Origin of the sequence: Ruegeria sediminis (assembly GCF_005938215.1) — a bacterium.
Lineage (GTDB): Bacteria > Pseudomonadota > Alphaproteobacteria > Rhodobacterales > Rhodobacteraceae > Ruegeria > Ruegeria sediminis.
Genome location: NZ_VCPD01000002.1, coordinates 453232 through 565304, shown reverse-complemented (window position 1 = coordinate 565304; position 112073 = coordinate 453232). Strand labels below are relative to the sequence as shown.

The following is a 112073-nucleotide window of genomic DNA, read 5'->3' as shown; positions in this document are numbered from 1 at the left end:
CATGGGCCAATCGGGTCGCGAGCGGGGCCACCGGCACTGGTGGCAGGGCGGCCCGGTCGGCGCCGTGCTCCGCCTGGCCGGAAAAAACTGATCCGCAACTTTCATCTGAACCCCGAGGGAGGAAACCACATGTTCAGAAAATCCGCACTGGCCATCCTGGCCGCCACAACCATCCTTGCCGGGCCGGCGCTGGCTTCGGAGAAACCCGGCGAGGGCGTTACCGTGCGCCCGGTCATGGCGCCGGCGCTGGAAGAGTATTTCCAGCACCGCATCCTGTTCCGCGCCCTGACCGATCTGGGCTACGAAGTGGCCGAGCCGCAGGAAGTGGAATACCAGACCATCCACCTGGCGCTTGGCACCGGGGATGGCGATTTCACCGCCGTCCATTGGGACAAGCTGCACCACACCTTCTTCGAGGAATCCGGTGGTGACGCCGTTCTGGAAAAGGTCGGCATGCTGATCGAAGGCGCGCTGCAGGGCTATCTGGTCAACAAGGCCGCCTATGACGCCGGCATCCAGAACCTCGGTGACCTGAAAGATCCGGAAAAGGCCGCGATGTTCGATGCCGACGGCGACGGCAAGGCCGACCTGGCAGGCTGCGCGCCGGGTTGGGGCTGCGAACGCGTGATCGAACACCAACTGACCGAGTACGAACTGCGCGACACCATCGCCCACAACCAGGGCGCCTACAACGCCATCATCGCGGACACCATCGCCCGCAACGAGGCGGGCGAGAACATCCTCTACTACACCTGGACCCCGTACTGGGTCTCGGGTGCTCTGGTTCCTGGCAAGGACGTGGAATGGCTGTCCGTTCCCTATTCGTCGCTGCCCGACGGGGCAACGGCGGAAACCACCTTCAACGGCAAGGACCTCGGCTTTGCGGTTGACGGCATCCGCGTCGTCGCCACGGACGAGTTCCTGGCGGCCAACCCCGCCGCGGCCAAGCTGTTCGAAGTCGCGAGCATCAGCATCAACGACATCTCTTCGCAGAACAAGCTGATCTCCGAAGGGCAGGACAGCTCGGACGCGATCGACGGTCACGTGGACCAGTGGATCGAGGCCAACCGCGCCACCTATGACGGCTGGCTGGAAGCGGCCCGCGCAGCGGCCCAGTAACAACCGCGTCTTGATTGCCAATGGGCTGCACGGGGCTTCCCGTGCAGCCCGCCTTTTTTGCCCGAACATTGCGGTCGAGCCATGACGGAAACCAAGCACTTCGTCTTTCTGCTGATCGAGGAATTCTCGCACCTGGCCTTTTCCTGCGCAGTCGAACCGCTGCGCATCGCCAATCTGGTGAGCGGCCGGGATCTGTACCGTTGGTCCTTCGCCTCCGAGAATGGCGAGACTGCGATCTGCTCGAACGGCTCCGTGACGCTGGTGCATTCCGGGCTCGACGAAATCCCCAGATGCGACCAGCTGTTCGCGCTATCGGGCATCCACATGCGCAACCACGTCACGCGGCCGCTTCTGGCGGCGCTTCGCCGGGAAAAGGCGCGCGGAACCCGGGTAGGGGCGTTGTGCTCGGGCGCCTGGGTGCTGGCCGAGGCCGGGTTCCTGGACGGGATGCAGGCCGCGATCCACTGGGAATACCATGACAGCTTCATGGAGAAATTTCCCGAAGTGAACCTGGTGCGCAGCGTGTTCGTCGCGGACGAGAAACACATGACCGCCTCAGGCGGGACGGCCACCGCGGATCTGATGCTGCACCTGATCGAGCGTGATCACGGCTATGATCTCTCCGTCGCCGTCGCTGACCAGATGGTCTACAACGCCGTGCGCAACGCCACCGCAGAGCAGCGCGTGTCGCTGCAATCGCGCAACGGCATGCGCAACCCGCACATGGCCAAGGCGATTCAGCGGATGCATGACGCGATCGAACACCCTGTATCTCCGACCGAAATCGCCTCGGAGATCGGGATTTCGACGCGCCAGTTGGAACGGCTTTTCGGCAAGTACCTGAACACCTCGCCCAAGAAATACTTCATGGAGATGCGGCTGGAACGCGCCCGCAATCTGCTGATCCAGACCGAAGCCTCGGTCACCGACGTTGCCATGGCCTGCGGCTTCGAAAGCCCCGGTCACTTCACCCGGGTCTATCGCGCCAGTTTTGGCGTGACGCCGGCCCTGCAGCGCAGCCGGATCACCTAGCTGCTCATGGACACCACGCCGAAGACCCGCTCGACGAACCAGAACCCCGCGATGCCGCCAATCGCATAGGCCAGGCACAGCGCCACTGCCGAGCCGGGCGAACGGATCAGGCCACGCAGCCGCGGAGCGATCAGGCCAAGCACGTAAAAGACGGCAAGTGCAGCCGCGATGAATGCCAGCTGCCCGATCTCGACCCCCACGTTGAACGAGAACAGCGCCATGGGAATGTCAGTATCGGGCAGCCCGATTTCGCTCAACGCGCCGGCAAATCCAAAGCCGTGCAACAACCCGAAAGCGAATGACACCGTCCAGGGGTAAAGCTCGGCAAGTCTTTCCGGCCTTTCGCTCCTCTGGACCAGTTCGGAGGCCAAGAACATGATCGACAGCGCGATCACCGCTTCGACAGGCGGCCCGGGCAGGGTAAGCCACCCGAGGGTCGCAAACGCCATGGTGATGCTGTGCGCGACGGTGAACGCCGTGACGGCCCACAGCAGCCGCCAGCCATCGCGGATGAGCAGCAGCATCGCGAAAACGAATAGCAGGTGATCGATGCCGCCGAGAATGTGTTCGACCCCAAGGGGCAGATAGGTGCCGATCACGTCGATCGTTGACGGATCGTGGGGGATAACGAATCCGGTGTCATCCGGGGTCAGGCGCCGGGTCTGCGCCGCGCCCGGTTCCAGCTCGTACCGGACCAGAACGTCGGTCTGCGTGGCTTCGAGGCCGCGAATGCGGACCTCGCCGCCGCGCAGCCCCCGGTCGCACCGGATCGTCCACTGCGCCACCCAGGCGGCGCCATCGAAGGTCGGCACCGGTTCCCGCGCCGCGTCGCAGCCTTGCGGCAACTCGGCCTCGATCGCCATCGGCTTTCCCGCGACTGCGGGTTTGCGCCACAACACTTGAAATGTGTCTGCCCCGGCGGGTTTGATTTCCAGATACCCCGGCTGCAGCGCATGGGCCAGGACCTGCCCCGAGAACACGACTGCCGCGAGCAGCGGAAGGAGAAATAGAAGGCGCTTCATTGATCAACCCCGTGGCGAACGCTAGCTGCCCGGAGCGGCGAGTTCGGGAAGCTCGACCTGGTAGCTTCCGCGCAGCTGATCGAACCGCCGTTCGGCCAGTTCGTCCGCCTTGGATTGCCGCCATTCCGCTTCGACGGCCGCCTGAACGGCCTCGAATTCCGGGGCAGGGGGAACATCGACCTCGACCAGCCGGACCGCGTGAACACCGTATCCCGAGGCGACGGGGCCCATCCACGCGCCGGGCTCGGCGTCGACCAACGCCGCAAAGAAACCCCGGCCAAAGGTGCCGTCGATCTCGGGCTCGCGGGCGTCATCCACGGACACTGGCAGCATGGTTGACCGTGAAACCGAGGCGGGGTCCGTCCCGTCCTCCAGCCTCTCGACGGCGCCAAGAACGGCTTCCGCTGTCGCCGTTTCGCCAAGATAGACCTGCTCGAAAGACATCCGGGGCGCGGCGGTGAAGCGTTGAATGTTGTCCTGGAAATACGCCCTGAGTTCCTCTTCGGTCGGCGCCGGGGAAGTGGCGATCGAGTCGATCAGGAATTCCATCTTCTGCGCCAGCCGGCGGCGAATCACGGTATCGTTCTGATCCATCGACAGCTTCATCGCCTCGCGCACCAGGATCTCTTCCTTCACGTAAGAGTCGACGATCCCGGCCAGCTCCGCGCTGGTCGGCGGCCGCCGCCAAGTGCTTTCGAACTGGTTGGCCAGCATCTGCACCGCGGCCTCGCTGATGACGATGCGGTCAGGATCGCTCTGATCGGGTCGCGTGGCGTAGTAGAGCGCGAACACCAGCCCACCGATCGCAACGAAATGAACGAGCGGTTCGCGAAGGATGCGAACAATCCAGGTCATGGCTTCACCTCGCCGTTGGACTTGCGGAACACCTGGGATCAGCCGGCCGGCGTATACCAGATCGGAGAGGTGTAGGCCCGCTCCTGTCCGGTCTTTTCCGCCTCTTCCGGGATTTCGACGCCAAAGCGCAGCGCATCATAGACCACCCAGCGCGGTGTCGGGATCTCCAGCACGCGGGCATAGTAGAACGCCTTCTGCGACGCGTCGAAATCCGGATCGGTCCAGATCGTCGCCAATTCTGATGCCCCGATGGTGTTGGTCCAGGTCGCGGCTTCCAGGTCGACCGTGTTGCCGACCGGCGGCAGCTTGCCTTCGGCGTCCGGTTCGCGCCCATCCGACCAGGCGACGTCATAGACCCTTTCCTGCGTCTCGCCATTTGCGTCCATCCAGCCCTTGACGATCTGGATGCGGTCCAGGTTCGCCCCGATCGGATCGCGCAGCGCGTAAACCATGAAGGTCGGCGCGTCGCCGGTGGGTTGCGTCAGGTCGCCGCCCATCGGCACACCCTTTTCGTAGCCGGCGAAGGCGGGGTTGCGCGACCGCAGGTCGTCATCGGTGAATTCCCAGCCGCCGAAGAACCGCACCATCATGCGCGGACCGGTGGTGGCATAAGTCTCCTTGCGCTCCATCGCGTCGAACAGCGCCTCTCGGGTGTTTTCGGTGGCCCAGACCGCAGCGCGGCCCGAGGCGGTCAACTCGTACCCCTCGAATGCCCCGATCTCGGTCTTGGTGAACGGGTGGTGCATCCGGGTCGGCGACGGTTCGGCGCTGGGCGCCTTGGAAAAGAAGTTCTCCTCTTCGATGGCCGACAGCGAGTTGTGCGCGTCGGTCGAGCCCACCTGTCCGAACTTGTAGGGGTTGGTGCCCAGCTTGCTTTCCAGCTGCAGCCCCATCAGCAGGGCCGAACGGGCGTATTCGTGCTTCAGCATCTCGGGAGTCTTGGCCTCGGTCAAGTCAAGGTTGCCGGCATCCCAGGTCTCGTAGTCGGCGAATTCGTCATCCGGCGACAGGAAGGGGTGCGCCTCGCCATCGCCCTTGATCTGGGTGGTTTCATACAGCGGCTCCCACTTGGCGCGCAGCTGGACATAGTTCTCGTCCACCGGCTTGCCGGTATACTGCGCATCGAAGGGGAACATCAGGCCGTTCGACAGGTTGCCGTTATGCGCGATCGCCAGCGCCTGCCCGCCGGTGCCGCTTTCGTACTTGTCGAGCCAGGCATACAGGTCCAGCGGATCGGTCGAGCCGATCGGCGGTTGCGTCACCATCGGCACCACCTGCCGGGCGCGGAAAGCGCCATCGCGCAGGATCACGTTGCGGTGCAGGTTGTTGCCTTTGACGAGCGAGGTCCACTCGAAGCCGATGAAGGCAGTGAAGTTTCCGGGATCGTTGTACTTTTCCGCGGCGTCGATCACGCTCTGCCAGACCGAGTCATAGGCCGGCGAACCGGGCGCATAATCCGCGACTAGCTTGGGGTCGAGCGTGCCTTGCGAAAAGTTGGTGATCAGGTCCAGCGCGGCATTGGCGGATTCCTCGCCGCCCGCCTGCAGCCCCTCGTACCAGCGTTTGCCCTGTTCGGTCGCCAGGATGTTCGGCGCGCCCTTGGCCAGATCGGTGGCAAACCCCATCATGTCGGAATGGTCCGTCACCACCAGGAAATCCAGCGGACGCGCCAGGCGAACCGGCAGGCCGGTGGCCGACACCACCTCTTCGCCACGGTTGAAGCGATAGGCCTCTTCCAGCCCCAGCGTGTTGCCGAAAAGGCCGGCGTCGGGCGACAGGGCCGTGTGCAGATGGGTGTCGCCCCAGTAGACGTTGCTGGGAAAGTCGCGCTTGGCATAGGGGGAATAGGTCTTGCCCTTGTAGACGCCTTCCAGGGATTCAACCGAAGGCACGTACTGAGCCGAAGCGACGGAAGCCGCGAAAATTGCGCTCCCTGCAATGGATGCAAATTTCATGACTGAATTCCTTTCAACGTTTCCAACTGCGAACAACGCTGGTGGAAGCCTAGCACCCGAAGGAAGGATTCCAACATTAAGTTGATGATTTCGGGCTGATTCCGACGGTGTTTGTCGTCGGTGGACAAAATCTCGGCGGCGGCGGGCGCTTTGTGACGCCCGGGTCCATGATGCGTCAATTAATCATATTCGTAATATTGAATATTAAGGCGAGGGCACGTATATGTCGGTCATGACCAACACCTGTCTTGGTCAATATCAAAGGAGTTACCGATCATGTCCCTCGACCGCGCCGTCATGATGTTTGCAGGATTTATGGTCTTGCTGAGCGTGCTGCTGACGATTTTCGTTTCGCCTCTTTGGATGTGGTTCACCGTGTTCATCGGAGTGAACCTGATCCAGTCCTCGGTCACCGGGTTCTGCCCGGCGGCGATCGTCTTCAAGAAACTCGGTTTCAAAAGCGGTACCGCGTTCTGATCCCCGCGCCCCCTGTCGCCGCGCAAGCCACGCCCTGCGGCAGGGGCCACGCCTTGATGCCCCTCCAATCAGTCGAGTTCAGGACATGAAACAGTCATTCTTCGGTGCCCTATGCCTTGCGGTCATTCCCTGCATCGCCTTCCCGGCAGACCTTCATCCCGTTCAGGTCAGCTCCATTCCAGAATGGAAGGCCGTGTTCGGTCAGATCGAGGCGCGCGATCAGGTCGCCGCGCGTTCCCGACTTGGTGGGACGATCACGGAACTGACGGTAAGCGAAGGGGATACAGTCACCAGCGGTCAGCAGATCGGCCTGGTCGAAGACGAAAAGCTACTGTTCCAGATCCAGACCTTCAACGGGCGCATCGAAGCCCAGACCGCGCAACTGGACAACGCCCGCGCCGAGTTGAAGCGCGGCGAGGAGCTGTTCCAGCGCGGCGTGATGTCCAGCCAGCAGGTTGACCTGCTGCGAACGAATGTCAACGTGCTGGAAAACCAGATCGCGGCCACCCGGGCCGAAAAACAGGTCATGGAGCAGCGCAGCCTCGAGGGCGCCGTCCTTGCGCCCGTGGATGGGGTCGTGCTCAGGGTGCCGCTGACCGCAGGATCGGTCGTCCTGCCCGGCGAGGAAGTGGCCCGGATCGGCGGTGGCGGCCTGTTCCTGCGCCTGTCCGTCCCTGAGCGGCACGCCGCGCTGCTTGGCGACGGCGACGAAATCCGCATCGAGTGGGATGGCCGCAGCTTCGCGGGTCGCATCGCCAAACTCTATCCCGAAATCCAGAATGGCCGGGTGACCGCCGATGTCGAAGTCGCCGACCTGCAAAGCCGTTTCGTCAATGCTCGCGTTCTGGTTCGTCTGCCGGTCGGGGAAAAGCCCGGCATCCTGGTGCCCGAGGCGGCGGTTGCCAGCCGCCGGGGGCTCGATTTCGTGCGCCTGCAACTGGACGGGGCCGAAACGGTCGAGCGTACCGTCGTCACCGGCCGCAGGCTGGAACGCGACGGCGAACCGATGATCGAGGTTCTGAGCGGCCTTTCGCAAGGCAACGTCGTGGTGACCGGACATGAGTGACAACCAGAACGTGCCGCTCGGGATCGCCGGCGGGCTGACCCGAACCTTCATCCAGTCGGCTTTGACGCCGCTGATGGTCATCGTGGCCCTCGTGATGGGATTGGTCGCGCTGGGCGCGCTGCCGCGCGAGGAAGAGCCGCAGATTTCCGTCCCGATGGTCGACATCCACGTCCGGGCGCCGGGGCTCAAGGCCGAAGACGCGGTCAAGCTGATCACCGAGCCGCTGGAAACCATCGTCAAGGGCATCAACGACGTCGAACACATCTATTCGACCACCCACGACGATTACGTGCTCGTCTCCGCGCGCTTTCTGGTGGGAACCTCCGCCGACACGGCCATCCTGCGAGTCCATGACAAGGTGCGCGCCAATCTCGACCGCATTCCGGTCGGCATCCAGGACCCGCTGATCGTCGGGCGCGGCATCGACGACGTGGCGATCCTGACGCTGACGCTCACCTCCTCCGAAAACGGCGGCGACACGTCCAGCGACCTGACCCGCATCGCGCGCGAACTGCAGGTGGAACTGGCCAAGATCCAGGATGTGGGGCTGACCTACATCGTGGGCGAGGCGCCCGACGCCATCCGGATCGCGCCGGATCCCGACAGGCTGGCGCTTTACGGCGTGACGCTGCAACAGCTGGCGCACAAGGTTCAGGCCGCAAACCGGGCTTTCCCGACGGGTATCCTGCGCGACGGCGGCGAGCAGATCGGGTTGGTCGCCGGGCAGACCCTGCAGGCGCCGGAAGAGATTGCGAACCTCCTGCTGACGACCCGCGACAACCGCCCGGTCTATGTCCGCGATGTTGCCGATGTCAGCTATGTGCCCGACACCTCGGACCGCATCGTCGCCAACGTAACCCGCGGCGAAGATGGCGAGATCGTCCGCACCACCGCCGTCACCCTGGCGCTGGCCAAGCGGGCAGGGGCCAACGCGGTCGTCGTGGGCGAAGAGATCCTGCACCGCGTCCACCAGTTGGAAGGCGACCTGATCCCCGAAACGGTTCATGTCGAGGTCACCCGCGACTATGGCGAGACGGCGAATGAAAAGGCCAACGAACTGCTGTTCCACCTCGGTCTGGCGACGGTTTCCATCGTGGGCCTCGTGCTGATCGCCATTGGCTGGCGCGAAAGCATCGTGGTCGCCATCGTCATCCCCGTGACCATCCTGCTGACGCTGTTTTCGGCCTGGATCATGGGCTACACGCTGAACCGCGTGTCGCTTTTCGCGCTGATCTTTTCCATCGGCATCCTCGTGGACGACGCCATCGTCGTGATCGAGAACATCGCCCGCCACTGGGCGCTGCCGGACAAGGAAACCCGTGTCGCCAAGGCGATCCGCGCCGTTGCCGAAGTGGGCAACCCGACGATCATCGCCACTCTGACGGTCGTGGCGGCGCTGCTGCCCATGCTTTTCGTTTCGGGGATGATGGGCCCCTACATGAGCCCGATACCCGCCAACGCCTCGGCGGCCATGATCTTTTCCTTTTTCGTCGCGGTGATCATCACGCCCTGGCTGATGGTCAAGATCGCGGGAAACGCGCCGGCGCATGCCGGAGAAGGCGAGGGCGGCTATCTGGGACGCATCTACCGGTCCGTCGCGCGCCCGCTGCTCAAGACCAAGGCGCGCTCGGGGCTGTTCCTGGCGGTGACGGTGGCGCTGTCCTTCGGCTCGCTGGGCCTGATCTACACCAAGGACGTGACGGTCAAGCTGCTGCCGTTCGACAACAAGTCCGAACTCGCCGTCGTCATCGACCTGCCCGAGGGTTCTTCGGTCGAGGCGACGGATGCGGTCGCGCAGGACGTGGCACGGGCGGTTCTGGAGCTTCCCGAGGTGATCTCGGTCCAGACCCATGCAGCCGAGGCGGCGCCCTTCAACTTCAACGGGCTGGTGCGCCACTACTACCTGCGGAAATCGGCAAATCTCGGCGATGTCCAGATCAACCTTGCGCCCAAGCATGACCGCGACCGGACCAGCCACGAAATCGCGCTGGACATCCGCGAACGCCTTGCGGACCTGGACGTGCCTGCCGGAACCAGCCTGAAAACGGTCGAACCGCCGCCGGGGCCTCCGGTCCTGTCAACCATGCTGGCCGAAATCTACGGCCCCGACGGCGAGACCCGGCGCGAGGTTGCGGCCAAGGTGCGCGAAGCTTTCGAGGCGGTTCCTTACGTTGTCGATGTGGACGACAGCTTCGGGGTTCAGCCGCGCCGTCTCCGGGCGACTCTCTCGACCGATCAATTGGAATATTTTGGTGTGCAGGAGCAGGACGTGCTGGACACGCTTGCCATCCTCGGAACAACTAACATCGTGGGCTATTCCCATCGCGGCGAAGGGCGCCAGCCATTGCCCATCATGGTCGGGCGAAAAAAATCGGATCGCGTCATGGACGAACGATTCCTGTCCACGCCCGTTCCCGCGAACACCCTGCCGGGCTCGCGCGGGGTGATCGAACTGGGCGATGTGGTCGAGATCACCGAAGAAAGAGCCTCGTTTCCCATATTCCGGCGCAACGGACGCGCGGCCGAGATGGTTCAGGCGGAACTGGCGGGCGAGTTCGAATCCCCGGTCTATGGCATGATGGCTGTTGCCGACCTGATCGAACAGATGGAATGGGACGAGGGGACCAAGCCCGAAATCCGCTACAACGGTCAACCCGAGGATGACGCGCAGCCGACGCTTTTGTGGGATGGCGAATGGGAGGTGACATGGGTCACGTTCCGCGACATGGGCGCGGCCTTTGCTGTGGCGCTGCTCGGGATCTACGCGCTTGTCGTCGCGCAGTTCGGCTCGTTCAAACTGCCGCTTGTGATCCTGACGCCGATCCCGCTGACCTTCATCGGCATCATGCTGGGGCACTGGTGGTGGCACGCGCCGTTCTCGGCACCGTCGATGATCGGTTTCATCGCCCTTGCCGGCATCATCGTGCGCAATTCGATCCTGCTGGTGGACTTCATCCGCCATGCGGATCCGGAAGGGAAGTCCAAGGTGGACATCCTGATCGAGGCCGGCGCGATCCGCTTCAAGCCGATCCTGCTGACGGCGCTGGCGGCGATGATCGGCGCGGTGGTCATCCTGGCCGATCCGATCTTTCAGGGCCTTGCCCTGTCGCTGCTGTTCGGGCTGCTGTCATCCACCCTTCTGACGGTGCTGGTCATCCCGGCGATCTACAGGGTGTTCCGGACCTGACGCGGACAGGAAAATGGCAGGCGCGGGTTCCATCGCGCCTGCCTTGCTCATGCAAATCTCAGGTTCCCGTCAATTCTCGCGGAACGCCCGCGACATGCTGTCGACGATCGGTTTCGCGATATACGAGGCAAAGGTGCGCTCTTCGGTCTGGATCATGATCTCGGCCGGCATCCCGGGCGTCGGGACAAAGCCGCGGACGCGGTCCATTTCCTCGACCGGCAAGGAAATGCGCGCCAGGTACACCTCCTGCGGGATGCCCGAGGACTCTTCCAGCAGCGCGTCCGCCGACACGTAGAAGACCTCGCCGTTCAGAACCGGCGTGGTGCGCTGGTTCAGCGCCACCAGTCGCACCGTGGCCTTCTGCCCGGTGACGACGCTGTCGATGTCGGTTCTCGGGATCTGCGCCTCGATGATCAGCGGAGCATCCGCGGGCAGGATCTCGGCGATCGGCTCGCCGGTTTCGATCACGCCGCCGGTCGTGTAGAAATGCAGCCGGACGACGGTTCCTGTCACGGGCGCGCGCACGACGGCGCGGTCCAGGACGCTGCGCGCCTGGCGGGCCTTTTCACGCACGCTTTCCAGATCGGCCTCGATCAGCCCCAACTCGTCCAATGCCGCCTGCCGGTAGGCCTGGCGCGTTCTGGTGACCTGTTCTTCGTACTTCAGCATCATCTGCGAGATTTCGTCGATCTCGGCCTGCAGCCGCGCCAACTGCCCGTCCGCTTCGGCCTGCACGCGCCGGATCGTGTTCAACTCGCCCTTGCGGACAAGCCCCTTCTCGAACAGCGAGTTCTTGGTGTCGTATTCCTCTTTCAGGATTTCCGAACGCCGGGTCATCGCCTCAAGCTGCGCCGCGAACCCGCTTTCCCGGATCCTCAGCGCCTCCATGTTCCGTTCCAGCAGGGCGATGTCGTTCAGCAGGGTCTTGCGCGACACCTCGAAGGTCAGCTTCTGGGAATCCAGGATGGACGCCACTTCGAAATCGTCCGACGCGGCAAGAAGCTCGGCCGAGAATTCCAGCTTGTCCTCTTCGCCATATTCGGCCAGCAGCCGCTCGGACATGGCCTGCAGACGCATCTTGCGGACGAACAGCTCGCGCTCGTTCGACTCGGCCGAGGTCTGGTCAAGCGTCATCAGGATGTCGCCCGCCTCGACCGCATCACCTTCAGCTACCTGGATTTCCTCGATGATCCCGCCTTCCAGGTGCTGGACGATCTTGTTGCGGCCGGTGGCCACAAAGCTGCCCTGTGCGATGACCGCAGCGGCAAGCGGGGCGCGGAACGACCAGACCCCGAAGCCGCCGAAACAGATCGCCAGCAGGATCAGCCCGATCCAGGCAAGGCGGGTGATCGAGCGGGGGACTTCGGAATACCAGAGTGACGGGTCCGAAGGATGCGTCAGGTTGCTCATTTCAGTTTACCCTGATTATTTCCCGGCAAGTTCTGCTGTTTTCTGGAGCCGTGCAGTTTCTCGAGAACCTGTTCGCGCTGGCCGAACAGCGCCACGCGCCCGTCGGTCAGCAGCATGATCTTGTCGACCGCGCTCAACAGTGTGGGCTTCTGCGTGATCACGATGACGGTGATCTTGCTCTGCTTGGCCTGTTCGATGGCGCGCGCCAGCGCCTTGTCGCCCGCGACGTCGAGGTTCGAGTTGGGCTCGTCCAGGACCACCATCCGCGGGTTGCCGAAGAACGCGCGGGCCAGGGCGATGCGCTGTTTCTGGCCGCCCGACAGCGGAGAGCCATCCGCCGCCACGACGGTCTCGTAGCCCTGCGGCAAGGTGGCGATCATGTTGTGGACATCGGCCAGCACCGCGGCGTCGTGGATCTGTTCGTCCGTGGCGTCCGCGCGCATCCGGCCGATGTTGTCCTTGATGGTGCCGGGGAACAGCTGAACGTCCTGCGGCAGGTAGCCGATGCTTTCGCCGAACTGGCGCGGATCCCAGTTGCGAATGTCCATCAGGTCCAGCCGCACGCTGCCCGAGGTCGGCAGGATCGAACCCACCAGCGTCTTGCCCAGCGTCGTCTTGCCGGCGCCGGAATTGCCGATGATCGCCAGCGTTTCGCCCGGGTTCAGCGAGAAGGTGATGCCGTTCAGCACCACGCGCTTCGTGCCGCCGGGAACATAAAGCAGGCGTTCCACGTCCAAACGCCCTTCGGGGCGGGGCAGGCGCAGCTTTTCGTATTGCAGGGCCGAGGTGGCAAGCAGGTTGCGGATCCGTCCATAGGCGCTGCGCGACAGCAGGAAGGTGTTCCAGCCCTCGATCGAACCTTCGATCGGCGCAAAGGCGCGGCCCGCGATGATCGACGCCGCGATCACCATGCCGCCCGTGATCTCGCCCCGCAGCGCCAGATAGGCGCCCCAGCCCAGAATGCCGATCTGCGTGAACAGGCGCACGGTTCGCGAAATGGCCGCGAAAATGATGTTACGGTCCTGCGCACGGACCTGCCATGTCAGTGACTCGGCCGTGTCGCGGCCCCAGATCCGCACCGCCTCGGGGATCATCGCCAGCGCGTTGATGATCTGGCTGTTGCGGGACATCGAGTCGAGGTGATGGTTCGCCATCGACTGCGCGACGTTGGCCTTCGCAAAGGGCTTGGCGGTCATTTTCTGGTTGACCAGCGCGATGACCATCAGGATCAGGGCGGTCACGACGACGATCATGCCCAGGTCCGGGTGCACCAGGAAGATCATCAGGATGAACATCGGCGCGAACGGCACGTCCAGGAACGAGATCAGCGTTCCCGACACCAGGAACCCGCGCACCTGCTGCAGATCGCCCAGCGTCTGGTATTCCCGCCCGGTGCCGTGCAGCGACGCATGAGCCGCGGCGCTGAGGATGGGCGCGCCCAGCCGCGCGGCGACTTCGACCGCCGTGCGCATCAGCATGAAGCGCCGGATGGCGTCGAAGGCGGACTGGAAGGCGACCGCGCCCAGCACGATGGCGGACAGCATGATCAGCGTGTCCAGCGAACGGCTGGTCAGAACCCGGTCGCTGATCTGGAAAAGGTAGATCGGAATGGCGAGGATCAGCAGGTTTGTGGCGCAGGTGAGGACAAGCACGAAACCCAGGTTGCGCCAGACCGCCCGCTGCGCGGTTTGCAGCAGTTTCTGGAAATCCTCGGGAGGCGTGCGCTTGTGGAAAGGTTGGGGTGGCCCGCCGCCATTACCGCCGCCGCCGCTTGACTTCATCAGCGGCTGGTTGGCCTTGGCCTCGATCGTCGTTCCAAGCCGGTCTCCGGATCCTCCTCGCGCCGAGGGGGTCGCCCGAGCGGTCGGTTCCTGAAGATCATCCGGATCGGGATCGTCGGCCTCGGCCACCCCGTCGCCGTCGTCCTCGCCGTTCGGGTCGGCATCTGGCGGCGGCGTTTCGCGCCGGTGAGTATCGGCGCGAAGATCCTGGGAGTCTTCCGAAGACGCCTGATTCGGTTCGGCATCCGCTTCATCGACCGGCGTTTTCAGGAGGTAAGGTTTGGTGCGGTTCTCGGTATTCGCCGAGGGTTCCGGCTTGGCCGGGCCGGTTTCATCGGACCCCTTGGCACGGTCGTCCTGTGGCGTTTCCGAGGCCGCGCCGGCCGTGCTGCTTTCGACCCGCAACCCATTCCGCAACTTGGAAGAAGCCGTAGATCCAGTTCCATTGGTTTTCGTGGGCTGACGGGTCGTCTGCCCCTCGTCCGTCACTTGCGACTCTTCCGAATCCAAGTCGTCTTTGCTGTGCAAGGGGGCGACGGCTTGTGCGCGTCGCGACGAAAATCCAATCGACATACTTTGACCACCAAAAAACTCGTATCCGAAAGAGTGGCTATTAAGCCAGCATACTCTGCATTCCGTCAACAGTCGTCGACTGATCCAGATCTTCCGGGCCGTACCCCTGCAGACCCGAGCCATTCTGCGCAGCGTCGGGGAGTTGTCCGTCCTCCATGAGGAAGGCAATCGCCTCGTTCACCAATTCGTCTCCGCCGGCTTCGTCTTCGGGCGTGTCCATCAAACTGGCCTGATGCAACAGCAGGTCCGAATACTCCTCGGAATTCGCCATCACCACTGAATCAACACCTAATTTCGTGATGCTGGCCGAGTTCAGCATGGCATTGCTGCCTGCGACGACCGCGGCGGCGTTGGCTCCGCCGCCCAGCAGATGCACGTCGTCCTGATCGCTCAGTTTCGTGATCTGTTCGACGATGTTGACCTGCAGCAGGCTGCCGTCGATCTTGAGAACGCGCATCTGTTCCATGCCGGCGAACATCGGATCGCTCAACAATGCTTGCTCCAGCGCCTCATTGTCCATTTTTTGGTAGGAAAGCGCGTCGGTGAGGTTCGCAGAGGGAACGTCATGCGTGTCCTGACCCATGGTCTTCACGCTTGCCTGGTTCATCAGCAGGTTGTTGTCCGATGCGTCTGCCGCTCCGCCATACGAGCCCATGCCGGACAGCACGTCGTCGTCCATCAGCGCCAGCGTCTGGAAGATCATGTCGATCGAAATCATGTTCCCGCCGATCAGGATCAGGTCGTAGTAGCTGCCGAGCTGAAGGATCGTGTTGCTGTTGAACAGATCGTTGTCACCAAGCGCGAAATAGGACGAAGACGCCGAGATTTCGGTGCTGATGTGATCGATGTCCGTCGCGTCGATGATCTGCTTGATGAAGTTGGTGACCACGAGGTCGCCCTGGATCCAGTCGACCGTCAGGAAAGACGGTTGGTCGGTGGCGTCGTCCTCGTCCGAAGGTATCCAGGTCGCCGGGTTGGACACGGTCTCGATGTTCGACACCTGGTAGACATCCGTGCCGGAACCTTTGCCGCCCTGGCCGCCCTGATCGCGGTCCGACACGATCGCCACCTGGCTGATCATCGTCAGGCTGATCGACTTGCCGCCGAGCGCGATGTAGGGCGCGTCAACCCAGCCGATCTGGATGTTGGCTTCGTTGATCGCCAGGTTTCCACCGACGATCACGGTATGCCCGTCCTCGAATTCCTCGTCTTTCGACCGGTCCCACTCGGCCGGCAGGTCTTTTTCCGTCAGGCCGTCCGCGTCTTCTTCTTCCTCGGCCGGCTTGTGGTAGTGCGGCAGAAGATCGTCCCACGTGGGCATTTCCTCGACATATTCGCCGTTCACGATGATGCCGACCGCGTCTTCGCCGTGGAAGCGGTGAACCACGAGTCCCTCGATGTCCGAGCTGTACTCCGCCTTCATCGCTTCGGCGATGGCTTCGACGTTGCTGACCGACAGGAAGCTTTCGATGCTCCAGCCCGGAACGGCCAGCGCATGCATCGCCTCGGCATGGTTGAACAAGGCCTCGGCCTTCGCGATCATCTCGCCGGTGTCGCGGAAGTCGCCCGTGCCAAGCGTGTCGTTGTCGCTCATGTAGATGTACTGCGCCGTGAAGGTCACGGCCGAACCCTGGTACTCGTTATCCGGCTCAGGATTCTCGGCCATCATGATGAGGCGCGCCGCTGCATCATTTCCGGCTAGCAGCACGTCCTGGGGAGCCGGGGCGTCCGAACCGCCATTCTGCGTCTCCACCGGTCCTTCGATGATGCCGGGGCCCAAATCCGGAGGTGCGATCTCGGAAGGGGGCAGTTCCTTGAATTTGTAGTCGAGAGGCTTGTAGTTGCCCGGGTCGGGCTCAAGATCAACGTGGACCTTGATCCTGATCGGATCATCCAGCCCGTCAATTTCGGCCTGGCGTCTCAGCGCCGTGAATTCCTCGTACTGGTCGCGGAGCCTGGCCTGTTCAATCGTTAGGTCAAAAACACCAATGAAATGGGCAATCTGTTCGGAAATGCTGTCAAGTGCCATGTCAGTTTTCCTTATCGCCCATCCCGGCAGCAAATTTCCGGAACCGGGCTATGCTGTGCCGGGGCCACATTGTGGCCCCGGCGTTTCTCGTTGAAAGTACTTAGACTTCGGTGTCGTCGCTCGAGTAGGCCGAGCTCATGTTGCCGCCAACCATGGTGGTATCGACCGAGTTGCCGAGCACGTTCGCGCCCATCACGATCGACTGGTTGAAGGCCGCCGTATCGACCACAGCAGCTGCCGAGGCGTAGGATTCGCCGTTCACGACATCGTCGCCGGCTCCCGAGCCCCACTGACCGCCGAAGCCGCCAGATCCGCCGGCACCCGAGTTGGCGCCCATTGCGTCGCCACCGGTGTTGCCGCCACCAAAGGTGTCGCCGTTACCGGTTGCACTGGCCACCGAGTTTCCGCTGGTTCCAGCAGTCGCCCAGTTGTCGCCGGTGCCGCCGCCGCCGCCGCCGTTGGCTGCGCCAGCAGCGTTGACAGCGCCATTCGCAGTGGCGTCGTTGTCGCTCATGGCTGCGCCACCGTATCCGGCGATCGCGTCGGCAAGGCTGTCCGCCCAACCGTCAGAGTCGGCGTCCGCGTCGTTGTCGGTTCCGCCGCCGCCGCCGGCATTGTTGTCCGCGTCGACCGAACCTGCGCCGTTGCCTGCAGAGTTCGCAGTCGCCGTGTCGCTGGTCGCGTCACCGCCGGTGCCGTCGGTTGCAGAGTTGGACGTGGCCGGTCCGTTGGCAGTGCCATTGGCGGTGTTGTTGCCGCCTGCGCCGCCGGTGGCGTCAGGATCCTGGGCCGAGTTGGCCGCACCATTGACTGTGGTGTCCTGATCGTTGTCCGCGTCGCCAGCGGTCTGATCGCCAACGCCTTGGGCATCGACATCGCTGTCAGCGGCGCCGCCGTTGCCGTTTCCACCATCGCCACCAGCGTCCGCGGTGTTGTTGCCGGCAGTGCCTGCGCTGTTGTCACCGTCGTTCGTCTCGTGGGAAGGATCTTCGGTTTCGGCTTCTTCTCCGCCGCCCAGGATCTCCTGGTTCAACGCTGCGATTGCCGCTTCAACCAGACCTGCGAAGCCATGGCCGCCGTTACCGCCAGCACCGTCAGCAGTACTTCCGGCTGCGCCTGCACCCAGACCCAGTCCGAGGTTCGAGCCGCCAGCTGCGCCGCCGAGGTTGCCGCCGTCGCTGTCGTTTGCGGTCACGCCCAGAGCACCGGCGTTGCCGTTGCCGCCGTCTGCGCCTTTGGCGTCAGAGTCGTTGTCGACGTCGGTTTCAGCTTCGGTTTTCGAATCCGAGTCGTTCTCGCCGCCTTTGGCTTCGCTGTCAGCTTCCGAACCGGACAGGCCGAGACCCAGGCCAAGACCAATCGAAACTGCCGCACCGCCGTCACCGGCGTCGCCGTCAGCATCCGCGTCGGACTTCGACTCGTTCTCGCTCTTCGCATCGGCGTCTGCGTCGCCGCCGTCGCCGCCGTCGCTGTCACCATCGGCATGCGCGCCGTTCAGGCCAAAGCCCAGGCTTGCATTGTGCGCGCCGCCGCCGTCGCCGGCGTTGCCGCCCTTGGCGTCGGCATCCGCATCACCGGTGTCGTCGCTCTTCGCTTCGACGTCTCCGCCTTCAACGTCGGCTTTTGCATCACCAGCATAGGTCGTGCCGCCGTAGCCAGAGTTGCCGCCGTCCTGTTCGGACTTGATGCCTTCTTCAGCATAGGCGTAGCCGCCCGTCGCGTTGCCGCTCTGCGAGAACGATCCGTCGTTCGAGACCTTGGCGTCTTCAAGATAGTCATCGTCGCTCAAGTGGGCATACTGGGCATTGATCGACGAGAAGTCGTTGCCAGCGCCATTCTGCGAAACGTTCAGATTCAGGTCATCGCCGGGATCATAGTCAACATCGCGGCCTGCGCCGACTGCCGTGCCGACATCAGAATTATCGATATCGATGATGTCGTCGTCGCGCGGAATCCACTCGCCGCCGCCAAAGTCGATATTGATGTTGTTGGCGTTGTTGTTGGTGTTGTCGTCGTCACCGCCGTTGGTGTTGGCATTGGCGACAACCGTGTCCTGGTCCTGATCTTGTTTCTGGGCCTGTTTCTGATCCTGGGCTTGATCCTGGCCCTGTTCCTGGCCCTGTTCCTGGCCTTGCTCGGCACCGGACTCGGAAGCGGCCGCGGCTGCTGCCTTGGCGTCAGCGTCAGCCGCGTTGGTATTATCCAGATCCTGCTGCTGCTGCTGCTCTTGGTTGTCGATATCAGCTTCAATTTCCGCACCAGGAATGATGACGGTGCTGTCGACTTCGACAGATTCAATATCCACGTTCACTTCATCAACAGGGACGAAAAGGTTGTTGTTTCTTTGTGACATCTCAGTAATCCATTCATTTCGCCTGACTGCCACTCTATCTACAAGGCAGTATGAGGCGTGGTTTCAGATGATTTGGGATTTACGATGTGTGGCCAGACACGGCCGTACTCGTACACTCGTACCCAGCGGCACTCGCAAAACTTACATGTCTTGAGGTTCGTTCAGCGCTTCACCTCCCCCCTCCGGCCAAGCCGGGAAACCATGTACGAGGCGAATCGCGAAATATGCTGGCTACTCGTACACACGGTTAACAAAAAACTTCTCAACGAAGCCGGATCATCGTGGCAAGGAGGTGGCACGGTGCATAGCTGGACAAACGATGTAGGGTGGTTATCTAGCTGAAAAGAAGTGAAATTATTGCTCGATTGATGCCTGGTGTGGTTTTCGCCCTGCCCAAGAATCGCCACATATAGGCCAGAGAAGAGCCGCAAATTTCGAAACCAGACACAATGGTCAGGCTTTTTGGCGATTTGTGCATGGAATCTAGAACTAACGGTTAATAATCCGTTAATCGCTTGAATCGGACCGGCAACCGTCTATTGATGGATTCAGAACTTTCAGCTATGTTGGAACGCACAATATTTGAACGATCCAATATAAAAACGCAGTAAGTTCGGGGCGGTGGTTCTTCTTGTTTTGGCCCCGCCGTTATGTGGTTAAGATTCTCATCCGGAGGAGCCAATGAGCCTCCCGTTAACTAGTGAAATTACAGATCAATCGACTGAGCCAAGCGGCATGTCGGTGTTGTTCCTGGGAAAGGAACTGTTCTTTTCCAACCAGACCCTCAGAAGCGTTCAGTCCGAATTCGGAGTCGAGGCGCAGCGCCACGAGACTCTGGAGCAGGCGATGAACAGCTTCGACGGCGCCGTGCCGGATTTGCAGATGCTTGTCGTGGATCAGCTGCTGCAGGATGACCTGCTCAGCAGGCCCGAGCAGTATCTCGAGGCGGCCGGGTCGGGCTGCATCGCCTTCGCCTACCGCAAGGAAGACGCCGCGCGCTCTCTTTTCATGCACTGGGATCGCAAGCGGCACGGCGATATCGGCTATCTGCCGATGAACGTCGCGCCCGACGTCTGGCGGTCCATCCTGCGCCTGCTGCTGCATGACGAGCTTTTCCTGCCGACGATCTTCGTCGATTCCCTGGAAAGCGCGAATGGCGATGGCGTGGCCAGCCCCGCCCGCAAAAACGGCATCTCCGTAGCGGGCCCCGGGGACGGCAACAAGAAGCTCTACGAGCAGTTGACCCGCCGGGAAAAGCAGGTGCTGCGCCTGGTGTCCCACGGCGAAAGCAACAAGATCATCGCGTCAAAGCTCGGCATCACCGAACACACGGTCAAGCTGCACATGCACAATGTCGTCGGCAAGATCGGAGTCAGCAACCGAACCGCCGCCGCCCATTTCTATCACGAGGTGGCGCCGAGGGACTCGCGCCAGGGCTCCGTTGAATAGCGGCCCCGAGACACGGTTCGACCGCCTGATCCTGCTGGTCGGGCGGTTGAACTACATGTGGACGAACACCGAAAGCCTGCTGATCCACCTGATCGCCGGGCTGAGCGGCACCAACAAGGATGTCGCGGTCATCACCTTCCTGACGCTGAACACCACCCGCGCCCGCATCGATCTGGTCGAGAGGCTGGCAAAGATGGAAGGGCGCGACCCGGAGGTGCGCGACCTCATACTCGAACAGACGCAGCGGCTGGCCAAGCTGTCGGGGATCCGCAACAAGTACAATCACTGCATCTACTCCTTCGATCCGGACAGCGGCGCGCCCAAGACGATCCTGATGCGCATCGCAGACCGCAAGACGGACATCAAGCTGGGGCGCTCCGATACGGTGGACGAGGAAGCGATGGTGCAGATCGAAAAGGTCCTGACGCAACTGACGACCGCGAACCGCGACATCTGGCAGTTGATCGGCAAGCTTGGCTATCCGACCTGAAAGGCCCGACGTACTGTCCCGGCCCCAGCAATAGAAAACGCCCCATGTTTCGGCATGGGGCGTTTCCGGTTCGTGACATTCATTCTGCCGGAGTGGTGGCCTCGTCCAGCGGCTCCGGCTCGGGGTCCTTGCCGCCGCCGCCCTTGATCCACTCCCTGAACCCTTGCATCACCGCATAGAGCACCGGCACCAGAATCACGCCGAACAGCGTCGCCGCCAGCATCCCGCCGAACACCGCGAAGCCGATGGCCTTCTGGCTTGCGGCCCCGGCGCCGCTGGCCAGCATCAGGGGGACCACGCCCAGCAGGAAGGACAGCGCCGTCATCATCACCGCGCGGAAACGCTGATGTGCCGCCTCTGCCGCGGCATCGCGGATCGAAAGACCCTTGGCCCGCTGCTCCATGGCGAATTCGACGATCAGAATGCCGTTCTTCGAGGCAAGCCCGACCAGCATGATCATCCCGATCTGCGTATATAGGTTTATGTCGCTCCCCACGATTGCCACAGCCGTCACCGCCCCGAACAGGGCGACGATGACCGACAGCAGGATCGAGACCGGCATCGTCCAGCTTTCGTACTGGCCGACCAGGAACAGGTACCCGAACAGGATCGCCAGCCCCAGGATCAGCAACACCAGGTTGCCCGACGCCAGCTGCTGCTGCGCCGTGCCGGTCCATTCGAAGGCATAGCCCGGGGGCAGGGCGGTCGCGGATTCCTCGGTCATCACCTGGATCGCGTCGCCCGTGGACAGTCCCTCGGCCGGAACCGCCGTCACCGTGGCCGAACGGAACAGGTTGTGCCGCTTCAGCAGCACCGGGCCCAGCACGTTCTCGACATCGACCAGCGTGCCCAGCGGCACCATCTCGCCCTTGGTCGAGCGCACCCACAGGTTTGCGATGTCGTCGACCTTGTCGCGATACGACCCCTCGGCCTGGATCATCACCCGGTAGACCCGGCCGAACAGGTTGAAGTCGTTCACGTAGTACGATCCCAGCTGCGCCTGCATGGTCTGGAAGATCTCGGCCACCGAGACCTCCAGCGTCTTGGCCTTCTCCCGGTCGAGATCGACGAAGATCTGCGGCACGTTCGCCCGGAAGGTGGTGTAGGACTGCGCGATCTCGGGCCGCTGGTTGGCGGCATAGACCAGAGATCCCACCGCCGAGGACAGATCCTGCGGCGACCCGCCGCCGGTCTGCTGCACCTCCATCTCGACGCCCGCGGACATGCCGAGACCCTGAATGGGCGGCGGGTTGAAGGCGACGATCGAGGCCGCGGATTCACCCCAGGCGATTGCGAGGATCTTCTCCAGGATGGCGTCGGCGGTCAGGTCCGGGCTTTGCCGGTCGTCCCAGTTGTCCAGATTGACGATGATCATCGCGCCGTTCGGGGTCAGCCCGTTCAGCATCGAGAACCCGTTCACAAGAACCGTGTTCGCGACGCCGGGGATTTCGCTCAGCTCTTCGTTCAGCCGCGCGGTCACCACCTCGGTGCGGGTCAGGGTCGCCGCGTCCGGCAACTGCACGTCCACGAACAGATAGCCGTTGTCCTCGAGCGGGATGAAGCCTTTCGACGTGTTGTTCATGATCGTCCCGGCGCCGAAGGCGAACATCGCGATGATGCCGATTGAAATGACCGGCACGATCAGCAGCATCCGGACGATCGAGACATAGCCGTCGCGGACCGTGCCGATCAGCTTTTCGAACAGCGCAAGCAAACCCTTGGGCGGGCCCGAGCGCGCCTTCAGCACCAGCGCGCACAGGGCAGGGGACAGCGTCAAGGCGTTGATCGACGAAATCAGCACGGCGGTCGAGATGGTCACCGCGAACTGCGAATAAAGCCGCCCGCTGATGCCCGGCATGAAGGTAACCGGTACGAACACCGCCAGCAGAACCAGCGTGGTCGCGATCACCGGGCCGGTGATCTGCCCCATGGCCTTGCGGGTGGCCTCGGGCGGGCTCAACCCCTCTTCGGCGATGATGCGCTCGACGTTTTCGACCACGACGATGGCGTCATCCACCACGATCCCGATGGCCAGCACCAGCGCGAACAGCGAAATGGTGTTGAGCGACATGCCGAACGCCAGCAGAAAGGCGAAGGTGCCGATCAGCGAAACTGGAATGGCGACGGCCGGAATGACGGTCGCACGCCAGTTGCCCAGAAAGATGAACACGACCGAGATCACCAGGGTGAAGGTCATGATCAGCGTTGAGACCACATCGTTCAGGGATTGCTCGACGAAGTCCGTCGTGTCGAAGGGAACCTGGTATTCCACATCCGTCGGAAAGGCGCGGGACAGGCGCTCGAGCTCTGCCCGTACCCGCTCTGCCACCGCAAGCGCGTTGGCGCCGGGGGCCTGGTAGACACCCAGAACCGTGGCCGCGTGGCCCTGATAGAAACCCGAGGCCGCGTAGAATTCCGCGCCCAACTCCACCTCGGCGATGTCCTTCACCCGCACGATGGACCCCGCGTCGCCTGTCCGGATCACGATGTTGGCAAACTCGTCGACCGTTGTCAGGCGGCCCTTGGTCTTGATCGTGTACTGGAACGTCTGCCCCTCGGGCGCGGGCGGCGCGCCGATGGAACCGGCCGAGACCTCGATGTTCTGCTCGCGGATGGCGTTGATCACGTCGACCGGAGCGATCGACAGCGCCGCCATCTTGTCCGGATCCATCCAGATGCGCATCGCGTATTCCAGATTGGTCAGAACATCCGCCTTGCCGACGCCCTGGATGCGGGCCAGCGCATCCTTGAGGTTGATCGAGGCATAGTTCGACAGGAAAACGCTGTCATAGGTGTCGTTGGGCGAGGTCAGCGTCACCGCCATCAGCATGTTGGTAGACGCCTTCTGCGTTACCACGCCCGATGCCGTCACCTCGGTCGGCAACGAGGCCATCGCCTGCGCCACCCGGTTCTGCACGTTGACTGCGGCGATGTCGGGATCGGTCCCCACCTCGAAGGTGACGTTCAGCGAGTAGGCCCCGTTGTCGGCCGACGTGGAGGTCATGTAGATCATGTCGTCCACGCCGTTGACCTGCGCCTCGATCGGCGCGGCGACGGTGTTCTCCACGGTTTCCGCATTGGCGCCGGTGTAGTTGGCCGTGACGCTGACGACCGGCGGGGTGATGTCGGGGAACTGCGCCACCGGCAGGACCAGGTAGCCGATAGCCCCCATGATGGTCAGGACCAGCGAAATGACCAGGGCCAGCTTCGGCCGGCTGATGAAAAGGGCTGAGAACATCGGTTATTCTCCCGGCTGCTCTGAGGCGACGATCGCATCCACGGCGACGCCGGGGCGCACTCGCTGCAGACCTTCGACGATGACGCTTTCCCCCTCGCGCAGGCCGTCGAGCACGATGATCGCAGTACCGTGCACGTCGCCCGTGGTGATGTAGCGTTGTTCGACCATCTGCTGATCGTTGACCACCAGGACGAATTCCCCGCGCTGATCCCGCTGCAGCGCCGCCTGCGGCACCAGAACCCTGAGCGTCGGCTCCAGCGCCTCGATGACGACATGCAGGAATGAGCCGTCCACGATCAGCCGGTTCTTGTTCTCGAACTTGGCCCGCAGCGTAATGGCGCCGGTCAGCGGATCGATCCTGTTGTCGACAAAGACGATCTCGCCGGTTTCCTCCAGATCGATGCCGTTGGGCAGCGTCAGTTTCACGATCGGGCTCTTGCCGCTTTCCGCCAGCGTTTCGGGGTTCTCTCCAAGCTGTTCCAGAACCGAAATGAACTGCTTTTCGTTCAGCGAGAACGTGACGTAGATCGGCGCTTCGCGGATCAGGGTGACAAGCGGCGGCAGGTTCGGCCCGACCACATCTCCGACGCTGATGTTCACCCGGCCGATGCGCCCGTCGAACGGGGCAAGGATCTTGGTATAGCTCAGGTCCAGCTCCGCCTGCTGGATCGCGGCCTGCGCGGCCTTGACCTCGGCTTCGGCAACAAGCTCGTTGGCGCGGGCGATGTCGCGCTCGGCCTCGGGCGTTGCGTCGCGTCTGAACAGTTCCTCTTTCCGCGCCAGATCCAGCTTGGCCAGTTCCAGGTTGGCCTCGGCCCGGGCCAGATCCGCATTTCGCGCATCCAGCGTCGCCTGGTACAGGTCCGGCTCGATCTCGAACAGCAGATCGTCCTTTTTCACGGGCTGCCCGTCCTCGACCAGCCGGCTGTCCAGGAACCCGTTGACCCGGGCGACGATGTCCACCTGGTCGATCGCCTCGCCACGCCCGATGAACACCGCCTCGTCCGTGATTTCCTCGGAATAGGCCGCCGCGATCGAAACCTTCGGGGCCTCTGCCTCCTGCTGGTCCTGGGCCAGGGCGGGATGCGCGAAACTCAGTAAGGCCAGCAGGGCCGCGTATCGGCAGAGTCCGGCACCGCGGCGGCTGGAACCGGAGCGCGCGGAAAGCAAGGCAAATGGCATGAAAAGGACCTCGTTCTTTGGGCAGTTTCGGTCGGAAACGACAGGGCACGAGGCCGAGTCACCGGGTCTCTGACGCAGGATGGCCGGTTTGCGGCAATATCTCAAGGTTAACCATGCCTGCCTGAATATTGATCCGCCTTGAAAATTTCGCCTGTGCCCGGAATCCGGGCAGCGACTGCGGGCGGCTGGCCCGGTGCCCTCAAGCAAGTCAAAAAAATGCCGGAGCGCCGCCAGGGCCCTCCGGCAAACGATTTGGCGAATGGACGGGGCGATCCGCCCCGCCGAAATCAGCTGCGGGTGCCCGCGAAACGCACCTGCCAGTCTTCGCGCTGTTCGTCGGTGATCTTGGCGAACAACACGTCCGGCACGGTGAACTCGTGCCCGGCGGGCAGGGCGGACAGGGCCTGTCCGACATCCTCGGGCCATTCCGTGTCGAGCGTGTTCATCGCCGACAGCATCGCCGCCGCGCTGTGCGGGATGAAGGGGGCGCTCAGCACGGCATATAGCCGGATCAGGTTCAGCCCCAGTCGCACCTGCGCCGCCGCCTGTTCGGGGTCTGCCTTGAAGGTCGACCAGGGCGCGGCGGCCTGCAGGTATTCGTTTCCGGCCACCCAGATCGCCCGCAACTCCTGCGCCGACTTGCGCACGTCCATCGCCTCCATGTGGCCCTCATAGGCGCGAACGCGGCGCGTCAGTTCCTCGATCAGCGCCTGTTCGCGCTCGCCGTAGTCGCCGCCCGCAGGCACCACTTCGCCGAACTTGGAGCGGCAGAACTTGGTGATGCGGCTGACGAAATTGCCCAGAACGTCGGCAAGATCCTTGTTCACCGAGGCCTGGAAATTCTCCCATGTGAACTCGCTGTCGCTGCTTTCGGGCGCATGGCTCAGCAGCCACCAGCGCCAGTAATCCGCCGGCAGGATATCCAGCGCCTGGTCCATGAAGACGCCGCGGCCCTGGCTGGTCGAGAACTGGCCGCCATCATAGTTGAGGTAATTGAACGATTTCAGGTGATCGACCAGCTTCCACGGCTCGCCGCTGCCAAGGATGGTGGCCGGAAAGCTCAGCGTGTGGAACGGCACGTTGTCCTTGCCCATGAACTGGACGTAGCGCACGTCGTCGGCCCCCTTGTCGGTGCGCCACCACCGTTCCCAGTCGGCATCCGGGCGGCCGTTCGCGTCGGCCCATTCCTTGGCGCAGGCGATGTATTCGATGGGCGCGTCGAACCAGACGTAAAAGACCTTGCCCTCCATGCCGGGCCAGTCCTCGTCGCCTTTCTTGACCGGAATGCCCCAGTCCAGGTCGCGGGTGATGCCCCGGTCCTGCAGCCCGTCGCCGTCATGCAGCCATTTCTTGGCGATCGAGGTGGTCAGAACCGGCCAATCCGACTTGCTGTCGATCCAGGCGTCCAGTTGGTCCTTCATCGCCGATTGCCGCAGGTACAGGTGCTTGGTCTCGCGCACCTCCAGGTCGGTCGAGCCCGAGATGGCGCTGCGCGGTTCGATCAGGTCGGTCGGGTCCAGCTGCTTGGTGCAGTTCTCGCACTGGTCGCCGCGGGCGCGTTCGTAGCCGCAGTTGGGGCAGGTGCCTTCGATGTAGCGGTCCGGCAAGAAACGCCCGTCCGCATTCGAATAGACCTGTTTTTCACTTACTTCGCGGATCAGCCCGGCATCGGCCAGCTTGCCCGCGAAATGCTGCGTCAGCCTGTGGTTCTGCGGGCTGGACGAGCGGCCGAAGTGATCGAAGCTCAGCCCGAAACGCCTGGCGATGTCGGCCTGCACCCCATGCATCTCGGCGCAATACTCGGCGACCGGCTTGCCGGCCTTGGCCGCTGCCAGTTCCGCCGGGGTGCCGTGCTCGTCGGTGGCGCAAAGGAACATGACCTCGTTGCCCCGGCCGCGCTGATAGCGTGCATAAAGATCGGCAGGCAACTGCGAGCCGATCAGGTTGCCGAGGTGTTTGATCCCGTTGATGTAGGGGATCGCCGAGGTAATGAGAATCCGTGCCATATTCCAAGTCCGCGTATCTGTCTGCGCGCCCGTCTAACCCATGTGGGCGCGCAGCAAAAGACCGCGTTTTCGACGTGTTGCGCTATTGCTCCTCGCGCGAGCGTTTCAGCAGCCTGCCGATGGTGAACGAGGTGCGCGGCGCATAGACGTAGTGCGTCCGGTCCTCGGGCGTCGGGCGGGCGCGCATCCGCGTCAGGCCGAAACCGATGAGGAAAAGGTGTCCGGCGGCGATCAGGCCGAACAGCGCGGCCGGCCCGAAGGACTGGATCAGCGCCGAGGCCAGGAAAGGCGAGGCGATCGCGCCCATCGCGTACCAGAACATCAGCGCCGCCGACAGTTCGACGCGCTGTTCGGTGGTGGCGAAATCGTTGGCATGGGCGGCCGAGACCGAAAAGACCGGAAAGGTCATGAACCCGAACAGCCCGGCCGCCAGCATCACGCCGGCGGTGCCGGTGCCTCCGGCGGCGGCGGTGATGCCGCAGGCGAGGATCGCCGCGACCGAGATCCACAACAGCACCCAGCGGCGGTCGTACTTGTCGGCCAGCCATCCCACGGGATACTGCGCCAGCACACCGCCCAGCACGAAGGACGCAAGGAAGAAGGCGATCTGATCGACCTCCAGCCCGACTTCCTTGCCGTAGACGGGCCCCACCATGCGGAACGAGGCCGAGCTGATGGCCGAGACGATGACGCCGACCACCGCCAGCGGCGAACAGGCCCAGGCAAGGCCCGGCCTCAGCCGCGGCGCGTTCGGCGTCTCCGGCTGCGTGGCCTTGGTCAGGGTCAGCGGCAGCAGCGCGGCGCAGCACAGGATCGCCAGGATGTTGTACGAGATGTACGAGGCCGGGGGCAGAACCGCGATGATCAGCTGCGCCGCCAGCGACGCGCTGGCATCCGCGATCCGGTATGTGCCCATGGCGCGGCCGCGGATCTCGTTGGTCAGCTTGGCGTTCAGCCAGGCTTCGATCACCGTATAGCACCCCGCCACGCAAAGCCCCGACATCACCCGCATCGCCGCCCAGGCGAACGGGTTGTCGGTCAGCGTGTGGCCGATCAGTCCCACCGCACCAAGCGCGGTGCAGGCCGCGAAGGCGCGGGAGTGTCCGACGCTGCCCATCAGGCGCGGCGCCCACCAGCAGCCAATGAAGAACCCCAGGAAATGCGCCGAGCCCAGCAGGCCGATCTGCTCGGTCGAGAATTCCAGCTTCAGGCCCGAGATGGCGTCCAGCGGGCCGACGCCGCCGGTGGACAGCTGCAGCAGGATGACCGAAAGAAACAGGGCGGCAAATGAAATGATCGTTCGCATGATGTGCCTAACATGCCCGGTCAGGGATCTGTTGCGCAGACGTATTCGACGTCATTGGTCGATTTCGGGTCCTTGCGGCGGGTAAGTTCATACCATCGCCTCCCTCCGCCGCGGCCGCGACCGGGCCAGCAGCATCACCATGATCGCGATGTTCAGGCCGTTCCAGACGATGCCGTTGACGAAGGCCAGCCAGTAGTCGCCGCTCACGTCGTAGATCCATCCCGACATCCAGCCGCCCAGGGCCATGCCGAGGATCGTCATCATCATGACGAAGCCGACCCGCGCCCCGGCCTCGCGCGGCGGCATGTACTCGCGCACGACAAGGGCATAGCTGGGGACGATGCCGCCCTGCGCCAGCCCGAACAGCGCGCTGATGACGTAAAGCGAGACCATGCCGTCATATGGCAGGAACAGGAACAGCGCGGCGCATTGCAGAACCGACCCGGCCAGCAGGGTGCGCACCCCTCCCAGCTTGTCCGCCACCAGCCCCGAGATCACCCGGCTGACCACGCCGCCGAGCAGCATCAGCGACAGCATCTCGGCCCCGACCGCCGGCCCATAGCCAAGCCCCACGCAATAGGCGACGATGTGGACCTGCGGCATGGACATCGCCACACAGCAGCCGATACCGGCAATTCCAAGGATGTATTGCAGCGCCCGCGGCGAGAACCCGGCGCTCTGCGCGTTCAGCTGGGCCGCCGCCGCGGCGGTGCCATGCGCCTCGATCGGCACCTGCCGGCGCAAGAGCAGCGACAGCGGGATCACGGCGATCAGCGTGATGACCGCAAGCGACAGATAGACCTGCTGCCAGCCGTCCCTCGCCAGGATGCCCGCCAGCAGCGTCGGCCAGATGGCCCCCGACAGGTAGTTGCCGCTGGCCACCAGCGCCACGGCGATGCCGCGTCGGCGCATGAACCAGTGCGAGATGTCCGCGATCAGCGGCCCGAACCCGACCGACGTGCCCAGCCCCAGCAGCAGATGCGCCGCCGACAGCATCATCATCGACGGCGCCAGGGTTGCAAGGCCATAGCTCGCCGCGCTCAGGATGGCCGCGCCGATCAGCGCCTTGGTGACGCCCAGCCGGTCCAGCAGCTGGCCCAGCCACATGTTGCCCAGGGCGAACCCGATCATGGTCAGCGTATAGGGCATCGACGCCTCGGCCCGGCCGGCGCCGAACTGGGCCTCGATGTCGGGCATCACGACGATCACCGCCCACATGCCGACATTCGCCACCGTGGCGATGGCCAGTGTGATCAGCAGTCTGAACCACGAATAGCGGCTGTCATGGATCGGGTGAGTCATGCCGGCACGCTAGTCAGACGCATCCGCTTTGACCAGTGACAAGTTCCGCGATTCCCGCATTTTCCGGCCGCGTCAGCCCGGCCCGGTGTCGCCGCCGATCCGCTCCAGCTTCAGCCCGGCGCGCGGGGCGGTCTGGGTCGCCCGCCAGCTGGCCGGGGGCAGGGCGCGGGCGCGGCGGCGGGTCAGGGTCCAGCAGCGGGCGTCGCCCCGATGGGCCGGGGCCATGTGCCAGCGCGTCTCGATCCCCTGCGCGCCACCCTCTCCGGGGGTCAGCAGCAGCCCCAGCGGTGCCTGGCCCATCGCGCCGCCCTGTTCCGCGGCCAGATGCATCCGCCGCACCGGCGTCAGCCCCGGCGCGCCCGGCAGATCGGCCACGACCAGCGGCACCGCCCCGCTGCGCAGGGCCTCTTCCATGCACCACAGCAGATCCTCGGCCCGGGTGGGGTGAACGAACAGGAACCGCGCCGGGTCGGCAAAGGGCATCATCCCGTCCGGGTTCAGCTGATCGGCCTCCCATGCGGGCGCGATCCACAGCACCGGCCCCTGCGCCCGGCCCGCCAGCCACAGGGCGAAACTGCGCCGGGCCGGCCCGCAGGCTTCATGCACGCGGGCAAGCGGCAGGCTGATCTGGGGATGCAGGTCCAGCCCGGGCACGTCCCGCGCGGGCCTGCGGCTGAGCAGGTGAGTCGACATGCGGCCATTTTACAGTGTTCGCATTTTGTTCTCAATCGGTCTTTGCAGCAGCCCGCCGCCCCCGGAACTCAGCAATCCTGCGCAGGCAGCATGTCGATCGCGGTGTAGCGCCCCTCGTTGGTCTCGATCCGGGCGCAGGCGCCCGTTTCCCGGTTGAACCAGAACGCCGTGGTATCGTTGGTTCTGACCCGTTCGTAGCCAAGCGCGCGAATGCTCGTCTCCAACTGCGCGGCCGGCTCGCCCTGATACGCGGTCAGGTCGGTCGCGGTCCCGACCGGCGGCAGCGATGCGGATGGTGCAGGCGTGTCGCAGCCCGACAGCGCCATCGCGCCAACCAGACAAGGAATGGAACCCGGCAACAGCTTCATTTCAAACTCCCTTCGACGCAGGCCGCGCAAGGCCGCCCGGTCAAGGGTAGCATGATCCGGCCCGTTCGGGCAGCGGCGAAGGCGCGGCATCACTCCCGCGTCTCGACCGCGCCGCCCTGTTTCACCCATTCGGTGAACCCGCCTTCCAGGTGCAGGACCGGGCTCAGCCCCATTTCCTGCGCCGCCTTGGCGCTCAGCGCCGACCGCCAGGCGCTGGCGCAGTAGAAGACATAGGTCTTGTCCTGGTTGAAGATATCCTTGTGATAGGGGCTCTCGGGATCGATCCAGAACTCCAGCATCCCGCGCGGACAGGAAAACGCGCCGGGGATCTGGCCCGAGCGCTGCAACTCGCGGATGTCGCGCAGATCGACAAAGACGTAATCGGGATGGTCGTAAAGCCCTTTCGCCTCGGCCACCGGAAGGGTTTCGACGACCGAATTAGCCTCCTCCAGCAAAGCCTTGATTCCCCTGGTGATGGTCTGCGGCATGTTCCCCTCCTTGTCTTTCGGGGAAACGCTGGCGGATTCCCGCGCCATGCTCAAGGGGGGTTGTCCCCGGAAAACCGCCCGTTAGGGTTGCGCCAACGCGGCAGGAGGATTTCGGAATGAAGATGAAACCATTGGGGCGGACAGGCATGATGGTGTCGGAGTTGTGCCTCGGCACGATGACCTTCGGCACCCAGACGCCCGAGACCGAGGCACATGCGCAGATGGACATGGCGCTGGCCGCAGGGATCAATTTCGTCGACACGGCCGAGATGTACCCGGTGAACCCGGTGTCGAAAGAGACCGTGGGCCGGACCGAGGAAATCGTCGGCACCTGGAACGCCGCCAACCCCGCGCGCCGCGGCGACTACATCCTCGCGACCAAGCATTCCGGCGCCGGGTTCATGCACGCGCGCGGCGGCGCGCCGATCTCGGGCAAGACGATTCCCGAGGCGGTGGAGGGATCGCTGCGCCGCTTGCGGACCGAATATATCGACCTCTACCAGTTCCACTGGCCCAACCGCGGCAGTTACATGTTCCGGCAGAACTGGAACTACGACCCATCCAGCCAGGACCGCGCCGCGACGCTCGCCAACATGGAAGAATGTCTGGACGCCCTTCAACGTCAGGTCGACAAGGGCAACATCCGCGCCTTCGGCCTCAGCAACGAAAGCGCCTGGGGTACGGCGCAGTGGCTACGGATCGCGGAAGAGCGTGGATTGCCCCGCGTGGCCTCTGTACAAAACGAATACTCGCTGCTTTGCCGCCTGTACGATTTGGACATGTCCGAGCTCAGCGTGAACGAGGACGTGGGCCTGATGGCGTTCTCACCGCTGGCGGCAGGGTTCCTGACCGGCAAGTATCAGGGCGACAAGGTGCCGGACGGCTCGCGCATGTCCTTTGTGCCCGAGATGGGTGGGCGAAAAACACTTCGTGTTTTCAATGCGGTAGAGGCTTATCTTGATATCGCCGGGCGTCACGGGCTGGATCCGGTCCACATGGCTCTGGCCTGGTGCAACACCCGGCCGTTCATGATGTCCGCAATCTTCGGAGCGACGACCCGACCGCAACTGGAACACATTCTTCATGGCGCGGATCTTGACCTGTCACCAGAAGTGCTCACGGAAATCGGCGCGGCGCACCGGGCGCATCCGATGCCGTATTGAAGATCGCAGGTACTTCTCGTAACTATCCGTTTTATATGGAAAAAACGGCATCAATGATGCGTCGGCTGCGCCCGTACCTGCCGCAGATCGCGGGCGGAAAGGCCGTGTGCGGTGCGGAAAGCGCGGGCAAAGCTCGACTGCGAGGTAAAGCCGGTGGCCAGCGCCACGTCCATCAGCGGCAAGTCCGTATCGGTGACCAGACGGCGGGCCTCGGCCAGGCGCAGCTGCAGGTAATGGTCCTGCGGCGTGGTGTTGAGCCGCAGGCGAAACTGCTGCTGCAGGGTGCGCGGGCTGGTGCCCAGCGTGGCGGCGATCTCGGTCAGCGACATGGGTTCGTCCAGCGCGGCCTCCATCAGCGCATTTGCCTTTGCAGTCAATGCGTTGTGGCGATGCGGCGTGCCGATCCGGCTTTGCGGGCGGGACGGAGCGGGGGCGCCGTCATAGAGAAACAGGCCCGCCACCCGGGCGGCGAAGCGCGCGCCGTGGCGGGCGGCGATGACGTGCAGCATCATCTCGATGGCCGGAATTGCGCCGCCCGAGGTCATGCGGTTGCCGGAAATCGCGAAACGGTCGCGCAGAACCGTGACCTCGGGGAAGCGGGCGGCGAAATTCTCCAGATCCTCCCAATGGGTCGTCGCGGAATGGCCGTCAAGCAGCCCGGCCTCGGCCAGCAGCCAGGGGCCCCCGTCGATCCCGGCAACGGCGGCGCCGGTCGATGCAATCCGGCGCAGACCGGCAAGCAGGCTGGGCGTGGCGTGGCGGGCCAGCTGGAACCCGGCCACCACGATCAGCAGATCACAAGTTTCCAGCCTTGCCAATGGGATGCCGGGGACACTTAACGCACTGGTCAGCTGCGCCGGCGCAGCGGTGGCGGTCACGTAGTCCCAGTCGAAGGCAGGGCGGTCGGCCAGCCGGTTGGCTGCGCGCATCGGGTCCACCGCCGCGGCGAAGCTGAGCGTATTGCACTCGTCAAGAACCAGAACGGCCGTCTTCAGGGCGCGGTGCTCGGGCTGGAGGATGTTTTTTGCGGATTTCATCAAGTTCGATTCGCATCTTGGAAAGTCGTTTCTCCAAGGCTGCGCCAGAGTCGGCTGCGAAAGCAAATCGGAATCCGGGGAGAAGCCTGGGGATATCCCCGGCAAAAGCCCGGTAAAACTTGGGGAAACAAGAATGCCTCTGGAAATGAACCGCGACGTCTTCATCACCTGCGCCGTCACCGGCTCGGGCGGCACTCAGGATCGCAGCCCGCATGTGCCGCGCTCGCCCAAGCAGATCGCCGACAGCGCCATTGCCGCGGCCAAGGCCGGGGCGGCGGTGGTGCATTGCCACGTGCGCGACCCCGAGACCGGCGCGCCATCGCGACGTCTGGACCTCTATCGCGAGGTGACCGACCGCATCCGCGACGCCGAGGTGGACGTGGTTCTGAACCTCACCGCCGGCATGGGCGGCGACATCGTGTTCGGCGGCGTCGAAAGCCCGTTTCCGGTGAACGAAGCCGGCACCGACATGATCGGCGCGTCCGAGCGGGTGACCCACGTGGCGGAATGCCTGCCGGAAATCTGCACGCTCGACTGCGGCACCATGAACTTTGCCGAGGCCGACTACGTGATGACCAACACCCCCGGCATGCTGACTGCGATGGGCCGGATGATGACAGCCCTCGGCGTCAAGCCCGAGATCGAGGCTTTCGACACCGGCCACCTGTGGTACGCCAAGCAGCTGGTCAAGGACGGGGTGCTGGACAGCCCGGCGCTGGTGCAGCTCTGCATGGGTGTGCCCTGGGGCGCGCCGGATGATCTGAACACTTTCATGGCGATGGTGAACAACGTGCCCGACGACTGGACCTTCAGCGCCTTTTCACTGGGCCGTCACCAGATGGCCTATGTGGCGGCCGCGGTGCTGGCGGGCGGCAACGTGCGCGTCGGGCTTGAGGACAACCTGTGGCTGGACAAGGGCGTGCTGGCCGAGAACTGGCAGCTGGTCGAGCGTGCAGGAAACATCATCGAGAACATGGGCGCGCGGGTGATCGGCCCTGCGGAGGTCCGCGAAAAGCTGGGCCTGACCAAACGGGCGCCGGCAGCGAAATGAACCGACTAGGGGTGCGGTCAGGCTGCGCCCCATCTATGCAGAACTCGGCGGGCGTATCCCGCCAATTCAGGGTGTAAAATGACCAAAACGGCTGCAATCATTGGTGGCGGTGTGATCGGCGGCGGCTGGGCCGCGCGGTTCCTGTTGAACGGCTGGGATGTGCGGGTGTTCGACCCGGATCCCGAGGCGGAACGCAAGATCGGCGAGGTGCTGGACAACGCCCGCCGCTCGCTGCCGGGGCTCAGCGACGTGCCGCTGCCGCCCGAAGGCAAGCTCAGCTTTCACGCCGACATGGCCGAGGCCCTACAGGGCGCGTCGTGGATCCAGGAAAGCGTGCCGGAACGGCTGGACCTGAAACTGAAGGTCTACAAGGGTTTGCAAGAGGCCTGCGCCCCGGACGCGATCATCGGTTCCTCGACCTCGGGCTTCAAGCCGTCGGAGCTGCAGGAGGGCGCGGCGCGTCCGGGTCAGATCGTGGTGACGCACCCGTTCAACCCGGTCTACCTGCTGCCGCTCATCGAACTGGTCACCACTTCGGAAAACAGCCCCGAGATGATCGACCGCGCCAAAGAGATCATGCGCGGCCTGGGCCAGTTCCCTCTGCACGTGCGCAAGGAAATCGACGCCCATATCGCCGACCGTTTCCTCGAAGCCGTCTGGCGCGAGGCGCTGTGGCTGGTCAAGGACGGCATCGCCACGACCGAGGAGATCGACGAGGCGATCCGGATGGGTTTCGGTATCCGCTGGGCACAGATGGGCCTGTTCGAAACCTATCGCGTCGCCGGCGGCGAGGCGGGGATGCGGCACTTCATGGCGCAGTTCGGCCCCTGCCTGAAATGGCCATGGACCAAGCTGATGGACGTGCCCGAGTTCACCGACGAGCTGGTGGACATGATCGCCGAACAGTCCGACGCGCAGTCGGGCAAGCGTACGATCCGCGAGTTGGAGCGCATCCGCGACAACAACCTTGTCGGCATGATGCGGGCGCTCAAGCATCAGGACTGGGGCGCGGGCGCCGTGCTGAACCAGCATGACAAGCGGATCAAGACCGCGTCGATGCCGGCCCACGTGGACGAGATCGAAGATCTGTCACAGCCGATCCTGACGCTGGCGCGCGCGGTGCCGCTGGACTGGACCGACTACAATGGTCACATGACCGAGTCCAGGTATCTTGAGGCCTTCGCCAATTCCACCGACCGGTTCATGGAATTGATCGGCTGCGACGCGGATTACATCGCCAACGGCGGCAGCTATTTCACCGCCGAAACCCATATCCGCCACCTCGACGAAACCCATGCGGGCACGCGGATCGAGGTGCGGACGCAGATGCTGCTGGGGCAGGGCAAGAAGCTGCACCTCTTCCACAGCATGTACGAGGGCGACAAGCTGCTGGCGACGGCCGAAAGCTTCCTGTTGCACGTGGATCTCAAGACCCGGCGGCCCTGCGCTCCGCTGGCCGAAATCGAGGCGGCGATGGCCAAGATCGCCGGGGCACAGGCCGGGTTGCCCTATCCCGAAGGCGCGGGCAACTCGATCCGCAGGCCCGCATGAGCAGCCGGGTTCTGATCACCGCCGGCGCATCGGGCATCGGCCGGGCCATGGCCGAGGCGTTCGATGCAAGCGGCGCCCGCGTCTGGGTCGCGGACGTTGACGAAGCCGCGCTGTCCGGGTGTTCTGACAACTGGCAACGCTCTCGCGTCGATGTCTCGGACGAGGACGCCGTCGCCAGTCTGTTCCGCGAGATCGAAACGGAATGGGGCGGGCTCGACGTTCTCTGCGCCAATGCGGGCGTGGCCGGGCCGACCGCTCTGGTCGAGGATGTCAGGCTTGCCGACTGGCGGGTCTGCATGGCGGTCAACCTCGAAGGGGCGTTTCTCTGCTCGAAATATGCCGCGCCGATGCTGAAACGTCAGCGCAACGGGGCGGTGCTCATCACTTCCTCCACCGCCGGGCAATACGGCTATCCCAACCGGGCGCCCTATGCGGCGGCCAAATGGGGGGTGATCGGGCTGGGCAAGACGCTCGCGATGGAGCTTGGTCCGCACGGGGTGCGCTGCAACGTGATCTGTCCCGGCGCGGTCGAAGGGCCGCGGATGGAAGGCGTGCTGGAACGCGAGGCCGCCGCCAAGGGCATGACCCGCGATCAGGTCTATCAGGGCTACGCCGCGGGCACGTCGATGGGCCGGTTCGTCGAGGCGCGCGACATCGCCAACATGGCGGTATTTCTGGCCTCGGACGCGGCGCGGCTGGTCTCGGGGCAGGTGATCGCCGTCGATGGCCATACCGTGAACCCGGACCCCAAGCTGTAGTCGGGCAAAGAAAAACCGGCCCGCATCGTGGGCCGGCGTCAGTCTTGTGTTGCGGGTTTTCAGCCCTGGTTCGGTCCGCGGATCTGTCGGATGGCCTGACGCACCGCCTCCCAGTCCTTCGCTTCGTTCGCGTTTCCGGCCTCTTCGCAGGCCCGCATCTTTTGCGCGGCCTCGGCCTCGGCCTTGTCGCCATGCGCGGCATAAAGCGCGCGTGCGTATTCAGCAACTTTGGTTGCTTCCATTCGTCCAATCCTCCGTTGTTCGTTTCAACCCGTTGGATTCCCTTAATGCTAGTCCTTCAGGACTATACTACAACCATGGATTCGCTGCACCTTTCCTCTGGAGATGCGAAATCAGCCCCTCAGCCCGAGGTTTCGTCGATCGCCGCCCGAAGCTTGCGCAGGTGGCTCGGCAGATTCCGGGCGGTCAGGTCGGCCTCGCGTACGAGCGTGTCGAAATGCCGGGTGAAAATCTCGATCCTGTCGCGGTCCCGGAACGCCATGTAGTGGCTGCCCGCGTAGAAGACGCAGAGCAGGGGGCCGAATATCGTTACAGGTGCGCTGTATAACCGCTTGGCATCAAACAGATAAATGCGCAGCCGGGGATAGAGCTGCTCGCACAGGTCCAGTAGATGGTCGATCTGTTCCAGCCGCACCTCTAGCGGCAGGCCGTGGTAATAGCCTGTGGCATGGGCAAAACTGTGGATCTCGTAGAGCGGCATCGCGATTTCATAGTCGGATTGCGCGCTGCGCATCCAGGCCAGCCGGTCGGCCGAGGCGCCGATGGCCTGATCGGCGGTCCGGCCCAGGTGCGGGGCGTATTCCCATTCCAGAATCGCGCGGGTCTTGAGCATGTCGGGCAGGGCGGCCGGCACATAACGAATCTTGTATCCTGCAGACTGCTGGTGCCATTCGAAGATGCGCTCGTCGACCAGCGCCCTCGGCGCCTCGGTCATCGTCAGCGAACTTGCCAGCAACTCGGCGGCGCTTTCCGGGCGGTCCGACAGGCTGAGCAGATAATCGGCTGAAACGCCAAGCGTTTCCGCGCAACTGCCGACGACATGGGCGTTGGGCAGCCGGGCGCCCTCATCGGTCAGAAGTTGCGAAACGGTGGAACGGTCCACACCGATACGGCGCGCGAGGGCGCTCTGGCTGACGTTCCGCTCTTCCATCGCGCGGGCCAGACGCAGGCGGAACTGCGCAGCGCGGTCGCGTTTGTCCATTTTCTCAAACATGTGGTGATAATTATCATGATTGCTGAATTTTGTTAATCATATTCAGAATTCTCACAACCCTGCGGCATGGGTAACACTGTCCAAAAGACCAACAAAAAAACGGGTAACGGAATGGAAACGCGACGAAGATCGGTCGTGAAAGCAATCGTCTGGAACATCATCGGCCTGGCCACCATGACCCTGGTCGGGCTGGCCGCGACGGGATCGGCCGCGATCGGCGGTACGCTGGCCGTCGTCAACACGGCGATCGGGTTCACCATGTACATCCTCTACGAGCGTCTCTGGGCCGGGATCCGGTGGGGGCGCAATGTCTGAGCGCCGCAATCATGACGCCGGTCCCGAATGGGGCACCTTCCTGCTGATCCTGGCCTGTCACGGTGCATGGCTTGCGGTGATCTTCTGGCTGGCGGGGGTTAGCCTTTGGCTGGCGATCCCGGCCATGGCCCTGGTGGCGGCGCTGCACTCTTCGCTGACGCATGAGGCGCTGCACGGCCATCCCTTCCGCGCCAGATGGTTGAACGAAGCGCTGATGGCGCTGCCGCTGACCCTGTGCATTCCCTATCAGCGGTTCCGCGATCTGCACTTGGCGCATCACCTGGATTCGAACCTGACCGATCCCTATGACGATCCGGAATCGAACTACCTTGACCCGGCGGTGTGGAACGCCTTGCCGGGCTGGAAGCGGCGCCTTTACGCGGCGAACAACACGCTGCTGGGTCGGATGGTGCTTGGCCCGGCCATCGGGCAGGTGACGTTTTTCCGCGACGAGTGGAACGGGGCGATGCGCGGCGACCGCGCGATCCTGCTGGCATGGGTCCTGCACCTTCCCGGTGTCGCGGCGGTGCTGTGGATCGTCTCGCTGTCCGCCATGCCGGTCTGGGCCTTTCTGGTCTCGGCCTATGCCGGTCTCGGGCTTCTCAAGATCCGCACGTTCCTCGAGCATCGCGCCCACGAAAAATCGCGCTGCCGCACCGTCGTGATCGAGGATCGCGGGCCGCTGGCTTTCCTGTTTCTGAACAACAACCTGCACGTCGTTCATCACATGAACCCGACCGCCCCTTGGTATCGGCTACCGGCCCTCTACCGGGAAGGCAAGGAACGGTATCTGGCCACCAACGAAAGCTACGTCTACCGCTCTTACAACGAGATCTTCCGCCAGTACTTCTGGCGGGCCAAGGATCCTGTGCCGCATCCGCTCTGGCCTCGGACCTGATTTCGCGCCACAAGGGGATCCATGAGTTTGTGGATCCCCGTCACCGTGGCTGCCGCGCTGTTTCAGACCGTGCGGTTCATGCTGCAGAAATCGCTCAGCACCGTGAAGCTGTCGGCGGCGGGCGCGACCTTTGCCCGTTTCGCCTATTCGGCGCCGCTCGCGGCTCTGGCGCTATGGCTCGTCGTGACGGCAGGCGGGCTGGAGATGCCGGGCCTGTCGCCCCGTTTCTGGGTGTTCGTGGCCATCGGCGGCACCGCGCAGATCCTGGCGACGGTCTGTGTCGTGGCCCTGTTCAAGCAGCGCAACTTTGCCGTCGGCATCACCTTCAAGAAGACCGAGGTGATACAGACCGCCATCGTCGGCCTGGTGATCCTGGGCGAAGGCGTGTCGCTGGGCGCATTGGGCGCCATCGTGCTGGGCTTGATGGCGGTCCTGCTGCTGTCGAAGACGCCGGGCGGTGACGCCGCGTGGTGGCGGCACCTGACCAACCGCGCCTCGCAGCTGGGGCTGGGTTCGGGCGTCCTGTTCGCCTTTTCCGCGGTCAGCTATCGCGGCGCCTCGCTGCAGTTGGGGGATATCGACGCCTGGTTCCGCGCGCTGGTCACGCTGGCCGCCGTGACCGCGTTCCAGTTGCTCAGCATGGGGGCATGGCTTTTCTGGCGCGACCGGGCCGAACTGCTGGCCGTGTGGCAGACCCGAAGCACCGGCATTTTCGTGGGCTTGACAAGCCTTGGGGGGTCGTTCTGCTGGTTCCTCGCCTTCACGCTCCAGAACGCGGCCTATGTGAAGGCGTTGGGGCAGGTTGAACTGATCTTCAGCCTGATGGCCTCGACCTTTTTCTTCCGCGAGGCGATCACCCGGCGCGAGATCGCCGGAATCGCCCTGCTTGGCCTGTCGATCCTGGTTCTGGTGCTGGCGATCTAGCCCGCGCGGCGCTCGTCAAAGCTCAGCGCGATGAAGCTCGGCAGGTGGTCGCCCATGCCGACGACGACCTTGCCGTTGTCTTCGCTCCGGTCGCGGCCACGGCCTTTGGTCTCCCTGGGCTTCTTGCCTTCGGTTTCTTTCCGGCCTTCGGCGGCCTTCTTGTCCTTCGGCTGGTCTTTCGAGCGGCGCTTGTCCTGTTTCGGCGCTTCGGCTTCCGCCTCGGCCATGTCCGCCTTGGCGGGGTTGTCCAGCCGCGGAATTTCCTTCTGGATCAGGTTCTCGACCGCTTTCAGCGCCTTTTCATCGCGCGGGATGCAGATCGTGATTGCCTTGCCCTCGCGGCCGGCCCGGCCGGTGCGGCCGATGCGGTGGACGTAGTCCTCGGGGTGGCCGGGAACGTCGAAGTTGAACACGTGGCTGACCGAAGGGATGTCCAGACCGCGCGCGGCGACGTCGGATGCGACCAGCAGGCGCAGCGATCCGTCCCGGAATCCGTCCAGCGTCTTCGTCCGCTGCGACTGATCCAGATCGCCATGGATGGCGGCGGCGTTGTAGCCGTATTTCTTGAGCGATTTCGCGCAGATATCCACATCCGTCTTGCGGTTGCAGAAGATGATCGCATTGGTGCACTTGTCGCCTTCGGCATCAATCAGAGCGCGCAGCACCCCGCGTTTCTCGCTGGCCTCTCGGTCGCGCCGGCTGCCCTTGAACATCACCACGCCCTGCGTGATCGTTTCCGAGGCCGTGGCCTGGCGCGCCACCTCGATCCGGGCCGGGGCCGACAGGAAGGTGTCGGTGATCCGCTCGATCTCGGGCGCCATGGTGGCGGAAAAGAAAAGGGTCTGGCGGGTAAAGGGCGTCAGAGAGAAGATGCGCTCGATGTCAGGGATGAACCCCATGTCGAGCATCCGGTCGGCCTCGTCTACCACCATGATCTGCACGCCGGTCAGCAACAGCTTTCCGCGTTCGAAATGGTCCAGCAGACGGCCCGGCGTTGCGATCAGCACGTCGACGCCACGGTCGATCAGCGCGTCCTGCTCCTTGAAGCTGACGCCGCCGATCAGCAGCGCCTTGGTCAGCTTCAGATGCTTGGCGTAAGTGTCGAAGTTTTCGGCCACCTGCGCCGCAAGTTCCCGCGTCGGGCACAGGACCAGGCTGCGCGGCATCCGCGCCCGCGCACGGCCGCGCGCCAGCAGCGTGATCATCGGCAGGACGAAACCGGCGGTCTTGCCGGTGCCTGTCTGCGCGATGCCCAGCACGTCCCGGCCTTCGAGGGCGGCGGGAATGGCGCCTGCCTGAATCGGTGTGGGGGTTTCGTATCCGGTTTCCTCAATTGCCTTGAGGACCTTGGGGTTCAGGTTCAGTTCGCTGAATTTTGTCATATATGTCCGGTTCATGCGGACACTGGACCTGGCCCGCGCGTGTGAGTGAGGCCGGGCCCGGATGGCCATGCGCACCATGCGCGTTTCGGCATGCGCGGGGACATAGCAAAAAGCCCGGGCCGGGTCAAACGCCTAGAAGCGGGGCGACGTCACCGGCAGGATTGCCACGTTATTCCTCAACAATTCCGCCGGTTTCGGGCCAGTGTTTCTTTGGCGCGCTGCCACTGGCAGGGGCATTGTGCGCGTCAGGTCATCATTTCCTTGGTGGCCGACAGGTTCAGCGCCGGGTAATCCCGGACCACCCGGTCGATGTCCCATTGCAGGCGCGTCATGTACACGATGTCGCCGTCATGGTCGTGGGCGATGTGCTGCTTGTTGGCCGCCACGAACTTGTCGATTTCGACCTTGTCGCCCGATACCCAGCGGGCCGAGGTGAATTGCGACGCCTCGAAGCGCACCGGCAGGCCGTATTCCAGCTCGATCCGGCTGGCCAGAACCTCGAACTGCAACGCGCCAACGACGCCGACGATGAAGCCGGACCCGATCGAGGGTTTGAACACCTTGGCGGCGCCCTCCTCGGCGAACTGCATCAGCGCCTTCTCCAGGTGCTTTGCCTTCATCGGGTCGCCGGCGCGCACACCTTGCAACAGTTCCGGAGCGAAAGAGGGGATGCCGGTCACCCGCAGCGCCTCGCCCTCGGTCAGCGTGTCGCCGATGCGCAACTGCCCGTGGTTCGGAATGCCGATGATGTCGCCCGCCCAGGCCTCCTCGGCCAGTTCGCGGTCCGAGGCGAGGAACAGCACCGGGTTCGACACCGCCATCGGTTTCTTGGTGCGCACATGGGTCAGCTTCATCCCCCGCTTGAAATGGCCCGAGGCCATGCGGACGAATGCCACCCGGTCCCGGTGCTTGGGGTCCATGTTTGCCTGCACCTTGAAGACAAAGCCGGAAACCTTTGTTTCTTCCGGGGAAATCTGGCGCGGCTCGGCGCTCTGGATCTGCGGTTGCGGGCCGTATTGGCCGATCCCTTCCATCAGTTCCTTGACGCCGAACGAGTTGATGGCCGAGCCGAACCAGATCGGCGTCATATGCCCTTCCAGCACCGCCTGCGGGTCCAGCGGCGGCAGCAGTTCGCGCGCCATCTCGACCTCTTCCAGCAGCTTGTCCAGCAGCTGCGCGGGCACGTGCTCGGCCAGTTTCGGGTCGTCCAGACCGTTGATCTCGATGCTTGTCGCGACCCGGTTGCGGTCGGCGCGGTCCATCAGTTCCAGCCGGTCGCGCAGCATGTCGTAGCAGCCGATGAAATCGCGCCCGGTTCCGATGGGCCAGCTTGCCGGGGTCACGTCGATGGCCAGCATCTCCTGGATCTCGTCGATGATCTCGAAGGTTTCGCGGCTTTCGCGGTCCATCTTGTTGCAGAAGGTCAGGATCGGAAGGTCGCGCAGGCGGCAGACCTCGAACAGTTTCTGCGTCTGGCTTTCGACGCCCTTGGCGCCGTCGATCACCATGACCGCCGCATCGACCGCCGTCAGGGTGCGATAGGTGTCCTCGGAAAAGTCCGAGTGGCCGGGCGTGTCCACGAGATTGAACCGGAACTTGCCATAGTCGAAGGACATGGCCGAGGCCGAGACCGAGATGCCCCGGTCTTTTTCCATCTGCATGAAGTCCGACCGCGTCCGTCGCGCCTCGCCCTTGGCGCGCACCTGACCGGCCATCTGGATGGCGCCGCCATACAGAAGGAACTTCTCGGTCAGGGTCGTCTTGCCCGCATCCGGATGCGAGATGATGGCAAAGGTCCGGCGCCGGGCGATTTCCGGCGGCAAGACGGGGCGGTTCGAGGCGATGTCCAACATGAGCGCGCGTATAGGTAAGGAATTCGCCCAAGGCAAGCCAAAGGGGCTGTTGCGAATCGGCTGGATATGGCAGAAGGAACATATAGTGAACAAATTGATGGAGTGGATCGATGAATTTGAAGGAAATCGCCGAAGAACTGGTTGCCGGATGCCGCGAGGACCGGGCCAAGGAAAACCTGAACAAGCTCTATGCGCCCGACGCGGTTTCGGTCGAGGCCGCGGACATGCCGGGCATGGGCCGTGAAACCCACGGTGTCGATGGCATTCGCGGCAAACACGACTGGTGGGAAGGCGCGCATGAGGTGTCGGGCGCGTCGGTCAGCGATCCTTTCCTGCACGGAGAGGACCGCTTTGCCGTGATCTTCGAGGTGCAAGGCAAGGTCAAGGACAGCGGCGAGAGCTTCGACATGCGCGAGGTCGGCGTGTACCACGTGGCCAACGGCAAGATCGTGCGGGAAGAGTTCTTCTATTAAGCCGCCATCTATTAAGCCGCCATCGCCAACTGGTCTTCCCTGACTGGCCGGTGCTAGACATGCGGGCAACGACAGACAGGGAGGATCGCATGGATCTGGGTATCGCAGGAAAACGGGCGCTGGTCTGCGCCAGCAGCAAGGGCCTGGGATTGGGCTGCGCCGAGGCACTGGCCTCGGCTGGCGTCAATCTGGTGATGAACGCGCGCGGCGCCGAGGCGCTGGAGCAGGCGGCCGACCGGATCCGGACCGAACACGGGATCGAGGTCCAGACCATCGTCTGCGACGTCACAACGTCCGGGGGGCAGGAACAGGTCATCGAGGCGGCGCAGGGCGTCGACATCCTGGTCACCAACGCGGGCGGGCCGCCGCCCGGCATGTGGTCGGACTGGGATCGCGATGATTTCATCAAGGCGCTCGATGCCAACATGCTGACGCCGATCGCCTTCATGAAGGCGCTGCTGCCGGGGATGATGGACAAGGGCTGGGGCCGGGTGGTCAACATCACCTCGCAGTCCGTGCGCGCGCCGATCGCGGTTCTTGGCCTGTCGAACGCGGCCCGGACCGGGCTGACCGGCTATGTCGCCGGCACTGCGCGCCAGGTGGCGCCATACGGCGTGACGATCAACAACCTGCTGCCGGGCATTCACGCCACTGACCGGGCGGATGCGCTGGATGGCGGCGTCGCCAGCCAGAAGGGCATAACCCTGGACGAGGCGCGGGCCGAGCGTGCCGCCACCATCCCCGCGCGCCGCTACGGGACAAGCGCCGAGTTCGGCGCCGCCTGCGCCTTCCTCTGTTCGCAGCATTCGGGGTTCATCGTCGGTCAGAACATCCTGCTGGACGGCGGCGCCACCAACCTCACGATGTGACGATGGCGCAGGGTTTCTCGCTCAAGGATCAGTTGTTCAACGCCGAAAAGATCCGCTACCTGGCGGGGCTTCTTGCCGCCGGCGAGCCCTCATTCGACCCGGAGCGCTTCGAGGCGCAGGTGATGCAGAAACTGCCGGCGCTCGAACTGAAGCAGCGGATGACCTGGATCGCCGACTGTCTTGCGGCGGAATTTCCCGGCGACCTGCCGGACGTCGCGCCCGTGATCCTGCGCGCCCTGCCGCCGCCTCTCGATCCGATGCTGACCGACAACGACTTCGGCGATTTCATCTTTGCGCCATTCGGCGAATGGGTCGCCGAGGTGGGGATGGACCATCCCGAGCTTGCGCTGGACCTGTTCGAGGAGCTGACGCAGCGGTTTTCCATGGAATGGGCGATCCGCCCCTTTCTGAACCGCCGGCCGGACCTGGTGCTGGCCCGGATGACAGATTGGTGCGGGCATCCGCATTACCATGTCCGCCGGCTGGTCAGCGAGGGCACGCGCCCGCGTCTGCCCTGGGGCATGGCCGTCTCGCTGGACCCCCGCGATCCGCTGCCGCTGCTCGACCGCCTGCATGCCGACGGTACGCGCTATGTCACGCGGTCGGTGGCAAACCATCTGAACGACATCTCCAGGAAGGATCCGGCACTTGTGCTGAACCAACTGGGACGCTGGCGCGAGGAGGCGCGGCAACGGCCCGGGGAGCTTCAGTGGATGACGTCTCACGCCCTGCGCGGGCTGGTGAAATCCGGTCATCCAGGCGCCATGAAACACTTGGGCTATGATCCCGACGCTGCCCTGTCCGTGAGTCTCGATCTGCTGGGCGAGGCGCGGATCGGCGGCGCGCTGGAATTCTCGGTGCAGGTCGATGGGGCCAAAGGCCAGCCGGTTCTGATCGATTACATCGTTCACTTTCAAAGGCCTGGCGGAAAAACTTCAGCCAAGGTCCACAAGCTGAAGCAGGCGGTGATCGGCAAGGAACCGGTCCGGCTGGAAAAACGGCACCGGCTCAAGGCCGACGCCACGACCTTTCGGCTGGTGCCCGGCGCCCATCGGCTCGAAGTGCAGGTCAACGGGCGGGTCCGGACCGGGCTTGATTTCGAACTGCGGGAATAACCGCGAACCCACGCGGCCAAGGCGTGCGGAAACACCGCGCGAGGCGGGTCCGGTTCACGGCAACACCCAATGCTGTGTGACGCTGCTGACGCCTTGCGCCGGAAGGGCGGGGTTGTTATCCCCGGCCAAGCCCGATGGATTTGATCGGGAAAGGCAATGGGGTCCATCGGTGACGGTCAAGTCAAATCCACCGCGTCTGGAAATCCGCAATCTCGTGTGCACCTTCGGCGGGCGCAAGGTGGTGGACGACGTCTCGCTGCGCATCCGGGCGGGGCAGGTGACCTGCCTGCTGGGCCCTTCCGGCTGCGGCAAATCCACGACACTGCGGATGATCGCCGGGATCGAGATGCAGGATTCCGGAGAAATCTATGTCGATGGCAAGCTGATCTGCGACACCGTCTTCCGCGTGCCGCCCGAACGTCGCGAGATCGGCCTGATGTTCCAGGATTTCGCGCTGTTCCCGCACCTGAGCGTCGCCGACAACGTGGCTTTCGGTCTGAAGGGACCCAAAGAGAAAAAGCGCGCGCGGGTCGAAGAGCTTTTGGCCAAGGTCGATCTGCTGCGCTACATCGACGGCTATCCCCACCAGCTTTCGGGGGGCGAGCAGCAGCGGGTCGCCTTGGCCCGCGCGCTGGCGCCGCGCCCCCGTATCATGCTGATGGACGAGCCGTTCTCGGGTCTCGACAACCGCTTGCGCGACGGCATCCGGGACGAGACGCTGGCCATCCTCAAGGAAGAGGACGCCGCCGTCCTTCTGGTCACCCACGAGCCGGAAGAGGCCATGCGCATGGCCGACGAGATCGCGCTGATGCGGCGCGGCAGGATCGTGCAGCAGGGCGCACCCTACAACGTCTATACCCGTCCCGTGGACAAGGCTGCCGTTTCCTTCTTCAGCGATATCAACGTCCTGCGCGCCGAGGTGAACGGCGCGCTTGCGCAGACCCCGTTCGGCCAGTTCCTGGCGCCGGGCGTTCCCGATGGTACCAAGGTCGAGATTGTCTTTCGCCCGCAGCACCTGAAGCTGGATTTCGACCGCGGCGGAAAGGGGCCGATGCCGACGCCGAGCGACGGCGTCGCCGCGCGCGGCGTGGTGGAGCGCGCCCGGTTCCTGGGCAACGAAAGCCTCGTCGAGTTCCGGATGGACCATGACGGCTCGATCCTCAAGGCCACGGTGCCGAACGTGTTCATGCCGCAGCAAGGGCGGGTGATGTGGCTGACCATCCGGCGCGACCGCTGCTTCGTCTTCCCGGCATGAGTTCTGGCGCCAAGGTCCGGAAGTGTCAGTTTGGCCATGACTGGTGCGCGAATGCCGCAGGTTGAGGCGCGCGACTGCTTGCCGCGTCGCGGAGCGGCGTCTATCAAGGGCGAAACCGGGGGTGGAGCGGCGAATGCGAATTCTTCTGACCAACGATGACGGCATCAATGCGCCGGGTCTGAGCGTGCTCGAGGCGATCGCAGCCGATCTGGCAGGCCCCGGCGGCGAGGTCTGGACCGTGGCCCCGGCCTTTGAACAGTCGGGCGTCGGCCATTGCATCAGCTACACGCATCCGATGATGATCGCGAAACTGGCCGAGCGGCGCTATGCCGCCGAAGGCTCTCCGGCCGACTGCGTGCTGGCGGGGCTGCATGACGTGATGAAGGGCAACCGGCCCGACCTGGTCCTCTCGGGCGTCAACCGGGGCAACAACTCGGCCGAGAACGCGCTCTATTCCGGCACGCTCGGCGGTGCGATGGAGGCGGCGCTGCAAGGTCTGCCGGCGATCGCGCTGTCGCAATATTTCGGGCCGCGCAATCTGGGGCTGGAAAACGCCTTTGAAACGGCTGAACGCTATGGCGCCGACCTGATCCGCCGCATCCTTGACGCCACGCCGCAGGAGGACGCGGATTACCGCCTGTTCTACAACGTGAACTTTCCGCCGGTTCCCGCGGCCGAGGTGCTGGGCTATCGCGTGGTGCCGCAGGGCTTCCGCCGGGGATCGAGCTACAGCGTCGAGCCGCACAGTTCGCCCTCGGGGCGGCGCTTTCTCTGGATCAAGGGCGGCTACCAGCACAATCCGACCGCACCCGGAACGGATGCAGCGGTCAATCTCGACGGATACGTCTCGATCACGCCGATGCGCGCCGATCTGACCGCGCATGATGCGCTGGAGGCGCTGAAGGCAATCGAATGAGCGGTCCCGATCCCGAAACCAAGATGCAGTTCCTCTTCGCGCTCCGCTCCAAGGGGGTGACGGACGCGCGCGTGCTGCGCGCGATGGAAGAGGTGGACCGCGGGCTGTTCGTGAAGGGACTGTTCGCCGAACGCGCCTACGAGGACACGCCCTTGCCGATCGCCTGCGGGCAGACCATCAGCCAGCCCTCGGTGGTCGGGCTGATGACACAGGCGCTGGAAGTGCGTCCGCGGGATACGGTGCTCGAGGTCGGAACCGGCTCCGGCTACCAGGCCGCCATCCTCGCCAAGCTGGCGCGCAGGGTCTATACCGTCGAGCGTCACGTCCGCCTGGTGCGCGAGGCGGGCAAGCTGTTCCGCGAGCTTGGTCTGTCCAACATCACGGCGATGCTGTCGGACGGATCGCACGGATTGTCCGAACAGGCGCCCTTCGATCGCATTCTCGTCACAGCAGCGGCCGAGGATCCGCCGGGGCCGCTCTTGGCGCAGCTTAAAATCGGCGGTATCATGGTCGTGCCGGTGGGACAGTCGGATGCCGTGCAGACCCTGATCAGGGTGCGGCGGACCGAAACCGGCTTGGAGTATGACGAGTTGCTGCCTGTCCGCTTCGTCCCTCTGCTCGAGGGGTTGGGGAAGGATGGGAATTAGGATACGCTTCTGCTTTGAACGCCGGAACCCCGGCCAACAGGGGACGGCATTGAGGATTGTGAGATGAGAGCAGTTTCCAGGACAGCTATGCCACGCCGTCTGACGGCGGTCGCCGCCTTGGCGGTCTTGGCCGGATGCGAACAGCCGCTGGACTATGACCTGCGCGGCCAGATCGGCGCCTTCAACACGACCCAGGCGGCGCAGTCGGCGGGCACCGCCAACAGGCCGGCGCCGGACGCGCGCGGCGTCATCACCTACCCGAACTACCAGGTGGCGGTGGCGCGAACCGGCGACCGCGTCAGCGACATCGCGAACCGAGTGGGCCTGCCCGCCGAGGAACTCGCCCGTTACAACGGGCTCGACCCCAGCATCACCCTGCGCGAGGGCGAGGTGGTCGCCCTGCCGCGCTCGGTCGGCCCGGGTGCGGGCGGTGTGGACATCGCCTCGGTGGCCGGCAGCGCCATCGCGTCTGCGCCCAGCACGACCCAGGTTCAGACGACGTCGCTCGAACCGGCCAAACCCGCGCCCGCGCCGACGGCGTCCGGACCTGAACCGGTGCGCCACAAGGTGAAACGGGGTGAAACCGCCTATACAATCTCGCGCCTCTACCAAGTGCCGGTCGAGTCGCTGGCGGATTGGAATGGGCTTGGCCCAGATTTCGCGGTGCGCGAAGGTCAGTTCTTGCTGATCCCGGTCAAGGACCAGCCCGCGCCGCGGCGCACGGCGGCGGCCGCCCCCACGGCTGCTGCGGTGACGCAACCGGGGCAGGGCTCGCCCACGCCGACGCCGCCAAGCGCAACCCAGCCCCTGCCAGACGAAAAGGTGGAGCCGCTCGAAACGCCCAAGCCGACGGTCAAGACCGAAGCCCCCAGCGCTGCCAGCAAGGCCGCCCTGGCGCTGCCGGTCACCGGCAAGATCATCCGCCCCTACCAGAAGGGCAAGAACGAGGGCATCGACATCGCGGCCGCCCCTGGCTCTCCGGTCTCCGCGGCCGAGGCCGGAACCGTGGCGGCGATCACCGCCGACGCGGACAAGGTCCCGATCATCGTGGTCCGGCACAACAACGATCTGCTGACTGTCTACGCGAACGTGGATGGGATCACGGTGAAAAAGGGCGATCGTGTCCAGCGCGGCCAGAAGATCGCGGCCCTTCGCGGCGGCGAAAACGCCTATGTCCATTTCGAGGTGCGCAAGGGCTTCGACTCGGTCGATCCCGAACCCTATCTGAAGTGACCCTGATCGGCCCGTCCCGGGCCGATCCCCTGCCCAAGGGTTCTTCGGCAGGGCGACGGTTCAGGGCCGGAAATCGCTCAGGCGCTTGCCCGGTTCGTCGGTGAAGAGTTCCGGGAGCGGAACCAGTACCTCGATCAGGTCCAGGCGAAAGACGCGGAAGTCTGCGCGCAGCTCGCACCAACCCGTCACCGTCCAGACCCGACCCCAGTATTCCATCTGCAGCGGGCGGATGATCCGCTCGGTCAGTGCGCCGTCAGTGCCGCGGTAAGACAGGCGCAGCTTCTGGCGCGACGCGATGGCCGATCGCAACGGCGCCATGTGAGCCAGGCCGCGGGCGGTGTCGGCAAAGGGGTAGACGGCGAACTTCCAGGCATCCCCCTCGGCGATGGTCTGGGTGGGCAGCACCGCGTCGATCTTTTCCGCCAGGGACTCGGCCGCGGCTCTGAGTTCGGCATCCGCGGCCTCTGCGACGATCGCCATTCCGAGGTTCAGCGCCTCAAGCTCGGCTGGGGTCAGGTTGAGCGGGGGCAGGGCGATCTGATCGGCCACCGTATATCCGACGCCGCGTTCGCCTTGGACCGGCACGCCCGAGGCCGCAAGCGTTTCCATGTCGCGATAGATCGTCCTGACCGACACGTTCAGCCGCTCGGCGATGTCCTGCGCCCGGTGCAGCTTGCCGTCGCCCAGGATCCTGATGATGTCGAACAACCGGTCGGTGCGGCGCATGGCGTCAACCCCGGAGCTCTGCCGCCTTCGACGTGCCGCCGCGTTGCGCGCTGCCGGTCGGCAATTCGGTGACGACTTCGGAAATTTGTGCCATCCCTTTCCCCTGAACTATGTTGTGGCGAGGCCGGACTTGGCCGGCCCCAACTGCCATTAACCTGTCAGTTGAGGCCAAAGGCAAGCCGCAACGTCGAAAATCCTGCGGATTCCCGGTTCATCCGAACGGCTTGCCCCTTTGCCCGGACCGAAGTCGGGCGTAGAACACCAGCGAAACCGGATTGCCGGCGCAGGACGCGCCGAGGAAAGAGGAGATACATCATGCTCAACAACATCGGCCTTCCCGGCCTTCTGCTGATCGCCGTCGTGGTTCTGGTGCTTTTCGGGCGCGGCAAGATCAGCTCGCTGATGGGCGAAGTCGGCAAAGGCATCACCGCCTTCAAGAAAGGCGTCAAGGACGGCACCGAGGAACTGGAGCAGGACAAGGCTGCCGACGCCAAGGACATCACCCCCGAATCCGAGAAAGACAAGGTCTAAACGCTCATGTTTGATCTTGGCTGGACCGAGCTTCTGGTCATCGGCATCGTCGCTTTGATCGTGGTGGGGCCCAAGGATCTGCCGGTTCTCTTCCGCAATGTCGGACGCTGGATCGGCAAGGCCCGCGGCATGGCGCGCGAGTTCAGCAAGGCGATGAACGAGGCCGCCGACGAGGCCGGGGTGAGCGAGATCACCAAGGGCATCAAGGCCGCGACCAACCCGGTCAACACCGCGATGGACGGGGTGAAGAAGGCGGCCAAGGACATGACCTCGGACATCACCTCGGGCGTGGACGCCGCAAAGTTCGATCCTGACAGCGAAACCGGCAAGCTGGCCAAGGAACGCGCCGAACAGGCCAAGAAGATCCAGGTCGCCACTGCCCGCGCTGCCGCCGAGCGCAAGGCCCGCGAGGCCGCCGAGGCGATGGCCAAGGCGGAAGAGATGGAAGCCGCGCTCAAATCCGAAACGGACAAGACATGAGCAAGACCGACGAGATCGACGACACGTCCGCGCCGCTGATCGAGCATCTGACCGAGCTGCGCACGCGGCTCATCCACAGCGTGGTGGCCTTCCTGATCGGGATGGTGCTCTGCTTCACGGTGGCGACGCCGATCTTCAACTTTCTGACCAGCCCGCTGTGCGAGGTTCTGGCCGAACGCGGGCAGGATTGCGACCTGATCTTCATCTCGCCGCAGGAAGGCTTCTTCGTCGCCATCAAGGTCTCGCTCCTGGGCGGCTTCATCCTGGCCTTCCCCTATATCGGGATGCAGATGTGGCGCTTCGTGGCGCCGGGGCTTTACCGGTCGGAAAAGAATGCGTTCCTGCCGTTCCTGCTGGCGTCGCCCTTCATGTTCCTGCTGGGCGCGTCCTTTGCCTTTTACGTTGTGACGCCGCTGGCCTATGACTTCTTCCTGGGATTCCAGCAGTTCGGCGCCGAGGGCGAGGCCGTGGCCGACGGGGCGACTGCGCCCCTCAGCGTGGTCTTCCAGGGTTCGGCGCAGGAATACCTGAACCTGACCATCAAGTTCATCGTGGCCTTCGGCCTCTGCTTCCAGTTGCCGGTGCTGCTGACGCTGATGGGCAAGGCAGGCCTGGTCAGCGCCGAGGGGCTGGGCGCCGTTCGCAAATACGCGGTGGTCGGCATCCTGATCCTTGCCGCCATCGTAACCCCGCCGGACGTGATCACCCAGATCATCCTCTTCGTGGTGGTTTACGGCCTCTACGAGATCTCGATCTTCCTGGTCGGACGCGTCGAGCAGAAGCGCGAAGCGCAACTGCGCGCCGAAGGCTACTACGACGACGAGGAAGAAGCCGACGATCCGATGATGGCCGAGTTCGACGAGGAACGGAAATAACCTACCGCCGAACCGCAATGCACAGGCGCGCCGGAATGCCGGCGCGCCTTTTTCGTTCCCCTCTCTTGTTGGCCGCGCCGGAACATGGTTTGAAGCGCCGCAAGAACAGGAGGAGCGCATGGACAGTCAGGCCCTGAACCGTATAGCCGATGCCCTTGAACGGATCGCGCCGGCCCCGCTGGCAGCGCCGGATTTCGACGCCGCCCCGGCCTTCGTCTGGCACGTGGGCCCGGACCGGCTCGAGGCCGTAGCCGAGGTCAGCCGGGTCGATCTCGACCTGCTGGTCGGCATCAATCGGTCACGCGACACGCTTCTCGACAACACGCGCCGTTTCGCACAGGGATTCAAGGCCAACAACGCGCTGCTCTGGGGTGCGCGCGGCATGGGAAAATCCAGCCTCGTCAAAGCGGTGCATGGCACGCTTAACGGCGACCACCCGAACCTGAAACTCGTCGAATTGCAGCGCGAGGATATGGCGTCGGTCGGGCGGCTGCTGAACCACCTGCGCGCCGCGCCGCACCGGTTCATCCTGTTCTGCGACGACCTGTCCTTCAGCCATGACGACCAGCATTACAAGTCGCTCAAGGCGGTCCTGGATGGGGGGATCGAGGGGCGGCCGGAAAACGTGGTTCTCTACGCCACGTCGAACCGGCGTCACCTGATGCCGCGCGACATGATCGAGAACGAACGCTCCACCGCCATCAACCCGTCCGAAGCGGTCGAGGAAAAGGTGTCGCTCAGCGACCGCTTCGGCCTGTGGCTGGGCTTCCACCCCTGCAGTCAGGACGAATACCTGGCGATGATCGACCGCTATTGCGGCGCCTATGGCGTCACCGTCGACGCCGAAACGCTGCGGGCCGAGGCGATCGAATGGCAGGCGACGCGCGGCGCGCGCTCGGGCCGGGTGGCCTGGCAGTTCTTCGTCGATCTGGCCGGCCGTCAGGGCGTCCACATCGCCTGAAGGCGCAACCGCGCCCGCCGGAAATACGCTGCGGGCCGACCCTACAACAGCGCCAGGATGCGTGCCGCCTCGTCCGATGGTTTCGCCAGCACCGAGCGGTCCTCGCCGGGGTGGAACCGGGCGCGCAGCGCGGTTGCCATCGGCGCGGGCTGAACGATGGTCACGCGCGGGCCTGTCCGGACGGTTTCCGCCGCCCAGCTTCGGGCCAGGGCCATCTGGGCCGCCTTGGTGGCCCCGTAGGTGCCAAAGAACTTCTCGCCCGCTTTGGGGTCGTCGAAGAACACCGCCTGACCGTGTTCGCCCAGCAACGGAGCCACGTAGGGGATCAGCACCGATGTCGCGGTGGCGTTGATGGCGAAGGACTTTCCCCAATCCTTCGGATCGACGAAGGGGGCAGGGGTCAGGGGCGCGGTATGGATCGCCGTGTGCAGCCACAGGTCCAGCTTGCCCCAGCGGTCATGGATGCCCCGGCACAGCGTCGCCATGGCGTTCGGGTCGGCGATGTCCATGGGCGCCAGCGTGGCCGAGCCGCCCTTGGCCTTGATCCGGTCGTCCAGTTCCTCGAGCGCGCCGGTGGTGCGGGCAACGGCGACAATGTGATAGGCGGGCGCCAGCGCCTCGGCGAGGGCGGCGCCCAATCCGCGTGAAGCCCCGGTAACGAGGGCGATTTTTGTCTGATCGGTCATGCGGGCCGGTTTGAACCCGTGCGCGCGAGGCGTCAAGAGAGGATCAGCTTCCGGGAATGTCGATCCGCTTGGTCTGGCCGCTTTGTCGCAGCATCACGCCGTTCTCGTCGATGGCGGCCACGGTGCCCGAGCCCACGCGGCTGCCGGGCTCGACCTTCTCGATGCGGCCGTTCGACAGGCGCATCAGCGCGCGCAGGTCGTTCGAGGGGCCGAACACCCCAAGGACTGCCACCGAGTTCTTGGCCAGTGCGCCTTGCTGCGTCGCAGCGCCATTGACTTTGGAGTTTGACATGAATCGCCGCCGGGGCATCGCCCGGGTCCCTGTTTCACGAGTGGTCGGAAGGCTGCCGCTTAGCAAAGACGCGGATCCGGGGAAAGGCGGATTCAGGGCGGCGGCAGAGTTCCGCCACCCTCATTTCCGGCGACAAAAAAGGGGCCGATGGCCCCTTTTGGATCGCGTTGTTCCCGCAGGATTATTCTGCCGCGGGCTGCATCTTGAAACCCTGCTCAATCTTGTCGGCAGGGATGACGGGATATTCGCCCGAGAAACAGGCATCGCAATATTGCGGGCACTTCTTGTTGCGTCCCTGCGATTCGCCGACCGCACGATAGAGCCCGTCCAGCGAAATGAACTTGAGGCTGTCCACCGCCAGGTACTCGGCCATTTCGTCCTCGTTCATGGTCGCCGCCAGCAGTTTCTCGCGCTCCGGCGTGTCCACGCCGTAGAAACACGGCCAGGCGGTCGGCGGCGAGGCGATACGGAAATGCACTTCCTTGGCGCCGGCATCCAGGATCATTTCCTTGATCTTGCGGCTGGTGGTGCCGCGCACGACGGAATCGTCCACCAGGATCACCCGTTTGCCCTCGATCAGCGCGCGGTTGACGTTCAGCTTCAGCCGCACGCCCATGTTGCGGATCTGTTCGGTCGGCTCGATGAAGGTCCGGCCCATGTACTGGTTGCGGATGATGCCCATCGCGTAGGGAATGCCTGATTCCAGCGAATAGCCGATTGCGGCGGGGGTGCCGCTGTCCGGCACGGGGCAGACCAGGTCCGCGTCGACCGGGCTTTCCTTTGCCAGTTCCCGCCCGATGGCTTCGCGCGTCTCATAGACCGACCGCCCGCCGAGGATCGAGTCGGGGCGCGAGAAATAGACATGCTCGAAGATGCAGAACTTCGGCGGCTGCGGGCGGAAGGGAAAGTTGCTCTGAACGCCGTCCTTGGCGGTGATCACCACCATCTCGCCCGGCTCGATCTCGCGGATGAACTCGGCGCCGATGATGTCCAGCGCGCAGGTCTCGGACGACAGGCACCAGCCGTCGCCGATCTTGCCCAGCACCAGCGGGCGCACGCCCATCGGGTCACGCACGCCGATCAGCTTGGTCCGGGTCATGGCCACGACCGAAAATGCGCCTTCGACGCGGCGCAGCGCGTCCTCCATCCGCTCGGGGATGTTGCGCTGCAGCGACCGCGCCATCAGGTGAATGATGCATTCGCTGTCGGACGAGCTTTGAAAGATCGAGCCGCGCTCGATCAGTTCGCGCCGCAGCGCGTTGGCGTTGGTGATGTTGCCGTTATGCGCGATCGCCGCGCCGCCCATCGAGAATTCACCGAAAAACGGCTGCACGTCGCGAATCGCCGTCTGTCCCTTGGAACCGGCGGTGGAATAGCGCACGTGCCCGATGCCCAGCGAACCGGGCAGGGCCTCCATCACGTCGGCCGAGGTGAAGTTGTCGCGAACATAGCCGAAACGGCGGACCGAACTGAAACCCTGTTCGGCGTCATAGGTGACGATGCCGCCGGCCTCCTGTCCCCGGTGTTGAAGCGCGTGAAGGCCAAGGGCCAGGAAACTGGCTGCATCCTTGACGCCGATGACACCAAAAATCCCGCATTCCTCGCGGAGTTTGTCGTCGTCGAACGGGTGGGCGGGGGGCATCTGCGGGCTTTGCAAGTCGGGCAGCTCCGAATCCGTGGCTGGTTTGGCCTTCACATAATGCTTCCTGCCGCCCGAGTCACGAAAGGATCACGTTATTGTTTGCCGCATGTCCAGGTGATTCCGCGCGACCGGCCGTTCGGCGCAAAGGGTCGCCGGGCCGAGGAAAAAATGCCCGGAACGATGTCCGGGCATTCGCGATCTGCTGTCGAAGATGCGCAACGGCCTACTGGCTCGGCTGCCCCGAGCTGTTGGCGGAGCACGTTCCGACCAGTTCCTCGTATTGACGGGTCACCCAGCCAAGCGCCTGTTCGGGGTTCTGTTCCTGGATCTTTTCGCTCATCTGCGCAAAGACCTGGGCCGAGCGGCTTTCGTCCACGATGGTGAAGTTCTGGCCGGTCATGACCGTGTCATAGACGAAGAAGGCGATCGCGACCAAAAGAATGCCGCGCGCCACGCCAAAGAAGAACCCCAGCGCCTGGTCCAGACCGCCCAGCGCCGACCGCTGCACCAGCGACGAAAACAGCGGCGTGAAAATGCTGACCACGATCAGAGCCACCGCAAAGACGGCGGCAAAGGCGGTGATGACGGACAATTCGCAGTTGCCTTCGAGGAATTCCCCGAGAACCGGAACTTCCTTGATCAGCGGCATGGCCTGCGGCGCGAACATGAAGGCCAGCACGGCGGCGGCTACCCAGCCCGCGATCGCCAGCGTCTCGCGAACGAGACCCCGGGAATAGGCCAGCAACGCCGACACGACGATGATCAGGGCGACAACCCCGTCGATTATTGTGAAACCTTCCATGGCCCTCGCCTGTTCTTTTTCTGCCCTCGCGGGCGATCTTAACCTGCTCCGAACGTTTCGCCAACAAACCCGATCAAATCTGCGGGGCGGGCCAGTGTCAGTCCTGCCACAGTGCCGGTCTTGCCGCCTGCCGGAGCAATTGCCGCTGTGAAACCAAGTTTTTGCGCTTCTTTCAACCTGTTTTCGGTTTGCGGGGCTGGGCGCAGCGCGCCGGACAGCGAGATTTCACCGAACACCACCGTATCGGCGGGCAGCGCGGCGTCCTCGCGCGCGCTCAGCAGGGCTGCGGCGACCGCCAGATCGGCGGCGGGTTCCGAGATCTTCAGCCCGCCGGCGACGTTCAGATAAACGTCCAGCCCGGCGAAGGGAATGCCGCAGCGCGCCTCGAGCACCGCAAGGATCATCGCCAGCCGCCCGCTGTCCCATCCCACCACCGTGCGGCGCGGCTGCGACAGGGGCGAGGGGGCAACCAGCGCCTGCAATTCGACCAGCACGGGCCGCGTGCCCTCGATTCCGGCAAAGACCGCCGAACCCGGGCTGGGCGCGCCGCGTTCGGACAGGAACAGCGCCGACGGATTGGTGACTTCGGCCAGACCCGCGCCGGTCATTTCAAAGACGCCGATCTCGTCGGCGGGGCCAAAGCGGTTCTTGACCGCGCGCAGGATGCGGAACTGGTGGCCGCGCTCTCCCTCGAAGTAAAGCACGGTATCGACCATGTGCTCGACAACGCGCGGGCCGGCGATCTGCCCCTCCTTGGTCACGTGCCCCACCATGACGATCGACACGCCGTGACGCTTGGCGAACGAGGTCAGCTCATGCGCGGCGGCCCTGACCTGGCTGACGGATCCCGGCGCGCTGTCCACGTTGTCGGCCCACATGGTCTGGATGGAGTCGATGATGGCGAGGCCGGGCTTTTCCGCCTCGAGCGTCGTCAGGATGTTGCGCAGGTTGGTCTCGGCTGCCAGCTGAACCGGCGCGTCGGACAGGCCAAGCCGCCGCGCGCGCATCCGCACCTGGGCGCTGGCCTCCTCGCCCGAGACGTAGATCGTCTTCAGCCCCGCGCCGGCGAAACGGGCCGCCGCCTGCAGCAGCAGGGTGGATTTGCCGATGCCCGGATCGCCGCCGACCAGAATGGCCGAAGCGGGCACCAGCCCGCCCCCCAGCACCCGGTCCAGCTCGGTCACGCCGCACATCGTGCGGGGCGGCGGGGTTTCTTCGGCCGAGAGCGTGCTGAGCGGTATCGGCTGGCCGCGCTTGCTGCCCAGCGATTTCGAGGCCGGACCCGAGGACAGGGGCACTTCCTGCGCGATCGTGTTCCACTCGCCGCAGGCATCGCAGCGCCCGGACCACCGGGAATGGGTGGCGCCGCAGGCGGTGCATGAAAAGGAATTCGTCTTTGCCATGGGCACCTTGGTGCCCGACAAGCCGCGGCTCTTCAAGCCCTCGCGTATAGAGGCGCGAGGGTCACTCGCGCCCCCTCAGCGTTCGTCACTCCGCCGCGCGGGGCGGTTGCATGGCGATGATGCTTCCGGCAGAGGGATCGCTTCCGTCCGGCGGCGACCGCAGTTGCGCCGAAAGCTCTGGCAACAGCTCGAACAACTCGTCGCGCAGCCGTGTCAGCTGTGCCCGCGCAATCGATTCCTCGATGTCCACGTCGCGGGTCCATTGCCGCAGTTCGTGCAGGATGATCTGCGCTTCCTCGATGCGTTCGCCGAACCGCTCGATCTCCTGCTGCCGCTGTTTCAGGAAGGTCCGCGCGCGTTCGACCTTGTCGTGGGAATAGACATCGGCCAGTTCGTGGCTGACCCGGCTCATCTGCGACGCCAGTTCCAAAACCTCCGGCTCCAGCCCTTCGAGGTCCGGATGCTCGCGCATGAAGTTCAGCCGTTCCTTGACCGCGTCGAACTCGGACGCCAGCGTGAACAGCCCCGACCGGTCCGCCGCATGGGCGACCTGGTAGGCCTTGATCACGTCCTGCATCTGCAGGGAAAACTTCCGGTGCGAGTTCTCCAGGGCCATGATCCGCCCGTTCGCGGGCAGGTAGAAGGCCAGCATGAGAACAAGACAGGTCAGCCCGATCTGAATGAACATGCCCGCTTGGGGATAGACCGTCCCGCCGATCCCGGCCTGCAATGTCAGCCAGGGCCATATGCCAAGTGCGGAAAGAAGTGTCGCCACGATCGCGAAAAGTGCTGCGGCGCATATCAGAAAAAAAGTCAGTCGCAGAAAAACCGTCTGTAGCTGCAAAGTGATATTATGGAGCGCGGCCATATCGTCCATCTCCCTAGAAAACCGGCTTTGAGCCGGACCCGGAGCGGAGGAACCATGAACCTATCACGACGATCCGCAGCGGATCCGAAAACTAAAAATATCACTGCTCGAATGGTATATATGGTACGCACATTCCGAGCATAATCAATTCTCTCTATGAGTTTCGTGATCTGAGTTGCAATTCTGTCATATAACCCAGCACGAACGAGGCCAGAATGCAGCCCGTGAACAGATAAAGACCCCAGGCGGTCTCGATTGTTGCGTACGAGATGCCCTTGGCCAGCGTGATGTAGAGCGCGATCAGGAAGATATCGGCCATGGCAAGCTTGCCCAGAACGTGCAGCACCGGCTGAACGCGCGGATCCAGCAGATCCCACTGCACCAGCGCCAGCCCGATCGTCTTGATATAGGGCGCAAACAGCGCAAAGGCGGTCACCACCAGCGCCAGGAACACGTCCGACCGCCACAGCGACTGCAGCCCGGTGATGACGCTGATCTCGGACAGGCCAAAAATCGGCAACAGCCCGGCCCGCATCAGCGGCGCGAACCACGCGATGGGGTAGAGGATCAGCAGCGACAGGGTGGCAAGGCGGAGGGGCATGACCGTGAGCCTGGTGAAAACAACCTTTCCCACCTAGTGCCTGTCACCTGAAACGGCAAGCTTCCGTGTCGCGGATCACCGCACCGCCTCGATCGGCCCTTCGGCGCGGCCGTGGATGAACTGCTCCAGGTAGGGATCGCCGCTGGCGTCCATCTCGGAAACCGGCCCCGTCCACTGGATCACGCCGTCATGCAACATGGCCACGTTGTCGGCAATCGCCCGGACCGAGCTCATGTCATGGGTGATGGTCATGGCCGTCGCGCCCATCTCGGTCACGATTTCGCGGATCAGGTCGTTGATGACGCCCGACATGATCGGGTCGAGCCCGGTGGTCGGTTCGTCGAAAAAGATGATCTCGGGCTCGGCGGCGATGGCGCGGGCAAGGCCCACGCGTTTCTGCATCCCCCCCGACAGTTCGGCAGGAAAGCGGTCGGCCACGTTCTCGCGCAGACCGACCCGGCGCAGCTTTTCGATGGCGATCTCGCGGGCTTCCTCGACGGGGCGCTTCAGCGAGCCGCGCAGCAGGCGAAAGGCCACGTTCTGCCAGACGGGCAGCGAATCGAACAGCGCGCCGCCCTGGAACAGCATCCCGAACCGGGCGAGAAAGGCGTCGCGGTCGCCCTGCGCGGCGTCCTGGCCGTCCACGTGGATCTTGCCGCTATCCGGCGTGATCAGCCCCAGGATGCACTTCAGGGCCACGGATTTGCCGGTGCCCGAACCGCCGATGACGACCATCGAGGTTCCCTTGGGAATCTCCAGGTTCATGCCCCGCAGGACACGGTTGTCGTCAAAGGCCTTGTGTACGTTCTCCATCCGGATCATATCGAGAAGAACACCCCCGTCAGCACGAAGTTGGCGGCAAGGATCAGCACCGCGGCGGCCTCGACCGAGCCCTTGGTGGCGCGGCCCACGCCTTGCGCGCCACGGCCCGAGGTCATGCCGTAATAGCACCCCATGACGGCCGCGATCACGCCGAAGGCCGCCCCCTTGACCAGCGACGAGACGATGTCGAGCGGCTCCAGGAAATCCACCGTGTTCTTGAGATAGGCCGCCGCGTTGAAGCCCAGGTTCTCGGTCGCCACCACGTAGCCGCCGGCGACGCCGATCACGTCGCCGACGCCCACCAGAACCGGAACGGTGAGCAGCGCCGCCAGCACGCGCGGGGCGACCAGGTATTTCATCGGATGGGTGGACAGCGTCACCAGCGCGTCGATCTGCTCGGTCACCTTCATCGTCGCGATCTCGGCGGCGATCGACGAGGTGACGCGGGCGGCGATCATCAGCCCCACCAGAACCGGCCCCAACTCGCGCACCATGCCGATGGCCACGATCTGCGGCACCACGGCCTCGGCGTTGAAGCGGGCGCCGCCGGCATAGATCTGCAGCGCCAGCGCCCCGCCGGTGAAGACCGCGGTCAGGCCGACGACCGGCAGCGACAGCCAGCCCATGTGCATCAGCGCCACGCCGAATTCACGAGGGTAGAAGGGAGGGCGCACGATGTGGGACAGGGCGTCCAGCGTGAACAACGCGACCCGGCCAAAGGCGGCAAGCAGGGTCAGGACCGATCGGCCCAGCCCGGCCAGTCCGGCAAAAAGGTTCATTCCACGTAGCCCCGCGAATAGCGCGATCCCAGCGAGGTCAGGATTTCATAACCGATGGTGCCCGCTGCTTCGGCCAGATCGTCGACGGTCTGATGGCCGTTCAGGATGCGCAGCGAGGTCGGCGTTTTCGTCAGGTCGGTCACGTCCACGGTGATCAGGTCCATCGAGATGCGCCCGACCACCGGGCAGGGCTGGCCCGAGGCGAAGGCGTCGATGCCGCCGCCGATGGCGCGGTGCAGTCCGTCGGCGTAGCCGGCCGCCACCGTCGCGATCCGCGAGGGGCGGCGCGCGGTCCAGGTGTTGCCGTAGCCCACCGTTTCCCCGACCGCGACATCGCGGATCTGGATCACCGGCAGATCGACTTTCACCACCGGCCGCGCCTCATCAAAGGGCATGCCGCCGTAAAGGCCGATGCCGGGGCGGCACAGGTCGAAATGGTACTCGCGCCCCAGCAGGATGCCGCCCGTTGCCGCCAGCGACCGAGGGACTTTAACTCCGTCCGTCATCGCTTTGAAAACGCTTAGTTGTTTGGCGTTCATCGCGTGGTCCGGTTCGTCCGCGCAGGCCAGGTGGGACGTGATGAGGACCGGTTTCCGGCTCAGCGCCTTGTCGCGAAGCTCCGCCCAGTCGGCGGGTTCCATCCCCAGCCGATTCATCCCGCTGTCCAGCTGGATGCCGAAAGGATGATCCGGCAGCGCCTCGAAATGCCGCAGCAGCTGCTCCGCCGAATTGATCAGCGGCACCAGGCTATGCTGGCGCAGCAGGTCGGTATCGCCTTCCATGTGGCCCGAGAACACGGCGATCATGGGGCCAGACCCCACGGCCTCGCGCACCGCGGCGCCTTCCTCGGCTACCGCCACGAAGAACTTGCGCACGCCCGCCTCGACCAGCGCATCCGAAACGGGGCCGGCGCCCAGCCCATAGGCATCCGCCTTGACCACCGCGCCGGTCTCTGCGGCGGACTTGGCGTCAAGCGCCCGCCAGTTCCGGGCAAGCGCGTGGAGGTTGATGGTCAGACGTGCCGTACTCATGATCCGTTCATGACACCGGTGTTTCTCAGGTCAAGAGGGAATGCCCCGAAATGGGACGGTTTGTACCAGCCGCCGGGCAAATCGGAGAAACCATGTTTGGCTTGAAGCCGCGGATCGCGTCGCGCGGCTCGAAAATCGTCATTGTTTTCAGACCGGAGGCAAAACGGGCCGGGCGACCTGATCGTTCGCCTGCCGGTCCGTTGTTCAGTAGCCTTCCACCTGACCGCCCTGCTGCCAGGGCTTGACCAGATTGCCGAAACGGGTGAACTGCGCCTCGAAGGACAGTTCCACCGTGCCGATGGGGCCGTGGCGCTGCTTGCCCACGATGACTTCGGCCTTGCCGTGCAGCCGTTCCATCGCCTGCTTCCATTCCTCCATCTTGTCCAGCTCGTGATCTCCGGGCTTTTCGCGCTCCTTGTAGTATTCCTCGCGGAACACGAACATCACCACGTCGGCGTCCTGCTCGATCGAGCCCGATTCCCGCAGGTCCGATAGCTGCGGGCGCTTGTCGTCACGGCTTTCCACCTGGCGCGAAAGCTGAGAAAGGGCGATCACCGGGATGTTCAGCTCCTTGGCGATGGCCTTCATGCCCATGGAAATCTCGGCGATCTCGTTCACCCGGTTGTCGGCCATGCCCCGGCAAAGCTGCAGGTAGTCGATCACCAGCAGGTCGAGCCCATGTGTCCGCTTGAGCCGCCGCGCGCGCGCCGCAAGCTGCGAGATCGGCAGGGCGGGGGTGTCGTCGATGAAAAGGGGACAGGCCTCCAGCTCTTTGGCGGCGTCCACGAAGCGGCGGAATTCGGCCTCGGTCATGTCGCCCTGGCGGATCTTGTGCGAACTGATCTCGGACGCCTCGGCCAGAACCCGGCCGGCCAGCTGCTCGGCGCTCATTTCCAGCGAAAAGAACCCGACGACGCCGCCATCGATCGCGCCTTCGTTCCCGTCGGGCTTGGTCCCGCGCTTGTAGGCCCGGGCGACGTTGAAGGCGATGTTGGTGGCCAGCGAGGTCTTGCCCATCGAGGGACGCCCCGCAAGGATGATCAGGTCGGACGGGTGCAGCCCGCCCAACTGCTTGTCCAGATCGGCCAGACCGGTCGAGATGCCCGCCATGCCGCCGCCACGCTGATATGCTTCGTTGGTGACGTTCACGGCCTCGGTGACGGCCTTGAGGAAGGATTTGAACCCCGACTCGGTCTGGCCCTGCTCGGATAGCTGATAGAGTTTCTGCTCGGCCTCCACGATCTGTTCTTTTGGCTCGCTCGTCACGTCCACCCTTGCGGCCTTGTCCGAGATGTCGCGGCCCAGCCGGATCAGCTCGCGCCGGATCGCCAGGTCATAGATCATCTGGGCATAGTCGCGCACCGCAAAGGCGCTGATCGAGGCGCCGGCCAGCTTGACCAGATAGGCCGGTCCGCCCAGCTCCTTCAGCCCCTCATCCTCGGCCATGAAGGATTTCAGCGTCACCGGCGAGGCCAGCGCGTTCTTGGCGATGCGGGCGGCGGCGACCTCGTAGATGCGGGCATGGACCGGGTCATAGAAATGCTCGGCCCCGATGATGGATGCGACGCGGTCATAAAGATCGTTGTTGGTCAGGATCGCGCCCAACAACTGCTGCTCGGCCTCTACCGAATGCGGCATCGTGTCGGCATTCTGAATCTCGGCCGGCGCCTGCTCGAAACTGCGGATCTCGTTCATTACTGCTCTCGTTGTCCCTTGGGCCACGGGCATAACCCGGTGTTCCGAGTCGGGGCAAATTGTATGTTTTTGGGGATAGGCTGTGCATATCTCCGCGCCCCATCATATTGAAGGACGGGGGCGCAATGCGTCAACATGTAGTGGAATTCGCCGCGCCACTCGGCAGGCGGGGCAAGATGCCGCCCCGCCTTCCCAGGGGTCAGCCCTTGTGCGCCTCCTGCCAGGCGCGCGGGTCGTTGAGGAACGCCTCGACCCCGTCCAGCGTTTCCCGGTCGAAAGCGCCCTGCGCCTTGGCTTCGGCCAGCACGTCCCACCATGTGCACAGGTGGTGCAGGCGAACGCCATGATCGCCCAGCGTCTTTTCGGTTTCCGGGAAGATGCCGTAGTAGAAGATCACCGCCGTGTGCCCGCAGGTCGCGCCGGTTTCACGGATGGCGTCCACGAAGCTCAGCTTCGAGCCGCCGTCGGTGGTCAGGTCCTCGACCAGCAGCACCCGCTGGCCCTCGGTCATGGCACCTTCGATCCGGGCGTTGCGGCCATAGCCCTTGGGCTTTTTTCTTACGTAGGTCATCGGCAGCGCCATGCGCTCGGCCACCATGGCGGCGAAGGGGATGCCCGCGGTCTCGCCGCCGGCGATGTTGTCGAACGCCTCAAACCCTGCGTCGCGCATCACGGTGACGGTCAGGAAATCCATCAGCGTCGAGCGGATGCGCGGATACGAGATCAGCTTGCGGCAGTCGATATATGTCGGGCTGGGCAGGCCCGAGGCCAGCGTGAACGGCTCGCGCGCGTTGAAATGCACGGCCTTGATTTCCAGAAGCATCCGCGCGGTCAGGCGGGCGATTTCCGATTTCTCGGGGAAGCTGGCAGGGATCATCCTCAAATCCTTGGTCTGGGCGGAGAGTGCGGGAGCCTCCGGCGGGAGTATTTGTCGAAAAGATGAAGTCAGATCACGCGCCAATGCAGCGGGAAGCCGGGCTCGAACACGGTCACCGGGCCGTCGCCGGTCTCGATCTTGGCCGGGTAGCTCACCGGATCGCCCTTGGTCAGCGTGATGGTGTCGTCGTTCACCGGCAGGCGGTAGAAGGCCGGGCCGTGGAGCGAGGTAAAGCCTTCCAGCCTGTCCAGCGCGCCTTCGCGGTCGAACATCTCGGCCACCAGCGACATGGTGTTGGTGGCGGTGAAGCAGCCGGCGCAGCCGCAGGCCATTTCCTTGTTGGCGTCCGTATGCGGCGCGCTGTCCGTGCCCAGGAAGAACCGAGCGTCGCCCGATGTCGCAGCGGCCAGAAGCGCCAGCCGGTGCTCCTCGCGCTTGGCGACGGGCAGGCAATAGTAATGCGGCTTGATGCCGCCGACCAGGATGTGGTTGCGGTTGATGATCAGGTGATGCGCGGTGATGGTCGCGCCCAGATCCGCGTCATTGGCCCGCACGTAATCGGCGCCGTTCGCGGTGGTGATGTGTTCCATGACGACGCGCAGCCCCGGCGTCGCCCGGCGGATCGGATCCAGAACCCGGTCTATGAACACCGCCTCGCGGTCGAAGATGTCGATCTCGGCATGGGTCACCTCGCCATGCACGCAGAGCGGCAGACCGATCTCGGCCATCTTCTCCAGCACGCCGCGCACCTTGTCGAAATCGCGCACGCCCGAGGCAGAATTGGTCGTCGCGCCGGCGGGGTACAGCTTGACCGCCTTCACCAGGCCGCTCGCCTGGGCTGCGGCCACGTCCTCGGGATCGGTGTCCTCGGTCAGGTACAGCGTCATCAGCGGCTCGAAGGCCATGCCTTCGGGCAGCGCCGCCAAGATGCGCTCGCGATACTCGGCCGCCTGCGCCCCGGTCACCACCGGCGGCACCAGATTCGGCATGATGATCGCGCGGGCGAAATGACGCGCGGTTTCGGGCAGAACGGCCTGCAGCATGGCGCCGTCGCGCAGGTGCAGGTGCCAGTCGTCGGGACGGCGGATCGTGAGGCTTTGGGTCATGGCGCTTCCGCTAGCACAGGCTTGTCGCACGGGGAAGCCCCGCCGTCCCGGGGCGAGGCAATTTGCGCGGTTCTCACAGCCGCCGCGCCGTTGCAGGCTTGCCCGGCAAGGGGCGAGTCGTGATACGGAAACTGACCTTCAGGCATGTCTATCCGGCGGATCCGGACCGGTTGTTCGAACTGGTCACGGATCTCGATACGCTCGAGGCGGTGACCAGGCCCTGGATGCGGTTCCATCACCTGCCGTCCGGCCCGGTGCGCGAGGGGCAGGTCATCGACGTGGACATGTCCCTGTTCGGTTTCCTGCCGGCGCGCCCCTACAAGATGGTCGTGACGCGATGCACCGGAGCCGAGCACCAGATGACGTCCGACGAAACCGGCTATGGCACCCATCTGGTTCACCGGCTCGAGGTGCGGCCGGGCAAGGACGGCCGCTCGGAACTGATCGACACGATCGAAATCGAGGCCGGCTGGATGACGCCGCTGATCGCCCTGTGGCTGCGACTGACCCATCGCTGGCGTCACCATGTGCGGCTGCGCCTGCTCAGGGCTTAGTATGGCCGAGCATGTACTTTGGTCCCCTTGCCAGCCCGCGAAGACGATGCAAGTCACTGGGGACACATCACTTGACCAACCCGCCCGGTCGTGACCTCTTGGGCGAAGCAACAGGAGAGGGACATGGACCAGCCGAACACCATCGATGCCGTGCAGGAGATGCTGGGCGCCCAGGGCTATGTCTGCGACCGGGCGCTCGCCACGGTCGTGTTCCTGGCGCTCAGGCTTGGCCGGCCGCTGTTTCTCGAAGGCGAGGCCGGCGTCGGCAAGACCGAGATCGCCAAGGCGCTGGCGGCGGGCCTGAAACGGCGCCTGATCCGGCTGCAATGTTACGAAGGGCTCGACGCATCTTCCGCCGTCTATGAATGGAACTTTCCCGCGCAGATGGTGGCCATCCGCACCGCCGAGGCGGCGGGCGGCGCCGATCGGGCGGCGCTGCAGACCGAGCTTTTCTCGGACGAATTCCTGGTCGAACGCCCGCTGCTTCAGGCCATGCGCCCGGATGAGAACGGCGCCCCGGTCCTGCTGATCGACGAACTTGACCGCACCGACGAGCCGTTCGAAGCCTTTCTGCTCGAGGCGCTCTCGGATTTCCAGGTCACCATCCCCGAACTCGGCACCGTCAAGGCGCCCGAGCCGCCCATCGTGATCCTGACTTCGAACCGCACCCGCGAAGTTCACGATGCGCTCAAGCGCCGCTGCCTCTATCACTGGGTCGACTACCCGGATTTCGACCGCGAGGTCGAGATCCTGCACGCGCGCGCCCCCGAAGCGGCGGAAAACCTCAGCCGCGAGGTGGTGGCCTTCGTCCAGCAGCTGCGCACCGAGGATCTGTTCAAGAAACCCGGGGTGGCCGAAACCATCGACTGGGCCAAATGCCTGTTGGCGCTCGACGTCATCAACCTCAGCCCCGAGGTGATCGGCGACACGCTGGGCGCGATCCTGAAATACCAGGACGACATCCAGAAACTGCAGGGCTCCGAGGCCAAGCGCATCCTCGACCAGGCCAAGGCTTCGCTCGAACCGGCATGATGCTTCATCTTTTCGGAAATACTCCGGGGGTATGGGGGCAGCGCCCCCATGAAACGTGATGTCAGAACAACTCCCGCTCGACATCCCAGACGATCCCAAGCTGGCGCAGAACATCACCCATTTCGCCCGGGCCCTGCGCAAGGCTGGCCTGCCGATCGGCACCGGACGGGTGATCGACGCGATCCGCGCGGTCGAGGCGGCGGGCTTCACCGAACGCCGTGATTTCTACTGGACGCTGCACGCCTGTTTCGTCAGCCGCCCGGAACACCGCGCCGTGTTCGCCCAGGTCTTCCGCCTTTACTGGCGCGACCCGCGCTATCTCGAACACATGATGGCGATGATGCTGCCTGCGATCCGGGGCGTGCAGGAGGAACGCGCGGCGCAGGCCGGCGAGAAACGCGCCGCCGAGGCGCTGCTGGATGGCGTCGAGCGCGAGCTGCCCGAAACGGAGGAACAGGAAGGAGACACCGAGATCGAGGTCGACGCCTCGCTCACCGCCTCGACCGAGGAGCGCCTGCGCACGCTCGACTTCGAACAGATGAGCACCGACGAGATGGCGCAGGCCAGGCGGATGCTGGCGCGGCTGACGCTGCCGGTGCAACCCATCCCGTCGCGGCGCGGCCAGGCCAGCCACCTGGGCCACCGCATCGACCGCGCCCGCACCCTGCGCGCCGCCATGCGGCAGGGCGGCGAGTTGCGCGACATCGCCCGGATGCAGCCGCGCCCGCGCTGGCCCAACCTGGTGGTGCTCTGCGACATTTCCGGCTCGATGAGCCAGTACAGCCGCGTGATCCTTCATTTCCTCCATGCAGTCTCGAACGCCAAGGGGGCGGGCTGGGCCAAGGTCCACGCCTTCACCTTCGGCACCCGTCTGACCAACATCACCCGGCACCTGCACCAGCGCGACGTGGACGCGGCGCTTGCCGCCGCCGGCGCCGAGGCGCAGGATTGGGAGGGCGGAACCCGGATCGGCGAATGCCTGCACGTCTTCAACCGCGACTGGTCGCGGCGCGTCACGGGGCAGGGGGCGGTGGTGCTGCTGATCACCGACGGGCTGGACCGCGGAGAACCCGAACAGCTGGCGCACGAGATGGAGCGGCTGCACCTGTCCTCGCGCCGCCTGATCTGGCTGAACCCGCTGCTCAGGTGGGATGACTTCGCGCCAAGGGCGCGCGGCGTCGCCGCCATGCTGCCGCATGTGGACAGCTTCCGCGCCGGTCACTCGATCGCGTCGCTCGAAGAACTGGCCGAGGTGATCTCGCGCCCCGATGACGTGGGCGAAAAGGCCCGCCTTATGGCCGCGCTGTGACACGCTTGCCGCTTCCTGCCCGCAAGCTGTTCAAAAAGCTGGCGAATGCAATTACTCTTTTACCAAGGCTTTCACGACGAACGAGTTGCTTGCATGTCCAATTGCGTGAATTGCGTCGATCCTCCGGGCGGTTCGGCGTGCTGTGATCCCGGCCAGACCCCCATGTGCCTTGTCCTGGACGGGCAGGCCCAGTCGGTCTGCATGACGCTTTCGCCCGAAGTCACCGCCGACCCGGCCCGGATTTCCGCGGCCCTGAAATCGGCGGTGCTGTCTCTGGCGGGCAGCGACTATACCGAGGATCTCGAACGCCACTTTACGCTCGCCGGGCCGCTGGTGCATTACTTCAGCTCCGACGGCCGGATCCGGATGACCGCGCGAAACCCGGTGACCGACGCCGGCGCCCAGACGGGCGAAGGCGATACCTGAGCCTGACGCGCTGGGGCGACACAAAGCTCCTGCGCAGGCTGACCTGATCGCCGTCCCGCTTGATCCATGTCATGCAGAAAACGGATGCCCGGGTGTATGGGGGTCTCCGATCGCATTGCGTCCGCCCGGGGCCACAGGCACCGGGGGGCGGCCTGCGGGGGACAGAGATGCGCGTGGCGTCTCGCGCCAAAATACCCGCCACGCGTTGCGGCCCGGCGAACCGTGTTCCCGCCGGGCCGCTTTTCATTGCCCGAAACCTCCTTATGTTGGTGCGAACTACCCGGGAGGCTCTGATGGACAGATTTGACAACGGCCCCGAAACCGCCCTGCGCTGGCACCGGAAAGGCACGGGCGCGGCCCTCGCCACCGTGGTCGAGACCTGGGGCAGCGCCCCGCGCCGGGTGGGGGCGCAGCTGGTCATTGGCGGGGACGGACGAATCGAAGGCTCGGTCTCGGGCGGCTGCGTCGAAGGCGCGGTGATCGTCGAGGCGCTCGAGGCCATCGACGAGGGCGAGGCGCGCCTGCTGGAATTCGGCGTCAGCGACGAGGACGCCTTTGCCGTGGGTCTGGCCTGCGGCGGCACCATCCGGGTGCTGGTCGAGCCGGTCGGCTCGGTCCTGCCCGAGGCGATGCTGGCGGAACTGGTCGAGGCGCGGTCCCGGCGCGAGGCGCTGGCCTACGAGGTCAACATGGCGACCGGCCACCGCGAGTTGAAGCGCGGCGCCTATCCCGAGCGGATGCGCATGGACCGGTCCGGCTTTGAAGAGGACGGCCAGACCTTCGTCGCCGTCCACAACCCGCCGCTGCGGCTGATCGTGGTGGGCGCGGTCCACATTGCGCAGGCGCTGGTGCCGATGGCGCGGATCGCGGGCTATGACCCGGTCATCATCGACCCGCGCGAGGCATTCGCCTCGGACAAGCGGTTCCCGGGCGAAACGATCCTCACCGACTGGCCCGACGAGGCGGTGGCGAAGCTGGGGCTCGACGCGCGCACTGCGATGGTGCTGCTGACCCACGATCCCAAACTGGACGATCCCGCGCTGAAGGCCGCGCTGGGCGCGGGCGTGTTCTACATCGGCGCGCTGGGCTCGACCCGGACCCACGCCAAGCGGGTCGCGCGGATGTACGAGGCGGGGTTCACCGACGAACAGATCGGCCGCATTCACGGGCCCATCGGGCTGGATATCGGCGCGGCCGGCCCTGCGGAGATCGCCGTGGCGATCCTGGCCCAGATGACCGCCGTGCTGCGGGGCAAGGCATGAGGTTCGGCCCCGTTCCGGTGGCCGAGGCCGAAGGCGCGATTCTGGCGCATTCGGTCAAGGCCGGCGAACGCAAGCTGCGCAAGGGCATGAAGCTGCAGGCCGAACAGCTCGGGATCCTGACCGCCGCGGGCATCGACGAGGTGATCGTCGCCCGGATGGAGCCGGGCGACTGCCACGAGGACGAGGCCGCGCAGTTGCTTGCCCGCGCGCTGGTGCCCGATCCGGCCACGGTCAACCTGCGCGTCACCGACCCGTTCACGGGCCGCGTCAACATCGTGGCGGACGCGCCCGGCGTTGTGACGCTCGACGTGGCCGCGATCGAGCGGTTCAACCGGGTGCATCCGATGATCACCGTCGCGACGGTGCCGCAATACCAGCAGATGGGCGCGGGCGGCATGGTGGCGACGATCAAGGTGATCTCCTACGCGGTGCCGCGCGCGGATGTGGAACGCGCCGCGGAACAGGCGCAGGACGCCATCCGCCTGAGGCGCGCCATCCATGCCAGCGCCGGACTGGTGGTCACCGAGATCCCGGGTGGCCCTCCGAACGAAAAGGGCATCGCCGCGATTCGCGGCCGGGTCGAGGCGTTGGGCATGGAACTGGCCGACATCCGCACCGTGCCGCACCGGACCGGCGAGATCGCGGGCGCGATTTCCGACGTCGCGGGCGATCTTGTGATGATCCTGACCGGCTCGGCCACCTCTGACCCCGACGATGTCGGCCCCAGCGCCGTGCGCGCCGCCGGCGGCAGCGTGGACCGCTTCGGGATGCCGGTCGATCCCGGCAACCTCCTGTTCCTGGGTGACGCCGGCGGACGCCCCGTGATCGGCCTGCCGGGCTGCGCCCGGTCGCCCGCGCTGAACGGGGCCGACTGGGTGCTTTCCCGCGTCGCCTGCGGGATCGAGACGACCGGCGCCGACATCGCCGCGATGGGGGTGGGCGGCCTGCTCAAGGAAATCCCGACCCGCCCGCAGCCGCGCTCGGGAAAACCGCGCGGCGGTTCCATTTCGTAAATGGGGAAACAAGTTAGACCTTAGTCGAAAGAACGAAGAAACCTGTTCTCAAACCCCGGTCGCCATGCTTAACTCCCCGCCAAGGGAGAAAAACCAAAAGGGAGGATCTCATGACACAGGTCTCGATGACCGTGAACGGGAAGTCCGTGAGCGGTGATGTGGAGGGGCGGACGCTGCTGTCCAGCTTTCTGCGCGATCACCTGTCGCTGACCGGCACTCACGTGGGCTGCGACACCGGACAATGCGGCGCCTGCGTGGTGCATGTGGACGGCGAGGCGGTGAAGTCCTGCAACATGCTGGCGCTCGAGGCCGACGGGGCCGAGGTGGGCACCATCGAGGGACAGGCCAATGCCGACGGATCGCTGAACGTGATCCAGCAGGCGTTCCAGGATCACCACGGCCTGCAATGCGGCTTCTGCACGCCGGGCATGGTGATGTCGGCGGCGGCGCTGCTCAAGGACAATCCCAGGCCGACCGAGACCGAGATCCGCGAATATCTCGAAGGCAACATCTGCCGCTGCACCGGCTATCACAACATCGTCAAGGCGATCATGGCCGCGTCCGGACAGGACGTGGGCGCCATCGCCGCCGAATAACGGGGGTGGCGGGATGATCCCCGCCCGACCGTCACGGATGCAGGGCGGGGCCAATCCCGCCGACCCACATGGGAGGAGAACAAGCAATGCCCAAAGACAGTGGCATCGGAGCCAGTTCCAAGCGCCGCGAGGACGTGCGCTTCCTGACCGGATCAGGCAATTACACGGATGACATCAACGTGCGCGGTCAGGCGTATGTCTATTTCCTGCGGTCCGACATCGCGCATGGCCGGATCAACAGCATCGACACCTCGGACGCCGAGTCCATGCCGGGCGTCGTGCGCGTCTTCACCGGCAAGGATTTCGAAGGCGTGGGCGGGCTGCCCTGCGGCTGGGAAGTGGCCGACCGGCACGGCGCGCCGATGCAGGAACCGCCGCACCCGATCCTCGCGCAGGGCAAGGTGCGTCACGTGGGCGATCCGATCGCCGCCGTGGTTGCCGACAGCCTGGAACAGGCCCGCGACGCGGCCGAGGCGATCGCCTTCGACATCGAGGAGCTTCCGACCGTGACCGACATGAAGGCGGCGGCGCAGGAAGGCTCGGTCAAGGTCCATGACGACCTCAAGAACAACATCTGCTACGACTGGATGCTGGGCGAGGCCGACAACGCCAAGGTGGACGAGGTGTTCGCCAACGCGGCGCATGTGACGACGCTGGAGCTGACCAACAACCGGCTCGTGGCCAACCCGATGGAGCCGCGCGTCTGCGTGGCCGAATACAGCCGCGGAACCGACGAATACACGCTCTACACCACGTCGCAGAACCCGCACGTGATCCGGCTCTTGATGTGCGCTTTCGTCCTCGGGTTGCCCGAGCACAAGGTGCGCGTCGTCGCGCCGGACGTGGGCGGCGGCTTCGGCTCCAAGATCTTCCACTATGCCGAAGAGGCGTTCTGCACCTTCGCCGCCAAGGCCTGCAACCGGCCGGTCAAATGGACCTCGAGCCGCAGCGAGGCGTTCCTGTCGGACGCGCAGGGGCGCGATCACGTCACCACGATCCAGCTGGCGCTGGATGCGCAGAACAACTTCATCGGGCTGCGCACCGACACTTACGCCAACCTCGGGGCCTATCTGTCCACCTTCTCCAGCTCGGTTCCGACCTGGCTGCACGGGACGCTGATGGCGGGCAACTACAAGACGCCGGTGATACAGGTGAACGTGAAGGCGATGTTCACGAACACCGTGCCGGTCGATGCCTATCGCGGCGCGGGCCGTCCCGAGGCGACGTTCCAGCTGGAACGCGTCATCGACAAGGCGGCGCGCGAACTGGGCGTCGATCCGATCGCGCTCAGGCGGCAGAACTTCATCACCCAGTTCCCCTATGACACGCCGGTCGCGCTGACCTATGACACCGGGGACTACAACGGCACCATGGACAAGCTCGAAGCCGCCGCCGACCTGGCCGGTTTCGCCGCGCGGCGCGCGCAAAGCGAGGCCAACGGCAAGCTGCGGGGACTTGGCATCAACTGCTACATCGAGGCCTGCGGCATCGCGCCGTCGAACATCGTCGGGATGCTGGGCGCGCGCGCCGGGCTCTACGACGCGGCGACCGTGCGGGTGAACGCCACCGGCTCGATCAGCGTGATGGTGGGCGCCCACAGCCACGGCCAGGGGCACGAGACCGCCTTCCCGCAGGTGGTGGCCGAGATGATCGGCATCGACGAGTCGATGGTCGAGATCGTGCATGGCGACACGTCGAAGATCCCGTTCGGCATGGGCACCTACGGGTCGCGCTCGCTGGCGGTCTGCGGCTCGGCCATGGTCAAGGCGACAGAAAAGGTCATCGACAAGGCCAAGAAGATCGCGGCCCATCTGCTGGAAGCCTCGGAAGCGGATATCGAGCTGAAGGACGGTCAGTTCACCGTCGCGGGCACCGACAAGTCGGTGGCCTGGGGCGATGTCACGCTGACGGCCTACGTGCCCCACAACTTCCCGCTGGAAGTCGAGCCGGGGCTGGAGGAGACCGCCTTCTACGATCCGGCGAACTTCACCTTCCCGGCCGGCGCCTATGCCTGCGAGGTCGAGGTCGATCCGGAAACCGGCAAGGTCACGATCGAACGGTTCACCGCGGCGGACGACTTCGGCAACATCATCAATCCGATGATCGTCGACGGTCAGGTTCATGGCGGTATCGGCCAGGGCATCGGCCAGGCGCTGCTGGAAAACTGCGTCTATGACGAGAACGGCCAGTTGCTGAGCGCGTCTTACATGGACTACGCCATGCCGCGCGCCGACGACGTGCCGTTCTACACCGTGGACCATTCCAGCCGGACCCCCTGCACCCACAACCCGCTGGGCGTGAAGGGCTGCGGCGAGGCGGGCGCCATCGGCTCGCCGCCGGCGGTGGTGAACGCGGTGATCGACGCGCTGCATTCCGGCGGCAAGAAGGTCGAGCATATCGACATGCCGGTCAGCCCGTCGCGCGTCTGGGCGGCGATGAACGGATAAGCGGATGGCAAGGGACCGGGGGCCTGCCCCGTCGCCATTGTCCCTCGGACCAATGGCGCGACAATGGCAACCCCCGGGGAATTTCCAGAAAAGATGAAGGGCGGACCGACGCTCTTCGGAAAGGAAAAGCGAAATGTACAGTTTCGAGTTCGAAAAGCCCTCGACGGTCGCCGAAGCGGTAGCCGCGCTGGGCGCGGAAGAAGCCCAGGCGCTGGGTGGCGGGCAGACCCTGATCCCCACGCTGAAGCAGCGGCTGGCGGCGCCGGCCAAACTGGTGAGCCTGAGCGGCATCGCCGAGATGAAGGGCGTCTGCGTCGAGGATGACGGATCGCTCGCCATCGGCGGCGGCACGACCCATGCCACCGTGGCGCGCGAGGCGGCGGACAAGTACCCGGCGCTGGCCGAGCTTGCCAGCCATATCGGCGATCCCGCGGTGCGCAACCGCGGCACGATCGGCGGCTCGCTGGCCAACAACGACCCCTCCGCCTGTTATCCGGCGGCGGTTCTGGGGTCGGGCGCAACGATCCGCACCAACGCGCGCGACATCGCCGCAGATGACTTCTTCCAGGGCATGTTCACCACGGCCCTGTCCGATGCCGAGATCATCACCTCGGTGCGCTTCCCGGTGCCGCAGGCCGCGAACTATCAGAAGTTCCTGCAGCCCGCCTCGCGCTTTGCGCTGGTGGGGGTGTTCGTGGCCAGATACGCCGACGGCGTGCGGGTCGCGGTGACCGGGGCCTCGGAGGACGGCGTTTTCCGCTGGGGCGAGGCCGAGCAGGCGCTGAGCAGGGAGTTCCGTCCCGATGCGGTCATGGGCTTGAGGATCAACCCCATGAACATGATCGGCGATCTGCACGGCAGCAAGGAATACCGCGCCCATCTGGTGGGCGTTCTGACCCGGCGCGCGGTCGCCGCGGCCGGTTGACGCCCGGCGTGACATTGCCTCATGGAGCCCCCGCCGCAGCGCGGGGGTTCTTCGTTCCGGCTCAGCCGCCACGGACGCGCGGTTTCCGCGGCGCCTTCCAATAGGCGGCGGTGTCCTCGCGCATCGCCTCGTAATCCGCGATGCGTTGGCGTGCCGCGTCGCCTCCGGCGGCGACCAGGTGGCCCAGCAGGCAATCCAGCACCACCATCGCGCCGGCGAAACAGCCGAAATGATGCAACGATTGTGTGCTGACCGGCAGGACGACATCGGGCTCGATCCGCGGCGCGATGACCTCGCTGTCCGAGATCAGCACGATGCGCGCGCCGCGGTCGCGGGCGAAACGCAGCGATCTGATGGTCTCGGCCGAGTAGGGGGCAAAGGTGATGGCCAGCAGGCAATCGTTCCCGTCCGCATCCAGCAGATCGTCCAGCGCCGACCCCATGTGCCGCGGCACCAGCTGCAGCCCCGGCAGCGCCATCCGGCCCACGTAGTGAAAATAGTAGGCAAGGGCATAGCTGGCCCGCGTCGCGGTGACGAAGCACCGTTTGGCCCCGGTGACGTGACCGACCGCGGCCTGCACCCTTTCGGGCGCCATCAACCGAAGCGACCGCGCGACGATGTTGATCTCGTTGCGGGCAAGGGCGGATTGCTTTCCGGCAAAGGCGTCGCCCTGCGCCATCCGGTCCAGCCAGTCGGACCCCAGCCTGTCCTCGCTTTCGGTGACCAGCGCGGCACGGAACGGTTCGCGGAAGGCGTCGAACCCGTCGAACCCCAAGCGTTCGGCCAACCGCACCAGCGCGTTGGTGCTGACCCCGATCCTGGCGGCGGTGACGCGGACCGGGTCGATCCCGAAATCGCCGGGATGATCGATGACATGTTTCGCCGCGGCCTGAAGCTGCGGCGGCAGGGTGTCGATTTCCGCCCGGAGACGGGCGAGGATCTGGGCGGGTGTCGGCGGCATGGCGAAAATAAAACATATGTTATGATGAATTGAAATTGAAAACGCGGCCGGTTGGGCGCATCTGCCTGCTACGCTGGTCAAACGGTGCGAAACATGAACCACGGCTCTCACTTTCCCGGCCCTGAAAGCGCGCGGCATTCGCGAACGGGTATGCCCTATATCCTGGTGGCTCCGAACGGGGCGCGGCGCGGGCACTCGGATCATCCGGCGCTACCTGTGACCACCGACGAGACCGTCGCCGCCGCCCGCGCCTGTTTCGCCGCCGGGGCGCAGGGGTTGCACCTGCACGTGCGGGACGCCGACGGCCGCCATTCCCTTGACCCCGGACGCTATCGCGAGGTGCTGGGCGAATTGCGGCAGGCCGTTCCGCAGATGCAGGTCCAGATCACCACCGAGGCCGCCGGGATCTACGACGTGTCCGCACAGCTGGCCTGCGTCCTGGCGGTGTGCCCCTACTGGGCCTCGATCTCGGTGCGCGAGATCGCGCGCGAGCCCGAGCTTGTCGACCGCGTCTACGGCGCCTGCGCGGCGCAGGGGACGCGCGTGCAGCACATCCTTTATGATGCCGAAGACGTCGCCCTACTGACGCGCTGGCGGTCGCAGGGCATCGTCCGGCCCGAACAGGCCGACAGGCTGTTCGTCCTGGGCCGCTATGCGACTGGACAGGTCTCGCGCCCCGAGGATCTGGACCGGTTCCTTCCGACGGACGCGCCCTGGATGGTCTGCGCCTTCGGACCGCAGGAACATGCCTGCCTGCTTGCCGCCGCCGCGCGCGGCGGCGACTTGCGGGTTGGATTCGAAAACGGCCTGACCGATGCCGACGGCATCCCCTGGGCCGACAACGCCGCGTCCGTCGCGGCACTGGTCACAGCACTCGAAAGGAGCCGCACATGAGCCACGTCTTCCCCCGCCACACGAAATCCGTTCTGCCCGTCGCGGCAGGCGGCGATGGCTGCTACCTGATCGACGCCGAGGGCAAACGCTATCTCGACTGCGGCGACGCCGCCGTGTCGTGCCTCGGCCATTCCAACCCGGCCGTCATCAGGGCGGTGCAGGAGCAGGTGGAAAAGATCGCCTTCGCGCATACCGGCTTCATGACCTCGGAACCGGCCGAGGCGCTGGCGGATCTGCTGATCGAACACGCCCCCGGCGATCTGGACCGGGTCTATTTCGTCTCGGGCGGCTCCGAGGCGACGGAGGCTGCGATCAAGCTGGCGCGCCAGTATTTCCTTGAAACCGGCCAGCCCGAACGCCGCCGCGTGATCGCCCGGCGGCAGAGCTATCACGGCAACACGCTGGGCGCGCTGTCGGCGGGCGGCAACGCCTGGCGGCGGGCGCAGTTCGCGCCGCTCCTGATCGAGATGAGCCACATCGCGCCCTGCTACGAATACGCCGAAAAACCCGAGGACGAGAACAGTCACGACTACGGCCAGCGCGTCGCGGGCGAGCTTGAGGAGGAAATCCTGCGCCTCGGTCCGGAAACCGTCATGGCCTTCATGGCCGAACCCGTGGTCGGCGCGACGCTGGGCGCGGTTCCGGCGGTGGATGGCTATTTCAAGCGCATCCGCGAGATCTGCGACAAATACGGCGTGCTCCTGATCCTGGACGAGGTGATGTGCGGCATGGGCCGGACCGGCCACCTGTTCGCCTGCGACCACGACGGGGTGGCCCCCGACATCCTGTGCATCGCCAAGGGGCTGGGCGCAGGGTATCAGCCGATCGGCGCCATGCTCTGCACCGGTGCGATCTATGACGCGATCCGCGACGGCTCGGGGTTCTTCCAGCACGGCCACACCTATATCGGCCACCCCGTCGCCACTGCCGCGGCCCTTGCGGTGGTGCGCGAACTGACCGGACGCGATCTTCCGGCCCGCGCGGGCGCGATGGGCCAAAAGCTGCAATCGGCGCTGGAAGCCGCCTTCGGACAGCATCCCAACGTGGGCGACCTGCGCGGCAGGGGCCTGTTCCGCGGCATCGAACTGGTGGCGGACCGGGACGCCAAGGCCCCCTTCGACCCAGCCCTGGGCGTCGCCGCCAAGATCAAGAAGGCCGCTCTGGCCGAGGGTCTGATCTGCTACCCGATGTCGGGAACCCGCGACGGCAGGCTGGGCGACCACATCCTGCTGGCGCCGCCCTTCATCATCGAAGACGCGCAGATCGGTGAACTGGTCGGGAAACTGGGCCGCGCGATCGACGCCTCCCTCCCCGGGTGATCCCCGGGCCGAAAACACGAAGGCCCTGCCAGACATCTCTGACAGGGCCTGATCTCAGGGCAGGTGCCGCGCTTATTTCTGCGGCAGGGGGCCGATCATCATGATCATCTGACGGCCTTCCATCTTCGGCATGTTCTCGACCTTGCCGATTTCCTTGATGTCCTCGGCCACACGTTCCAGCAGGTCGCGCCCCAGGTTCTGGTGCGCCATCTCGCGGCCGCGGAAGCGCAGGGTGATCTTCACCTTGTCGCCGTGTTCCAGAAACTTGACGACGTTCCGCATCTTCACGTCGTAGTCATGGGTGTCGGTGTTCGGCCGGAACTTGACCTCCTTCACCTCGATGATCTTCTGTTTCTTGCGGGCTTCGCTTTCGCGTTTCTGCTGTTCGTACTTGTACTTGCCAAAGTCCATGATCTTGCAGACCGGCGGAGTGGCATTGGGCGAGATCTCGACCAGATCAAGACCGGCTTCTTCTGCCATCTGCATGGCCTTGGCGGGATGAACCACCCCGACGTTTTCGCCATCAGCGCCGATCAGGCGGATTTCGGGAGCACGGATCTTTTCGTTCACGCGCGGGCCGGTGTCGCGTTGCGGCGGCGCGTTGTGAGGTCTGCGGGCTATGGGTTCATTCCTTTGTTTGTTGCAGAAATTCGAGGCCGGAATTTAGACCGGCGCGCTGACCGTTTCAAGCGGCAAGCGATGCGAAAGCAAAGGTTTTCGGCGCAAAACCACCTCAATCCGCATGAGCGGCGACAAAGTCGCTCAGCAGGCGGCGGAATTGGTCATAGGCGGGCGTTCCCGGCAGCAGCATGTGGTTGTTGCCCGGCAGGGTCACGAACTCGGCGCCCGGGATCAGCGCGGCCATGCGCCGGCCCTCTTCCAGCGGAACCCGCTTGTCGCCCTCGGCATGGGCGACCAGCACCGGTACCGAAACCTGCGGCGCCAGATCCGACACGTCGCAGCGCCCGTTCATCTCGTTGATCCGGGCCGCGTTCTCGGCCGACGAGGCGACGCGCTGCAACTCGTCAAAGCTGCTTTTCTGCGTGGGGCTGCCGTCGGGCAGGAAGATCTCGGTGAACATGTGCCGGAAGGCCGGCACCACCGAACCCCAGCCGGCGCGGATGATCTGTGTCGTCGCGCTGTGAAGCTCTTCCTGTTCCGGCAGGTTGCGCTTGAGCATTCCGCGCACGAACCCGCCGCACATGACGATGCAGCGCACCCGTTCGGGATGGGCCACCGCGTAACGGATCGCGATGGCGCAGCCCTGCGAGGCGGCCAGGATCGCGAAACGGTCCAGCCCGGCCGAGTCGACCACGGCTTCCACGTCGTGCAGCATCGCCTCGTTCGAGATGTCCTCCACCGACCAGTCCGACAGCCCTGTGCCGCGCTGGTCGAACCGGACCAGCCGGTATTGCGAGGCCAGATCATGCAGCAGCGGGCCCCAGATCGGGCTGGACCAGTCGTATTCCAGGTGGTTCAGCCAGTTCGGCATCTTGAACATCGCGGGGCCTTCGCCCACCGAGGCATAGGCCAGCTGCACCCCGTCCGGCGCCGTGCAGAATTCGACCTTCTGCATCCGCGAGATCTCTTCCGCGCCCGCAAACCGGTCGCGCGACCGCGGCGTCCATTGCCAGACTCGGATGGGGCGCGAAAGGTTCTTGACCATCTGCGACCCCAGGTCGGTAAAGGTTTCCGGAATGTGGTTCTGCACCAGCTGGTGAACGGGGTCCGAGATGCAGACGCCGCCCGGTTCGGCCAATTGCTCCAGCCGGGCCGCGACGTTGACGTCCTCGCCATAAAGGTCGCCTTCCTCCTCGACCATGTCGCCCATGTTGACGCCGACGCGGTACTGGATGCGGTTTTCGTCCGGCTGGTTTCCCTCGCGGCGGAGCATCTTCATCTGCACGTCGATGGCGCAGCGGACGGCCTCTCGCACGCTTTGATACTCGACCATCATGCCGTCGCCCGTCGATTTGATGACGCGCCCGCGATTCCGTTCGATGGTGGGGTAGACGAGTTCGCGCAGATGCGCGCGCTGCCGTCCCAGGACCCCGACCTCGTCCGCTTCGACCAGGCGGGTGTAACCGGCGGTATCGGCAATCAGAACAGTGGTGAGCCGACGTTGCATGCCGCCCTCCAATCTTGATCCCCGATATTGAGCCGAATCATACAACAAAGCGCCCTCGAAACGAAGGTTTGTTCCGGGGGCGGTAACAATTGTGACAGGTCAGGTGGAATCAGCCGACAAAGGCCTTTTCGATCACGAATTCCTTGGGGTCCGAATTGGCGCCCTCGCGCAGGCCGAACTCTTCAAGGATGGCCTTGATGTCATGGTTGAACGCCAGCGAACCGCACACCATGGCGCGGTCGGTCTCGGGCTTGATGCCGCCTTCGATGCCCAGATCCGCGAACACCGTGCCGTCCTTCAGCAGGTCGGTGATCCGGCCCATCCGCGGGCTCTCTTCGCGGGTGGTGGTCGGGTAATAGCGGATCTTGTCGGCAAATCCCTCGCCGATCAGTTCGGCCAGCAGTTCGTCCTGCCGGATCTCCTCGATCAGCTGGCGGCCATATTCCAGATCGGCCACCTCGCGGCAGGTATGGGTGATGACGACCTCGTCGTAATCCTCGTAGGTCTGCGGCTCGCGCAGCAGCGAGGCAAAGGGCGCAAAGCCGGTGCCGGTGGCAAAGAACCAGATCCGCTTGCCCGGCAGCAGCGCGTCATGCACCAGCGTGCCGACCGGCTTGGGGCGCAGGATGATCTGGTCGCCCGGCTTGATGTGCTGCAGCTTCGAGGTCAGCGGCCCGTCCTGCACCTTGATCGAATAGAACTCCAGCTCCTCGTCCCAGGCGGGCGAAGCAATCGAATAGGCGCGCAGCAGCGGCTTGCCGTTGTCCCCCAGCAGCCCGATCATCACGAACTCGCCCGAACGGAAGCGCAGCGAGGCGGGACGCGACACGCGGAACGAAAACAGGCTGTCGGTCCAATGCTTCACGTCTGTGACGGTCTGGGCGTCGGGCAGGGTGGGGGCCTTCACGGCGGTTGCTTCGGTCACGGATTTCATCTCTGTCATCGTTTCACTGCCGGTCTGCTAAACCGGCATCTCCGTTTAAGCTTTGATCCAAGTCAGGAAAAGGGGACATTATGCCCCCCCGGCGACCTCGCGTCGGCAGGGGGCGTGCTCAGCCGCGCAGGCGGGACTGGTAGTCGTGCGCCCGCCAGTCGGCGCGGGCAAGCCACTGATCCTCGGGCTGGCGGGCGGCGAGGGCGTCGTCGATCTCGACCTCGTCAAAGCCGCTGCGGCGGGCCATCGCGTACTGGTCCGCCAGCACGTGACCCTTGGCGCGCAGCCGCCCCGTATAGCCCTTCAGGCGCAGGGTGCGGGCGATGGTAAAGCCGCGGCCATCGGCGAAAGAGGGGAAATCCACCCGCACCATCCTTACGCCGCCCAGCCGTTCGGCCAGATCGTCCGGGTCCGCATCCGACGTCACGTCCAGCGCCACAACGTCGTTCGCGGCATCGTCCAGCGCGACAAAGCCGTCGGTCCAGTCTTCGGGCTGAAAGCCCTCGTCAGTCACGATCACAGTCATTCTTTCTCTCCGGCGCGGACCATCTTTCCGTTCACGAAATGGATGCCGCATTCTTCCTTGTTCTGATCGCGCCAGCGCCCGGCGCGGGGATCTTCGCCTTCCTTCACCGGCGAGGTGCAGGGCGCGCAGCCGATCGAGGGATAGCCCCGGGCCACCAGCGGATGCCGCGGCAGCCGGTTTTCCTCCATGTAGACGCGCACGTCCTCGGGCGCCCAATGGGCCAGCGGGTTGACCTTGATGCGGCCGGTGCCGTCCTCGACCTCGAAGAACTCCAGCGCCGCGCGGGTGCCCGACTGGAACCGCTTGCGACCGGTGATCCAGCCATCATAGCCCGCCAGCGCCCGCTGCAGCGGGATCGTCTTGCGCAGCACGCAGCAGGCGTCGGGGTCGCGCAGGCGCAGCGCGCCATAGGGGTCGTCGCGCTGCAGGTCTTCTTCCTCGGCGCGGATGACCCGCACGTTCCTCAGCCCCAGCCGCTCGCTTACCTCCTGCTGGTAGACCAGCGTTTCGGTGAACAGCATCTGCGTGTCCACGAACAGCACCGGGATGCTCTTGTCGATCACCGCGGCCATGTGCAGCAGCACCACCGACTCGGCGCCAAAGCTCGAGACCAGCGCGATCTCGCCCGCATCCTCCAGCGCCCCATGCATCACGTCATGGGCGCTGTGATGCCGGTAGCGCGCGTTCAGCGCCGCGACCTGCTCGGTCAGCGCGCGGCGCTCGCGGCCCAGCTCGGTCTGGATCTCGTCAAGCGGCATTGGCCCGGGCCTCGGGGTAGAGGGCAGCCTTGAACGGCGCCATGCCCACCCGGCGGTAGGTCTGCAAAAAGGTCTCCTCGGGCCCTTCGCGCAGGTCGAGATAGGCGTAGACCAGACGCTCGACCGCCGGGACGATCTCGTCATAGGCAAAGCCGGGGCCGACCCGCTCGCCGATCGCCGCGTTTTCGGTCCCGTCGCCGCCCAGCGTGATCTGGTAGTTCTCGACGCCGGCGCGGTCTAGGCCAAGGATGCCGATATGGCCGACATGGTGATGCCCGCAGGCGTTGATGCAGCCCGAGATCTTGATCTTCATGTGGCCGATGTCGTGCTCCAGCTTCAGCTCGTCGAAGCGGGTCGCGATCTGCTGCGCGACCGGGATCGACCGGGCGGTCGCAAGGGCGCAGTAATCCATGCCGGGGCAGGCGATGATGTCGCTGATCAGCCCGATATTCGCGGTCGCCAGGTCATGCTGCTTGAGCCTGGCGTGGATCGCCGGCAGGTCCGACTTGTGGACATGCGGCAGGATCACGTTCTGCTCATGGCTGATGCGCAGCTCGTCATAGGCGAACTCTTCGGCCAGGTCGGCCATCACCCGCATCTGTTCGGCGGTGGCGTCGCCCGGCGTCGCGCCGTGCTTCTTGATCGAGATCGTCACGATCGCATGATCGGCCTTCTTGTGCGGCGCGATGTTGGTATCGACCCACGACCGGAACACCGGATCGTTGGAATAGGCGCTCTCGAACGCGGCGACCGAACCGCCGCGGAAGGCGGGCGGGGCGAAATGGCCCTTGATCTCGTCCAGCAGCGCCATGTCGGCGCCCTTGAACTGGCCGCGGACCTTGACGAAGCGTTCGTTGACGCGCGCGCGGATGGCGTCGATGCCGTGCTCGTGCACGGTGATCTTGATCCGGGCCTTGAACTTGTTGTCGCGGCGGCCGATCTGGTTCCAGACCGAAACCGTGGCCTCCAGATAGGCGAGCAGATCGTCGAAGGCGACGAACTCGGCCAGTTCCTTGCCGATCATCGGGGTGCGGCCCAGGCCGCCGCCGACGATGACGCGGGCGCCCAGAACGCCGTCCCGCTCGACCAGCTGCAGGCCGATGTCATGCGCCTTGATCACGGCGCGGTCGTTCTCGCTGCCGGTGATGGCGATCTTGAACTTGCGCGGCATGAACTGGAATTCCGGGTGGTCGGTGGACCACTGGCGCAGCAGCTCGGCATAGGGGCGCGGGTCGGCGACCTCGTCCGCGGCAGCGCCGGCGAAATGGTCGGCGGTCACGTTGCGGATGGTGTTGCCGCTGGTCTGGATCGCGTGCAGCCCGACCTCGGCCAGCGCGTCCAGCATGTCCGGCACGTCGCGCAGCCTGGGCCAGTTGTACTGGATGTTCTGGCGGGTGGTGAAATGGCCATAGCCCTTGTCCCACTTCTCCGCCAGCAGCGCCAGCTGCCGCATCTGCGCGCTGTTCAGCGTGCCGTAGGGGATCGCCACCCGCAGCATGTAGGCGTGCAGCTGCAGGTACAGGCCGTTCATCAGGCGCAGCGGCTTGAACTCGTCCTCGGTCAGCGAACCGTCGATGCGACGCTCGACCTGGGCGCGGAACTGTGCATTGCGCTCGGCGAGAAAGGCTTTGTCGAACTCGGAGTAGCGATACATTGTCTGGCTGTCCTTGTTGCAGCCCCGGACCCGGGGCCTGTTGAAGGGAGAGAAGGGGGCCGTGGATCAGGCCCGGGGCTGCGGGGAGGATTCCTGTTTGCCGTGTGCATAGTTGGACGGACCAGTCCGGCGGAACTCCTCCCGGAAATGGGTCGGTTCGGGGCCGGATTTCCCGGCCGCCGCGTCGGCAAGATATGCGCCAACGACCCGGTTCTTCTGGCGCTCGGCCTCCAGCAGGCGCAGCTGCGCGTGGGCTTCGTCGGTGATCAGTTCGGCCTCCGACAGGTCGCGGGACCAGCGGTCATCGGCGGTCAGGTAGATCACGTCGCCTTCCAGCAGGTCATTGGCGGTAACGACTTTGGGGGTGAATGCGCGCGCCATCAGGCAAGCTCCTTCTTGAATCCGATCAGGGCCACTGTCGAAATGGCCGGGACGCGGCCTGCGCTGCCGAAATGCACATCGATCTTCTGCGCGGTGATGGTTCGCATTGGGCGTCCCCGAGTATGTTTGACTTGAGGTGCAATATAGGAAATATTCCCGCAGTATCGCCATATGGGCGGAGAAATAAGAACAAGCGTTCCGGTGATGGCAATAATCGGAACGTCGGTTTTGAAAGAGGGGAAATTCAGGAATGTCGGTGCGGATAGATGACACGGATCGGAAAATTCTGGCCGAGCTGCAGCGCGACGCCAGCCAGTCGCTGGACGAAATCGCCGCCCGCGTGGGCAGTTCCAAGACGCCCGTCTGGAATCGCATCCGCAAGCTGAAGGGCGCGGGCGTGATCGGCCAGCAGACGGTCCTGCTCGACGCCGAGGCGCTGGGATTCGAGGCCACATTCTTCGTCCTCATTCGCACCTCCGAGCACGAGGCGGAATGGCAGAAACGCTTCCTCCAGGCGCTGCGCGACCGCCCGGAAGTGCAGGAGGCGCACCGGCTGGCCGGCGACATCGACTACATCCTCAAGGTCCGGGTGAAAAACGCCCGCGCCTACGACGCCTTCTACCAGGCGCTGATCTCCGAAGTGCGGGTGCACAACGTCACCGCGCTCCTGTCGATGGAAGAGATCAAGTCCACCACCATGCTGCCGCTCGATGCGCTGGCCGAAAGCTGAGCGGCGGGGCGGACTTGCCATAAGCTCCCGCTAATGCAAGACCCTAGGTGATGCATCGCGTTCTGGTCATATCCGGCTTTCTGCTTGCCGTCGGGCTGCTTTCGGCGGCGGTGTGGTCCTATGGCTACCGCCAGGCGCTGACCCAACTCGGCCAGAAAGCCGACGCGGATCTGGAACTGGCCTCGGACCGGCTCAGCTCGCAGCTTCAGGTCTATCTGGAACTGGCCGTCCTGATGGCCGAACACCCCGATCTGCGCGGGCTGGACGATCCCGCCCGGCGCGGCGCGGCGGCGGCGCTGCTGCTCGAGGTCGCGGACAAGACCGCCGCTATGGACGTGATCTTCGCCGATCCGCAGGGCCGCGTTCTGGCCGCTGCGCAGGGCGTGCTGGGGCCGGACGCGACCGGCAACGCCGCCTTCGAACGGGCGATGCAGGGGGCCCTGGGCAGCGAGCACGGCATTCTCGAACCCTTTGGCCTGCGCACCTATACCTACGCGGCTCCGGCCTTTGACGCCGACGGGCAGGTCAGCGGCGCCCTGATCGTGATCGCCTCGGTCGAGGACGTGGAACAGACATGGCGCGGCAGCACCGAGGCGGTGTTCTTCACCGACCGGCAGGGGCGCGTATTCATCTCGAACCGCTCCGAACTTCTGTTCTGGACCCGGCCCGAGGGCGAGCCCGGCCTGATCCCGCCGGATGCCGAGCCGCCCGCCTTCGCCGCAAGCTGGGTCGGCCCCCACGAGATCTGGCGGCTGGGCTGGGGGCCGTACCTGCCGGAACGCGCCCTGCACCTGGTCCGGGATCTGCCGGTGATCGGCATGACGGGCGAGGTGCTGATGGACGTGGCCCCGGCGCGCAGGCTTGCCTCGCTGCAGGCGGCGGCGGTGGCGGCGATCTGCCTGGCCTTCGGCGCGATGCTCTTCCTGGCGACCGAGCGGCGGCGCGCCCTGGCCAATGCCAACGCGGTTCTGGAAAGCCGCGTGGCGCAGCGCACCCGTGCCCTGACCGCCGTCAACGCCGCCCTCCGCCGCGAGGTGGCCGAGCGGCAGGAGGCCGAGGCCGCGCTCAAACGCGCGCAGGCGGATCTTGTGCAGGCCGGCAAACTCAGCGCCCTCGGGCAGATGTCGGCGGGCATCAGCCACGAGTTGAACCAGCCGCTGATGGCGATCCGGCAATTCGCGGACAACGGCGCCGCCTTCCTGCAGCGCGGCAAGGCGGACAAGGCCGGCGAGAACCTGGGCCGGATCTCGCAGATGGCCGCCCGCATGGCCCGCATCATCAAGAACCTGCGCGCCTTCGCCCGCAACGAAAGCGAGCCGATGGGCAAGGTCGATCTGGTGCAAGTGCTGAACACCGCCGTGGAACTGTCCGAGGCGCGGCTGCACGCGGACGGGGTGACGCTGGACTGGCGGCCTCCGGAGGATCCGGTCCATGCCTGGGGCGGCGAGGTGCGTCTGGTGCAGGTCTTCGTCAACCTGATCAACAACGCGGCCGACGCCATGACCGGGCAGGGCGAAAAACGCATCTCAATCGTGCTGCGCACCGGCCCCCGGCTTGCGGTGTCGGTGCGCGACACCGGCCCCGGCATCAAGGATCCCGAAAAGATCTTCGAGCCGTTCTACACCACCAAGGCGGTCGGAAGCTCCGAAGGCATGGGGCTGGGGCTGTCGATCTCTTACGGGATGGTGCAGAGTTTCGGCGGCGACATCCGTGGCGCGAACACCCCGGAAGGCGCGGAGTTCACCGTCGATCTCGACCCCTGGCGCGAGGAAGAGGCCGCATGACCCGCAAGGTGCTTTTGGTGGATGACGACGCGGCGGTGCGCGAGGCGCTGGGGCAGACGCTGGAACTGGCCGACTACGATCCGGTCACGGCGGGGTCTTTCGTCGCCGCCAAGGATCACATCCGGCCGGACTTTCCCGGCGTCATCCTATCCGACATCCGGATGCCGGGCCGCGACGGCTTTCACCTGCTCAACTACGCGCAGGGCATCGACCCGGACCTGCCGGTGATCCTGCTGACCGGCGAGGGCGACATTCCGATGGCGGTCGAGGCGATGGGCAAGGGCGCCTTCGACTTTCTCGAAAAGCCCTGCGCCGCCGCCGACCTGCTGGCGGTGCTCAAGCGCGCCTTCCAGGTCCGCGCGCAGGTGCTGGAAAACCGGGCTTTGAAACGCGAGCTGGAAAGCGGCGATCCGGCGGCGCGGCTGCTTTTCGGCCTGTCGGCCCAGGCCGAGGCGCTGCGCGAACGGGTGCGCAGCGTGGCGCCGACCGGGGCCGAGGTGCTGGTGACCGGCCCGCCGGGCAGCGGCATCTCGAAGGTGGCCGAGGTCGTGCACCTGATGTCGCCCTCGGGCCAGGGGCCTTTCGTCAAGCGTCCCGCGTCGGGGCTGGGGGCCGACGAATTCGCCCGTTTGTGCAAGGACGCCGCGGGCGGATCGCTGTTTCTGGACGAGGTTTCGGCCATGCCCGAGGCCACGCAATACGCGGCGCTGGAACTGATCGAGCAGGGGGCCGGGGTCCGCATCATCGCCGGCACCACCGCCGACCTGGCGGATCTGGTGGCGAAGGGGCAGTTCAACGCCGACCTGTTCTACCGTCTCGACGTGATGCGGGTCCGCATCCCCTCGCTGGCCGAACGCCCCGAGGACATCCCGGTGATCTTCCGCCACTATGTCGCGCAGGCGGCCGAGCAGGCCGGGATCGCCGCGCCCGAGGTCACGCCGGACCACCTGGCGGCGCTGATGGCGCAGGACTGGCCCGGCAACGCGCGGTCGCTGATGTCGGCGGCGATGCGCTTTGTCCTCGGCATGCCCGAGGACGTGGCGCAGGCCGCCGAACTGGGCCTGGCCGAGCAGATGGCACGGGTGGAACGCTCGCTGCTGATCGCTGCGCTGGGTCGGCACAACGGCAAGGCGTCCGACGCCGCCAAGGCATTGAAACTGCCGCGCAAGACCTTCTACGACAAGCTGGCGCGCTATGGCCTGCGGCCCGAGGACTATCGGCGCTGACGGTGGGCGGCCTGAACAGGGCGCCGCGGTCAAGTACGTGATTCCCAAGCTTGATTCGCAAATTGTGCGGATTTTCGCACAAACCGCCCTGCAGCTGTGTGAGAAACCGCACAGCCGGATTAGATGCATCCGGATGGCAGGTTAATGACGCGGCGTAAGGCGCTGCATCTACGTGTTTTTCCGTTTTTTTGACGACCCGCCGACAAAAAGTTGAGCGGTGCGGTGCGATTCGCTTCACTCCCTGCATTGCGACGCCGCCTTGGCGTTCTGCACGGATATTTCAGAGTATCGGGAGGAAACGACAGATGAAATTCCTGACAACAGCCGCAACCGCTCTGGCCCTGAGCGTCACCGCGACCGCAGGCATGGCCGCCTGCGAAGACGGTGAGATCGTGGTCAAGTTCGCGCATGTGACCAACACCGACAAGCACCCCAAGGGGATCGCCGCCTCGCTGCTGGAAAGCCGCGTCAACGAAGAGATGAACGGCAAGATGTGCATGGAGGTCTATCCGAACTCCACGCTCTACAACGACGACAAGGTGCTCGAGGCGATGCTGCAGGGCGACGTGCAGCTGGCCGCGCCCTCGCTCTCGAAATTCGAGAAGTTCACCAAGCAGTTCCGCATCTTCGACCTGCCCTTCGTGTTCAAGGACATCGACGCGGTTGACGCCTTCCAGAGCTCGGAATCCGGCCAGGCGCTGCTCGACAGCATGCAGAAGCGCGGCCTGCAGGGCCTTGCCTACTGGCACAACGGCATGAAGCAGATGTCGGCCAACAAGCCGCTGCTCGAGCCCTCGGATGCCAACGGCCTGAAGTTCCGCGTACAGTCCTCGGACGTGCTGGTCGCCCAAATGGAAGCCATGGGCGCCAGCCCGCAGAAGATGGCCTTCTCCGAGGTCTACGGCGCGCTGCAGCAGGGCGTCGTGGACGGGCAGGAGAACACCTGGTCCAACATCTACGGCCAGAAGTTCTTCGAGGTGCAGGACGGCATCACGCAGACCGACCACGGCATCATCGACTACCTGGTGGTGACTTCGGTCGATTGGCTCGACAGCCTCGAACCGGACGTGCGCGACCAGTTCCTGACCATCCTCAAAGAGGTCACCGACGAGCGCAACGCCGAGTCGACCAAGGTCAACAACGAGGCCCGCGAAGCCATCGTCGCCGCCGGCGGCACGGTGCGCGAACTGACGCCCGAACAGCGCCAGGCATGGGTCGACGCGATGAAGCCCGTCTGGGCGCAGTTCGTGGACGACGTAGGCCAGGACATGCTCGACGCCGCGCAGAACAGCAACGGCTCCTGACGCCGGCCGCATGACGGGGCGCGGACGGCAACCGTCCGCGCCCGAACAAAAAATACCAAAAAAGGGACGAGGGACCCATGCATCCACACAAAAGCGAAAGCTGGGTGGATCGCATTGAAGAGACGATCATCGCCGTGCTGCTCGGGCTCATGACGGTGATCACCTTTGCCAATGTGGTCGCACGCTACGTGTTCAATCACAACATTCTCTGGGCGCTGGAACTGACGGTGTTCATGTTCGGCTGGCTCGTCCTTCTGGGCGCCAGCTACGCGGTCAAGAAGAACGCCCATCTCGGGGTGGACGTCATCATCAACATGCTGCCGCCGCACGGGCGCCGCACGATGGCGCTGTTCTCGGCGGGTGTCTGCATCCTGTTCTCGCTGCTGCTGCTGAAAGGCTCGTGGGACTACTGGGCCAATTTCGCCAACCTGCCGCAGACCACCGGGCGCTGGTTCCCGACCGGCTTCGAAGCCGAGTTCCGCCCCAAGGCCTGGTACGAGACCAACGACATTCCGCATCCCGGCTTCCTCGCCTGGATGGAGGCCGCCTTCAACGAAGGCGACGAATACGAGAAACTTCCGCGCCTGATCCCCTACATGGTTCTGCCGATTTCCGCGGCGCTGCTGCTGCTGCGCTTCGTGCAGGCGACCTACAGGATCTGGGAGGGCACGGACGACCGCCTGGTGGCCAGCCACGAGGCCGAGGACGATCTGGAAGAGGTGCGTCGGCACCAGGGAGATGCTGACTGATGGATGTTGTACTTCTCTTCGTGATGGTCATTGGCCTGCTGCTGATCGGGGTTCCGATCGCGGTGGCGCTCGGCCTCAGCTCGATCGTCTTCCTGCTGATCTTCTCGGACAGCTCGCTGGCCTCGGTGGCGCAAACCCTGTTCCAGGCGTTCGAGGGTCACTTCACCCTGCTGGCGATCCCCTTCTTCATCCTGGCCTCGTCCTTCATGTCTACGGGCGGCGTGGCGCAGCGGATCATCCGGTTCTCCATCGCCTGCGTCGGGCACCTGCGCGGCGGCCTTGCGATCTCGGGCGTGTTCGCCTGCATGATGTTCGCCGCGCTGTCGGGCTCCTCGCCCGCGACCGTGGTGGCCATCGGTACGATCGTGATCGCGGCGATGCGGCAGGCGGGCTACACCAAGGAATTCGCCGCCGGCGTCATCTGCAACGCCGGTACGCTGGGCATCCTTATCCCGCCCTCGATCGTGATGGTGGTCTATGCCGCCTCGGTCGAGGTCTCGGTGGGGCGGATGTTCCTCGCGGGCGTCATCCCCGGCATCCTGGCGGGCCTGATGCTGATGGTGGCGATCTACGTCATGGCGACGGTCAAGGGCATGCCCAAGGGCGACTGGGCCGGCTGGGCCGAGGTCGGCTCCAGCTTCCGCGACGCGCTGTGGGGCCTGATGCTGATCGCCGTCATCATGATCGGCATCTACGGCATCCCCGGCATCACCAGCGCCATCTTCACCCCGACCGAAGCGGCGGCGGTGGCCTCGGTCTACGCCTTCGTGGTGGCGACCTTCGTCTACCGCGACATGGGCCCGCTGGCGGCGCGCAACAACGGCGGCAACCGGGTTTCGCTTCTGCGCAAGCCCTACGCGCTGGTCACCGCGCTGTTCCACCACGACACCCGCGACACCCTTTTCGACGCGGGCAAGCTGACGGTGACGCTGATGTTCGTCATCGCCAACGCGCTGATCCTCAAGCACGTCCTGACCGACGAGCAGGTGCCGCAGCACGTGGCGAACGCGATGCTCTCGGCGGGCCTGGGTCCGGTGACCTTCCTGATCGTGGTCAACGTGATCCTGCTGATCGGCGGCCAGTTCATGGAGCCGTCGGGCCTCCTGGTCATCGTCGCGCCGCTGGTCTTCCCGATCGCGATCGAACTGGGCATCGACCCGATCCACCTGGGCATCATCATGGTCGTGAACATGGAGATCGGGATGATCACGCCGCCCGTGGGTCTCAACCTCTTCGTGACTTCGGGCGTCGCGGGCATGCCGATGATGTCGGTGGTTCGGGCGGCGCTTCCCTTCCTGGGCGTGCTGTTCCTGTTCCTGATCCTGGTGACCTATGTGCCCTGGATCTCGACCGTGCTGCCGAACGCGCTGATGGGACCGGAGATAATAATAAAATAAAACCACCACTCACAAAGACCCACTCAAGCCGGGCGGCCAAAACCGCCCGGCCTTTTTCGTTCCGCGACGCGGTTCTTGACCGGCCGCCGCTGGTTGGGCAGGCTTGCGAACCGCAAGCGAAAGGACCGACCATGCTGACCGAAACCGACCAGAGGCTTCTGCGGATCGCCTATGACGAGGCCCGAACCGGCTTCGACGAAGGCGGATGCCCCATCGGCTCGGTGCTGGCGCGGGGCGGGCAGGTCGTCGCGCAGGGCCGCAACCGGCGGGTGCAGCAGGGCGATCCCATCGCACACGGCGAAATGGACGCGCTGCGCAAGGCGGGCCGCCAGAAGACCTATCGCGACACGGTGCTCTACACCTCGCTCTCGCCCTGCATGATGTGCAGCGGAACCATCGTTCAGTTCGGCATCCCCCGCGTCGTCATCGGAGACACCCGGAACTTTGGCGGCAACGAGGATTTCCTGCGCGCCCGCGGCGTCGATGTCGTGATCGCCGACGATCCCGACTGCATCGCGCTGATGCAGCGGTTCATCGCGGAAAAGCCCGACCTCTGGGCCGAGGACATCGCGGAATAGGGTCCGCCGTTCAGGCGTTCTCCAGCGCCGCGATGATCGGCGCGAAATCCGCGGCCTTCAGGCTGGCGCCGCCCACCAGCGCCCCGTCCACGTTCGGCACGCCGAATATCCCCGCCGCGTTGTCCGGCTTGACCGAACCGCCGTAAAGCAGCCGCACCGACCGGCCGACGCCCGCGCCAAATCGGCGCTCCAGCCGGGCGCGGATGAAATCATGCACCTCGCCGATCTGCTCCAGCGTCGGCACCTTGCCTGTGCCGATGGCCCAGATCGGCTCGTATGCGACCACCAGGTTCTCGCCGGTGGACTGGTCGGGGATCGACCCCGACAGCTGCCCGCCGATGATGTCGAGCGTGTTGGCCGCCTCGCGCTGCGCCAGGCTCTCGCCGACGCAGATCACCGCCGTCAGCCCCGCATCCATCGCCGCGCGGGCCTTGGCGCGCACGTCCTCGTTGCGTTCGCCATGATCCTCGCGCCGCTCGGAATGGCCCAGGATCACCGCCGTCGCCCCGGCGTCCTTCAGCATCCCGGCGCTGATGTCGCCCGTATGCGCGCCCGACGCATCCGCGTGGCAATCCTGACCGCCCACCGCGATCGACGCGCCGGACAGGGCCTGCGCCGCGCGGTTCAGCAGCGTCGCGGGCGGGCAGATCAGGATGTCGACGGCCGGGGCAGGGTGCCCCTTCGCCAACGCCTCCAACTCGCTCAGCGCCGCGCCGGTTCCGTTCATTTTCCAGTTGCCTGCCGCCAGCTTGCGCCGCATCCGCCCGTCCCCTTGTCCCGTTCATGTTTTCTGCGGTACCGGATAACACCCGGCGCAGGGGCTGACAATTCCGCTTGCGGGGTGCGGGGGCCGGACCAGGATGGCCGGCACCAGGGATGACACATGATCCACGATCTCGACCTGCCAAAGCTCAAGGCGCGGGAACCCGCCGAAATGGCCCGGCTGGTGCGCGCCGTGCGCGAGGTCGGTTTCCTGACCGTGTCCGACACCGGCTTCCCGCCCGGCGAGCATCTGACCCGCCGTTGCAACGAAACCTGCGTCCACCTGCAGGACAAATCCTAGCGTTGCTCGGGCAGGCTCTCGTCGAACTTGATCGACTCGCCGCAGCCGCAGGCATCGACCACGTTCGGGTTCTTGAACTTGAACCCCGATTCCAGCAGCGACACCTCATAGTCGATCTCGGTGCCGAACAGGAACATCTGCGCCATCGGCGCGATCATCACCCGCGCGCCGTCCTGCTCGACCACCTCGTCATGCGGGTCGGGCTGATCCACGTATTCCATCGTGTATTCCATGCCCGCGCAGCCGCCTTTCTTGACGCCGATGCGCAGGCCGGCATGGCCGCCCTTGTCCATCAGGCGGCTGATCTGGGCCGCGGCCCTTGGGGTCATGGTCACGGCCTGTTTGCCGGGTATGCCGAACATGAAGTTCTCCGTTTTCGCGCGTTGACTCTAATCTAAGGCGGCGGGGGACCGGGCTCAAGGGGCGGTCGCCGCAGGAAAAAGGACCGCTCCCGGGCAAGAGCGGTCCTGGGTGTCGGGCCCGGGCCGGGGGGCGGCGGGATGGCGCTGGCGGCCCGAAGCCTGTTGCAAGTCACGAATGCCATCGCCGCAAGAACCCTGCCCGCGGAATGTAACGGTTGGAAAACAAACACGTAACCAACAGGTTACGCATTTGTGAAATCAGCGGAAATTCTGTGGGTAACCGCGGCGCGGCCCTACATGAAGCCCAGTTCCAGCCGCGCCTCGTCCGACATCATCTCCATGCCCCAGGGCGGCTCCCAGGTCAGGTCCACATCCACGCTCTTGACGCCGGGCACGGGTTCGATGGCGCTCATCACCCAGCCGGGCATGTCGCCGGCCACAGGACAGCCCGGCGCGGTCAGGGTCATGATCACCTTGACGTCGTTCTCGGGGCTGATGTCGATCGTGTAGATCAGGCCCAATTCATAGATATTGACCGGGATTTCCGGGTCATAGACCGTCCGGCAGGCCTCTACCACCGGCTCGTAGAGCGGATGGTCAACGGTGGAGGGCGCAATCAGCGGCGCGCCTTCGAGCGGTTCGGTCGCGTGGGTCATCAGGTCCTCGGTTCAGTTACCTGAGCGATTATATAGGAAAATAGGCCGCCAGCGTCCAGAGGCAGTCGGACGTTACATCACGGCGGGAACCGATGGCACGTGGCCGGTGCGCTGAAATTCCTGGGGTCGCGTCCGAAGCATTGCAGCACCGAACCTACGCGGGTCGAAACGATCCCGCTATTAAACCTGAGGTAGATATGGAAAATGATTGGTATTATGGTAATATTGCCTCATTGTTTTGAGGGTTTGAGCCATGCGTCAGTTTTTCATAACTGCGGCAATAGGCGTTCTGACTTCGGTCGCCTTCTTGTCCCCATGCCTCGCGCAATCCCAAGACACCTATTCGCGCGACGATGACGAAGACGAGGAAGAGGAGTCCGGCGGTGGCGGCGGCGGGTCCAGCGGCTATTCCACGGGTGGCGGCTGGAGCACCTACGGAGACACCGGCGGCGACTACATCTTCGTTCCGGATTCGAGCGGGAACGGCAGAGGAGTTGTCATTTCGCCGCCCCAGACCGCTGATCGGGACGTGGCATCAGCCCAGTCCGGCGCGGGCGAGGGGCGCGCAACCCGTATTTTCGCGGGCCCCGGCATGTTCCCGCCAGAACATTTCGCGGCCTACGCCATCGTCGCCTTCAAGTCCCGTCCGCTGCCATCGGATCGCGATCGTTTCGTGAGCATCTGCCAGGGCTATGTCGCGGCTATTCTTGCCTATACCGAAGTCGAGGTGCCGCTGGATCAACAACTGGTCACGGTATGGCCCGTCAGCCACGACTATGTGGCGGTCGCTGCCATGTCGGAATCCGGCCTGACCGGCTGCGACAAGGCGGTCGATGAATACGGATTGGCCACGTCGCTTGCGGCGCTCGAGGACGCGCGTGCGGCCCTGGATGCGGACGACATCGAAACCCTTCAAGACCGCCGGGGCCCGTTCGTTCTGGCCTGGAGCCCCACGCATCAGAAAGGGGCCCAAGACGCGCTGATCCTTCGGATGGATCTGTCGGGCGTGGAAACCGCAATTCAGGCCCGCGAGAAATTCGAGGCCTGGCGCGACGAGATCGAGGCCAAGCAGGATCTCTGGATCGACGGATGGAAAGAGGACACGCTGTCGGACACCATAGGCAACTGGGCGGATCGCTGGGGCAACGAGATCCTGTCGTTCCTCGGAAAGGACTGATGCGATGGAGTGGCTTTCCTACGGCGCTTGGGGCGCATTCGGACTGCTCGTCGGCATAGGCCTGGTCACCTATGCCTCTCCCGACACAAGGGCCGGGGTCGGATTGCTGCTGGTGATCTGCCTGGCGCTCTCTCTGATTGCCCGGGGCGTCTGGGGATGGGCAACGGCCAGACCCGAAAAGGAACAGGCCGACAAGGACGAAGGCTAGACCGAAAGCCCGGCGCCCTGTTCCGACGATCGCGCCGCCGCTTTATTCGTTGATGTCGTGATCGAAGGTCTTCACCTGCCCGTGCTTCAGCGCAAAGACCCGCCGCAGCACCAGCCACGCGATCAGCGACAGCGCGGCAAAGATCAGCAGCAGCACCGGCAGCGATACCGGGAACACCGGGATCAGCAACCAAAGCCCGGTTATGGCCGCCCCGATGGCGAAGCCCAGAAAGACGAAGCCCGGCAGCAGCACTTCGAGAATGGCCAGCACCAGCGCCCCGGCCAGCCATACCCACCAGATCATCCAGAACGGTTCGGCCATCACTTGCCTCCCTTCAACAGCTTGAACGCGTCGCCGAAGGCTTCGATCGCGTTGGCGGGCAGGACGATGGTCTGCTTGCCGGCGCCGTTGCCCAGCGCGTTCAGCGCCTCGACCTGCTTCAGCGCAACCTGGTACTGCGCCGCCTCGATTCCGTTGTCCTGGATCGCCTTCGCGACGACCCCGGTCGCATAGGCTTCGGCCTCGGCCTGGATGCGGCGGGCCTTGGCGGATTGCTCGGCGGCGTAAAGCTCGGCATCGGCGTGCAGTTCGACGGCACGCTTGCGGCCCTCGGCCTCGGTCACCTGCGCGCGGCGGGCGCGTTCGGCGTTCAGCTGCTGCAGCATCGCCTCGCGCGTCGCCTGGTCCAGGTTCACGTCCAGGATCTCGGCCCGCGTCACCTCGATCCCCCAGTTGTCCACCGCATCCTCGACGCTCGCCTGGATCTGGCTGATCAGCTGGGCGCGGTTCGACTGCACCTCGTCCAGGTCCATCTTGCCGATCTCGGCCCGGACGATGCCGGCGACGGTGGTCGCGATGGCGGCATCGACATCGCGGATCCGGTAGACCGTCTTTTCCGGCTCGAGGATGCGGTAGAAGACCGAGGTGTCGATCTGCACCAGCACGTTGTCGCGGGTGATCGCGTCCTGCGTCGCGTTCGGCAACTGCCGCTCCAGCACCGAGATTCTGTGCCGGACCACGTCCAGGAACGGCACGATGAAGTTGATGCCCGGCCCCAGCACCGCGTGCAGCCGCCCGAACCGTTCGACCACGTATTTCTCGGACTGGGGCACGATCTTGATGCCCTTGAGGATGACGACGATGATGAAGACCGCGCCCAGCACATAGATGATGTTCTGAGTGAGCAATCCGATGAGCTGATCTTCGGTCATGTCGGTTCCTGTTGTTTTCGTGTGATTCCAATTAATTTCGGGGCTGCGCCCGCAGCTTTCAATACTGGTACGGGGGGAACCCGCGCCAAGGCAAGGCGGCACGACCCCGCGCCGGTGCGAACGCCCGGCCTGTGGCCGCTTTGCATCCTTGCTCCACCGTCCTCACGGGTTGCAATGCCCGCCCCGATCGGGCAAAGCCTGCGCGGTTCAGCGATCCGGGACGATGACATGACCGAGCGTTTCTCATTCGAGTTGAAGGCAACCGACGGCAAGGCCCGAACGGGCGTGATCCACACCCCGCGCGGCGAGGTGCGCACGCCCGCCTTCATGCCGGTGGGCACGGCGGCGACGGTCAAGGCGATGATGCCGGAAAGCGTGCGCGCGACCGGGGCCGACATCCTGCTGGGCAACACCTATCACCTGATGCTGCGCCCGACCGCCGAGCGCATCGACCGGCTGGGCGGGCTGCACAGGTTCATGAACTGGCAGCACCCGATCCTGACCGACTCGGGCGGGTTCCAGGTGATGTCGCTGGCCGGGCTGCGCAAGCTGACGGAACAGGGCGTGACCTTCAAATCCCACATCGACGGCTCGAAACACGAGCTGACGCCGGAACGCTCGATGGAGATCCAGCGCCTTCTGGGTTCGGACATCGTCATGTGCTTCGACGAATGCCCGGCGCTTCCCGCCGACCGCGACCGCATCGCCGAATCCATGCGCCTGTCGATGCGGTGGGCGGCCCGCTCGCGCGACGCTTTCGGCGACCGCCCGGGCCATGCGCTGTTCGGCATCCAGCAGGGCGGGCTCGAACGCGACTTCCGCGAGGAAAGCGCCGCGGCGCTCACCGAAATCGGCTTTGACGGCTACGCCGTGGGCGGCCTTGCCGTGGGCGAGGGGCAGGAGGCCATGTTCGGCGTGCTCGACTTCGCGCCCGACATGCTGCCCGCGGACAAGCCGCGCTACCTGATGGGCGTGGGCAAGTCCGATGACATCGTCGGCGCCGTCGCCCGCGGCATCGACATGATGGACTGCGTGCTGCCCTCGCGCTCGGGGCGCACCGGCCAGGCGTTCACGCGGCACGGCGTGGTCAACATCAAGAACGCCCGCCACCAGGACGACCCGCGCCCGCTGGACGACAAGTGCGCGTGCCCGGCCTGCTCCAACTATTCGCGCGCCTACCTGCACCACGTCTTCCGCGCGAACGAGATGATCTCGGGGATGCTGCTGACCTGGCACAACCTGCACTATTTCCAGCAGATCATGTCCGGAATGCGCGACGCCATCGCGGCGGGCACGTTCGCGGAATGGCAGGCCGATTTCCACGCCCAGCGGGCGCAGGGGGATATCGACCCGCTCTGATCCTTCAGGCGATGCGCAGTTCCGGCTTGGCGCTGGTGGCCTCGTTGCCCTGCGCGCGGTTCAGATGCGCGGCGTCGGCGGTCAGCAGCCCCAGCAGGTCTTTGGTCCTCAGCGCGGTGCAGAACTCGCCGTGCAGCGACGCGACCGAGAGGTCGTGAACCAGTTCGGGGTCGTGATCGACGCCGTTCAGGTCGATGCGGTTGGTGGTGGCGCAGGCGTCGTGGGCCAGGTAGACGTCATAGCCCATGTTGCCCGCCATGCGCGTCGTGGTCTCGACGCAGAAATTGGTGAAATACCCCGCGATCACCAGCCGCCGGGCGCCCGCCCGCCGCAAGTCGATCTCCAGCGACGTGCCCAGAAAGCCCGAGTTCACGTCCTTCTCCACCACGATGTCGCCGGTCTGCACCGCCAGCCCGTCCAGCTGTTCGCCCGTCGGCAGCGACAGCTTCAGGGGCGAGTCGGGTTCCAGGCTGTCATGCCGCGTGAACGCCACCTGCCGCCGCGCCGACCGGAACCCGCCAAGAAGCTTTTGCAGATTTGCCACGCAGTCCGGGTTGTTCATGCGCCCGGTCGGCCCGCCCCAATGGGTCAGCTCGTGAACGCCTTTCTGCACGTCGATCAGCAAAAGCGCGGTGTCGGGTCCGAATTTCTCAATCATCATAAGCTCCTCGGGTAACGGCATTGTGTAGCGGACATCCTAGATGCGGCAGTCGGGGCGACTTGTCGGTTCGCGACACGCAACAATGCCGGTTCCGACCTTGGTAGCACGCCGGAAATATTGCCGCAAAATATGCGATACCGCCCTTGCGGAAGCCGGCCGCAACGGCCATTGTTCCCGAAAAGCCGTCAACGGCGAGGTTGAAACAGGGGGTAGTTCGACCCACCTTTCTACCTCAAGAACGGAGAAGGCCAATGGTTGCCGCCTGGCGGGGCCGCGTCTTCTTGCCAATGATTAAGGATAGAGCATGCAAGAGCCCCTGAATTCCTCTTACCCCGTCCTGCCGCTGCGCGACATCGTGGTGTTCCCCCACATGATCGTGCCGCTCTTCGTCGGCCGCGAGAAATCGGTCCGCGCGCTGGAAGAGGTGATGCAGGACGACAAGCAGATCCTGCTCAGCAGCCAGGTCGATCCCAGCGTGGACGACCCTGACACCGGCGGCATCTACACCACCGGCGTTCTGGCCAACGTGCTGCAGCTGCTGAAACTGCCCGACGGCACCGTCAAGGTACTGGTCGAAGGACAGGCGCGCGTCGAGATCACCGAGTTTCTCGAGAACGAGGACTTCTTCGAGGCCCGTGCCGAGTACCTGACCGAAATTCCGGGCGACGTGACCACCACTCAGGCCTTGCTGCGCACCGTCACGGACGAGTTCGAGCGCTACGCCAAGGTGCGCAAGAACATCCCCGAAGAGGCGCTGTCCGCCGTCGGCGACACCACAGAACCGGCCAAGCTGGCCGATCTGGTCGCAGGGCATCTGGGCATCGAGGTGCATCAGAAGCAGGAACTTCTGGAAACCCTCAGCGTCAGCGAGCGGCTGGAAAAGGTCTATGGCCTGATGCAGGGCGAAATGTCGGTCCTTCAGGTCGAGAAAAAGATCAAGACCCGCGTCAAGTCGCAGATGGAGAAGACCCAGCGCGAGTACTACCTGAATGAGCAGATGAAGGCCATTCAGCGCGAACTGGGCGACGGCGAGGACGGCTCGAACGAAGTGGCCGAGCTGGAACAGAAGATCGCCGAGACGAAGCTGTCGAAGGAAGCCCGCGAAAAGGCCGAGGGCGAGTTGAAGAAGCTCAAGAACATGTCGCCCATGTCGGCCGAGGCCACCGTCGTGCGCAACTACCTCGACTGGATCCTGTCGCTGCCCTGGGGCACCAAGTCCCGCGTTAAAAAGGACCTGGGCAAGGCACAGGAGATCCTCGACGACGACCATTACGGTCTCGAAAAGGTCAAGGAACGGATCGTCGAATATCTCGCCGTGCAGCAGCGGTCAAAAAAGCTGAAAGGCCCGATCCTCTGCCTCGTCGGCCCGCCGGGCGTCGGCAAGACCTCGCTGGGCAAGTCCGTGGCCCGCGCCACGGGGCGCGAGTTCATCCGCATCAGCCTTGGCGGCGTGCGCGACGAATCCGAGATCCGCGGCCACCGCCGCACCTATATCGGCTCGATGCCCGGCAAGATCATCCAGTCGCTGAAAAAGGCCAAGACCACGAACCCGCTCATCCTGCTCGACGAGATCGACAAGATGGGGCAGGACTTCCGCGGCGATCCGGCCTCGGCGATGCTCGAAGTGCTGGATCCGGAACAGAACAACACCTTCATGGATCACTACCTCGAGGTCGAATACGACCTGTCGAACGTGATGTTCCTGACCACCTCGAACAGCTACAACATGCCCGGGCCGCTCTTGGACCGGATGGAGATCATCCCGCTCGCCGGCTATACCGAGGATGAAAAGCGCGAGATCGCCAAGCAGCACCTGATCGGCAAGCAGATCAAGAACCACGGCCTCAAGGCCAAGGAGTTCGACCTGACCGACGAGGCGCTGACCGCGATCATCCGCACCTATACCCGCGAGGCGGGCGTGCGGAACCTCGAGCGCGAGATCGCCAAGGTGGCGCGGAAATCCCTGACCAAGATCGTCAAGGGCGAGGCGGAAAGCATCACCGTGACGCCGGACAACCTGGACGAATTCCTCGGCGTGCCGAAATACCGCTACGGCCTGGCCGAAGAAAGCGATCAGGTCGGCGTCGTCACCGGGCTGGCCTATACCTCGGTCGGCGGCGAGCTTCTCAACATCGAGGCGCTGCGCCTGCCCGGCAAGGGCCGGATGAAGACCACGGGCAAGCTGGGCGATGTGATGAAGGAGTCGATCGAAGCGGCCTCATCCTACGTCCGCTCGATCTCGCCCAAGCTCGGCATCAAGCCGCCAAGCTTCGACAAGTGGGACATCCACGTCCACGTTCCCGAAGGCGCCACGCCCAAGGACGGCCCCTCGGCCGGCCTGGCGATGGTCACCTCGATCGTCTCGGTGCTGACCGGCATCCCGGTCCGCAAGGACATCGCGATGACCGGCGAGGTGACGCTGCGCGGCAACGCGCTGGCCATCGGCGGCCTCAAGGAGAAACTGCTGGCCGCCCTGCGCGGCGGCATCAAGACCGTGTTGATCCCGCAGGAGAACGAGAAAGACCTGCCCGAGATCCCCGACAACGTGAAAGAGGGGCTCGAGATCATCCCGGTCCGCCACGTCTCCGAAGTGCTCAAGCACGCCCTCGTGCGCGAGCCTGAGCCGATCGAATGGGACGAAGCCGCAGAAGAGGCCGCCGCCGCCGCCGCCAAGGCGGGCGAAGATGCCGGCCCGTCAGCCACCGCGCATTGACGGGCGGTACTGCCAGGCAGGGAAGGGCGGCTTTTTCGCACCGCCCCGACCGTAGCGCGCGGTGCATCCATGACCACGACAGGACAACACCCCCGCAGATTTCTGCGGGGGTGTTTCCGTTCGGAATGCCGGGCGTGCGGACCGGCCCGTCAGCCGGGCTTTACAAGGTGCCAGACGTGCTCGACCAGGAAAACTCCTGGCCCAATCCGCGGGAACGAAGGCGCGCGCACCAGCCCAAGCGCCGGTCCAGTCATTTCGGAAAAAGGGGAATGGTGGGTGATAACGGATTTGAACCGCTGACATCTTCGATGTGAACGAAGCGCTCTACCACTGAGCTAATCACCCGTGAGCAGGGGTATTACCGCGACTCGGAACGCTCCGCAAGGGCTGTTTGGCCGGCGGCGAAACCTTTGTGAAAACCTTGATGCGGCGTTCGCGGCGCAACATGCATATGGCCCGATTTCGCGGGAATCCCGCCTGTGCGCCAATGCACAGCCAATGCAAAAAGTGCGGCATTCCTTTCCTCCTCGAACGCTCTATCTTTGTACAAATCGGACACGTCCCCAAGCGGACCATATACAAACCGAACAAAACCGGAGCCTGACATGAGCTGGAACCCCGCCCTCGACCCGCACTGCCCGACCGGAGACTCGATCGACTCCATCGAAACCGTCATCGTTCCGCGCGCCCGCGACCTCGGCGGATTCGAAGTCCGCCGCGCCCTCCCGGCCCCTCGCAGGCAGATGGTGGGACCCTTCATTTTCTTCGACCAGATGGGCCCCGCCGAGTTCGTGACGGGGCAGGGGATCGACGTCCGTCCGCACCCGCATATCGGCCTCGCGACGGTCACCTATCTCTACAAGGGCCGCCTGCATCACCGTGACTCCCTGGGCACCGATCAGTGGATCATGCCCGGCGCCGCGAACTGGATGATCGCCGGAAACGGCGTCACCCATTCCGAGCGGACCGATGGCGAAGCGCGCAGGCAACCCATTGAAATGTTTGGAATTCAGACCTGGGTCGCCCTGCCGGAAGAGCGCGAGGACGACCCCGCCGCATTTGAGCACGCTGGCAGCGAAACGCTGCCGTTCATCGAGGGCGAGGGCAAGCAGGTCCGGCTGATCCTTGGCGATGCCTATGGCGAAAGCGCCCCGGTCTCGACCACCTCCGAGATGTTCTATGCCGACGCGATCCTGCAACCCGGCGCGGCAATCCCGCTGCCCGACAACCACGAGGACCGCGGCGTTCATGTGGTCGAAGGCTCGGTCACGGTCGCGGGCCAGACCTTCGAGGCGGGCCGGATGATGGTGTTCCGCCCCGGCGACCAGCTCAGCCTGCGGGCCGGCGATCAGGGCGCGCGCCTCATGCTCCTCGGCGGCGCCACCCTCAACGGTCCCCGCCACATCTGGTGGAACTTCGTCGCCTCGTCGAAGGACCGGATCGACGCCGCCAAGGAGGCCTGGCGCGCGGGCGACTGGGCGCATGGCCGGTTCCGCTTGCCGCCGGGCGATGATCAAGAGTTCACCCCCTTGCCTGAACGATAAGGCCAAGCCGCAACGGATCATAAGGCGCTATTTTGTAACGATAAATAACGAGAGGCCGCAAGCCGTCTGCCTACGAGACCTCATGCGGGATCATCAATTTTTCGGCCCGAAACGAAAAAAGTTGGAATGTCCGCTTGACGATGCTCGGGCGTAGCCATAATACACCGCAACGCTCAGCGATGATTGAGCGGGCAGCGAGCGGTTGTAGCTCAGTTGGTTAGAGTACCGGCCTGTCACGCCGGGGGTCGCGGGTTCGAGCCCCGTCAACCGCGCCACCGCTGTCCAGCCCCGGATCCGGGTCAAGGGATCCAAGACATAGATGCGCGGTTGTAGCTCAGTTGGTTAGAGTACCGGCCTGTCACGCCGGGGGTCGCGGGTTCGAGCCCCGTCAACCGCGCCACTTCTTCTTCCGTAATTTGATAAGTCGCGGCGCCTCGCGTTTGCTTTGCGGGCAACCGGATCAGACAGGCTCGACCTTGCCGCCGGCCTTAACCCAGTGGCCCAGCCCGCCGATGTTGTGGACGTCCCGATAGCCCAACTTCCGCAGGATCTGCTTGCCAGCCATGCTTCGCCCGCCAGACGCGCAATAGACCGCGATGCTCCTCTCGGTCCGCAGTCCATCATGAAAATCGGGATGGGACGGGTTCGCCATGTCCTGCAGCCTCGCAAGCGGAATGTGCAGCGCGCCGGTCGCCTTGCCCGTGCTTCGCACTTCGGCGTGGTCCCGGACGTCGATCACGGTCACGGTCCCCGTGCCGATACCTTCGATGGCATCCTCGACGCTCAGGCCGCGGTTCAGAATGCTGCTCAGTTTGAACATGGCGTCGATCCATCCTGGTGTCTTGGTGCCGCAAGGCATATAACATTCACAAAACGGAATACAATGGATTTCGGCATTGTCGCGCTTGTTCGCATTTTGTTCACTATTTTGACTTGGAGACTCGCTGCCGCTCGCCTATCTCTTAGAAGGTTGGAACCGGGGGCGACATGGCAGAGTTGAAGACCATCGAGGTGCGCGGCGCGCGCGAGCACAATCTCAAGGGCATCGACGTGGATATCCCGCGCGATCAGTTGGTGGTTATCACTGGCCTGTCGGGGTCGGGCAAGTCCAGCCTCGCCTTTGACACGATCTATGCCGAAGGCCAGCGGCGCTATGTCGAAAGCCTTTCGGCCTATGCGCGCCAGTTTCTCGACATGATGGAAAAGCCGGATGTGGATCACATCAGCGGCCTGTCCCCGGCAATCTCGATCGAACAAAAGACCACCAGCAAGAACCCGCGCTCGACCGTCGGCACGGTTACCGAGATCTATGACTACCTGCGCCTGCTTTTCGCCCGCGCGGGAACGCCCTACAGCCCCGCCACCGGCCAGCCCATCGAGGCGCAGCAGGTGCAGGACATGGTAGACCGGATCATGGCGATGGAGGAGGGCACGCGAGGCTATCTGCTGGCTCCTATCGTGCGCGACCGCAAAGGCGAATACCGCAAGGAGTTTCTTGAACTTCGCAAGCAGGGGTTCCAACGCGTCAAGGTCGATGGCCAATTCCATGAACTGGACGAACCGCCCACCCTGGACAAGAAGTACCGTCATGACATCGACGTGGTGGTGGATCGCCTGGTCGTGCGCGAGGGGATGGAAACCCGGCTGGCTGACAGCCTGCGCACCGCACTGGATCTGGCCGACGGCATCGCCATCCTGGAAACCGCCCCGCGCGAGGGCGAGCCGGAGCGCATCACCTTCTCCGAGAATTTCGCCTGCCCGGTCAGCGGTTTCACCATTCCCGAGATCGAACCGCGCCTGTTCTCGTTCAACGCGCCGTTCGGGGCCTGCCCGGATTGCGACGGTCTTGGGGTCGAGTTGTTCTTCGACGAAAGGCTGGTCGTGCCGGATCAGACGCTCAAGGTCTATGACGGCGCGCTGGCGCCCTGGCGAAAGGGCAAGTCGCCCTATTTCCTGCAGACCATCGAAGCCATCGCCCGCCACTACGAATTCGACAAGAATACCCCTTGGAAAGAATTGCCGCCGCACGTGCAGCAGGTGTTCCTGTATGGCTCGGGCGAAGAAGAGATCCCGTTCCGCTATGACGAGGGCGGTCGAGTGTACCAGGTGACGCGCACCTTCGAGGGCGTGATCCCCAACATGGAACGTCGCTATCGCGAAACTGACAGCGCCTGGATCCGCGAGGAATTCGAGCGGTACCAGAACAACAGGCCCTGTGGCACCTGCCGCGGCCATCGCCTGCGGGAAGAGGCGCTGGCGGTCAAAATCGCCGGCCTGCATGTCGGCAACGTGGTCCAGATGTCGATCAGAGAGGCCTTGGCCTGGATCGAAGAAGCCCCTGGACAACTGAGCGTGCAGAAGAACGAAATCGCGCGCGCCATCCTCAAGGAGATCCGCGAGCGCCTTGGTTTCCTGAACAACGTCGGGCTCGAATACCTAACGCTGTCGCGTTCAAGCGGCACGCTGTCCGGCGGCGAGAGCCAGCGCATTCGCCTGGCCAGCCAGATCGGGTCTGGCCTGACTGGCGTTCTATATGTTCTGGACGAACCGTCCATCGGCCTGCATCAGCGCGACAACGGGCGGCTTCTGGGCACGCTCAAGAACCTGCGCGACCAAGGCAATACGGTGATTGTCGTCGAGCATGACGAAGAGGCGATCCGCGAGGCGGATTACGTCTTCGACATCGGCCCGGGCGCGGGCGTGCACGGCGGGCAGGTGGTCAGCCACGGAACGCCCGCCGACATCGCGGCGGATCCGGCCTCGATCACGGGGCAATACCTGGCCGGGTTGCGCGAGATTTCCGTGCCGGCCAAGCGGCGCGCCGGCAACGGCAAAAAGGTGACCGTGGTCAAGGCGACGGGCAACAACCTCAAGGAAGTCACCGCCGATTTCCCATTGGGCAAGTTCGTCTGCGTGACCGGCGTGTCCGGCGGCGGAAAGTCGACACTGACCATCGAGACGCTGTTCAAAACGGCCTCGATGCGGCTGAACGGGGCCCGGCAGACGCCAGCGCCCTGCGAGACCATCAAGGGGCTTGAATTTCTCGACAAGGTGATCGACATCGATCAGCGTCCCATCGGACGCACTCCGCGGTCGAACCCGGCGACCTACACGGGTGCCTTCACGCCGATCCGCGACTGGTTCGCCGGTCTGCCCGAGGCCAAGGCGCGAGGTTACAAGCCGGGCCGGTTCAGCTTCAACGTCAAGGGCGGGCGCTGTGAAGCCTGCCAGGGCGATGGCGTCATCAAGATCGAAATGCACTTTCTGCCAGATGTCTACGTCACCTGCGAGACCTGCAAGGGCGCGCGGTACAACCGCGAAACGCTCGAGATCAAGTTCAAGGGAAAATCCATCGCCGACGTTCTGGACATGACGGTCGAGGACGCACAGGAGTTCTTCAAGGCAGTGCCGGCGATCCGGGACAAGATGGATGCCCTGGCACGGGTAGGGCTGGGTTACATCAAGGTCGGGCAGCAGGCGACAACCCTGTCGGGGGGCGAGGCGCAGCGTGTGAAACTGTCGAAGGAGCTCAGCAAGCGTTCGACCGGTCGCACGCTCTACATACTGGATGAGCCCACGACGGGTCTGCATTTCGAGGACGTGCGCAAGCTGTTGGAAGTGCTGCATGAACTTGTCGATCAGGGCAATACGGTGGTGGTGATCGAACACAACCTCGACGTGGTGAAAACCGCGGACCACATCATCGACATCGGACCCGAAGGCGGCGACGGCGGCGGAGAGATCGTGGCCAAAGGCACGCCCGAAGACGTTGCCGCGGTCGAACGAAGCCACACTGGGCGGTATCTGAAACCGATGCTGGACGGTCGGCGGGTGGCGGCAGAATAATCGCGTCGCAATCTTCCGCCGCTCTCCTGCGGGCTGCAAAGATTGCCGGGATTGTGGCACTCTTTCCAAGCACTTTGGAGGGCATCAACAATGCGCAAGCTGCAAACGCAAGGGGTTCACCACATCACGCTGACCGGTGCGGACCGGCAAAGCACCATCGATTTCTGGGAAGGCGTGCTGGGCATGCCCTTTGTCTTTGAACAGCCCAACCTCGACAACCCGGATGAGGGTCATGTCTATTTCGATCCGGGCGACGGGCGGCTTATCACCGTATTCACCAACGAAGGCCGCCAGGGCACTCCTGATCGAACGCCGACGGATCCAGGCTGCGTGCATCATCTGGCTTTCAACGTCTCGCAGGCGACCTTTTGGCAGGCCGTGGAACGGTTGGACGAGCGGGGGATAAGTCATTCCGGCCCAAAGGACCGGGGGTTCATGGATTCGATCTATTTCATGGACCCGCTCGGGTTGCTGATCGAACTCGCGAGCTACCGTTTCGATCCTCCGGCAGGATGTACCCATGCGGATGTGCTGATCCGGGCGCACCGGATCCGTCTGTCACGCGGGGACTACAACATCACCCGCGTCCATCTTTCCGACGCGATCGAGGAACTGGTTCTCAAGCGGCAGGACAGCTTGTCCGAGGACCGGACGCCCGGGAACCCCTACGCCTGATTTCAGTACAAGATGTCCGCCACCGCGCCGATGAGGTTCAGCACCTCGTGCGTCTGCCGGTTCACGCTATAGACGTAGTCCCCGGCGCGGACGTAGTAGCCGTCGCGGCGCAGGCCGTAGCGGTCGGGATCGTTGATCCAGACATAGTCCCGGGTGATGTAGTCGCCGACCTTGTAACGGTTCTTGACCTGACCGGGGGGAACGCACGGCACGGCTTTCTTGGCAAGCCCAGGCGGGCAGTGGCCGACGCCGGTCCCGGCGACGATCCCCTGTTGCGGGGCGACCCGCTGAACCTTCACGCTGTTCCTGTCTTGCCCCTTGCCCTTGCCCTTGTCGTTGCCGTTTCCGGCCAGGGTCGCGGCGGGGGTCAGAAGCAACGCCAGAATTGCTGCGGTGCTGGCCAGGGCTTTCATCGTATTGCGTCCTTTCGCGGTGGTGCCCCGACCATACCTTGCGGCGTCGCCGCATGGTATGGGTGCCGGGCTCGGATTCATCGCCTTGCGCAAGAAATCGCCGCCAAATCCGTTTCAGCCCCTGCCGCGCTTTTCGAACCTCGGCAGCATCGCCGAGAAGTCCATGCCCTTGCCGTTTTCCTGTTCAACGAACCGCTCGTAGAGCGCGGTGGCAGCTTGGCCCATCGGCGTGTCGGCATCGGCGCTGGCGGCGGCCTGCTGGCTGAGGCGCAGGTCCTTGAGCATCAGTTCGGCGGCGAAGCCGGGCTTGTAGTCATTGTCCGCCGGCGATTGCGGGCCAACTCCGGGGGCGGGGCAATAGGCGTTCATGGTCCAGCTGTAACCCGATGAGGTGCTGACCACGTCAAACATCTTCTGCCGGTCCAGGCCCAGCTTGTCGGCCAAAGCGAAGGCCTCGCAAGTGGCGATCATGGTGACGCCAAGGATCATGTTGTTGCAGATCTTGGCTGCCTGACCGGCCCCGGAATCGCCGCAATGCACGGCCTTCTGGCCCATGATCGCGAACAAGGGTTCTGCCTTTGCGAAGGCTTCGGCCGGGCCGCCCGCCATGAATGTCAGCGTCCCGGCGGACGCGCCGCCAACGCCGCCCGACACCGGCGCATCGACCGGCAGCAGCCCGGCGGCGGCGGCCTGTTGCGCGACTTCGCGGGCGCTGTCCACATCGACGGTCGAACAATCGACAAAAGCGGCACCCTTGGTCATGACCGGAATGATCTCATTTGCCACGGCGCGCAGGATCTGGCCGTTTGGGAGCATTGTGATGACCACATCTGCGCCTTTGGCTGCATCGGCGCCGCTTGCGGCCATCGAGACGCCCTCGACCGCGACATCCGCCATGTCAAAGCCCACGACCTCATGCCCCGCCTTTGCCAGGTTGGCGGCCATCGGCGCGCCCATGTTGCCCAGGCCAATGAACCCGATCTTCATTTCTCAGTCCTCCTCGAATGTCAGGGCATCCGCGCCCAGCGGTTGCAGCATATTCGAGACCGCCACCGCCGGAACGTTCATGTCGGCATATTGCCACTGCGGATTGCGGTCCTTGTCAATGATCTGGGCCCGGATGCCTTCCAGGAAATCGCCGTGCTCCATCGCGCGATGGGTGAAACGGTATTCCAGTTCCAATGCCTTGCGGATGTTCAGCGACGGGCCGCGCAACCGGTGCAGCATCTCGACCGTACATGCCATTGAGATCGGGCTGTTGCGGCCCAGGATCTTGAGCGTTTCACGGGCGAAATCACTGTCGGCGTTGCGCAGCGATGTCAGGACGTCACCCAGCGTTTCTCCGGCGAAATGCGCATTGATCTCGGGCTGCAAGGCCCTGAGCCCGCCCGCCGGCGCCGTTTCGGCATGGGTCTTGACGTGCTCCGCATCGCCCGAAGCTTCGAGCATCTCGATCAGGGCTTCCCAGTGCGACCGCGGAATGTAGTGGTCGGCAAAGCCGGCAAAAACCGCGTCATCCGGTCCCATGCGGCCGGCCGTCAGCCCCAGGTATTCACCGACTCGGCCCGGCGCCAGCGACAGCATCAGAGTTCCGCCCACGTCGGGGATCAGCCCGATGCCGCATTCCGGCATGGCGATCTTGGAACTTTCGCAAACGACGCGATGCGTACCGTGGCATCCGATGCCGACACCTCCGCCCATCGTGAAGCCCTGCATGAAACTGACGACCGGTTTGGGATACTCGAAGATCATCGCGTTCATGCGGTATTCGTCGCGCCAGAACCTGCGGCCGTAGCCGTAGTCGCCCTTGGTGCCTGTCTCGTAAAGCTCGGCAATATCGCCGCCGGCACAAAACGCTTTGTCACCTTCCGCGTCCAGAATGACGAGGTCCACGTCGTCATCCTCGCGCCAGTTGCGCAGTGCGGTATCGATCGCCATGCACATGTCATAGCTCAGCGCATTCAGCGCCTGCGGTCGGGTCAGAGTGATGCGGCCGGCGCGGCCGGTGACGCGGATATCGATATCGGGCATCGGATCCCTCAGCGGTTGGCGAGCATGTGGCGGGCGATGATCACCCGCATGATCTCGTTGGTGCCTTCGAGGATCTGGTGGACTCGCAGATCGCGGACAATCTTCTCCACTCCGTAGTCAGCGAGATAGCCATAACCGCCGAACAGCTGAAGACAGCCATTTGCCACATCGAAGGCGGTGTCGGTCACCATCAGTTTGGCCATGGCGCAGAACTTGCTGGCGTCAGGTGCGCCATTGTCCAGCTTCCAGGCCGCTTGCCGCAGGAAAGTGCGCGCGGCCTGCAGGCGGGTTTCGAACTCGGCAAGCCGAAACTGCAGCCCTTGGAACTGATCGATGGTGGTGCCGAACGCCTTGCGCTCGGACGTGTATTGCAGTGTCATGTCCAGCGCCGCCTGAGCGCCGCCCAGCGCACCAGCCGAGATGTTGAGCCGCCCGCCGTCGAGACCGGCCATGGCGTAGACGAAACCGCGGCCTTCCTCACCGATCAGGTTGTCATGCGGCACCACGCAGTCGTCGAACTGCACCTGCGCGGTGGGCTGCGCCTGCCAGCCCATCTTGTGCTCGAGCGCGCCGAAGCTGAGGCCCGGTGTGCCGTCCTCGACCACCACGGTCGAAATGCCCTTGGGTCCGTCCTCGCCGGTGCGCACCATTGTCACGTAGGCATCGGAATAGGAACCGCCCGAGATGAACGCCTTGGTGCCGTTCAGCTTGTAGCCTTCGTTGGTCTTTTCCGCCCGCGTCTTCAGCGCCGCCGCGTCCGAGCCCGATCCCGGCTCGGTCAGGCAGTAGCTGAACACCTTTTCCAGCGTGCAAAGCTGCGGCAGCCATTTCTGCTTGGTCTCCTCACTGCCGAACTTGTCGATCATGCCGCCGCACATGTTGTGGATCGACAGGAACGAGCCGACGGCAGGGCAGGACATGGCCAGCGCCTCGAAAACCAGCGTGGCGTCCAGCCGGCTGAGGCCGGTGCCGCCATATTCTTCCGAGACGTAGAGACCGCCAAAGCCGAGTTCGCCGATCCGCGGCCACAGATCC

105 protein-coding genes and 3 tRNA genes (2 of these 108 only partly in view) are annotated in these 112073 nt (G+C 64.6%); 54 read left to right on the top strand and 54 right to left on the bottom strand.

Features of this window, described 5'->3' with window-relative positions; translation table 11 throughout:
- From FGK63_RS07355 to FGK63_RS07345, 3 genes are all read left to right on the top strand, one after another.
- Positions 1 to 91: the 3' portion of an ABC transporter permease gene (locus FGK63_RS07355; protein ID WP_138840959.1), read on the top strand. The gene continues 845 nt to the left of window position 1, outside the view; 91 of the gene's 936 nt are visible here — the last part of the coding sequence; the start codon falls outside the window, past its left edge; the stop codon is at positions 89 to 91.
- 38 nt (positions 92 to 129) lie between these two features.
- Positions 130 to 1119, top strand: coding sequence for a glycine betaine/L-proline ABC transporter substrate-binding protein ProX (gene proX, locus FGK63_RS07350; protein WP_138840958.1), 990 nt, complete (start codon positions 130 to 132; stop codon positions 1117 to 1119).
- Between the two features lie 81 nt (positions 1120 to 1200).
- Positions 1201 to 2151 (top strand): GlxA family transcriptional regulator, encoded by a 951-nt coding sequence (locus FGK63_RS07345; protein ID WP_138840957.1) that lies wholly within the window; start codon positions 1201 to 1203, stop codon positions 2149 to 2151.
- Here the strand turns inward: FGK63_RS07345 and FGK63_RS07340 are convergent.
- From FGK63_RS07340 to FGK63_RS07330, 3 genes are read right to left on the bottom strand one after another with little or no spacing between them, the layout of a single operon-like run.
- Positions 2148 to 3173 (bottom strand): HupE/UreJ family protein, encoded by a 1026-nt coding sequence (locus FGK63_RS07340; RefSeq protein WP_138840956.1) that lies wholly within the window; start codon positions 3171 to 3173, stop codon positions 2148 to 2150. The genes FGK63_RS07345 and FGK63_RS07340 overlap by 4 nt on opposite strands.
- A 21-nt stretch (positions 3174 to 3194) precedes the next feature.
- Positions 3195 to 4028, bottom strand: coding sequence for a peptidyl-prolyl cis-trans isomerase (locus FGK63_RS07335; protein ID WP_138840955.1), 834 nt, complete (start codon positions 4026 to 4028; stop codon positions 3195 to 3197).
- 38 nt (positions 4029 to 4066) lie between these two features.
- Entirely contained in the window at positions 4067 to 5983 is a 1917-nt protein-coding gene (locus tag FGK63_RS07330) for a DUF3604 domain-containing protein (RefSeq protein WP_138840954.1), read from the bottom strand.
- 276 nt (positions 5984 to 6259) lie between these two features.
- Between FGK63_RS07330 and FGK63_RS07325 the strand changes: the two genes are divergently transcribed.
- From FGK63_RS07325 to FGK63_RS07315, 3 genes are all read left to right on the top strand, one after another.
- Positions 6260 to 6460 (top strand): YgaP family membrane protein, encoded by a 201-nt coding sequence (locus FGK63_RS07325; protein ID WP_138840953.1) that lies wholly within the window; start codon positions 6260 to 6262, stop codon positions 6458 to 6460.
- Positions 6461 to 6545: 85 nt separating this feature from the next.
- Positions 6546 to 7526, top strand: coding sequence for an efflux RND transporter periplasmic adaptor subunit (locus tag FGK63_RS07320; protein ID WP_138840952.1), 981 nt, complete (start codon positions 6546 to 6548; stop codon positions 7524 to 7526).
- The gene (locus FGK63_RS07315; RefSeq protein WP_138840951.1) at positions 7519 to 10713 is read left to right on the top strand and encodes an efflux RND transporter permease subunit; all 3195 of its coding nucleotides are present in this window, start codon (positions 7519 to 7521) and stop codon (positions 10711 to 10713) included. Before FGK63_RS07320 ends, FGK63_RS07315 begins: the two co-directional genes overlap by 8 nt.
- Before the next feature lie 69 nt (positions 10714 to 10782).
- On the opposite strand, the gene FGK63_RS07310 is transcribed toward FGK63_RS07315, so the two are convergent.
- From FGK63_RS07310 to FGK63_RS07295, 4 genes are all read right to left on the bottom strand, one after another.
- The gene (locus FGK63_RS07310) at positions 10783 to 12123 is read right to left on the bottom strand and encodes an HlyD family type I secretion periplasmic adaptor subunit (RefSeq protein WP_138840950.1); all 1341 of its coding nucleotides are present in this window, start codon (positions 12121 to 12123) and stop codon (positions 10783 to 10785) included.
- Positions 12120 to 14321 carry a type I secretion system permease/ATPase gene (locus FGK63_RS07305; RefSeq protein WP_425471837.1) on the bottom strand — a complete coding sequence of 734 codons (2202 nt, stop codon included), beginning with the start codon at positions 14319 to 14321 and terminating at the stop codon, positions 12120 to 12122. The genes FGK63_RS07310 and FGK63_RS07305 overlap by 4 nt, the downstream gene beginning before the upstream one ends.
- 196 nt (positions 14322 to 14517) lie before the next feature.
- The gene (locus tag FGK63_RS07300) at positions 14518 to 16506 is read right to left on the bottom strand and encodes a type I secretion protein (RefSeq protein ID WP_138840948.1); all 1989 of its coding nucleotides are present in this window, start codon (positions 16504 to 16506) and stop codon (positions 14518 to 14520) included.
- 100 nt (positions 16507 to 16606) lie between these two features.
- Positions 16607 to 18859: a hypothetical protein gene (locus FGK63_RS07295; RefSeq protein WP_138840947.1), complete on the bottom strand. Its 2253-nt coding sequence runs from the start codon at positions 18857 to 18859 to the stop codon at positions 16607 to 16609.
- Between the two features lie 735 nt (positions 18860 to 19594).
- On the opposite strand from FGK63_RS07295, the gene FGK63_RS07290 reads away from it, so the two are divergent.
- Positions 19595 to 20308: a helix-turn-helix transcriptional regulator gene (locus FGK63_RS07290; protein WP_171052590.1), complete on the top strand. Its 714-nt coding sequence runs from the start codon at positions 19595 to 19597 to the stop codon at positions 20306 to 20308.
- The gene (locus FGK63_RS07285) at positions 20301 to 20798 is read left to right on the top strand and encodes a hypothetical protein (RefSeq protein WP_138840945.1); all 498 of its coding nucleotides are present in this window, start codon (positions 20301 to 20303) and stop codon (positions 20796 to 20798) included. The genes FGK63_RS07290 and FGK63_RS07285 overlap by 8 nt, the downstream gene beginning before the upstream one ends.
- A gap of 79 nt (positions 20799 to 20877) precedes the next feature.
- Here the strand turns inward: FGK63_RS07285 and FGK63_RS07280 are convergent, their stop codons facing one another.
- The 8 genes from FGK63_RS07280 to FGK63_RS07245 form a co-directional block, all read right to left on the bottom strand.
- Positions 20878 to 24036 carry an efflux RND transporter permease subunit gene (locus FGK63_RS07280; protein ID WP_138840944.1) on the bottom strand — a complete coding sequence of 1053 codons (3159 nt, stop codon included), beginning with the start codon at positions 24034 to 24036 and terminating at the stop codon, positions 20878 to 20880.
- Positions 24037 to 24039: 3 nt separating this feature from the next.
- Entirely contained in the window at positions 24040 to 25218 is a 1179-nt protein-coding gene (locus tag FGK63_RS07275) for an efflux RND transporter periplasmic adaptor subunit (RefSeq protein ID WP_138840943.1), read from the bottom strand.
- Positions 25219 to 25505: 287 nt separating this feature from the next.
- A complete protein-coding gene (metG, locus tag FGK63_RS07270) occupies positions 25506 to 27224 on the bottom strand; it encodes a methionine--tRNA ligase (RefSeq protein ID WP_138840942.1) in 1719 nt (572 codons plus the stop codon).
- 82 nt (positions 27225 to 27306) lie between these two features.
- Entirely contained in the window at positions 27307 to 28530 is a 1224-nt protein-coding gene (locus FGK63_RS07265; protein ID WP_138840941.1) for an MFS transporter, read from the bottom strand.
- 87 nt (positions 28531 to 28617) lie between these two features.
- Positions 28618 to 29832: an MFS transporter gene (locus FGK63_RS07260; RefSeq protein WP_138840940.1), complete on the bottom strand. Its 1215-nt coding sequence runs from the start codon at positions 29830 to 29832 to the stop codon at positions 28618 to 28620.
- Between the two features lie 72 nt (positions 29833 to 29904).
- Positions 29905 to 30525, bottom strand: a complete 621-nt coding sequence (locus FGK63_RS07255; protein WP_138840939.1) for an ImuA family protein — start codon at positions 30523 to 30525, stop codon at positions 29905 to 29907.
- 68 nt (positions 30526 to 30593) lie between these two features.
- Positions 30594 to 30893, bottom strand: a complete 300-nt coding sequence (locus FGK63_RS07250) for a hypothetical protein (protein ID WP_138840938.1) — start codon at positions 30891 to 30893, stop codon at positions 30594 to 30596.
- Positions 30894 to 30982: 89 nt separating this feature from the next.
- On the bottom strand, positions 30983 to 31381 hold the full coding sequence (locus FGK63_RS07245) for a rhodanese-like domain-containing protein (RefSeq protein WP_138840937.1): 399 nt from the start codon (positions 31379 to 31381) through the stop codon (positions 30983 to 30985).
- 116 nt (positions 31382 to 31497) lie between these two features.
- On the opposite strand from FGK63_RS07245, the gene FGK63_RS07240 reads away from it, so the two are divergent.
- On the top strand, positions 31498 to 32544 hold the full coding sequence (locus FGK63_RS07240; RefSeq protein ID WP_138840936.1) for an aldo/keto reductase: 1047 nt from the start codon (positions 31498 to 31500) through the stop codon (positions 32542 to 32544).
- A 50-nt stretch (positions 32545 to 32594) separates the two neighbouring features.
- Here FGK63_RS07240 and FGK63_RS07235 read toward each other — a convergent pair whose 3' ends face one another.
- Positions 32595 to 33581, bottom strand: coding sequence for a GlxA family transcriptional regulator (locus FGK63_RS07235; protein ID WP_138840935.1), 987 nt, complete (start codon positions 33579 to 33581; stop codon positions 32595 to 32597).
- Between the two features lie 133 nt (positions 33582 to 33714).
- On the opposite strand from FGK63_RS07235, the gene bcoG reads away from it, so the two are divergent.
- From bcoG to FGK63_RS07220, 3 genes are all read left to right on the top strand, one after another.
- A complete protein-coding gene (gene bcoG, locus FGK63_RS07230; RefSeq protein ID WP_138840934.1) occupies positions 33715 to 34632 on the top strand; it encodes a 3-dehydrocarnitine:acetyl-CoA trimethylamine transferase BcoG in 918 nt (305 codons plus the stop codon).
- A 78-nt stretch (positions 34633 to 34710) separates the two neighbouring features.
- Complete coding sequence (locus tag FGK63_RS07225) at positions 34711 to 36183, top strand: carnitine 3-dehydrogenase (RefSeq protein WP_138840933.1); 1473 nt, start codon at positions 34711 to 34713, stop codon at positions 36181 to 36183.
- Positions 36180 to 36941: an SDR family oxidoreductase gene (locus FGK63_RS07220; RefSeq protein ID WP_138840932.1), complete on the top strand. Its 762-nt coding sequence runs from the start codon at positions 36180 to 36182 to the stop codon at positions 36939 to 36941. Before FGK63_RS07225 ends, FGK63_RS07220 begins: the two co-directional genes overlap by 4 nt.
- A 59-nt stretch (positions 36942 to 37000) precedes the next feature.
- On the opposite strand, the gene FGK63_RS07215 is transcribed toward FGK63_RS07220, so the two are convergent.
- Positions 37001 to 37183 carry a hypothetical protein gene (locus FGK63_RS07215; protein WP_138840931.1) on the bottom strand — a complete coding sequence of 61 codons (183 nt, stop codon included), beginning with the start codon at positions 37181 to 37183 and terminating at the stop codon, positions 37001 to 37003.
- Positions 37184 to 37302: 119 nt separating this feature from the next.
- Complete coding sequence (locus FGK63_RS07210; protein ID WP_138840930.1) at positions 37303 to 38175, bottom strand: helix-turn-helix domain-containing protein; 873 nt, start codon at positions 38173 to 38175, stop codon at positions 37303 to 37305.
- A gap of 111 nt (positions 38176 to 38286) precedes the next feature.
- On the opposite strand from FGK63_RS07210, the gene FGK63_RS07205 reads away from it, so the two are divergent.
- The 3 genes from FGK63_RS07205 to FGK63_RS07195 are packed head-to-tail and all read left to right on the top strand — an operon-like array spanning position 38287 to position 40312.
- Positions 38287 to 38490 carry a DUF2061 domain-containing protein gene (locus FGK63_RS07205; RefSeq protein ID WP_138840929.1) on the top strand — a complete coding sequence of 68 codons (204 nt, stop codon included), beginning with the start codon at positions 38287 to 38289 and terminating at the stop codon, positions 38488 to 38490.
- Positions 38483 to 39388: a fatty acid desaturase gene (locus tag FGK63_RS07200; RefSeq protein WP_138840928.1), complete on the top strand. Its 906-nt coding sequence runs from the start codon at positions 38483 to 38485 to the stop codon at positions 39386 to 39388. Before FGK63_RS07205 ends, FGK63_RS07200 begins: the two co-directional genes overlap by 8 nt.
- Before the next feature lie 21 nt (positions 39389 to 39409).
- Complete coding sequence (locus FGK63_RS07195) at positions 39410 to 40312, top strand: EamA family transporter (RefSeq protein WP_138840927.1); 903 nt, start codon at positions 39410 to 39412, stop codon at positions 40310 to 40312.
- Here the strand turns inward: FGK63_RS07195 and FGK63_RS07190 are convergent.
- Together FGK63_RS07190 and FGK63_RS07185 are read right to left on the bottom strand one after the other, a co-directional pair.
- Positions 40309 to 41694: a DEAD/DEAH box helicase gene (locus FGK63_RS07190; protein ID WP_171052589.1), complete on the bottom strand. Its 1386-nt coding sequence runs from the start codon at positions 41692 to 41694 to the stop codon at positions 40309 to 40311. The two genes, FGK63_RS07195 and FGK63_RS07190, sit on opposite strands and share 4 nt — an antisense overlap.
- 245 nt (positions 41695 to 41939) lie before the next feature.
- Positions 41940 to 43547, bottom strand: a complete 1608-nt coding sequence (locus FGK63_RS07185) for a peptide chain release factor 3 (RefSeq protein ID WP_138840925.1) — start codon at positions 43545 to 43547, stop codon at positions 41940 to 41942.
- A gap of 110 nt (positions 43548 to 43657) precedes the next feature.
- On the opposite strand from FGK63_RS07185, the gene FGK63_RS07180 reads away from it, so the two are divergent.
- The 7 genes from FGK63_RS07180 (at position 43658) to FGK63_RS07150 (ending at position 50055) form a co-directional block, all read left to right on the top strand.
- Positions 43658 to 44020 (top strand): SnoaL-like domain-containing protein, encoded by a 363-nt coding sequence (locus FGK63_RS07180; RefSeq protein ID WP_138840924.1) that lies wholly within the window; start codon positions 43658 to 43660, stop codon positions 44018 to 44020.
- An 89-nt stretch (positions 44021 to 44109) separates the two neighbouring features.
- Positions 44110 to 44889, top strand: coding sequence for an SDR family oxidoreductase (locus FGK63_RS07175; RefSeq protein WP_138840923.1), 780 nt, complete (start codon positions 44110 to 44112; stop codon positions 44887 to 44889).
- 2 nt (positions 44890 to 44891) lie between these two features.
- A complete protein-coding gene (locus tag FGK63_RS07170) occupies positions 44892 to 46004 on the top strand; it encodes a hypothetical protein (RefSeq protein WP_138840922.1) in 1113 nt (370 codons plus the stop codon).
- A 169-nt stretch (positions 46005 to 46173) separates the two neighbouring features.
- On the top strand, positions 46174 to 47259 hold the full coding sequence (locus FGK63_RS07165) for an ABC transporter ATP-binding protein (RefSeq protein WP_171052588.1): 1086 nt from the start codon (positions 46174 to 46176) through the stop codon (positions 47257 to 47259).
- A gap of 133 nt (positions 47260 to 47392) precedes the next feature.
- Positions 47393 to 48175 (top strand): 5'/3'-nucleotidase SurE, encoded by a 783-nt coding sequence (gene surE / locus FGK63_RS07160; RefSeq protein ID WP_138840921.1) that lies wholly within the window; start codon positions 47393 to 47395, stop codon positions 48173 to 48175.
- Positions 48172 to 48822: a protein-L-isoaspartate(D-aspartate) O-methyltransferase gene (locus tag FGK63_RS07155; protein WP_138840920.1), complete on the top strand. Its 651-nt coding sequence runs from the start codon at positions 48172 to 48174 to the stop codon at positions 48820 to 48822. Before surE ends, FGK63_RS07155 begins: the two co-directional genes overlap by 4 nt.
- Positions 48823 to 48885: 63 nt before the next feature.
- Entirely contained in the window at positions 48886 to 50055 is a 1170-nt protein-coding gene (locus FGK63_RS07150) for a peptidoglycan DD-metalloendopeptidase family protein (RefSeq protein WP_138840919.1), read from the top strand.
- A gap of 60 nt (positions 50056 to 50115) precedes the next feature.
- Here the strand turns inward: FGK63_RS07150 and FGK63_RS07145 are convergent, their stop codons facing one another.
- Entirely contained in the window at positions 50116 to 50781 is a 666-nt protein-coding gene (locus FGK63_RS07145) for a helix-turn-helix transcriptional regulator (protein WP_138840918.1), read from the bottom strand.
- 315 nt (positions 50782 to 51096) lie between these two features.
- Between FGK63_RS07145 and FGK63_RS07140 the strand changes: the two genes are divergently transcribed.
- From FGK63_RS07140 to FGK63_RS07125, 4 genes are all read left to right on the top strand, one after another.
- Positions 51097 to 51312, top strand: a complete 216-nt coding sequence (locus FGK63_RS07140; RefSeq protein WP_138840917.1) for a twin-arginine translocase TatA/TatE family subunit — start codon at positions 51097 to 51099, stop codon at positions 51310 to 51312.
- Between the two features lie 6 nt (positions 51313 to 51318).
- The gene (gene tatB, locus FGK63_RS07135; protein WP_138840916.1) at positions 51319 to 51792 is read left to right on the top strand and encodes a Sec-independent protein translocase protein TatB; all 474 of its coding nucleotides are present in this window, start codon (positions 51319 to 51321) and stop codon (positions 51790 to 51792) included.
- Positions 51789 to 52667 carry a twin-arginine translocase subunit TatC gene (tatC, locus tag FGK63_RS07130; RefSeq protein WP_138840915.1) on the top strand — a complete coding sequence of 293 codons (879 nt, stop codon included), beginning with the start codon at positions 51789 to 51791 and terminating at the stop codon, positions 52665 to 52667. The genes tatB and tatC overlap by 4 nt, the downstream gene beginning before the upstream one ends.
- Before the next feature lie 118 nt (positions 52668 to 52785).
- Positions 52786 to 53628: an ATP-binding protein gene (locus FGK63_RS07125; RefSeq protein ID WP_138840914.1), complete on the top strand. Its 843-nt coding sequence runs from the start codon at positions 52786 to 52788 to the stop codon at positions 53626 to 53628.
- Positions 53629 to 53669: 41 nt separating this feature from the next.
- Here the strand turns inward: FGK63_RS07125 and FGK63_RS07120 are convergent, their stop codons facing one another.
- From FGK63_RS07120 to pyrC, 13 genes are all read right to left on the bottom strand, one after another.
- On the bottom strand, positions 53670 to 54314 hold the full coding sequence (locus FGK63_RS07120) for an SDR family NAD(P)-dependent oxidoreductase (RefSeq protein ID WP_138840913.1): 645 nt from the start codon (positions 54312 to 54314) through the stop codon (positions 53670 to 53672).
- Positions 54315 to 54357: 43 nt separating this feature from the next.
- Positions 54358 to 54606 carry a hypothetical protein gene (locus tag FGK63_RS07115; protein ID WP_138840912.1) on the bottom strand — a complete coding sequence of 83 codons (249 nt, stop codon included), beginning with the start codon at positions 54604 to 54606 and terminating at the stop codon, positions 54358 to 54360.
- A 181-nt stretch (positions 54607 to 54787) separates the two neighbouring features.
- Complete coding sequence (purF, locus tag FGK63_RS07110; protein ID WP_138841208.1) at positions 54788 to 56248, bottom strand: amidophosphoribosyltransferase; 1461 nt, start codon at positions 56246 to 56248, stop codon at positions 54788 to 54790.
- Between the two features lie 223 nt (positions 56249 to 56471).
- Entirely contained in the window at positions 56472 to 57050 is a 579-nt protein-coding gene (locus FGK63_RS07105; RefSeq protein WP_138840911.1) for a CvpA family protein, read from the bottom strand.
- Positions 57051 to 57088: 38 nt separating this feature from the next.
- Positions 57089 to 58453 (bottom strand): DNA repair protein RadA, encoded by a 1365-nt coding sequence (gene radA / locus FGK63_RS07100; protein ID WP_138840910.1) that lies wholly within the window; start codon positions 58451 to 58453, stop codon positions 57089 to 57091.
- An 85-nt stretch (positions 58454 to 58538) separates the two neighbouring features.
- Complete coding sequence (locus tag FGK63_RS07095; RefSeq protein WP_246043970.1) at positions 58539 to 59228, bottom strand: DNA repair protein; 690 nt, start codon at positions 59226 to 59228, stop codon at positions 58539 to 58541.
- Positions 59229 to 59475: 247 nt separating this feature from the next.
- Complete coding sequence (locus FGK63_RS07090; protein ID WP_138840908.1) at positions 59476 to 59922, bottom strand: paraquat-inducible protein A; 447 nt, start codon at positions 59920 to 59922, stop codon at positions 59476 to 59478.
- Positions 59923 to 59997: 75 nt separating this feature from the next.
- The gene (locus FGK63_RS07085) at positions 59998 to 60744 is read right to left on the bottom strand and encodes an ABC transporter ATP-binding protein (protein WP_138840907.1); all 747 of its coding nucleotides are present in this window, start codon (positions 60742 to 60744) and stop codon (positions 59998 to 60000) included.
- Positions 60741 to 61523, bottom strand: a complete 783-nt coding sequence (locus FGK63_RS07080) for an MlaE family ABC transporter permease (RefSeq protein ID WP_138840906.1) — start codon at positions 61521 to 61523, stop codon at positions 60741 to 60743. The genes FGK63_RS07085 and FGK63_RS07080 overlap by 4 nt, the downstream gene beginning before the upstream one ends.
- Positions 61520 to 62554, bottom strand: coding sequence for an alanine racemase (gene alr / locus FGK63_RS07075; protein ID WP_138840905.1), 1035 nt, complete (start codon positions 62552 to 62554; stop codon positions 61520 to 61522). Before alr ends, FGK63_RS07080 begins: the two co-directional genes overlap by 4 nt.
- Positions 62555 to 62758: 204 nt before the next feature.
- Complete coding sequence (locus FGK63_RS07070) at positions 62759 to 64249, bottom strand: replicative DNA helicase (RefSeq protein ID WP_138840904.1); 1491 nt, start codon at positions 64247 to 64249, stop codon at positions 62759 to 62761.
- Positions 64250 to 64448: 199 nt separating this feature from the next.
- Complete coding sequence (locus tag FGK63_RS07065; RefSeq protein ID WP_138840903.1) at positions 64449 to 65126, bottom strand: orotate phosphoribosyltransferase; 678 nt, start codon at positions 65124 to 65126, stop codon at positions 64449 to 64451.
- Between the two features lie 68 nt (positions 65127 to 65194).
- The gene (gene pyrC, locus FGK63_RS07060; RefSeq protein WP_138840902.1) at positions 65195 to 66232 is read right to left on the bottom strand and encodes a dihydroorotase; all 1038 of its coding nucleotides are present in this window, start codon (positions 66230 to 66232) and stop codon (positions 65195 to 65197) included.
- A gap of 119 nt (positions 66233 to 66351) precedes the next feature.
- Between pyrC and FGK63_RS07055 the strand changes: the two genes are divergently transcribed.
- From FGK63_RS07055 to FGK63_RS07015, 9 genes are all read left to right on the top strand, one after another.
- Positions 66352 to 66786: an SRPBCC family protein gene (locus FGK63_RS07055; protein WP_138840901.1), complete on the top strand. Its 435-nt coding sequence runs from the start codon at positions 66352 to 66354 to the stop codon at positions 66784 to 66786.
- Between the two features lie 123 nt (positions 66787 to 66909).
- Positions 66910 to 67818, top strand: coding sequence for an AAA family ATPase (locus FGK63_RS07050; protein WP_138840900.1), 909 nt, complete (start codon positions 66910 to 66912; stop codon positions 67816 to 67818).
- Between the two features lie 58 nt (positions 67819 to 67876).
- A complete protein-coding gene (locus FGK63_RS07045) occupies positions 67877 to 69127 on the top strand; it encodes a vWA domain-containing protein (RefSeq protein ID WP_138840899.1) in 1251 nt (416 codons plus the stop codon).
- Positions 69128 to 69220: 93 nt separating this feature from the next.
- The gene (locus tag FGK63_RS07040; protein ID WP_138840898.1) at positions 69221 to 69553 is read left to right on the top strand and encodes a hypothetical protein; all 333 of its coding nucleotides are present in this window, start codon (positions 69221 to 69223) and stop codon (positions 69551 to 69553) included.
- Between the two features lie 293 nt (positions 69554 to 69846).
- Positions 69847 to 70815, top strand: a complete 969-nt coding sequence (locus tag FGK63_RS07035; protein WP_138840897.1) for an XdhC family protein — start codon at positions 69847 to 69849, stop codon at positions 70813 to 70815.
- Entirely contained in the window at positions 70812 to 71828 is a 1017-nt protein-coding gene (locus tag FGK63_RS07030) for a molybdopterin-binding protein (RefSeq protein ID WP_138840896.1), read from the top strand. Before FGK63_RS07035 ends, FGK63_RS07030 begins: the two co-directional genes overlap by 4 nt.
- 110 nt (positions 71829 to 71938) lie before the next feature.
- Positions 71939 to 72424, top strand: a complete 486-nt coding sequence (locus tag FGK63_RS07025; protein WP_138840895.1) for a (2Fe-2S)-binding protein — start codon at positions 71939 to 71941, stop codon at positions 72422 to 72424.
- Between the two features lie 86 nt (positions 72425 to 72510).
- The gene (locus FGK63_RS07020; protein WP_138840894.1) at positions 72511 to 74871 is read left to right on the top strand and encodes a xanthine dehydrogenase family protein molybdopterin-binding subunit; all 2361 of its coding nucleotides are present in this window, start codon (positions 72511 to 72513) and stop codon (positions 74869 to 74871) included.
- A gap of 133 nt (positions 74872 to 75004) precedes the next feature.
- The gene (locus FGK63_RS07015) at positions 75005 to 75796 is read left to right on the top strand and encodes an FAD binding domain-containing protein (RefSeq protein WP_138840893.1); all 792 of its coding nucleotides are present in this window, start codon (positions 75005 to 75007) and stop codon (positions 75794 to 75796) included.
- Positions 75797 to 75857: 61 nt separating this feature from the next.
- Here FGK63_RS07015 and FGK63_RS07010 read toward each other — a convergent pair whose 3' ends face one another.
- Positions 75858 to 76757, bottom strand: a complete 900-nt coding sequence (locus FGK63_RS07010) for a MurR/RpiR family transcriptional regulator (RefSeq protein ID WP_138840892.1) — start codon at positions 76755 to 76757, stop codon at positions 75858 to 75860.
- Between the two features lie 93 nt (positions 76758 to 76850).
- Between FGK63_RS07010 and FGK63_RS07005 the strand changes: the two genes are divergently transcribed.
- Both FGK63_RS07005 and FGK63_RS07000 read left to right on the top strand, forming a co-directional pair.
- The gene (locus tag FGK63_RS07005; RefSeq protein ID WP_246043969.1) at positions 76851 to 77651 is read left to right on the top strand and encodes a beta-keto acid cleavage family enzyme; all 801 of its coding nucleotides are present in this window, start codon (positions 76851 to 76853) and stop codon (positions 77649 to 77651) included.
- Entirely contained in the window at positions 77648 to 78970 is a 1323-nt protein-coding gene (locus FGK63_RS07000) for an aspartate aminotransferase family protein (protein WP_138840891.1), read from the top strand. Before FGK63_RS07005 ends, FGK63_RS07000 begins: the two co-directional genes overlap by 4 nt.
- A gap of 72 nt (positions 78971 to 79042) precedes the next feature.
- Here the strand turns inward: FGK63_RS07000 and infC are convergent, their stop codons facing one another.
- The 7 genes from infC to FGK63_RS06965 all read right to left on the bottom strand — a co-directional run bounded on the left by infC (position 79043) and on the right by FGK63_RS06965 (position 85351).
- Positions 79043 to 79540 carry a translation initiation factor IF-3 gene (gene infC / locus FGK63_RS06995; RefSeq protein ID WP_246043968.1) on the bottom strand — a complete coding sequence of 166 codons (498 nt, stop codon included), beginning with the start codon at positions 79538 to 79540 and terminating at the stop codon, positions 79043 to 79045.
- Between the two features lie 163 nt (positions 79541 to 79703).
- The gene (locus FGK63_RS06990; RefSeq protein WP_138840889.1) at positions 79704 to 81098 is read right to left on the bottom strand and encodes an alpha/beta fold hydrolase; all 1395 of its coding nucleotides are present in this window, start codon (positions 81096 to 81098) and stop codon (positions 79704 to 79706) included.
- A gap of 109 nt (positions 81099 to 81207) precedes the next feature.
- Positions 81208 to 82041 carry a ferredoxin--NADP reductase gene (locus tag FGK63_RS06985; RefSeq protein ID WP_138840888.1) on the bottom strand — a complete coding sequence of 278 codons (834 nt, stop codon included), beginning with the start codon at positions 82039 to 82041 and terminating at the stop codon, positions 81208 to 81210.
- Between the two features lie 109 nt (positions 82042 to 82150).
- Entirely contained in the window at positions 82151 to 82558 is a 408-nt protein-coding gene (locus FGK63_RS06980; RefSeq protein ID WP_138840887.1) for a DUF934 domain-containing protein, read from the bottom strand.
- On the bottom strand, positions 82555 to 83316 hold the full coding sequence (locus FGK63_RS06975; protein ID WP_138840886.1) for a phosphoadenylyl-sulfate reductase: 762 nt from the start codon (positions 83314 to 83316) through the stop codon (positions 82555 to 82557). Before FGK63_RS06975 ends, FGK63_RS06980 begins: the two co-directional genes overlap by 4 nt.
- On the bottom strand, positions 83306 to 84970 hold the full coding sequence (locus FGK63_RS06970; RefSeq protein ID WP_138840885.1) for a nitrite/sulfite reductase: 1665 nt from the start codon (positions 84968 to 84970) through the stop codon (positions 83306 to 83308). The genes FGK63_RS06975 and FGK63_RS06970 overlap by 11 nt, the downstream gene beginning before the upstream one ends.
- Before the next feature lie 66 nt (positions 84971 to 85036).
- Positions 85037 to 85351 carry a DUF2849 domain-containing protein gene (locus FGK63_RS06965; RefSeq protein WP_138840884.1) on the bottom strand — a complete coding sequence of 105 codons (315 nt, stop codon included), beginning with the start codon at positions 85349 to 85351 and terminating at the stop codon, positions 85037 to 85039.
- A gap of 250 nt (positions 85352 to 85601) precedes the next feature.
- On the opposite strand from FGK63_RS06965, the gene FGK63_RS06960 reads away from it, so the two are divergent.
- The 7 genes from FGK63_RS06960 (at position 85602) to FGK63_RS06930 (ending at position 93119) form a co-directional block, all read left to right on the top strand.
- Complete coding sequence (locus tag FGK63_RS06960; RefSeq protein ID WP_138840883.1) at positions 85602 to 86081, top strand: Lrp/AsnC family transcriptional regulator; 480 nt, start codon at positions 85602 to 85604, stop codon at positions 86079 to 86081.
- A 50-nt stretch (positions 86082 to 86131) separates the two neighbouring features.
- A complete protein-coding gene (locus FGK63_RS06955; RefSeq protein WP_138840882.1) occupies positions 86132 to 87865 on the top strand; it encodes a sensor histidine kinase in 1734 nt (577 codons plus the stop codon).
- On the top strand, positions 87862 to 89091 hold the full coding sequence (locus FGK63_RS06950; protein WP_138840881.1) for a sigma-54-dependent transcriptional regulator: 1230 nt from the start codon (positions 87862 to 87864) through the stop codon (positions 89089 to 89091). Before FGK63_RS06955 ends, FGK63_RS06950 begins: the two co-directional genes overlap by 4 nt.
- A gap of 305 nt (positions 89092 to 89396) precedes the next feature.
- Positions 89397 to 90395 (top strand): DctP family TRAP transporter solute-binding subunit, encoded by a 999-nt coding sequence (locus tag FGK63_RS06945; RefSeq protein WP_138840880.1) that lies wholly within the window; start codon positions 89397 to 89399, stop codon positions 90393 to 90395.
- Between the two features lie 77 nt (positions 90396 to 90472).
- The gene (locus FGK63_RS06940; RefSeq protein WP_138840879.1) at positions 90473 to 91144 is read left to right on the top strand and encodes a TRAP transporter small permease; all 672 of its coding nucleotides are present in this window, start codon (positions 90473 to 90475) and stop codon (positions 91142 to 91144) included.
- Positions 91144 to 92541 (top strand): TRAP transporter large permease, encoded by a 1398-nt coding sequence (locus FGK63_RS06935; protein ID WP_138840878.1) that lies wholly within the window; start codon positions 91144 to 91146, stop codon positions 92539 to 92541. The genes FGK63_RS06940 and FGK63_RS06935 overlap by 1 nt, the downstream gene beginning before the upstream one ends.
- A 131-nt stretch (positions 92542 to 92672) precedes the next feature.
- Positions 92673 to 93119 (top strand): nucleoside deaminase, encoded by a 447-nt coding sequence (locus FGK63_RS06930; RefSeq protein WP_138840877.1) that lies wholly within the window; start codon positions 92673 to 92675, stop codon positions 93117 to 93119.
- A gap of 10 nt (positions 93120 to 93129) precedes the next feature.
- On the opposite strand, the gene tpiA is transcribed toward FGK63_RS06930, so the two are convergent.
- Positions 93130 to 93879 carry a triose-phosphate isomerase gene (gene tpiA, locus FGK63_RS06925; RefSeq protein ID WP_138840876.1) on the bottom strand — a complete coding sequence of 250 codons (750 nt, stop codon included), beginning with the start codon at positions 93877 to 93879 and terminating at the stop codon, positions 93130 to 93132.
- A gap of 123 nt (positions 93880 to 94002) precedes the next feature.
- On the opposite strand from tpiA, the gene FGK63_RS06920 reads away from it, so the two are divergent.
- Positions 94003 to 94182, top strand: a complete 180-nt coding sequence (locus tag FGK63_RS06920) for a hypothetical protein (RefSeq protein WP_138840875.1) — start codon at positions 94003 to 94005, stop codon at positions 94180 to 94182.
- On the opposite strand, the gene FGK63_RS06915 is transcribed toward FGK63_RS06920, so the two are convergent.
- Together FGK63_RS06915 and FGK63_RS06910 are read right to left on the bottom strand one after the other, a co-directional pair.
- Positions 94179 to 94544, bottom strand: a complete 366-nt coding sequence (locus FGK63_RS06915) for a HesB/IscA family protein (RefSeq protein ID WP_138840874.1) — start codon at positions 94542 to 94544, stop codon at positions 94179 to 94181. The two genes, FGK63_RS06920 and FGK63_RS06915, sit on opposite strands and share 4 nt — an antisense overlap.
- A gap of 293 nt (positions 94545 to 94837) precedes the next feature.
- Positions 94838 to 95200, bottom strand: coding sequence for an SUF system Fe-S cluster assembly protein (locus tag FGK63_RS06910; RefSeq protein ID WP_138840873.1), 363 nt, complete (start codon positions 95198 to 95200; stop codon positions 94838 to 94840).
- Between the two features lie 253 nt (positions 95201 to 95453).
- On the opposite strand from FGK63_RS06910, the gene FGK63_RS06905 reads away from it, so the two are divergent.
- Together FGK63_RS06905 and FGK63_RS06900 are read left to right on the top strand one after the other, a co-directional pair.
- Positions 95454 to 96377, top strand: coding sequence for a hypothetical protein (locus FGK63_RS06905; RefSeq protein WP_138840872.1), 924 nt, complete (start codon positions 95454 to 95456; stop codon positions 96375 to 96377).
- 4 nt (positions 96378 to 96381) lie between these two features.
- Positions 96382 to 96585 (top strand): hypothetical protein, encoded by a 204-nt coding sequence (locus tag FGK63_RS06900; protein WP_138840871.1) that lies wholly within the window; start codon positions 96382 to 96384, stop codon positions 96583 to 96585.
- A 42-nt stretch (positions 96586 to 96627) separates the two neighbouring features.
- Here the strand turns inward: FGK63_RS06900 and FGK63_RS06895 are convergent, their stop codons facing one another.
- Entirely contained in the window at positions 96628 to 96906 is a 279-nt protein-coding gene (locus FGK63_RS06895) for an NfeD family protein (RefSeq protein ID WP_138840870.1), read from the bottom strand.
- Positions 96906 to 97796: an SPFH domain-containing protein gene (locus FGK63_RS06890; protein ID WP_138840869.1), complete on the bottom strand. Its 891-nt coding sequence runs from the start codon at positions 97794 to 97796 to the stop codon at positions 96906 to 96908. Before FGK63_RS06890 ends, FGK63_RS06895 begins: the two co-directional genes overlap by 1 nt.
- Before the next feature lie 228 nt (positions 97797 to 98024).
- Between FGK63_RS06890 and tgt the strand changes: the two genes are divergently transcribed.
- The gene (tgt, locus tag FGK63_RS06885) at positions 98025 to 99155 is read left to right on the top strand and encodes a tRNA guanosine(34) transglycosylase Tgt (RefSeq protein WP_138840868.1); all 1131 of its coding nucleotides are present in this window, start codon (positions 98025 to 98027) and stop codon (positions 99153 to 99155) included.
- 4 nt (positions 99156 to 99159) lie between these two features.
- Here the strand turns inward: tgt and FGK63_RS06880 are convergent, their stop codons facing one another.
- Positions 99160 to 99813 (bottom strand): isochorismatase family protein, encoded by a 654-nt coding sequence (locus FGK63_RS06880; protein WP_138840867.1) that lies wholly within the window; start codon positions 99811 to 99813, stop codon positions 99160 to 99162.
- A gap of 307 nt (positions 99814 to 100120) precedes the next feature.
- On the opposite strand from FGK63_RS06880, the gene lon reads away from it, so the two are divergent.
- A complete protein-coding gene (gene lon, locus FGK63_RS06875; RefSeq protein ID WP_138840866.1) occupies positions 100121 to 102529 on the top strand; it encodes an endopeptidase La in 2409 nt (802 codons plus the stop codon).
- Positions 102530 to 102799: 270 nt separating this feature from the next.
- On the opposite strand, the gene FGK63_RS06870 is transcribed toward lon, so the two are convergent.
- A tRNA-Val gene (locus tag FGK63_RS06870) sits at positions 102800 to 102874 on the bottom strand.
- Positions 102875 to 103134: 260 nt separating this feature from the next.
- Here FGK63_RS06870 and FGK63_RS06865 point away from each other — a divergent pair.
- The 3 genes from FGK63_RS06865 to FGK63_RS06855 all read left to right on the top strand — a co-directional run bounded on the left by FGK63_RS06865 (position 103135) and on the right by FGK63_RS06855 (position 104473).
- Positions 103135 to 104073 (top strand): pirin family protein, encoded by a 939-nt coding sequence (locus FGK63_RS06865; protein WP_138840865.1) that lies wholly within the window; start codon positions 103135 to 103137, stop codon positions 104071 to 104073.
- Between the two features lie 198 nt (positions 104074 to 104271).
- Positions 104272 to 104348, top strand: a tRNA-Asp gene (locus FGK63_RS06860).
- 48 nt (positions 104349 to 104396) lie between these two features.
- A tRNA-Asp gene (locus FGK63_RS06855) sits at positions 104397 to 104473 on the top strand.
- A gap of 60 nt (positions 104474 to 104533) precedes the next feature.
- On the opposite strand, the gene FGK63_RS06850 is transcribed toward FGK63_RS06855, so the two are convergent.
- A complete protein-coding gene (locus tag FGK63_RS06850; RefSeq protein ID WP_138840864.1) occupies positions 104534 to 104893 on the bottom strand; it encodes a rhodanese-like domain-containing protein in 360 nt (119 codons plus the stop codon).
- A 167-nt stretch (positions 104894 to 105060) separates the two neighbouring features.
- Between FGK63_RS06850 and uvrA the strand changes: the two genes are divergently transcribed.
- Together uvrA and FGK63_RS06840 are read left to right on the top strand one after the other, a co-directional pair.
- Positions 105061 to 107919, top strand: coding sequence for an excinuclease ABC subunit UvrA (uvrA, locus tag FGK63_RS06845; protein ID WP_138840863.1), 2859 nt, complete (start codon positions 105061 to 105063; stop codon positions 107917 to 107919).
- Positions 107920 to 108009: 90 nt separating this feature from the next.
- Positions 108010 to 108594, top strand: coding sequence for a VOC family protein (locus FGK63_RS06840; protein WP_138840862.1), 585 nt, complete (start codon positions 108010 to 108012; stop codon positions 108592 to 108594).
- 2 nt (positions 108595 to 108596) lie between these two features.
- Here the strand turns inward: FGK63_RS06840 and FGK63_RS06835 are convergent, their stop codons facing one another.
- From FGK63_RS06835 to FGK63_RS06820, 4 genes are all read right to left on the bottom strand, one after another.
- Positions 108597 to 109007, bottom strand: a complete 411-nt coding sequence (locus tag FGK63_RS06835; RefSeq protein WP_138840861.1) for a hypothetical protein — start codon at positions 109005 to 109007, stop codon at positions 108597 to 108599.
- 114 nt (positions 109008 to 109121) lie between these two features.
- Positions 109122 to 109994, bottom strand: a complete 873-nt coding sequence (gene mmsB / locus FGK63_RS06830; RefSeq protein WP_138840860.1) for a 3-hydroxyisobutyrate dehydrogenase — start codon at positions 109992 to 109994, stop codon at positions 109122 to 109124.
- Between the two features lie 3 nt (positions 109995 to 109997).
- Positions 109998 to 111038 carry an enoyl-CoA hydratase/isomerase family protein gene (locus FGK63_RS06825; protein ID WP_138840859.1) on the bottom strand — a complete coding sequence of 347 codons (1041 nt, stop codon included), beginning with the start codon at positions 111036 to 111038 and terminating at the stop codon, positions 109998 to 110000.
- An 8-nt stretch (positions 111039 to 111046) separates the two neighbouring features.
- Positions 111047 to 112073, bottom strand: partial view of an acyl-CoA dehydrogenase family protein gene (locus tag FGK63_RS06820; protein WP_138840858.1) — the 3' portion only. 116 nt of this gene lie beyond the right edge of the window; 1027 of the gene's 1143 nt are visible here — the last part of the coding sequence; the start codon falls outside the window, past its right edge — the gene reads right to left on this strand; the stop codon is at positions 111047 to 111049.

Bases quoted from the DNA above. Each gene is read 5' to 3' on its own strand.
- proX (WP_138840958.1), top strand. From the start codon at position 130: ATGTTCAGAAAATCCGCACTGGCCATCCTGGCCGCCACAACCATCCTT.
- FGK63_RS07345 (WP_138840957.1), top strand. From the start codon at position 1,201: ATGACGGAAACCAAGCACTTCGTCTTTCTGCTGATCGAGGAATTCTCG.
- FGK63_RS07340 (WP_138840956.1), bottom strand. From the start codon at position 3,173: ATGAAGCGCCTTCTATTTCTCCTTCCGCTGCTCGCGGCAGTCGTGTTC.
- FGK63_RS07335 (WP_138840955.1), bottom strand. From the start codon at position 4,028: ATGACCTGGATTGTTCGCATCCTTCGCGAACCGCTCGTTCATTTCGTT.
- FGK63_RS07330 (WP_138840954.1), bottom strand. From the start codon at position 5,983: ATGAAATTTGCATCCATTGCAGGGAGCGCAATTTTCGCGGCTTCCGTC.
- FGK63_RS07325 (WP_138840953.1), top strand. From the start codon at position 6,260: ATGTCCCTCGACCGCGCCGTCATGATGTTTGCAGGATTTATGGTCTTG.
- FGK63_RS07320 (WP_138840952.1), top strand. From the start codon at position 6,546: ATGAAACAGTCATTCTTCGGTGCCCTATGCCTTGCGGTCATTCCCTGC.
- FGK63_RS07315 (WP_138840951.1), top strand. From the start codon at position 7,519: ATGAGTGACAACCAGAACGTGCCGCTCGGGATCGCCGGCGGGCTGACC.
- FGK63_RS07310 (WP_138840950.1), bottom strand. From the start codon at position 12,123: ATGAGCAACCTGACGCATCCTTCGGACCCGTCACTCTGGTATTCCGAA.
- FGK63_RS07300 (WP_138840948.1), bottom strand. From the start codon at position 16,506: ATGGCACTTGACAGCATTTCCGAACAGATTGCCCATTTCATTGGTGTT.
- FGK63_RS07295 (WP_138840947.1), bottom strand. From the start codon at position 18,859: ATGTCACAAAGAAACAACAACCTTTTCGTCCCTGTTGATGAAGTGAAC.
- FGK63_RS07290 (WP_171052590.1), top strand. From the start codon at position 19,595: ATGTCGGTGTTGTTCCTGGGAAAGGAACTGTTCTTTTCCAACCAGACC.
- FGK63_RS07280 (WP_138840944.1), bottom strand. From the start codon at position 24,036: ATGTTCTCAGCCCTTTTCATCAGCCGGCCGAAGCTGGCCCTGGTCATT.
- FGK63_RS07275 (WP_138840943.1), bottom strand. From the start codon at position 25,218: ATGCCATTTGCCTTGCTTTCCGCGCGCTCCGGTTCCAGCCGCCGCGGT.
- metG (WP_138840942.1), bottom strand. From the start codon at position 27,224: ATGGCACGGATTCTCATTACCTCGGCGATCCCCTACATCAACGGGATC.
- FGK63_RS07265 (WP_138840941.1), bottom strand. From the start codon at position 28,530: ATGCGAACGATCATTTCATTTGCCGCCCTGTTTCTTTCGGTCATCCTG.
- FGK63_RS07260 (WP_138840940.1), bottom strand. From the start codon at position 29,832: ATGACTCACCCGATCCATGACAGCCGCTATTCGTGGTTCAGACTGCTG.
- FGK63_RS07255 (WP_138840939.1), bottom strand. From the start codon at position 30,525: ATGTCGACTCACCTGCTCAGCCGCAGGCCCGCGCGGGACGTGCCCGGG.
- FGK63_RS07250 (WP_138840938.1), bottom strand. From the start codon at position 30,893: ATGAAGCTGTTGCCGGGTTCCATTCCTTGTCTGGTTGGCGCGATGGCG.
- FGK63_RS07245 (WP_138840937.1), bottom strand. From the start codon at position 31,381: ATGCCGCAGACCATCACCAGGGGAATCAAGGCTTTGCTGGAGGAGGCT.
- FGK63_RS07240 (WP_138840936.1), top strand. From the start codon at position 31,498: ATGAAGATGAAACCATTGGGGCGGACAGGCATGATGGTGTCGGAGTTG.
- FGK63_RS07235 (WP_138840935.1), bottom strand. From the start codon at position 33,581: ATGAAATCCGCAAAAAACATCCTCCAGCCCGAGCACCGCGCCCTGAAG.
- bcoG (WP_138840934.1), top strand. From the start codon at position 33,715: ATGCCTCTGGAAATGAACCGCGACGTCTTCATCACCTGCGCCGTCACC.
- FGK63_RS07225 (WP_138840933.1), top strand. From the start codon at position 34,711: ATGACCAAAACGGCTGCAATCATTGGTGGCGGTGTGATCGGCGGCGGC.
- FGK63_RS07220 (WP_138840932.1), top strand. From the start codon at position 36,180: ATGAGCAGCCGGGTTCTGATCACCGCCGGCGCATCGGGCATCGGCCGG.
- FGK63_RS07215 (WP_138840931.1), bottom strand. From the start codon at position 37,183: ATGGAAGCAACCAAAGTTGCTGAATACGCACGCGCGCTTTATGCCGCG.
- FGK63_RS07210 (WP_138840930.1), bottom strand. From the start codon at position 38,175: ATGTTTGAGAAAATGGACAAACGCGACCGCGCTGCGCAGTTCCGCCTG.
- FGK63_RS07205 (WP_138840929.1), top strand. From the start codon at position 38,287: ATGGAAACGCGACGAAGATCGGTCGTGAAAGCAATCGTCTGGAACATC.
- FGK63_RS07200 (WP_138840928.1), top strand. From the start codon at position 38,483: ATGTCTGAGCGCCGCAATCATGACGCCGGTCCCGAATGGGGCACCTTC.
- FGK63_RS07195 (WP_138840927.1), top strand. From the start codon at position 39,410: ATGAGTTTGTGGATCCCCGTCACCGTGGCTGCCGCGCTGTTTCAGACC.
- FGK63_RS07190 (WP_171052589.1), bottom strand. From the start codon at position 41,694: ATGACAAAATTCAGCGAACTGAACCTGAACCCCAAGGTCCTCAAGGCA.
- FGK63_RS07185 (WP_138840925.1), bottom strand. From the start codon at position 43,547: ATGTTGGACATCGCCTCGAACCGCCCCGTCTTGCCGCCGGAAATCGCC.
- FGK63_RS07180 (WP_138840924.1), top strand. From the start codon at position 43,658: ATGAATTTGAAGGAAATCGCCGAAGAACTGGTTGCCGGATGCCGCGAG.
- FGK63_RS07175 (WP_138840923.1), top strand. From the start codon at position 44,110: ATGGATCTGGGTATCGCAGGAAAACGGGCGCTGGTCTGCGCCAGCAGC.
- FGK63_RS07170 (WP_138840922.1), top strand. From the start codon at position 44,892: ATGGCGCAGGGTTTCTCGCTCAAGGATCAGTTGTTCAACGCCGAAAAG.
- surE (WP_138840921.1), top strand. From the start codon at position 47,393: ATGCGAATTCTTCTGACCAACGATGACGGCATCAATGCGCCGGGTCTG.
- FGK63_RS07155 (WP_138840920.1), top strand. From the start codon at position 48,172: ATGAGCGGTCCCGATCCCGAAACCAAGATGCAGTTCCTCTTCGCGCTC.
- FGK63_RS07150 (WP_138840919.1), top strand. From the start codon at position 48,886: ATGAGAGCAGTTTCCAGGACAGCTATGCCACGCCGTCTGACGGCGGTC.
- FGK63_RS07145 (WP_138840918.1), bottom strand. From the start codon at position 50,781: ATGCGCCGCACCGACCGGTTGTTCGACATCATCAGGATCCTGGGCGAC.
- FGK63_RS07140 (WP_138840917.1), top strand. From the start codon at position 51,097: ATGCTCAACAACATCGGCCTTCCCGGCCTTCTGCTGATCGCCGTCGTG.
- tatB (WP_138840916.1), top strand. From the start codon at position 51,319: ATGTTTGATCTTGGCTGGACCGAGCTTCTGGTCATCGGCATCGTCGCT.
- tatC (WP_138840915.1), top strand. From the start codon at position 51,789: ATGAGCAAGACCGACGAGATCGACGACACGTCCGCGCCGCTGATCGAG.
- FGK63_RS07125 (WP_138840914.1), top strand. From the start codon at position 52,786: ATGGACAGTCAGGCCCTGAACCGTATAGCCGATGCCCTTGAACGGATC.
- FGK63_RS07120 (WP_138840913.1), bottom strand. From the start codon at position 54,314: ATGACCGATCAGACAAAAATCGCCCTCGTTACCGGGGCTTCACGCGGA.
- FGK63_RS07115 (WP_138840912.1), bottom strand. From the start codon at position 54,606: ATGTCAAACTCCAAAGTCAATGGCGCTGCGACGCAGCAAGGCGCACTG.
- purF (WP_138841208.1), bottom strand. From the start codon at position 56,248: ATGCCCCCCGCCCACCCGTTCGACGACGACAAACTCCGCGAGGAATGC.
- FGK63_RS07105 (WP_138840911.1), bottom strand. From the start codon at position 57,050: ATGGAAGGTTTCACAATAATCGACGGGGTTGTCGCCCTGATCATCGTC.
- radA (WP_138840910.1), bottom strand. From the start codon at position 58,453: ATGGCAAAGACGAATTCCTTTTCATGCACCGCCTGCGGCGCCACCCAT.
- FGK63_RS07090 (WP_138840908.1), bottom strand. From the start codon at position 59,922: ATGCCCCTCCGCCTTGCCACCCTGTCGCTGCTGATCCTCTACCCCATC.
- FGK63_RS07085 (WP_138840907.1), bottom strand. From the start codon at position 60,744: ATGATCCGGATGGAGAACGTACACAAGGCCTTTGACGACAACCGTGTC.
- FGK63_RS07080 (WP_138840906.1), bottom strand. From the start codon at position 61,523: ATGAACCTTTTTGCCGGACTGGCCGGGCTGGGCCGATCGGTCCTGACC.
- alr (WP_138840905.1), bottom strand. From the start codon at position 62,554: ATGAGTACGGCACGTCTGACCATCAACCTCCACGCGCTTGCCCGGAAC.
- FGK63_RS07070 (WP_138840904.1), bottom strand. From the start codon at position 64,249: ATGAACGAGATCCGCAGTTTCGAGCAGGCGCCGGCCGAGATTCAGAAT.
- FGK63_RS07065 (WP_138840903.1), bottom strand. From the start codon at position 65,126: ATGATCCCTGCCAGCTTCCCCGAGAAATCGGAAATCGCCCGCCTGACC.
- pyrC (WP_138840902.1), bottom strand. From the start codon at position 66,232: ATGACCCAAAGCCTCACGATCCGCCGTCCCGACGACTGGCACCTGCAC.
- FGK63_RS07050 (WP_138840900.1), top strand. From the start codon at position 66,910: ATGGACCAGCCGAACACCATCGATGCCGTGCAGGAGATGCTGGGCGCC.
- FGK63_RS07045 (WP_138840899.1), top strand. From the start codon at position 67,877: ATGTCAGAACAACTCCCGCTCGACATCCCAGACGATCCCAAGCTGGCG.
- FGK63_RS07040 (WP_138840898.1), top strand. From the start codon at position 69,221: ATGTCCAATTGCGTGAATTGCGTCGATCCTCCGGGCGGTTCGGCGTGC.
- FGK63_RS07035 (WP_138840897.1), top strand. From the start codon at position 69,847: ATGGACAGATTTGACAACGGCCCCGAAACCGCCCTGCGCTGGCACCGG.
- FGK63_RS07030 (WP_138840896.1), top strand. From the start codon at position 70,812: ATGAGGTTCGGCCCCGTTCCGGTGGCCGAGGCCGAAGGCGCGATTCTG.
- FGK63_RS07025 (WP_138840895.1), top strand. From the start codon at position 71,939: ATGACACAGGTCTCGATGACCGTGAACGGGAAGTCCGTGAGCGGTGAT.
- FGK63_RS07020 (WP_138840894.1), top strand. From the start codon at position 72,511: ATGCCCAAAGACAGTGGCATCGGAGCCAGTTCCAAGCGCCGCGAGGAC.
- FGK63_RS07015 (WP_138840893.1), top strand. From the start codon at position 75,005: ATGTACAGTTTCGAGTTCGAAAAGCCCTCGACGGTCGCCGAAGCGGTA.
- FGK63_RS07010 (WP_138840892.1), bottom strand. From the start codon at position 76,757: ATGCCGCCGACACCCGCCCAGATCCTCGCCCGTCTCCGGGCGGAAATC.
- FGK63_RS07005 (WP_246043969.1), top strand. From the start codon at position 76,851: ATGAACCACGGCTCTCACTTTCCCGGCCCTGAAAGCGCGCGGCATTCG.
- FGK63_RS07000 (WP_138840891.1), top strand. From the start codon at position 77,648: ATGAGCCACGTCTTCCCCCGCCACACGAAATCCGTTCTGCCCGTCGCG.
- FGK63_RS06990 (WP_138840889.1), bottom strand. From the start codon at position 81,098: ATGCAACGTCGGCTCACCACTGTTCTGATTGCCGATACCGCCGGTTAC.
- FGK63_RS06985 (WP_138840888.1), bottom strand. From the start codon at position 82,041: ATGACAGAGATGAAATCCGTGACCGAAGCAACCGCCGTGAAGGCCCCC.
- FGK63_RS06980 (WP_138840887.1), bottom strand. From the start codon at position 82,558: ATGACTGTGATCGTGACTGACGAGGGCTTTCAGCCCGAAGACTGGACC.
- FGK63_RS06975 (WP_138840886.1), bottom strand. From the start codon at position 83,316: ATGCCGCTTGACGAGATCCAGACCGAGCTGGGCCGCGAGCGCCGCGCG.
- FGK63_RS06970 (WP_138840885.1), bottom strand. From the start codon at position 84,970: ATGTATCGCTACTCCGAGTTCGACAAAGCCTTTCTCGCCGAGCGCAAT.
- FGK63_RS06965 (WP_138840884.1), bottom strand. From the start codon at position 85,351: ATGGCGCGCGCATTCACCCCCAAAGTCGTTACCGCCAATGACCTGCTG.
- FGK63_RS06960 (WP_138840883.1), top strand. From the start codon at position 85,602: ATGTCGGTGCGGATAGATGACACGGATCGGAAAATTCTGGCCGAGCTG.
- FGK63_RS06955 (WP_138840882.1), top strand. From the start codon at position 86,132: ATGCATCGCGTTCTGGTCATATCCGGCTTTCTGCTTGCCGTCGGGCTG.
- FGK63_RS06950 (WP_138840881.1), top strand. From the start codon at position 87,862: ATGACCCGCAAGGTGCTTTTGGTGGATGACGACGCGGCGGTGCGCGAG.
- FGK63_RS06945 (WP_138840880.1), top strand. From the start codon at position 89,397: ATGAAATTCCTGACAACAGCCGCAACCGCTCTGGCCCTGAGCGTCACC.
- FGK63_RS06940 (WP_138840879.1), top strand. From the start codon at position 90,473: ATGCATCCACACAAAAGCGAAAGCTGGGTGGATCGCATTGAAGAGACG.
- FGK63_RS06935 (WP_138840878.1), top strand. From the start codon at position 91,144: ATGGATGTTGTACTTCTCTTCGTGATGGTCATTGGCCTGCTGCTGATC.
- FGK63_RS06930 (WP_138840877.1), top strand. From the start codon at position 92,673: ATGCTGACCGAAACCGACCAGAGGCTTCTGCGGATCGCCTATGACGAG.
- tpiA (WP_138840876.1), bottom strand. From the start codon at position 93,879: ATGCGGCGCAAGCTGGCGGCAGGCAACTGGAAAATGAACGGAACCGGC.
- FGK63_RS06920 (WP_138840875.1), top strand. From the start codon at position 94,003: ATGATCCACGATCTCGACCTGCCAAAGCTCAAGGCGCGGGAACCCGCC.
- FGK63_RS06915 (WP_138840874.1), bottom strand. From the start codon at position 94,544: ATGTTCGGCATACCCGGCAAACAGGCCGTGACCATGACCCCAAGGGCC.
- FGK63_RS06910 (WP_138840873.1), bottom strand. From the start codon at position 95,200: ATGACCCACGCGACCGAACCGCTCGAAGGCGCGCCGCTGATTGCGCCC.
- FGK63_RS06905 (WP_138840872.1), top strand. From the start codon at position 95,454: ATGCGTCAGTTTTTCATAACTGCGGCAATAGGCGTTCTGACTTCGGTC.
- FGK63_RS06900 (WP_138840871.1), top strand. From the start codon at position 96,382: ATGGAGTGGCTTTCCTACGGCGCTTGGGGCGCATTCGGACTGCTCGTC.
- FGK63_RS06895 (WP_138840870.1), bottom strand. From the start codon at position 96,906: ATGGCCGAACCGTTCTGGATGATCTGGTGGGTATGGCTGGCCGGGGCG.
- FGK63_RS06890 (WP_138840869.1), bottom strand. From the start codon at position 97,796: ATGACCGAAGATCAGCTCATCGGATTGCTCACTCAGAACATCATCTAT.
- tgt (WP_138840868.1), top strand. From the start codon at position 98,025: ATGACCGAGCGTTTCTCATTCGAGTTGAAGGCAACCGACGGCAAGGCC.
- FGK63_RS06880 (WP_138840867.1), bottom strand. From the start codon at position 99,813: ATGATTGAGAAATTCGGACCCGACACCGCGCTTTTGCTGATCGACGTG.
- lon (WP_138840866.1), top strand. From the start codon at position 100,121: ATGCAAGAGCCCCTGAATTCCTCTTACCCCGTCCTGCCGCTGCGCGAC.
- FGK63_RS06865 (WP_138840865.1), top strand. From the start codon at position 103,135: ATGAGCTGGAACCCCGCCCTCGACCCGCACTGCCCGACCGGAGACTCG.
- FGK63_RS06850 (WP_138840864.1), bottom strand. From the start codon at position 104,893: ATGTTCAAACTGAGCAGCATTCTGAACCGCGGCCTGAGCGTCGAGGAT.
- uvrA (WP_138840863.1), top strand. From the start codon at position 105,061: ATGGCAGAGTTGAAGACCATCGAGGTGCGCGGCGCGCGCGAGCACAAT.
- FGK63_RS06840 (WP_138840862.1), top strand. From the start codon at position 108,010: ATGCGCAAGCTGCAAACGCAAGGGGTTCACCACATCACGCTGACCGGT.
- FGK63_RS06835 (WP_138840861.1), bottom strand. From the start codon at position 109,007: ATGAAAGCCCTGGCCAGCACCGCAGCAATTCTGGCGTTGCTTCTGACC.
- mmsB (WP_138840860.1), bottom strand. From the start codon at position 109,994: ATGAAGATCGGGTTCATTGGCCTGGGCAACATGGGCGCGCCGATGGCC.
- FGK63_RS06825 (WP_138840859.1), bottom strand. From the start codon at position 111,038: ATGCCCGATATCGATATCCGCGTCACCGGCCGCGCCGGCCGCATCACT.